The sequence below is a fragment of the Parasphingorhabdus sp. genome (assembly GCF_039977335.1).
Taxonomy (GTDB): domain Bacteria; phylum Pseudomonadota; class Alphaproteobacteria; order Sphingomonadales; family Sphingomonadaceae; genus Parasphingorhabdus.
Window position 1 is genome coordinate 426,801 of sequence record NZ_JBDWDI010000001.1, and the last position, 115,343, is coordinate 542,143.

Below are 115,343 nucleotides of genomic sequence, written 5' to 3' on the forward strand. Positions count from 1 at the left end.
ACATTGGCCTTGAACCGATCGAAGACGAAGCCGTCCGCATGAAGATTAACTCGTTTGCGAAAGATGATTATTATAACATTTTGTCGGATACTATGGCCTGTGCGGAACGGATTGGGATGGAAGTGTATCTGAACCACCTGAGCGGCTGGCCTGCGGGTGGTCCGCAAGTCTTGCTTGAGGACGGTTTGCACAGTCTGGCCAGCGGGCATTTGGATGTGAAGGGCGGGCAAACTGTCCGCTCAAGCCTGCCGAGGCCCGAAGTGGGTCTTAATGCTTACCTTCTTGGTCTTGCTGAGGTTTTCTTCGGACTGGAGGTAGCCGACTTTCCGAGTGATCAAGCGACTTTTTTGAGCGCGGTAGCAATGCGGCGAACCGGCGGTCAGCATTCCGATAATCCCTTGGACGTGACCGACACTATCACGCTCGATAGTGAGACCGCGATAGTTCTCGATGACCATGTCACCGGCAATCTTGTCGAATGGGATGCACCCGCCGGAGACTGGACCATCGTCGCAACCTATATATTACCTTCTGGCGAGGCGCCGACTTTGGGAGCGCATAACACTCCCGGTTTCGTCCTTGATCATTTTCGGCGTGATCAGGTTGTCGGACATTATAACTGGGCGTTCGGAAACCGTACGGGTTTGCAAGATCATTATGGCAAAGCGTTTAAGGGGTTTTTCAACGACAGTCTGGAATTCAAGGTCGACCGCCTGGCGGCTCATGATATTCTCGCGGAGTTCGAGAAACGCCGGGGATATGACCTGCGGCCCCATCTTCCGGCCGTGCTCCTTGATGTGGCTGATAATTTCTTCCTGCGGGATGTAGCCCATATTGAGGCGACCCCAAGATACACACTTTCGGATACAGACGAGCGCGTTCGGCATGACTATCAGCAGACCTTGTCTGACTTGGTCGTCGAGCGATTTTTACAAACATCGGCAACTTGGGCAGAGGCGCGGGGCCTGCATTCACGCGGGCAAAGCTATGGTATGGACCTCGACGTGATCCGGGCGCTGGGAGCCAACCATATCCCGGAAATAGAACAGCTTTACGCTGGCGGATCGACCGCATTTATGAAGATGGCCGCGTCGGCAGGCGCTCTATATGATCGCCCTTTGATTACGGCAGAATCTTTTGTCTGGATTGAACGCGACTATACCATTGCCCCACGACAAGTGAAGGCTGCGGCTGACTTGCTATTCGCATCAGGCGTGAACCAGATCATTTACCACGGCATACCCTATGGTTTAAAAAGTCAGCCATATAAGGATCTATTCGGCGATATACCGTGGCATCCGTTTTCAGGACCCGGCAATTTTAGCCACTTCAGTGAGAATTACGGGCAAGGGAGCATCATGTGGGATGCCCAACCCCAATTGAATGCATATCTGAGTCGAACCCAGAAATTGCTGCAATCAGGACGCCCAGAGGTCGATGTTTTTATCTATTATCCGTGGCTTGGCTTTCCGTCATTTTTTGACGAGACACCCGGGGTGACCGATGATTTTCTGTTTGAAGGCTACATGCCCGATGCGGGAAGACCGCCGCGCGAGAAGCCCGGTATCGACCTGACCGATCTTCCCTTTCTCAAGGTGCCGGAAGATAAAGTTGATCCGCGATTGGTTTGGTTGTCGAAGGCATCGGCATTGACGCGTGAACTTGACCGGCGCGGTGTGACCTGGGCTTGGGCAAATAGTCACGCACTGGAGACGCACGGGCGTGGCTTGGGAAATGGCCCAGATAATGTCTCAAACAATGATATCGCAGCGGTTGTGGTTTTCGAAACCGATGAGATGGAGCTTTCAACCGCCAACGCTTTGGAGTCGCTTGAAAAACAAGGCACTCAGCTTCGCTTTTCCGGCCAGATACCCACGCGACAGAGCGGGTTTAAGGATGCAAAGAGGGCTGATGAGGCCGTGCGGATGCGCATTGCTAAGCTGAGCCGCAATCAGGTGGCATCAACGCACAGCCAACTGGTTGATGACCTTGCAGGATCGTTGACAATGACCGGCAACAAAAATGTTCGCCGCTTCCGCCGCACCATTGGCGCGCGGGAGACCTTAGATTTTTTCACTAACCTCTCGTTTGATGATGCTGCCAGTGTTGTTCATGTCGTTGGCGATGATGGTCTCAACCGATATTGGTTCGACCCGATGGGCGGACATGTTTGGCGCGCGGATAGTGATAGGTCTGGCGGATTACCTCTGGCTCTGGGGTCGTTAGAGTCGGTATTCCTGATTTCGACATCGCAAACACTGACAGAGACCGGCAGGCCGCTTTCTCGATGGGTTCGCGATGATAGCACCACCGTGCAGGTGCTAGACCGGTGGACCTTGAAGGCCGGTGATGTCGAAAGAAAAATCGATGGCGGAATGATCGACTTGCGGGATGATAAGGATTTGAAATATGCCGCTGGTCCCCTCGTTTATCGCAACGATTTCGTGCTCCAGCCGATGAGCGCTGAACAAAGCTACTTGATCGACCTCGGGCGGGTCGAGGGTGTTGCGACCATCTCGGTCAATGGCAAGGCTGCAGGAAGAGCATCGACCCATCCGTTTTTGGTCGACATTTCGAAGGCGGTTCGCGCCGGAAAAAATAGGATCACAGTCTCAGTGCAGCCTCCGCAAAGAAACGCTCTGGTCGGTCGTGCACTGGCCGGTGATAAGTTTGCTGAGCATATGGCGGTCTATGAACATGATTTGGTTCGGGTCGGGTTGGTTGATGCAGTAAAACTGTATCACGTCGACGGTGCGAGTAAAAGGAAAGGGGCAGCGAGACGATAGTCTGTTGCAAAGAAATTCTTGATCAAGAGGGTCGCAACGGAAACCGGGAGTTAAGAACGACCAGCCGGTTAGTATTGTTCCCACAGTAAATATTGTTTGCTAATCTTCGCGTTGGCGTAGAATGGCTTTTGGATATGCCCCAAAACCCGACCCAATATGACGCAATTATCCTCGGCGCTGGCGGTGCTGGCCTAATGTGTGCAGCTATTGCGGGCCAGCGAGGCCGGAAAGTGTTGCTTATCGATCATGCTGATGATCCCGGTAAGAAAATCCTGATTTCCGGTGGCGGGCGGTGCAATTTCACGAATAGTAATACAGCCCCGGACCGCTATCTGTCGGCTAACAAGCATTTCGCCAAATCGGCCCTTAGCCGTTACACGGCTCAAGATTTCATCGCGCTGGTCAACCGCTATGGCATCGCATGGCATGAAAAAACTCTGGGCCAGCTATTTTGTGACGGCTCGGCAAAGCAAATCGTTGCTATGTTGATGGATGAGTGCCCTGAAGACGCAGTTACGTTGTCATTGGGGCAATCGGTGACCGATATCCGCCATAGTGATGGCGCATATCATATCGATTATGGCAATGAAGCCGCGACAGCCCCATCACTGGTGATCGCGACTGGCGGGCCTTCGATACCCAAAATGGGTGCGACAAGCTTTGCCTATGATATTGCCCGGCAATTTGGCCTGAAGGTTGTGGAACCTCGCCCGGCGCTGGTTCCGCTCACTCTGGGGGGCGAAGAAACCCTGTTCCGTTCGCTATCTGGCGTTTCAGCGCCCATTGTCGCGCGTTGCGGCAAGACTGCTTTTCGCGAAGCGGCGTTGTTCACCCATAGAGGTTTGTCCGGTCCGGCCATATTGCAGGTGTCATCCTATTGGCGTCACGGAGAGCCGGTTAGCGTCGATTTCCTGCCCGATCTCAAGCCGGATTGGTTGACCCAGTTGAAGCGGGAGCAGCCGCGTGTTTCGCTGACCAAGGCGATCAATGAGCATCTGCCAACCCGTCTGTCTGAAACCCTTCTGGACCGGATCGCGCTTTCTGGAGACCTTGGTAATCTCGCCGATCGCAAGCTGGAAGAAGCCGCTCGGCGTCTATCCAACTGGCGCTTCATGCCCAACGGAACCGAGGGCTATGCCAAAGCGGAAGTGACTGCTGGCGGTATCAGCACGGCCGAATTATCGTCCAAAAATATGGAAGCTAGGCAAATGCCTGGACTCTATGCTATTGGCGAGGCCGTAGACGTCACCGGCTGGCTCGGTGGCTATAATTTTCAATGGGCTTGGGCAAGCGGTTGGGCCGCAGCACAAACCCTCTAAACCAACGATATATTATCACCGACCGCAGGCGATTGGCATTTCCGCGCGGCTTTCAATCTTTGCCACGGACATTTGAACATGCCTTTCTCCTCAGTATCACCGCTTCTTGCTGAAGCGCTTGCAAACCGCGAATATGCTAAACCGACGGCGGTGCAGGCTGCCGTGTTGGAACCGGAAACCCAAGGCCGTGACCTTATCGTTTCTGCTCAGACAGGTTCCGGAAAGACAGTCGCCTTTGGTTTGGCGATGGCGCCGCAGCTTTTGGATGACAATGGACGGTTCCCTTTTCTGGTTGAGCCATTGGCCTTGGTTATTGCTCCGACACGGGAACTGGCTTTGCAGGTTAGCCGCGAGCTCAAATGGCTCTATGAGGGGGCGGGCGTTCAGATGGCAACCTGTGTGGGCGGGATGGATGCGTCGAAAGAACGACGGACGCTGCGCCGCGGTGCCCATGTCATTGTCGGAACGCCGGGCCGTTTGCGGGATCATCTCGAACGCGGGGCGCTCGACCTCAGCAAGCTGCGCGCTGCTGTGCTCGATGAAGCGGATGAAATGCTCGATATGGGCTTCCGTGAAGATCTCGAAGAAATATTGGACGCAACCGCCGAAGATCGCCGGACGTTGCTGTTCTCAGCGACCATACCAAAGCCGATTATCAATCTGGCCAAACGCTATCAAAATGATGCGATGCGAATTTCCACCGTTGGTGAAGATCGCGGTCATGGCGATATTGCCTATCAGGCGATAACTGTTGCACCTGCTGATACCGAAAATGCGGTGGTGAACCTTTTGCGTTTTCATGAAGCAGAATCAGCGATGCTCTTCTGCGGCACGCGGGAGGCGGTGCGCCGACTTCACACAAGTTTGGTTGATCGGGGTTTCAGTGCCGTGGCGCTATCCGGCGAACATACGCAGGCCGAACGCAATCAGGCGATGCAGGCGCTGCGTAGCAAACGGGCCCGGGTTTGTGTTGCAACTGATGTCGCGGCTCGCGGCCTTGATCTGCCGACGCTTAGCCTGGTAATTCATGTTGAAATTCCCCGTGATGCAGAGACATTGCAGCATCGTTCCGGACGGACGGGGCGGGCTGGTAAAAAAGGTACGGCGGTTATCATCGTACCCTATCAGCGGCGCAAACGGGTCGAATCCATGTTGCGCGGTGCGAAAATCAACGCCGAATGGAAAGATGCACCGACACGGGCAGATATCCGGAAAAATGATGCCGAACGCCTGATTGAAACCTTGCTTCAGCCCGTTGAAATTGATGAAGATGATCTGGAACTGGCCAAACGCTTGATGGCGGAAAAAACGGCCGAAGAAATCGCGGCGATGCTGGTGCAATCCCATCGCGCCAAAATGCCGGCGCCGGAACAGATGCTGGACCGTGGTGCCCAGTCACAACCTGCGCCTGGCGGACCGCGCCCCGGATTTGAAGATACCGTCTGGTTCAAAATGAATGTCGGGCATAATCAGCGCGCCGATGCCCGTTGGATTTTGCCGGTACTCTGTCGCCGCGGCCATATTACGAAAAACGAAATTGGCGCGATCCGGATCAACGGTGATGACACGTTATTCGAAATTCCGCGCCGGGTGGTTGATAAATTTACCAAAGCGATTGCGGAGAAACGCGAAACTGGTGGTGACGATACCGATGATATCAACATCACTCAGTTTGAAGGCACGCCACGCGATGCGGCGAAACGCAATCGCAAAGGCGGACGCCGGGACAATGCTGGCGGCGGTGGCCGGGATTATAGCAATGCCAGCAAGAAGTTTGGCGGCAAGAAATTTGGCGCGAAGAAATTCGGTGACCGTAAAGGTGGCGGCGGAAAATCAGAGGGCCGCGACTTTGGCGGCAAGAAGAAATATGGCAACAAGTCGGATGACGGCGGCAAGCCTTATGTGAAGCGCAAACCGGCGGGAGATCGTGAAGGTGGAAGTGAAGCTGGCGGCAAGCGCGAATTTGGCGATGGCTTTAAAAAGAAGTCCGACTTTAAAGGGGACCGCAAATCTGGCCCCAAGGACAATTTTGGCGGCAAGAAGAAAAAGCCGCATCGCGGTAAGCGTCCCTTTGAAGGCCAAAAAGATCGAGGACCGAAGGCCGACTAAGCCGCCTTATGACTGATGCTATCCAGATATATGTTGATGCTGATGCCTGCCCGGTAAAGGATGAAATTTACAAGGTCGCTTATCGCCTTGAGGTGCCAGTAATAATTGTCAGCAACAGTCATTTTCGCGTGCCTCAGCATCCGCTAATCAGCCGTGTGGTGGTAAGCGACGCATTTGATGCGGCGGATGACTATATTGCTGAGCGCGCATCAGCAAAAACGGTTGTGATTACATCGGATATTTTGTTGGCAGATCGCTGCATAAAGGCTGGATCGGTGGTTATTGCTTCCAATGGTAAGCCATTTACCGCCGACTCTATCGGTTCTGCGGTGGCGACGCGGGCGATTATGGCCGATTTGCGGGCAGGGATGGGAACCGAGAATATCGGCGGGCCGCCGCCTTTCACCAAAGCGGATCGTTCAAATTTCCTGTCGTCCCTAGATCAGGCGTTGATGCGTCTAAAACGGGGCGTTTAGTCAACCGTGACTTGAAAGGTGAGTGCGAAGGCCTCGGCTGGCCCCAAAGAGGCTGCTGTGGCCGTTAGGGTAGTTCCGCTGATTGAAGCACCAAAGGGGTCGCTTTCATCTGCGCCGGTTGCGTCATCATCCTCGGCGGTCGCTGCCGATCCACAATTACTGCCGCTTTGCATGGAAGCCGCCGTATATGTCACATTGCCGGGAATATTATCTGTCGCGCTAATCGACGAAGCTGTCGCACTGCCGGCGTTGGAAATCAAAATGCAATATTGAATGGTGGCACCGGGAATGGATTTCGGGTCGGTAGCGCCGTTGACGGGATCGCTGATAACGCTGCTGATCTTGGTTACGCTAAGCGTCGTTGCCGGATTGCAGAAATTGATATCGTGAATGGATATTGCCTGACCATCGGGATTGGCGGGCGCTGTGGCCGCATTGCCATATTCAATCGTAATCGTATCTACCGGGGACGAGAAGGTGACCACGACATTACCATTGGCGGAGTCTGAATTGGACCCACCGTCACCAATCGCTACATTTCCGACGACATAGTTGACGACGCCATTGGTCAATGTTGGCAATACGGTGGTGCCATTAAAGCTGCCTGTTACGGTCAGTTTATCGGCGAAATCATTGGCGGCAAAGTCGATGTCGAAAACGGTAAACTGTAAGCTGGGAACCGCTGTCGGCAGAGTAAGCACGGTTGTCGCCACTTGCGACCGATTGTCAAATTGCAGGTTTTGATAGAGCGATTGTTCCGTCGCCGCCAATCCGCCGGTATTGTTGTTGTTGTCTTCGGGCGAACCGTCATCATATGTCCCGCCGGTATTGCTTAGCGCGAAGTTTATGATTCCAATATTGGCAACGGTATAGCTATTGTTGAGAGTGCCTGATGCCCAGGTGACCCCTGCTGCGTTCCAATCGAATAAGGTTTGATTGACGATCGGGCAAATAGAATTGAAGTTCGGAGCTGTGCCAGCGGTGCGTGTACCCTGCACGGTGAAGCTGGCGCTGTCATCGTCATCCTCATTGGTGCTCCCATTGCCGGGGGTACTATCCGTATCAAAATTGGTTTGCGAGAAAACTTCCGCAAAATTTGTGATCGTAACACCCGCTGGTGCCGTCACTGTTCCGGTAAGGGTGATCGACCTTGTCTGGCCCGAAGCAATGCTCGGAACAGTCCACAAGTTGGTGCCGGTGGAATAGGATCCAAAGCCCGACGAGCCAGTGAAACTAAAACCAGCCGGTAAAATATCTTCGACCTGTACATTCGTTTCGGCGACTGGTCCGCCATTTGTCAGGTTTAGGGTATAATTTATCGTGCTTCCAGTGACTGGTGCTGTGTTGCTCACCGTCTTTGTCAGTGATAAATCCGACAGGGGCGTACCAGCTGCTTGAAAGGTGAAATCGGACAAGCCCATATATTGGGTGGGCCCCGACGGGTCGCCAGGCTCATTTTGTCCAAAATGATAGGTTATACGAACACGCTGCACCGAAGTCGCCCCGAAATCGACAGAGATATTACCGTTGGTGCCGAACTGATTGCCTGCAGACCCGGTGCCATGGAATCCCTGTACGCCGGACAATGTGGTTGTGCCCACAACGCTTCCCAGAGAGAATGTTGCCGGTACGCTGCGAATATTCAGCCATGTACCGCCGCCCGTATCATATTCGATTGTAACGCCATCATGGTGCGGGTTTCCGGCACGGTCGACATGATCAAGAACGAACGCCAGATTGGTCACGCTGGCGTCAAATGCATATATGGTTTCGAAGCGATCGTCCGGATCAAATGTATCATTGTCCATTGTGTAGAGCAGTGTGCCGGTTTGCGATCCAATGGTTCCGTTGAAATAATTGACCATTTCGGTGCCGTAGTTGTTGGTAAACGGGCCACCGTCAGTAATTTGCTGATGCGTGATTGTAACGGTCCGAGGACCAGCTGTTACCGAGGCTCCTGATGGCACGCCTTGAAAGCTCCCAAGTCCCAAATTGGTCCAATCGGCGGTAAAAGTCTGTGCCATGGCGTTGGTCGGACTAAGCAACAGGAAAACCGCCGCAAGGGCGCACAGCAATGTCTGCGCTATCCTTAGGCGCAGGCTGCATTGGTCGGATCCCTGAGATACTATCCCCACGTTCATGGCGTGGCATTAGACAAATAGCCTAAATATTTAGTAAAAATTTCGACTACCAAGCGCGGTTAACGAGATTTTACAATGATTGGATGCTGCGATTAAATCTCTGATTCAGAAGAGTTTTGAGATGTGGGTCAGCTCCAGTCACCGCGTCCGGCCATCCACAGGCTGATCGCTGCAACTGCTGCTGTATCGGCCCGCAATATGCGAGGGCCAAGCGATACCGGGACGGATTGGGGCAGGGCGCGGATAGCTTCATTCTCGGCATCGGAAAATCCACCTTCCGGGCCAATTAATATCGCGGCGGGGCCATCATTTGCCACCAAAGCCTTGCGGAAGCTGCCTTCTCCGCTCTCATATATGCGTTCATCAGCGAAAAATAGGTGGCGATCCGTCGGCCAATTTTGGAGTAAAGCAACGAGTTTGATCAATCCGTCCAGCACCGGAAGCGCCGTGCGCTCGCATTGTTCAGCCGCCTCGATCATGTGCGCGCCCATTTTGTCAGCTTTGATCTGTACATTCTGGGTTCGCTCGGTCTGTACCGGGATCATTTTCGCGACACCCAATTCCGTAGCTTTCTCGGCTATCCAATTATAGCGATCTTTCTTGATCGGGGCGGCCAGCAGCCAGAGATCGGGCACATTTTCCCGCTCCCGCGTTTTTCCGTCGATCAGCAATATCAAGTCACGTTTGCCGAGCATGGTGACATGCGCCAGATATTCGCCTGTCCTGTCATCAAACAGCTTTACCGGTTGGCCCTGCTTGATGCGCATGACCTTAAGGAGATAATGGGCGTGGCTGCCATCCAGCCGGATTTCTGCACCTTCGCTCAGTTCGGTATCGACATAGAGACGCGGGGCGCTGCGTGGTGGATAGGCAGGTGTGGCAGGCATATTGCGAAAACTCCATGCTGTCATGTTGTTGCAAGTTCAGCATGACGAAGGTTCTAAGTCGATCTATAGAGCCATTATGTCAACCCAACCGGAAATCGTTCCCGACACCGAATATCGCGGCCTGATGGGGCTGCTGCCCGCAGCGGCGCGCCCCTATGCGCTGCTTGCCCGTCTCGACAGACCGATTGGGTGGTGGCTGCTCTTCTGGCCGTGTGCTTGGGGCGTGGCCTTAGCCGGCGGAGCCGTGCTGCGTTGGGACTTGGTCCTTTGGTTATTGCTGGGATCTGTAGCGATGCGCGGCGCCGGCTGTGTCTATAATGACATTGTCGATCGTGATCTCGACAAGAAAGTCGAGCGCACGCGTTCAAGGCCGCTTGCCAGTGGTGCAGTATCGCTCAAAGCGGCTTGGGTTTGGCTCGGTTTACTTTGTACGATCGGTCTAGTGGTTTGGCTTCAACTGAATCTGATGGCAAAGCTCTTGGCGTTAGGCAGCTTGGCATTGGTCGCCGCCTATCCATTTATGAAGCGTATAACCTGGTGGCCGCAGGCTTGGCTCGGCATGGTCTTTTCATGGGGAGCGCTGGTCGGATGGCTCACCATAACACCGGAATTTTCGACCGCGATGCTGTTACTTTACGCCGGATCGATATTCTGGGTGATCGGCTTTGATACCATCTACGCGTTGCAGGATCGGGAGGATGATGCGCTGGTTGGTATTCGGTCGAGCGCGCTGCGGCTTGGCGACAATGTCCGTTTTGGTGTGCTCGTCTTTTATGGATTGGCATTAGCTAACTGGGCGGCGGCCTTTTGGATCGTGCGCCCGCAAATATTGGGTCTGGCCGCTCTAGCTCCACTCGCTCTCCATTTGTTTTGGCAGGTCGGTACGTTGGACGGTAGTGATGGGGAAGACGCACTTGCCAAATTTCGTTCTAACCGCTTTGCCGGTTTCCTGATGTTTCTTGCCTGTCTGGTATTGGGGCAAGCCGGATAGATACGGGACGGTTTCAAAATTAATTACATTGCCACTTGCAACCTATGCAAATTCTGGCATCCTTAATTGCATAGTTAAATCGGAAAAAATTCCCGGAGAGCCTGAATGAAACGACGCCGTCTTGGTAAGAGCGCCCTGCATGTGTCCGATATCTGCATGGGCACCATGACTTTCGGCACTGGTGCGGATGAAGCCATGTCGCACAAGATCATGGATCAATCGCTGGATGCCGGGATAAACTTCTTCGATACCGCTGAAATCTATCCGGTGCCGCCCAAGCTCGAATATTCCGGACGGACCGAAGAAATTGTCGGCCGCTGGCTAAAAGACAAGGACCGCGATTCGATTATACTGGCAAGTAAGGTCGCCGGTCCAAGCGGTGGCTGGTTTCAAGCAGCTGTGCGCCAGGGCAATACCGCGCTGGATCGCCATAATATTGTGAAGGCGCTGGATGACAGCCTCAAGCGACTAGGTACCGACTATATCGATCTTTATCAAACGCACTGGCCCGATCATGGCACTGCCTATGACGAGACGATGGAAGTGCTTGATGATCAAATTCGTGCGGGGAAAATACGTGCCATCGGCTGCTCTAACGAAACCAGTTGGGGCCTGATGAAATCGTTGGAAGCCTCTGAACGCCTCGGCGTCACCCGCTATTGCACGATCCAGAATAATTTCAGCATGAACAACCGCCGGTTCGAGGATGAACTGGCGCAGGTGTGTAAGAAAGAAGGCGTGAGCCTGATTCCCTATTCGCCGCTTGCGGGAGGAGTACTGTCCGGCAAATATAATGATGGTGCGAAACCGGAAGGTGCGCGTTTCTCGGCCTATCTCGCAATGGAAGGCGAGCGCCAGTTTAAAATGGCGGAGCGCTTTGTGAACGAGAAAAGCATCGCGTCGACCAAGCGGTTTATGGCTATCGCCGAAGAAGCAGGCATTGCGCCGGTTACCTTAGCTACCGCCTGGTCCAAGCAACATGATTTTGTTGCTTCCACGATTGTAGGAGCTACTCATACGGACCAGCTGCCCGACATATTTGCCGCCAGTGAATTGGTGCTCGGCGACGAGGTTATGAAGGCGGTCGATAATGTTACAAAAGACATTCTCTATCCGATGGGCTGACCCACCAATTTCTGTTTAGCGAAAGATAAATATATGAACCGTTTTCTTGAGCACACCGGCGCGAAATATCCGATTGTGCAGGCCCCGATGGGCTGGATTGCCCGCTCACAACTGGCGTCTGCCGTTTGCAATGCAGGTGGTTTGGGTATTATCGAGACATCATCCGGTGAAACGGAAAATTGCTTGGCGGAAATTGCCAAGATGAGCGATCTGACTGATGCGCCGTTTGGGGTGAACCTGCCGATCATGTTTCTGAAAGATCCGGCTATTCTGGACCATATTTGCGGTTCGGGCGTGAAGTTTGTGACGACGTCTGCCGGGAGCCCAGCCAAATTTATCGGGCCGCTGAAAGAAGCCGGGATTACCGTCTATCATGCCGTGCCAACGGTTGATGCCGCGATGAAATGCGTGGAGGCTGGCATTGACGGTCTGGTGGTTGAAGGGGCAGAAGGTGGCGGTTTTAAAAATCCCGAAGAGGTTTCGACCTTGGTTTTGCTCCAAGCCATTCGCCGCCAATCCGACATACCGATGGTCGCAGCTGGTGGTATAGCGGACGGTAAAGGCATGGCGGCGGCCTTCGCGCTTGGCGCCGAAGCGGTCCAGATGGGAACACGTTTTGTGTCCAGTGCCGAAAGCCCGGTGCATCACAACTATAAGCAGGCGATATTGGATGCGAAGGAAACTGGTACCTACGTCCTGAACAAGAAAGCCACGCCCTGTATCCGAGCGCTAAAGACAGAGCGCACCGCGAAAATCTATGAAGACGGACTGATGCCGCCCGATACATTCAAAGGCATATTAGACGTCTATTTTGGCGGTGATATGGAGGCCGCCGTTGGTCTCGCTGGACAATCATCCGGTTTGATTGACGAGGTAAAAACTGCCAAACAGATTATCGACGAAACGGTGGAAGAGTTTTTCGAAATTACTGAGCGTATGAGCGCTCTCAACGCCGCAAAGAGTTTTTGAATCCAACCCTATATAGATAAGGAAATCCCAAATGAGCATCGACAACGCAAAGCAACTATTCACCACGGTAACCGACGATGGAAAACTCGTTCTATCGATTGAGCCTTATGCCGTGCCAGACTTAGAAGACCATCAAGTGGTCGTCGAAATGGAAGCGGTGCCGATTAATCCATCCGACCTGGGATTGTTGCTCAGCCCAGCGCAAATGGACACGGTGCGCTCCGAAACTGTCGACGGTCATCCGGCGCTGGTCGCTGATGTTGATCCTGCGATGATGCGTATTTTTGCAGGCCGTAAGGGCAAGAAGCTGCCCGCAGGTAACGAAGGCGCGGGCAAGGTTGTAGCAGCCGGAGCATCGGACGCGGCGCAAGCATTGCTCGGCAAGACGGTTACCATAGTCGGCGGTGAAATGTATCGTACCCACCGGGTGATGCCAGCGATGATGTGTGTCCCGCTTCCTGAAGGCGCAGCCGCCAAAGAAGGCGCGTCACTATTCGTCAATCCAATGACTGCGCAGGGTTTTATCAATACCATGAAAGCCGAAGGCCATGAAGGTCTGGTGCACACAGCAGCAGCGTCCAATCTCGGTCAGATGCTCGCGAAATTATGCGTGAAGGACAATATCCCACTCGTTGCGATCGTGCGGTCGGATGCGCAGAAGAAAATCCTCACCGATCTCGGCGTCACCCATGTGTTGGACAGCACCAAGGATGATTTCATGCCGAGCCTTGTCGATGCGCTGGCGGAAACCGGAGCGACCTTGGGCTTTGACGCCATTGGCGGTGGTAAGCTGGCTAGCTATATCCTTACGGCGATGGAACAGGCGGCCGCAAAACGAGGCGCGGAGTTCAGCGTCTATGGGTCTACCGTGCACAAGCAGGTTTATATCTATGGCCGCCTTGATACCGGTGAAACCATTTTGGGTGGCGGACTGGGTCTCTATTGGGGCGTTGGCGGCTGGCTGCTCACCCCGCATCTCGAGCAGGTCGGCATGGAACGCATGATGGAAATGCGCATGTATTCCGTCGAAGAGCGCAACGGCATATTCAACAGCGAATATTCAAGTGAGATTTCGCTGCTTGATATGATCAATCCAGAAATTGCCAAAGGTTATGAGAAGAAGGCAACTGGCGAGAAGGTGCTGGTAAACCCGAGCTTATAGGGCATCATAACGACTCATATTTCGTCATCCTGAACTCGTTTCAGGATGACGAAGCTTGGGCAGCGCTCCGGTCTAGCTGTCTAACTTTGCCCGTAGCTTTTCATTTTCTGCCGTCAGTCGGGCGATTTCGTCTTGCAGCGGCTTGGCGGCAAGGTCGACCATCTCCTTGGTATAGCGCGGCACAATATGTTGCGGGCAATTCCAGTCGTAAGATTCCAGCGACAGGGTCATCAGCCGTTCGGGCTGGCCCTGATAGCCGGAATCGATAATCCGCCGGGCCAAGTCGGGATTATCGTCCAGCTTGTGCACTGTCATATGCGCCAGCAATTTCAATCGCTTGCGCCGCGGATAGTCGACCATGAACAATGCTACCCGGTGGTCGGCCTTCACGTTGCCAAGGCTGATATACTGTCTATTCCCTTGAAAATCAGCAAAACCGAGCGTTGTGTCGTCCAGCACTTTCAGGAACCCTGGCGGACCGCCGCGATGTTGGACATAGGGCCAGCCATTTTCTGAAACACTGGCCATATAAAAGCTGTCCCGCGCGGCAATGAAGGCCGCCGCCCGTTCATCGAAATGATCAAAGCGGCGGTCGCCGGAAAAATCCTCCCACTGCTCGCGCGCACCATTTTCGGATTGGGCGTCGCGAACACCGTCGGTGGTGAGCATATCGAGAAATTTATAGGTCATGGTTGCGGTACCTCCGTCTTCCCATTCGTACGGATGGGAGAGGAGGTTACCGCATTTGACCTAATATGGAAAATCGATTGCCTTACGGGTAACTCACAATCTCGAACTCAATCCCGTTCCAGTCGAAAAAGTAGAACCGCCGACCCGGATCATAATCATCATGACCAAAGGGTTTTAGCCCCGCCGCGACAACCTTCGCCTCGACGGCGTCGAGATCATCGACGGTCATTGCGACATGGTTCATCGGCTCGCCCTTGCGAAAGCTTGGATCGGCAGCCTTCACATCCTCATTGGTATAGAGCGCGAGATATTGATCATTCGTCCCAACGTGGATCGTGTGGCCACCCAACATTGATGGCCCCTCCCACCGGATATGCCATCCAAATAGGTCGTGCATTAGGGCGGCGGACCGCTGCGGGTCGCTGACCGTCATGTTCACATGTTCCAGAGCTGCTTTTGTCATTTTTCATATCCTTTTCCTTGGTTGCTGTTTGAAATTCGCCATGGCGGGAAACGGCGATTGTCGCCGCCGTAAAAGAGGCACAGGGCATTGCCCGCCGGATCGCTTAGCCGCGCCTCTCGCCAGCCCCAGTTTTGATCAGTGGGTGGAGCATCGAAGATGATGCCTTTGGCCTCGAGAGCCGAAACATCATCATCCAGTGAGTCGGTTTCGAAATATATCATCCCGGCTGGTTCGAAGACTTTGTCCACCGCGTGAATAGAGAATGTCTCACCAGATGCTGTTTCAAAACGCGCATAATGGGGAGGAGAGTCGACGATCTGGACGAGACCAAGCGTCCGATAAAATTGGACGGAAGCATCATAATCAACGCATCCGACAGTAACCTGGTTTAGCTTCACAATCTTGACCCTTCGCATAAATGGTTGGACAGATTGGTTGCCTCGGGTCCGACATAGGTCCGCCGGCTACCCCGACGTTCTTCCAGACCAAAAGAGATTTTCTGCCTCTCCTTGCGATTCGTACAACCTCAAGCTAAGTTGAGGTCAAGAGATTATTTTGATGATTGTTTTGAAAGGTAATTTCATGCCTGAAACCAAATCCCTGACCATAGGCACCTTGGCTAAGCGCACCGGCCTGTCAGTCTCTGCTATCCGGTTCTATGAGGAAAAAGGTCTAGTTGAACCCTTTCGTTCCAGCGGTGGGCAGCGTCGTTTTTTGCGGTCTGACATAAGGCGATTGTCCTTCGTCCTGATCGCGCAACAATTGGGGCTGACTATCGGAGAGATTGAACGCCAGCTGGCGAGCCTCCCGCACGGCCGTACGCCTACACAGGCCGACTGGACCCGGATAAGCAAAGCGATGCGTAAAGTGATTGGTGCGCGAATTGCGGAACTGGAGCGGACGCGCGACCGATTGGATGGGTGCATTGGTTGCGGTTGTTTGAGCTTGAAGAAATGTCAGCTCTATAATCCAGAGGATCGGGCGGGATTAAAAGGGCCGGGGCCGCGGTTGGTAATGGAGGATTGATGGATATTATTAGTCTATCTAATGTCCGCTATATGCCGAAAGCGGACACTAGCACATAAACAAAAAGCCCCGCCAGATTGCTCTGACAGGGGTTTGGGTTAAATTGTTGTTTTGTGCTTAAGCGTAGCTGACTTTCACATTCGTTTTGCGGTTGCGACGAAGCGCACCGCCAATGGCGCCAAAGCCAAAAATCATGAACGCCCATGTGGTTGGTTCAGGAACAGCGGCAAACATTTCCCCGCCATTGGCATCCGAAAACGCTTCGATTGTGTAGGAATATTCAGATGGAAGAGCACCGCCAAAATTCTGAGAAAAATTGACCAGCAGCTCATTGCCCGCAGATACAATAACCTGATAGCTTAAAGTCTCGCCGAGAAGGGGTGAAGATCCACTGTCGCCAAGGTAATTTTCACTCAGATCCAATGGGTTGAACAGATTGGCATAGGCCGTAGAGTGCGGCTGACCATCATTTACACTGTCATTGGTATAAGTGATTTGATAGAAAATATCCTGAAACGCATTTGCGCCAAACGTGCCGTTAATCGTATCATAGGCAAAGTCGCCGCTGCCGAACGTGCCCGGAAATGTCTTGGGTGCGGCCCATGTGCTGACTACACCGTCACGATTGATTCGTGGATTATGTGTCGGATCGGAATCGGTCAAAGTGCCGCTACCGCTGACCACAACCAAGGCTTGCGCCGGTGTGACAAAAATACTTGTGGCTGCGAGAGCCAATAAAATCTTTTTCATAAAAATACCCCAGTCCCTTTGTTGAACATCCAAGAGCGTTAGGACACCTCTCTTGGCAGCTGCGACACCATTAAAAATTCGTTAACAGAAAGTGCTCGGTGGTGCTAGCCAAAAGACCCGGCCGCCATAATCCGTCCACAATTGGCACGATTTGGGCGAAAGTATTGCTTAGGAATCAAGGCCCGGTTTCATCCCGATCTCAAAAATCGCTGCTATTTCTGAGCGTGCGACATAGGCGCTTATTATCTTCGGCTTTGTTGCGGTTGGCGGCCCAATGCGTCGTCAGCACAAAGCGACCGCCAAAGTCAGCTACGCTTAAGCACAAAACAACAACTTAACCCGGAAGCCCCGCTGGAGAATATCCGGTGGGGTTTTTGTTTGTACTCTAGTGTCCGCGTTCGGTGAATAGCTGAAGAATGATCCTAGTATCCCAAAAATTACCGAAACGCCAATGTCCGCTTTTGCGCCCAAAGCGGACGCCGCGCCGCCCTCACTCCGCCGCCAACAACTCTTCTGCGGCATCCAGATCCACCGATACCAGCTGCGAAATCCCGCGTTCGATCATCGTCACACCGAATAGCCGGTGCATGCGGCTCATCGTCACGGCATTATGGGTCACGATTAGATAGCGGGTGTTGGTTTCCGCGACCATCTTGTCGAGCAAGTCGCAGAAACGCTCGATATTCGCATCATCCAGCGGCGCATCGACCTCATCAAGGACGCAGATTGGTGCGGGGTTGGTCAGGAAAAGCCCAAAGATCAGCGCGACCGCGGTCAATGCTTGCTCTCCGCCCGACAGCAAGGTCAGCGAGGTCAACTTCTTGCCCGGCGGCTGGGCCATAATTTCCAGACCGGCTTCCAGCGGATCATCGCTATCGACCAGTTCAAGATGCGCCTTGCCGCCGTCAAATAATGTCGTGAACAGGCGCTGGAAATGCTGGTCAACCTCTTCAAACGCCGCGAGTAGCCTTTGCCGCCCTTCGCGGTTGAGGCTTCCGATGGATCCGCGTAGCTGGTTGATCGCTTCGTTGAGTTCACTGCTTTCCTTGGTGGATTTCTCCCACTCGGTCTCCAGCTCCTCCAGCTCGTCTGCCGCGACCAGATTAACTGGGCCAATGCGTTCGCGGCTCAGCGTTAGCCGTTCCAGTTCGGCTGATTCCAGCCCGGCTTCACCCACCGTTGCTTCGTCAAATTCGCATTTTTCAGACAGCAATTGCGGCGGACATTCAAATTTCTCACCAGAAATGCGGCCCATTTCCACCCGGCGCAAATCCTGATTTTCAGCGCGAGCTTTGGCGCCGGCGCGTTCTTCGCGGGCTTGGCTCAACGCTTCGCTAGTGGCGTTTAACGTGTCTTCATGGTCGCGCTGGGCCAATTCGGCGGCTTGCTGGGCTGTGCTTTTGTCGGAGACAATAGCGTTAAGCGCATCCTGCTGGTCTTGCAGCTTGACCACTTCCACTTCGATAACGCGTGGGCGGTCAGCGAGCTTTTCGACCTCCGCCTCAATCGCTGCGCCGCGCTTGCTCATCTCCGCCATGCGGGTCGCGGCTTCGCTGGACCGGTCCTGCCAGGACTTAATTTGCGCGCCAGCGACGGCTTTCTGTTCTTTTACCTGCGCCAGCTTCTGGTCGAGTCCGGACAAAGCGGCTTGCGAGGACATGACCTGTTGCCTCGCCGTATCGCGTTGGTCCTGCAAGGCCGCGCGTGCACTTTCCTGCGCGGCTCCATCGGGTTGACCGGTGCGTTCTTTCTGCGCGGCTTGCAGTTCCGTCTGAGCGGTTGCCGCCTCTTCTTTCAGGGCTGCTTCCCGCTCTGACAGGCTGGCGGTACGTTTTTGCAGCCAGCCCAATGCCTCTTCGGCCTGATCCGCTTCACGCAGCGCTTGCCGCAATAAATCTTCTGCCTCGCGGCGGGCGATGCGCGCGTCTGCAAGCTGCTGTTCCGCTGCGGCAATGGCCTCTTGTTGGCTGTGCAGGGTTGTTTCGGCGGCAGTAACTTTCGCCTCGGCTGGGCCCAGCAGACCCGTCAATTCGGTCAGGCGATTGGCGCGTACAAGCCGTTCCGCACTGGCGCTGCCATCATCGCGCGCGACAAATCCATCCCAGCGGCGCAGGGCTCCTGATTTGGTAACCAGTCTTTGGCCAACGGCGAGTGTTTGGTTCGCATCGCTGTCGGCCACAAAAATCTGTGACAGGCGGCTGCTGAGTTCCTTCGGCGCTTCGACATGATCCAGTAGTGTTTCGGTGTCAGTAGGTGCTTTGCCGGCGGCAAGTGTGCTGCCGCCGCCCCAGAAGCGATCGCCCTCCTCACCAATCGATGCGAGCAAATCATCTCCCAAGGCCGCCGCCAAAGCGCGTTCATAACCGGGCGCTGCCTTGACCTGATCAATAGCTTTATGATCGCTCTCGCCCTTGGAAAGTTCCCGTTCCAGAGCGCCATGTTCGGAAGAGAGGCCGGCCAATTCAGCTTTCATGGTTGCAAGGGTGGATTCCGCGGCATCACGCGCTTCGCTGGCCGCCAGTCGTTGGGCCTCCAGTGCTGCGATTTGCGACCCGCTGCTATCTGCTTGTTTCTGGGCGGCTTCGCGCGCAGCCACCGCTTCGGTAAGAGCGGTTTTAAGCTCTGCCTCATCACCCATTTCGGCACGTTCTTCTGCCAGTCGTTCCAACTCGAGAGCCAAGCGGCCATGACGAACCTGGGCAGCTTCCAGGGCTGCGTCAGCCACCTTGATTTCAGCTTGAATCCGCGCTTCCTCAGCCACGGCCTTGGCGAGTTCCACTTCGCTATCACTCGCGGCGCGTTCAGCTTTTTCCGCCTGTTTTTCGAGCTCAGGGCGTTCTGCCTCCAATTGAGTCAGCTCAGCGGTGAGCCTTTTGTCATCATCTTCCAGCCGCGACAAAGCCTCCATCGCATCGCGGGTCAATTGATCCTCGCGCGCGTTGTCATCTTTGATCCGCTGTGCTTGTGCCTGCAAATCCAAAAGCCGCGATTTCAGGTTATCGCGCTCGTTGGTTAGCGACAACAGCCGGTGGCTGGACTCGCTTGCCTCTTCGCGTGCTCTTGTGAGGTCGGCGCGCAATAGGCCAAGGGTCTTGGCGCTTTCATTCTGTGCCTTCACTGCCGATTGTTGGGCATTTTGCGCGGCGTTGACTTTGGTTTCTGCCGCTTCCGCTTCGGCCTTGGCGGCATCAGCCGCCGCTGCCGCCTCTTTCCAGCGAGCGAAGATCAAACGCGCTTCGACGGTAGTGATTTGTCCGCTTAGTTTCTTGTAGCGTTCCGCCTGTTTCGCCTGACGCCGCAAGGCAGAGGCGCGCTGTTCCATATCGCCAAGAATATCGTCGAGCCGCGCGAGGTTTTTCTCCGCTGCCCGCAATTTCTGCTCGGCATCTTTGCGGCGGACATGCAGCCCCGAAATACCAGCCGCTTCTTCCAGCATTTCGCGCCGGTCGGTCGGCTTGGACGAAATCACATTGCTAATCTTGCCCTGACTGACCAAGGCGGGACTATGCGCACCGGTCGCTGCATCGGCGAAGATCAGTGCAACATCTTTAGCGCGGACATCGGTGCCATTGGCACGATAAGCGCTGCCGGCACCGCGTTCAATGCGCCGGACAATTTCGAGCTCACTGTCATTGTCGCCAACATGGAGCGAGGACACATCATCGGTTTCCCGCTCAGCGTGGAGGGCCACTTCGGCAAATTGCCGTTCCGGGCGATCCTGCGTTCCGGCAAAGATCACATCTTCCATGCCGCCGCCGCGCATCGATTTTGCAGAACTTTCGCCCATGACCCAGCGGATGGCTTCCAGAAGGTTGGATTTGCCGCAGCCATTAGGGCCGACCACACCGGTCAGCCCTTTTTCAATGCGCAGCTCGGTGGGATCGACAAAGCTCTTGAAGCCCGAAAGTTTGAGCTTCTTTATTTGCACGCAGGTTGCCCCACTTGAATGTTATCCATCCTTTGCATTGCTCGCTCCCCCAAAGCGATAGCAGACGCTTACCGCGCGCCAGCTTCTTTCAATTTGGTTTCCACCACATTCCAGCTCGTGCCATCGATTTTCTGACCGTTGATCAGGAAGGTCGGTGTCCCCTGAACATCAAAATCTTTCACAGCCGCCTGTGTGTCGGCCATGAGTTTTTCAGCCGTTGCTTCTTCGCTCAAACAGGCTTTGGCCTGATCTTCTGAAACGCCAAGCTGTTGAAAATAGCTTATCAGGTCGAGTTCTTCTGCCAGTTTGACGAACCGCTCATTCGGCGCTGATTGCAAAATGCTATTATAATTGGCTTCACCCATGCCTTGTGCTTTTTCAAACATCGGCGCCTGATTGCTCAAGGCTTGTTTGGTCAGCGCAAAATAGGGCCCCTCGCCGCCACAGCGAGACAATATGGCTGCGGTCAGGTCCAATGGATCGCGGACGAAATTCCGGATCTCAAAACTTACCCGACCGGACTCAACATAATCGTCGCGGATACTGGTAAATGCGGCCTCTCCGAAGGTGGCGCAAACCCCGCAGGTAATCGACATATATTCGACCAGCTTAATTGGTGCATCGGGATTGCCCATCACATAGCCGCCCGCTTCGGTTTGCGAGACCGTGGTTGACCATTGCTGACCTTCCGGCGCTGCTACTGTCTCAATAGTATCGCCTGATGTAGCGCCGTCTTCGGTTTCTGCTGCGCCGCCACAGCCGGTTAGCGCGAGTGCCAGAGCGATCGGTGCGAGAGTGAGTGATTTAGACATAGATAGTTTCCTGTTATTCCTATGGGATTCGATATTTATTCCGGAAGCGCTAATAATGCGGGGCGCAAACGTGTCCAGTTATGGACTTTTTCAATGGGTTGGTCGTTGAGCGTGAAACTGGGTGTGCCGGTAAGTTTCAGCGTTCCGGTCGCATATTTGGTCATTGCCAAAATTTTGTCCTGTGTCGATTGGTCGGCCAGGCAAGCATTGACTTGTCCCTTAGAATAGCCGCGCTTTTTCATCAGGCCGTAAAAGTCCGCCGCCTTGGCGATTTTCTTCAACCGTTCGGGGACCGTGCCCTCGTTCAATGATTGCATGACTTCTGGAGAAGAAGACTGAAAAGTCTGCATCCAGTTTGCCTGAGAGGCGAGAAAAGCACGGTGATTGCCGAAAAACTTGGTACGCCCGCCGCAGCGCGCCAGCATGGCGGCAGTCAGGTCGATCGGGTTGAGAATCAAGTTGCGAACTTCAAAGCTGATATGGCCCTTTTTAACGAAGTCGGACTTTAAGGAATTGTGTGATTCCGTTTCAAAATTTGCGCAATGATTACAGGTATAGCTCATATATTCTGCAAGCTGATGCTTGGCCAAAGGGTTGCCGACGATATGGCCGCCTTTGTGGGACATGGTGACACGCTGGGTCCAGTCCGTTTGCGCCGTTTGAGATTGGGCCTCGGTCGGAACAGCAACGATGGTCGCTGCCGCAAGTGCTGCTGAAGCAAGATACGCGCTTCCAAACTTCATGTGTCGTCCTTTTTCTTCTCTGACTTCCGCTTGTCGCCTCCGCCAATTTTTCCCAAGATGGTAATCGGCCTCGGTTCCTCTATTTGCGGAGCGCCTTCCGACTTGGCAATAGCTGTTGCTAGTGATTCCAATACCCTGTTCAGTTCCGGGTCACCAATATCGCGCAGACTGTCTCCCAATTCTATTGGTGCGGGTTTCAATGATGGCGGCAGTGTAACCCGTTTTTCTCTTGGCTTTTCAGGGTCTTTTGCTGGATTTACTGGTCCTTGCCTGAATCTTACCTGACTAATTGCACCATAGCCGAAAAAGCGGTTCACCCGCTCGATAATTTCCGGTGTAATATGTTGCATCAAGGTCGAATGGGCACCGGAAACCAGCAAATGGAGGGTCCCGCCCTCTTTTTCGCCGCGTGGAAAGCGGATTGATTCGGGTAAAGAGACGCCTGCGTAGCGTTCCCCAACAATCTCCGGCCAGCGGCTGACCACCGAACTTTGGATGAAACCGTAGCGGCGAAAGGCGGCCCGGCCGATTTCAGGCATAAGGTCGGATATGCTGCGCGCGTCACCGCCGCGTGGGCGTTGATATTTGCTGAATTTTCTGGCCACGGATGGGCGCTTAGCGCTTTTGCGCTTTGGCTTTTTGTCGTCTGGATTATTTTCCTTCGCCATCACGGTGCACCATGGCATAGGCACCCCATGGGCGTCGACAGAATAACCGGTGAAGCGCAGGATATCACCGCCAAAATCAGTGCACATTATGTGGATAACGCGCGCAATTTGCCATGGCGCGTGCCGCCTAAGATTTCGGCGAGCGGTGCCTTGCCCGATCCCTATCATGTCTGGTTGTCCGAGGTGATGTTGCAGCAGACGACGGTCGCGGCGGTAATCGCCTATTTCCAGAAATTCACCAAGCGATGGCCGACAGTCCGCGATATGGCAGCAGCGGAAGAGGCGGATATACTCGCGGCTTGGGCTGGCCTTGGCTATTATGCACGGGCCCGAAACCTGCACAAATGCGCACGATTTGTGACTGACAGCTTGGCCGGAGTGTTTCCCTCGCAGGAAGCGGAGTTGCTCAAACTACCCGGTGTTGGAGCGTATACGGCGGCAGCCATTGCAGCGATTGCATTTGGTGAACGTGCGGTGGTTGTCGATGCCAATATCGAACGGTTGGTGGCACGGTTGTTTGTTATCGATACGCCGTTGCCGGCTGGCAAAACGGACATTCGCATTGGCATGGACGCCCTGACGCCTAAGCATGGCGCGGGCGATTTTGCGCAGGCCTGTATGGATATCGGTGCAAGTATCTGCTCCGCCAAGGCACCAAAATGTGAGATTTGTCCGATCCAGACCCATTGTGCCGCGCATGCAAAAGGCGATCAAGAGCGCTACCCGGTCAAGCCGCCGAAAAAGGCCAAACCAATCCGGAAAGGTCGCTTTTTCTGGATAGAACAGGACGAAAAACTGTTGCTTGTCACACGCCCAGAAAAGGGAATGTTAGCTTCCATGCGCGCCTTGCCGGACGACAATTGGGCAGCTGGCACTGACGGGCATGGGCAGCCTCCACTGGATGGGAAATGGCAACTATACGAGAATATCGTTCAGCATAGCTTCACGCATTTTTCGCTTGAGATTGATTTGGCGGTTTATCAAAGCGAGAAAATCGTTACTAACAGTGATGACAATAGTTGGTGGCGTCTTGATGAGATAGATCAAGCCGGCCTTCCGACATTATATGCCAAAGCAGTAAAGTGGATGGCACGACAAAAAGAAGAGGACAGGAAATGAGCGAACAGAAAAATATGCTTCCCGCTTTCGACAGGCGTTCCGTTTTGGGAGGTTTGGGCGCCAGTGCGCTGCTCGCCGGTGTTCCGCAATCGGTTCTCGCGCGCAGCTTGGCGAGAGAACTACCCTCATTTCCCGGCCTGACAAAAATAATCAATGACTATGTCGCCGAAAAGAAGGTCGCTGGCATGATGGGTGTGATCGGATTCGGACAGGCCGAACCACAATATATTTCCGCCGGTTCGCTGACGCTCGGTGGAGATAAGCCTGTGGGGCCAGACACATTATGGCGCTTATATTCACAGACGAAACCGGTAACGGGCATGGCGACCATGATGCTGATTGAGGATGGATTGCTGTCGCTCGATCAACCGCTTTCCGATATATTCCCCGAGTTTAAAGATATGCAGGTTCTCGTCGATCCTGAAGGAGAGCTCGATAAAACCGTTGCGGCGACAAAGCCAATCACCATCCGCCAGTTACAAACTCATACAGCTGGACTGGGCTATTCGATCATTTCCAAAGGTCCGATCCAAAAGGCCTATCTGGCCAATGGAATTACCCCGGGTCGCATTAGCAGAAATCCGATACCGGGCGTCGATGCAGGTGCGCCGACACCTGATCTTATGACGTTCGTTAAGCGTCTAGCTGCTCTGCCGTTGGTTTATCAACCGGGTAGCAAGTGGAGCTATTCGTTAAGTCATGATGTGCTTTCCGCGGTGATTGAAAAAATATCCGGTAAACCGTTGGATCAATTTTTACAGGAACGGATGTTTGGCCCGCTGGGTATGAACAACATATTTTATCACGTTCCGGCTGACCGGGCTGTCGACCTCGCCGATAATTATGCTCCCTTTGCTGGCTCGCTGATTCCGATCGATCCGGGCGCAACAAGTATTTATCTCGACAAACCCGCTTTTGCTTTTGGCAGCACCGGTTTGGTTGGAACGGCTGGTGACTATGATAAATTCCTGAAAATGCTAGTCGGCTTCGGCAAAGTTGGTGACGTGCAGATCATGAAGCCGGAAACAGCAAAGCTTGGCATGTCAAATTTGCTTCCCGAAAGTGCTGATACAAGCGGCACTTGGGTTGCCAAGCAAGGCTTTGGTGCAGGTGGCAGGGCTGGTCTCGGCACAGTGGCAAGCCCGGCAGGTACATTTGGTTGGGGCGGTGCTGCCGGAACATCGGCTTTTGTCGACACTGTGCGGGGTTTTAGAGCGGGCGGCTATACGCAATATATTCCATCCAATACCTATCCCTTCCAATCAAATTTCCCGAAATATGTCTATGCAGACCTGTTGGGTGCCGTTGGCGCAGGTGAAGGAAAAACCAGCCCGTGAGTGATCCCGTCCTGCCGATTATGACCAACGACCTGAGCGCCATCGTTCCAACATTTGCCGGCGGGACAATAGATCGAGCGGATCAGGTCCGGGTTAATCCAGAGCGGCTGAAAGAAGCGATGATGCGGCCGAATGCGCGCTTGCTTAAACTGGACGGGTTGAGTCCGGTTTTTGATAGCATGGGCGATCTCGCATGGGGGCCGCTATATGAGGCCTCTCCCGATAATGATCTGCTGCTATTGGGCATAGATGGCGATACGCCTTGCTTTGCAGAGCTTAACGGCGCGGGCAGTGCGATGCCAACCGCCGATCCGCGCCTGTGGCAATCGCTGGGTGTCTTGCCGCCCGAGCAGGCGGCTATCTATGCCACGGCGCGTAGTCTGGTCGATTGGCATGCGCGGCACCGGTTCTGTGCCAATTGCGGCCAGCCAACGGAGTCCCGCAAAGGCGGCTGGGCGCGGCAATGCAACAAGGAAGAAGGCGGCTGCGGCGCGGAACATTTCCCCCGCACCGATCCGGTTGCGATCATGCTAGCGGAATGTGAAGGCAAAATTCTCCTCGGCCGGCAACCGCGTTTCCCGCCCAAGCGCTTTTCGGCACTAGCTGGATTTATTGAGCCGGGCGAAAGCATTGAAGGCGGCGTCGCACGCGAATTGTGGGAAGAGGCGGGCATAAAGGTCCGCAATGTGCGTTATATCGCAAGCCAGCCTTGGCCCTTCCCATCTTCATTAATGATGGCCTGCACCAGCGTCACCGACGATCCGACCTTGACGCTGGACGAGGAAGAGATTGAAGAAGCAGCCTGGTTCTCGCTCGATGAGGTAAAGGCAGCGATGAACGGTGATCCCGATGCGCCTTTCATAGCACCGCCACCCTTTGCGATTGCTTATAATTTGCTCAAGAATTGGTTGGATGAGCAGGATGATTAGTCGATAGGCTGCCTGCTCGGCACTTGATACGAAACACATCCAGAGGGCGTTTACGCAAGCTGCTAAATCTCAGTTGGCGACAATCCTGAAAGCTTCGCTATTGACGATGCCAGTGATTTCTGTAATTACAGAAATTAAGAAAGGCGATTCGTTATGGGCGTCGAAAAATATCCAGAGGCAATGGAGTTTATTCTCCACTGGGGCGAAATGGGGACGCATTGGGGGGCGAACCGCTCGGTTGCCCAGGTGCATGCGCTGCTTTATCTCAGCAGCGACCCGTTGGATGCCGAGACCATTTGCGAAGCTTTGGGGCTTGCCAGGTCAAATGTATCCAATGCCCTTAAAGATCTGCAGGGATATGGCGTTGTCAAACGTACGCATGTTCCGGGTGATCGCCGCGACCATTTCGTTGCTGAAACGGATTTGTGGGATATGTTCATGGCAATTACTGCCGAGCGTAAACGGCGAGAGATTGATCCGATTATTTCGAAACTTTCAGAATTGGAAGATCGTTTGGGGGAAAGCAACAATTTGCCTGTCCATATCCGCGAGCGTATCGGTCGGATGCATCAGTTTATCGGAACGCTCACCAATTGGTACGAACAAGTACGTGGTTTGAAGAAAAGTACTTTGATCTCACTCATGAAGCTCGGCAGCAAAGTGGCCCGCTTCATTCCTAGCTCTAACAAGAACGACGACTAAAGTCAGGAGGAGGCTATGCCGCCCGCGCAGAATTGCATCTATATGTTTCTCTAAAAACAGAAATTACTGAAATAAAGAATAGAAAGGAAATTATCATGACCATCATTGCTTACAGCTTATATCTTCTCATCGCGATCAGCATGACCATTTGGGTCGCATTCACGCTATCAACCAATGGAAAGGTCTATTTGATCCGCTGTTTCGGCCATGATGATGAGCTGGCGACGTCGATCAACCATTTGTTGGTTGTTGGTTTCTATCTCGTGAATTTCGGATTTATCGCATTGGCGCTTAGCGCAGCCGGTTCTGCGGAAAGCGTGGTTGAAGTGATGCGATTTCTAGGCTGGTATGTTGGCATTGCTACGTTGGTTCTCGGGGCAATGCACTTTTTCAACATGGCTTTGGTCACGCGGCACGGGCGCCAAGTTGCAGACTGGGTTCATGATCAAATGCCTGCACCGGAATATCCAGCTAGACGCAAAGCCGAATAAGGTTAGTCGTCACAATAGGTCCCGTCGTATAAACCTCGGCGGGACTTTTCCGTTCTGGCGAGTTCGACGGGATGCAGCCTTTTTCATCTTCACTGAAGGAAGCGTCTTGGTTCTCACTCAATGAAGTAAAGGCAGCGATGAACGGTGATCCCGATGCACCTTTCTTAGCGCCGCCGCCATTTGCAATTGCTTATAATTTGCTCAAAAATTGGTTGGATGAGCAAGAGGCATGACGAGCATGGCCGTCGGATTTTTCGATAAGTATTAGTGTCCGCTTTGGGCGCAAAAGGAGACATTAGAATCTATTCAGTTCCTTTGGTCGATTTGTAAAAATGATCGAACCTATCAGCGAGACTCAAGTATTCACCTTCACCCTCATCGGTAACAATCTCGTTCAAGCCCGCCGTCGGAGCAAATATTATCCAAAGCCTTTCAATATCTGCTGAACCGATCTTTGCCGCTTCCAAGTGCCCGTCAAGCTCTTTGGCAATGGCCTCGTAAGACGTCCATTCACTGTAAGGGTCGCTCAAATTCAAATGCCCCCGAATTTTGGTAAATCTAAGGGTATCAATAAGAATCTCAACAAGTTCAGCGCTTGTATCCATATCGGAAGCTTCTTGTATCGCTGAAGCTAAAGCAAGATATTTATGTCCGCTTTCGGGATGAAGCAGACATTAGCTATCGTTCTGAAGCAGCCCATGCAATACACCCATGATGCTCAAAGGTTTTGTTATTCTCATAGGCAGCCTGCTGCTCTTATTCGGGGCATTCATTTTGTTCATGACATATTCGGAATTTGGCAAACAGGATATGTGTTTGGACGATGGCGGTATGTGGCAAGATGGTGCTTGCGTGGAAAATCGATCAGCAAGCTAGTGTCCGCTTTCGGGATATAGCAGCCACTCGCTTGTTGATGTTTAATGACTGCTTTGCGGACAAACCGGACTTTTGCTACATTCGATTGAAGGTCCGCTCCATAGCGATTATTCTGCTTAAGGAATAAGGTATGCACTTTGGAGATTGCGCATGAAACGTTCACTGGTGGCAGCGGGTCTAATTGCGGCAACTTTGAATGGCTCGTATGCGTTGGCCGATGAAACAAGATCTGAGAACATGATGATTATTGAATCGAATGACATAGAACTTGCCACGCAGTCATTCGGCGCAGAGGGCGACCCCACTGTTCTGCTCGTCATGGGGGCGACCGCATCCATGCTTGGATGGCCCGATGGCTTCTGCGAAGCCTTGGCGTCCAACGGTCTTCGGGTCATCCGCTTCGATCACCGTGACACCGGACTTTCCACGACGGTCCCTCCCGGCCAGGCTACCTATACCGTCGAGGAAATGGCAGGTGACGTGACCGCTGTGATGGACGCCTACAAGCTGGAAACTACGAACCTTGTCGGCATGTCCCTTGGGGGACTTTTGTCCCAGATCGTCGCGCTGGACCATCCTGACCGTGTAAGGACCGTGACTCTAATCGCATCCGAACCACTCGGTTGGGACGGCGAGCTGCTTCCGCACATCGCACCTGCCTTCATGGAGCATTTTGGAACGGTCGCCGATCTGGATTGGAGCGATACAGACGCTGCTACCCACTTCGTCGTCGAGATCGACCGATTGAGTAGTGGAACCCGCGCGCCATTCGATGCGCAGTGGTCGGCGGACCGAGCGCGCCGGGTGCTGGAACGCAGCGAAAGCCCGGGTAGCATGTTCAACCATGCTTCCGTTGCGGTCGCAGAAGACTGGACCGGACGCTTTGGTGAGATTTTGCAGCCTGTCCTCGTCATTCACGGCAGCGAAGACCCTGTCCTGCCGCTTCCCAACGGGCAGGCGCTGGCAGCCGGTATTCCTGATGCAGAGCTTCTGGTCCTCGATGGTGTCGGCCATGAGCTTCCGGCAGCGGCATGGCAACCTGTCGCAGAAGCAATCGCTCGAACAGTAACAGCGGAGAGCAACTGATCAAACGCGCTATCGACTTGGCTTTCGTTCTATCTAAGCGGCCGTTTGTGCTTAGCGCAGCATCGGTCAAAGAGGGCTCCAAGCGGTCATCTGGCGGCCCAGTAGTTGCCGTTAATCAAAGCCGAAGCTAATGTCCGCTTTCGGGATGTAGCGGACGTTGAACCCTTGGTCCGTTCATATGCTCTACTCTGGAAACGGATCGAAAATTATATAGGGTGACGATATGGAAACCATCGCCGGTAAAATAAGTCTGGTTATCGTGATAATTTGCGCACCGTTGAGTATTGTGCTGCTGGTTCTGATGATCGGTTTTGCAGGATCTCCATGGACTAACGTTTTTCAGCTTCCCAGTGAGCTTGATGGGATCATCCTCTTTTTCATTTTCTGGACTATCATCGTAAGCCCTTGGGTAATCTTGTCAGTCTGGTTCAGAAAAATCGCTCGGCAAAAGAAAAGCCGGATCGACTAAGTGAGACTAATGGTCGGCCTGTTGACGTCCGCTTCCGGAATATCTCCTTTCCTACAATGTACCGTATAGGTTATATTATGCAATACCTCTAACCAAAAAGAGAATGTGTGATGACCCAAATTTCCCCCAAACATCCTACCACCGAAACATTGGGCGCGCCTGCACCCCGCTGGACGCCGGAGAAGCAGGGCAAGTTTCTCGAAGCCCTGGCGCGCTGTGGGTCGGTGAAGGCGGCGGCTGCTTTTGTAGGCATGAGCCGGGAGAGTGCGCATCGGTTGCGCCGCCGGAATGAGGGTCGGGCCTTTGCGCGGGCTTGGGATGCGGCGCTTATTCATGCGCGGGATCTTTATGCAGAGGAGGTGCTGGAAAAGGGGCTTAATGGTTGGGCCGAGAAGGTCTGGTATCATGGCGAGGAAGTGGGGGAGCGGCAGCGTTTTTCGGTGCCCTTGCTGCTGGCGGCGCTGGCGCGGCTGGATGCCAAGGCGGATGAATGTGATCTGGCGGGTAGTCCTGCACGGGCCGCAGCAGTCGAATTTGACGAGATGGTCGAGGCGATCAGCCAGGGCAGGGATTGTACCGCGATGCTGGAGGAACAGGACAAGGCGGGCCAACCGGATATCGAGCCGCCCTTAACCGGTATCGGCAATGATGATCTGTTGGAGCGGCTGCGCGAAAAGCAGGCGCGTGAGCTGATTACCGCCACTGCGCCGGAAGACATTGATATATCCGACCTCGACCCCGATGACGCCGCCGACTGGGACGATATGCAATGGGAGCGCGCGATGCGCAGCGGCATGAGCGATGATCCCGATTTCTGGACACGGATCAGGACCAGTGAGGCAGCAGCGGGCATCGTGCATGACGGGGGGACTTTGCCGGGGCTCTGCCGTGCGACACCAAAGGTTCGGCGCACCCGCAGGCGGTTCCGCTTTAGGGGGTGTGACCCTGTGTGACCCAAGCTTGTGATCCGGTATGTCTCGCCTATGTCGGGCATATCGGAACAGAGGGGCAAATTTCAAAACACAAGTCTTTCACGCGCGTCATCACCCTGATACAGCCAGCATCATGACCCATGATCCTTTCCCCCTGTTCGAAAGCTGGTTCGCGGAAGCCCGCGAGACGGAACTCAATGATAGCAATGCGATGACGATCGCGACCGCGGACGCCAGCGGACAGCCTTCTGCGCGCATGGTGTTGTTAAAAGGCCATGATCGCGACGGGTTTGTTTTCTACACCAATCAGGAAAGCCGCAAGGCCGCCGATATTGCGGCCAATCCGCAGGCCGCGATATTATTCCACTGGAAAAGCCTGCGCCGGCAAATCCGCATAGAAGGGCCGCTCTCGACCGTTTCCGACGAGACGGCGGACACCTATTTTGCGACGCGCAGCCGGGATTCGCAGCTGGGTGCCTGGGCATCGGATCAATCGCGGCCGCTGGACAAGCGCGCAACGTTTGAAGCGCGCTATGACGAGATGAAAGCGCATTTTGAAGGGAAGGACGTCACACGTCCGCCGCATTGGTCGGGCTATCGATTGACACCGGGGCGATTTGAGTTCTGGCAGGACCGCGAACATCGACTGCACGAACGGCGTGTCTTCATTCGCGCCGATGGCGGTGATGGCATTGATGGTGGTGATGACGATTGGACGGAAGGAATGCTTTACCCATGACCCAGGAAAACGGAATATTACCTTATTTCCATGTCGATGCCTTTGCGGATCGGCCCTTTACCGGCAATCAGGCGGCGGTGATGCCGCTGGAAAGCTGGCTCGATGATGCGGTGCTGCAGGCGATTGGCGAAGAGAATAATTTTGCGGAAACCGCCTTTTATCTGCCCGATCCAACCGGCGAAGCGGATTATGAGCTGCGCTGGTTCACCCCGACGATCGAAATCGGCCTGTGCGGGCATGCGACGCTGGCAAGTGGCCATATCATCCTCTCCCAAAATCCGGATAAGGATCAAGTTACCTTTCGGACCCGCAAGGCCGGTGTGTTGACCATGATGCGGGATGGGGAGGGCTATGCCCTGGAACTGCCCGCCTATCCGCCAGCGCCGAAAGAGCGACCGGATGTTGTTGCCTTGATCGGCGGGACACCGATTGAGACGCAGTTTCATGAAGGGCGTTATAATGTGATCCGCTATGAGACTGCGGACGAGGTTCTGGCATTGAAACCGGATTTGAAAGCGCTGGGCGCAATGGGCAATGAGCAGTTTATCTGCACGGCTCCCGGCATAGATACTGATGCATTGAGCCGGGTTTTTGTTCCCGGCGGCGGTGTTGATGAAGATAGCGTGACCGGATCGGCTCATGCTGTGTTGACGCCCTATTGGGCGGCGCAATTGGGCCGTGACAGTTTTACCGCCTACCAGGCCAGCGGCCGCGGCGGCTATGTAAATTGCCGGTTGGATGGCCAAAAAGCATGGCTTGGCGGGAAATGTGTCACGGTGGTCGAGGGATTGTTTCGGTTATAAGCGAAGTTAAGGACCCAGACGCGCTATTTGCTGTTCGGAAATAGCGATACGATCCGCCCGATCTGATCGCTCATCGGTCGGTTCACATCATCTTGCGTTTTGCCCAAACGGACCACCGTCAGCTTCTGTTCCGGTGAAACCACAATCTGCTGACCGAGATGGCCAAGGGCCGCAAAAACGGTGTCGGGAGCCATATCGGGAAATAATATCTGATTGCGACCATCGGGACGTTTTTTGTTCAGCCAGATATGACCGCCATAGGCCGGATCATTGGCAGAGGATGTCCGCATGAACTGGACCCAGCTGACGGGCAGATGCTGCGCGCCTTTGCGGGCGCCATTGTTGCGGAGGAATTCGCCAAATGTGGCGTAGTCACGGGCATTGGACTGAATGATGCTGCCGCCCAAAAATGTGCCATTGGCATCAAACTCGAAATACGTGCTCTCCATACCCAGAGGCTCAAGAAGGCGGCCTCGGATAAAGCGCATTGTTGTGCTTCGGCGTACGGCTGGGTCGGTGCTTTTGGTCAATGTTCGCGTGATAATGTCGGCTAGGATCATGCTGGTGGCCGTACTATATTCAAATTTCTCGCCGGGTTCTGCTTCCATGGGACGCGCTTCGGCATAGCCCGCCATATCGCCGGAGCCATCCAGAAAGAGCATGCGGTTGGTGTCAGCTTCAAAAACAGTCGCACCGTTTTCTTCCGGTACTTCGGTGTGATCAAGGCCCGATGACATATGGATCAACTGGCGCAGAGTAATGTCGCCGCGCGGATCGCCGGGCCGCTGCCAGGCGGGGACGGGCGCAGGGTCATCGAGCACCAGCCGGCCATCCGCAACCAGAAAGCCGATCAGTGCGCCGGTAAAGGATTTCGCCATCGACCAGCTGATAAACCGCGTGTCCTCATCATAGCCTTCGCCATAGCGCTCGGCTATAATTTCACCGCGATGCATGACAAGAAACGCGCGGGTTTCGGCCATCGCGGGGTCTTCGAAAAGCGGGGAAATCGCCGCATCGAGCCGTGCCTTTTTAACCGGACTAGCATCCGATATATAGGCCAGCTCCTCGGCTGTTTTCGGTGGCGGCGATGCAGGTTCATCACTTGCACCACAACTAGAGAGTGTAAGAGCGAGTGCGGACAGGGCGGCGATTTTAATCTTGTGCATCAACATCGGTTGCACCAATAGATGCTATCATGGCAACCGAAAACAACAATCTCGAAACCGCTTCCAAGGCACAAACCCGTAAAGGTCGGGTAGCTCTATATATACTCGCATTGTTCGTGCTGATCTTGGCTGCTGTCTTTGCTTATAATTATAGCTTCATCAAAGGACAGCTTGGCATTGGTACCGCTTATGGTGCTCGCGTCGCCTGTTCCTGTCATTATGTTGGTGGGCGCGATCTGGACGACTGCGAGAAAGATTTTGAACCCGGCATGGAAGTCATCGGCCTATCGATGGATGATGAAAAACGCCAGGTAACGGCGTCGGTCCCGCTGCTCGCATCCGCGACGGCTGAATTTCGCGAAGGCTGGGGCTGTGTGATCCTGACCGAGGCCGAAGCAGACTAAACGTTTAGGCCGTAGCTGCGGCTAGCCATTGCTGGGACACCGCACCGGTTTTTTCAATCCAGCCGCCACCGAGGACGCGGTCTTTATGATAGAAGACCGCTGCCTGCCCCGGGGAAACACCATATTCGGGATTGTGAAAGCGTAGCGTATCACCTTCCAGCCGGGCATGGGTCGGCTTGGCCATGGAGCGGACCTTCACCTGCATCGGTCCCTCAAAATCGCCGCCAATCCAATTGATATCGCGTAATGTTGCAGATGCTACCGCCAAAGCCTGTTTTGGTCCGACAAAGACGCGCTTGGTTTCTGGTTCCAGGCGAATGACATAGAGTGGTTCGGCCTGTCCGCCGATTTCCAATCCCTTGCGCTGGCCCACTGTATAATGGATCAGGCCCTTGTGCCGGCCCATGACGGTACCGTCGATATGGACAATCTCGCCATCATCATCCGCGTCAGGGCGCAGCTTGCGAACGACCTTGGCGTAATCACCATCGGGAACGAAGCAAATATCCTGACTGTCAGGTTTGAAGGCGACGGCAAGGCCCATTTCCTTGGCGATCTCGCGAACCTGGTCCTTTGGCATGTCGCCGAGCGGGAAACGCAGATAGTCGAGCTGATCCTGCGTTGTAGCAAAAAGGAAATAGCTCTGGTCGCGTGCTGGGTCCATCGCCCGGTGCAGCTCTGAACCCTGTTCGCCGATCACGCGCCGGACATAATGGCCAGTGGCAAGGCAATCGGCACCCAGTTCCCGCGATAGGTTTAACAGGTCGGTAAATTTAACGCCCATATTACACTGTACGCACGGGATCGGGGTGCGGCCGGCCATATATTCATCGGCGAACACATCCATCACCGATTCCTGAAAGCGGCTGGCATGATCAAAGACATAATGGGCAATGCCGAGTTTCTCGGCAACCTGACGCGCATCACGAATATCCTGACCAGCGCAACAGCTGCCTGCGCGGCCTACTGCTTCGCCATGATCATAGAGTTGCAGCGTGATGCCGATAGTCTCTGCACCAGTCCGTGCGGCCAATGCAGCTACAACGCTTGAATCGACGCCGCCGGACATCGCAACGACGATGCGCTTGCCCGTCAGATCGTCACCGAGCTGAAATTCATTGTTGATTCGGTATGCCATATCGTCACGTCCTTTAACGATGAACCGCGAGCAGCGCCAGTATTGCGCAAAATTGCTGTCAAATTGCCGGCTCAAATGCCGTTATGGTTCATATTGGGACGAAAAGGCGAATGAAAAGGAAGGTTTGCTTAACCAGTCCTAAGAGCGCGTGAACGCCGCCTTTACGGATGTTTATATCTTCGTCGCTAGAAGGGTGCTCATGGAAATGAACTTCCCACATAAGAGTCTGACTAAGACCAGTGCCGAATCGGATGCACCAGCAGACAGCGCACATGAAACGCTGATTGCGCATGCGATCGCACGTCAGGCTCTTTCTCCATCGGCACGTGCATATCTTGCACGGCGGAGAGGTTTGGCACCAAAGCCAAATTACGCAAGCCGTGGGCCAGTGGGAGATCGAATCAAGTTTTTTGCCGGCGAGCTTCCAGTACGAGGTCCGCTGTTAAAAAGCGCACGCATTTTTGAGAAGGGCAATTTTCGCCCGGACCTATTGCGTGAAGAATTATCGAGTGATGTAGCGCCAGAGTAAATATGAATGCATTATTTACCTTGGTGATTTAGTAGTTTGAAAAACTCTAAGTCTAAATATGTAACATCATTTGGACGTAGAGAGAAATGCCGCAAGGCCAATTTTGAGGGTAGTATGATCGAGAACCAAACCATCAAGCCAGCACAAGTCGTGGGTCCCTTGGGTGAACCATTAACTGTTGCTGATTTGCCAGCCCCGGGAACCACCCGCTGGGTTGTTCGGCGTAAGGCTGAAGTTGTTGCGGCGGTAAACGGCGGATTATTGACGGTCGATGAGGTTTGCGATCGGTATAGTCTGTCGCTGGAAGAATTTGCGTCCTGGCAGCGGGCTGTTGACCGTTCTGGCATGCCAGGACTGCGGGTAACGCGGATTCAGCATTATCGTGACCTTTATGAGCGTCAGCAAAAATATTGAGCATAATATTAACACCAGCGTGAACCCAACATCATGGCTTATTTGCTGGATTAAGTATCAATATTAATGGTTTAGAGGCCTTGGAAATTGCTTTCCGAGGCCTTTTTCATGACACTGGTTTGAGTATTTTCTGGTTTCGGACCGTCATTTGTATAAGATATCCTGATCGGCCACATTAAAACGGCCAAAATGGATCAGGAGGAAAACATGATTAACTTTATCATCGCGCTTGTGATGGGTGGCATTATCGGCTGGCTCGCCAGTATGGTAATGGGCCGGGATGCATCAATGGGCATTTTTTGGAATGTCGTTGTGGGTTGTGTTGGCTCAATGTTAGGCGGCTGGTTGTTCAGTTTCTTCACAGGCGGTACGCAAGATCTTAGAGACGCGCCATTTAGTCCGATGACATTGCTGGTCGCGTTCGGTGGAGCGATTGTCTTGCTTGGCATCGTGAACTTAATCAAGCGAGGCCGCGTCCGTTAATCCGACTAGTCTGAAATCTTCATAAAAAACAAAAGGCTGGCCCATTTGGGTTGGCCTTTTTCGTTCAAAGACATATGCGGCTATGGTAATTTGGCAACGTCTCAGAACCAGTGTTTCATTGGGTGATTGTTCGGGCTTGTGATAACTGGTTTATTGATATAATACACCATTTACAAGAATTGGTATTTTCCCCGCGTTCCAGTGATTCTTTTGTATATTGCAGCGCAAAAACAAGATAAAGGCTGGCTGACGAGTATTGACTATGAACTATGAATCAAAAATTTCAGGTGAAGACCTCGACGTCTCGACACTAGACGATGCTGGTGATGAGGCACGGAACAAAAGGCGCTTCATTGTCGTGGCGGCTGTCGCTGCGGCTATCATCCTTGCCTATGTCGCTTATCAGCTTTTTGCCGGTAGCGGCGATGGCGCTGCAGCTGCAGGAGCTGAGGATAGTCAAGCTCCGGCTGTGACCGTCGTGGTTCCTGGACGGCAGGATGTTGTGCGTACCATCAATGCGACGGGTACTGTGGCGGCACGCCGTGAAATTCCCGTTGGCGTTGTTGGTGAGGGTGGCCGCGTTACGCAGGTCTATGTCGACGCTGGTGATTGGGTAAAGCCCGGTCAAATTATGGCCAGCATTGATCGGTCCGTTCAAAATCAACAAGTGGCGCGCCTGGGCGCTTCGGTTGCTTCAGCTAGAGCTGATTTAAACCTGGCACAGGCAAATCTGGACCGGGCCGCAAAGCTGGTCGAGCGCGGATTTATCTCAAAAGCGGATATCGATCGGCTGACAGCCACGCGTGATTCAAATGCGGCACAGCTTCGGGTGGCCCAAGCGCAGCTTGGTGAAACCCGTGCGCGTAACAACTTCCTGAATATCGTGGCGCCAAAAGGCGGATTTGTTTTGGAACGTAATGTCGAGGTTGGTCAAACTGTTAGTCCGGGTAGCGGTATTTTGTTCCGTCTGGCGCAAAATGGTGAGATGGAATTGCAGGCACAGTTAAGCGAGAGTGATTTGGCCAATATTTCGGTCGGTGTAAGCACAGAGGTGATTCCTGTAGGAACGACCAAGGTCCTGACCGGCCAGATCTGGCAAATTTCGCCAATGATTGACGCGGATTCGCGACAAGGTATTGCAAAGGTTGCGCTAAGTTACGACCGGGCTCTTCGTCCTGGCGGCTTTGCCAGCACACGCATAACAAGCGGGACGTCACAAGCGGCTGTTTTACCAGAATCGGCGGTGCAAAATGATAGCAAGGGCAGCTTTGTCTATATTGTCGATAAAGATGATAGAGTGGTTCGCCGAGACGTCGTCATAGGCTCCGTTTCTGCAGCTGGTTTATCCATTACTTCAGGCTTGAGCGGAACTGAACGGGTTGTGCTCAGAGCAGCTGGTTTCCTCAACCCTGGTCAAACGGTGAAGCCTGTGGCTGAAAAAGATCAATCTGCGTGAGGGATTAATTTATGAGCCTCCGTAATATCTCCGCATGGTCGACCCGCAATCCCGTCGTTCCGCTTGTGCTGTTTACAGCTTTGCTGCTCGCCGGGTTGCTGAGCTTTAACCGCATGGATGTGGTGAACAACCCTGATGTCGAATTCCCTGCGGTTCGGGTGAGTATTTCCCAACCAGGGGCGGCCCCCACAGAGATTGAAAACCAGATCACACAGCGGGTTGAAGCGGCGGTACGTGCGATAAGCGGAGTCAAAAATATTAGCTCCACCGCTAGCGAGGGCAGCAGCTCGACTTTTGTCGAATTTGAAATTGGCGCTGATGTCAACGATGCCGTTAATGAAGTGAAAAATGCCGTTGATCAGGCGCGGGGTTCATTACCTGATGGCATATTGGAGCCGCAAATTTCCAAAGTCGACGCGGTCGGCGGTCCGATTGCCTATTTTGCGGTCAAAGCGGACGATATGACTGTCGAGCAGCTCAGTTGGTTTGTTGATGACACAGTTGCAAAGCGATTGCTCACCGTAAAGGGAATGGCCGAGGTCGACCGGTTTGGTGGCGTCGATCGAGAAATTCGCGTGATCCTGAAGCCGGATCGTATGCAAGCACTTGGTGTCACCGCTAACCAAATCAACACCGTATTGCGCCAGGTGAATGTAAATGCGGCAGGTGGGCGCGCGGAAGTTGGCGGTATCCGGCAATCGGTCCGTGTCCTGGGTAATGCAGAAGACGCCTATGCTCTGTCTCAAACGCAAATTTCTTTGGGTAGTGGACAGACGATCAAATTGAGTGATGTTGCAGATGTGAACGACTCTTTTGGTGAGCGCAGTTCGATCAGTAAAGTCAAAGGCGTGGAGGTGGTGAATTTCTCGATGACGCGCGCGCGCGGTGCATCCGATGTGACTGTCTATGACACGGCAGTTGAGATCATGGACAATATCGAGGAAGAAAATCCCGGTGTCGAATTTATCCGCCTTGGCAGCAGCGTTGATTATACGAAATCCCAGTATAAAAGCTCGATAGCGGCCATGGTGGAAGGTGCTCTTTTGGCCGTGGTCGTGGTGTTTCTGTTTTTGCGTGATTGGCGCGCTACGCTAATTTCCGCGATTGCCATTCCACTATCGGCCATACCGACTTTTTGGTTCATGGACCTGCTCGGTTTCAATTTGAACTTTCTGTCCCTTTTGGCACTTGGCTTGGTTGCCGGTGTGTTAGTCGATGACGCTATTGTTGAGATTGAAAACATCGTGCGTCATATGCGGATGGGGAAATCCGCCTATCAGGCTTCTATTGACGCCGCCGACGAAATAGGATTGCCGGTTGTTGCCACGTCCTTTTGTATTGTAGCGGTTTTCCTACCGGTTGGGTTGATGCCTGGCATTTCTGGGCAGTTTTTCAAAAATTTCGGAATCACAGTCGTTATTTCGGTCCTGATGAGTCTTGCTGTTGCGCGGATGATTACACCGATGGTCGCGGCCTATTTTCTCGAATCCAAAGGTCATGCCGAACATGGTGAAGGCGTTTGGATGGAGCGTTATATGCGACTGCTGAATTGGTGTTTGGACCAAACGAAGGCCAATGAAATCAGAAAAGATTTGGTCCCGGTAAAAATTGCCTGGTGGCAACGCCCTCTTGGCTTTTTGCTATTCACGTCGATTGTTTTAACATTTTTTGCTGCTGCGTTTATGACCGGTTCAGCCGTCAATGGTCTGTTAGTCGAGATATTACCGAGCGTCTTTATCAGTGCGTTTATCGGCCTGATCTTAGGCATTGTAGCAGGCGTTGCTGTCACCTGGTTATTGATATTCATAATCCCAGTTGTGATTGGCGCCGTCAGCTCAGGATTTGCGCAATGGTATAAATATCGCTCCACGCGTTTTCTGGCGCGGGCGCACGATCATCGAGTTTGGATGATGGCCATGGGACTTTTCGCCTTTATCATAACGATCCTGCTTTTTGTTTCCCTTCCAGGGCAATTTCAACCGACCATCGACGAGGATTCCAGTCGGGTTCAAATTGAAGTCGTACCGGGCACCACGCTCCAGCAAACCGAGAAAATAGCAGATCAGGTTTCTGAGCTCATGTATCAGCAACCAGAAGTTGAACGGGCGTTAACCCGTGTCCGTGAAACTAACGCGACGGTATTTGTGAACTTCAAAACCGAGCGGGACAAAACATCTACAGAATTTGAACGAAGTATGGTGCCGCTTCTGCAGGAGATACCAGACGCACGCATTTCCTTTCAGTCGCAAGGTGGCGGCGGCGGAACAGGCCGTGATATTTCAATCATGCTAACCGGATCTGATCCTGTACTATTGGATGAAACGGCTTTTGAGCTGGTCGAGCAGATGAAGGATATAGATCTGGTCGTGGCGCCGCGGATTTCCGCTGACCTCAGTAGACCAGAAATCTTGATTACACCTTATTCTGATCTTGCGTCCAAATTGGGTGTGACAACAACTGCGCTCAGTCAGACTATTCGTATTGCGACCTTGGGTGAGATTGACCAGAATGCGGCGAAATTTTCTTTGTCAGACCGACAGATTCCCATCCGAGTGATGCTGCCTGAAGAATCGCGCTCGGACCTGACAACGATTGAGAATCTCCCTGTTCCGACTGCATCTGGCGGCACCGTGCCGCTTAGCCGTGTCGCCAAAGTCAGTTTTGGATCGGGGCCGACATCGATTCAGCGTTACAATCAAAACCGTCGGACATTCGTGGGCGCTGATCTGGCTCCCGACGTTGTAAAAGGCGAGGCGATGATCGCCATTAACAAACTTCCGATCATGACAAATTTGCCAACCGGCGTTTCCAATGCACCTTTCGGAGAAGAAGAATGGCAACTGGAGCTTTTGGTGAATTTTCAAATTGCTTTGGTTGCAGGGATATTATTGGTCTTTGCGACTTTGGTATTGCTTTACAAACGCCTTATGTCACCGCTGGTGAATATGGGTTCGTTGGCATTGGCGCCGCTCGGCGGTGTTTTCTTAGTTTGGGTGTTTGGCCAGCCCCTGTCGATGCCGGTGTTGATCGGTGTTCTCATGCTGCTTGGAATCGTCAGTAAAAACTCGATTTTGCTGATCGATTTTGCGATTATAGAAATGGAAAAGGGCGTGCCCAAGTACGAAGCGATCATGGATGCTGGTCATAAGCGTGCTCAGCCGATTGTTATGACTACTGTTGCTATGACGGCTGGTATGGTTCCAACGGCCTTGTCATTGTCTGGTGACGGCGCTTGGCGTGCCCCGATGGGTACCGTGGTGATTGGCGGTTTGATTGTATCGACACTCCTTACGCTGGTAATTGTACCCGCTGGTTTCAGTCTGGCCGATGGCTTTGAACGCCGCGTGGGTCCATGGCTGCGTAAGACGATGCTGACTTATAGTCCGGGTGATGACGCGGACGATAAGGCAAAGGTTCAGCCCGCCGAGTGAAGCCGCTTTCTTCTAAATTGGCACCAAAGTCTAATAGCATTCCGGTCTCTGGGTCGTCCACGATCACCCGGGATCTGAACAATGCTGGACGCGATATGAAAATTATCGCGACCGGTTTGCTGGTGTTGATGGCAGTGGTCTATTTTACCGCGAAATCCTATGAAGAGGTACACCCTGCACTAGGATTTGTACGCGCATTTGCAGAAGCTGCGATGGTTGGCGGACTTGCGGACTGGTTTGCCGTCACAGCCTTGTTCCGTCACCCAATGGGATTACCAATTCCGCACACTGCTATCATTCCACGTAACAAGGATCGGATTGGCGACACACTGGCCAATTTCCTCAAGAATAATTTTCTTGTCTCCCGGATCGTGGCTCAGCGGATGCATGGTATCGATCTCGCTGGCGGCGTCGGACGATTTTTGAAATCACCTAGCGGAGGGCAAGGGCGGCTTCGCATGGGTGCGTCTCGGTTGATTGGCGATATCATCGGTTCGCTCGATCAGGACAGGCTTGGTAGCATGTTTAAAGGGGCCGTAAAGACGCAGGCCAAGGAATTGGATTTAGCAACCCCAATGGGTCAGATACTGGAATCCGTGATGGCCGAAAACCGGCACGGACCGCTGATCGATTCTACAATAAAATGGGCCTACAGGACGCTGGATGCCAATGAATATGTAATCCGCGCTATTGTCCATGACCGGGCAAATACCGTGATGCGCTGGACCGGACTGGATGACCGGCTGGCCAATGAAGTGGTCGACGGGCTTTATAAGCTATTGGCGGATATGGCTTCCGATCCGGATCATCCTGTGCGCGCCAAAACCGAAGAGAGCCTTGTTCAGCTGGCGCAGGAGTTGAAAAGCGATCCAGAATTGCGACAGCGCGTGAATGAGTGGAAGCTTGAGATGATCGAAAATCCCGCCATAGCGAACTGGATTGATGGCATGTGGGAAACCGGCCGAGAAGCCTTGCTCAAAGCCTCTCGTGACCCAGAGGCAGCCATGGCCGGTCATTTCGGTGATGCGTTGATGCAATTGGGCAGTAGTCTCCAGAAAGATCCTCTGCTTAATCGCCAACTCAATCGGTTCGCGCGCCGTGCGGTTGCCGGGGTTGTTGCAAGCTATGGTGACAATATCGTGAAGCTAGTGTCAGAAACCATTCGCGGCTGGGATGCGCAGACTATCACCGACCGCGTGGAAAATGCGGTGGGCCGCGACCTTCAATATATCCGCGTCAACGGGACGTTAGTTGGCGGTCTAGTAGGCGTCATGCTACATTTACTCAGCCATTGGCTATATTAGTCTAGCGGGTCAGCAATATCCGCGCTTGCCCGGCTATTTGAGCCAACATGGCAATAGATGGTCTTGGTGATAACTGAGCCCGATCAACAATATTCCGGAATTGTAACACCCGGGCGTTGTTTTTCTCGGCCCATGATTCCAAAAATTGGTCCATATCCTTGCTTCGCGCGCGTCTCAAGAAATCGAGGCGCATTTGTTGGAAATCACGAGCCAATCCTGCGACCAGCAAGCGATCCCAAGGATCGGATGGATTGATGCGAGTTGCAGTCATCTGCGCCCAATCCAGTCCGAGCAGGCTACCGAGTTTCGTGAAGGCGGCAGCGACTTCAATCGCGTTAATTTCTCTTGATTTCGCCAGATATGCTATGCCAGCGGCACCATCATTCTTGTAGATATTCGCCATTTCATGAGCGATTTCAGCAGTCGCACCAGCTTCTACTAACAGCCCGGTTTGTTTGGCGGCTTGCAATTGGCCCTCGGCGGTTATCAGGCTCTCGACCTTATCGTTTAGCAAACCAATATTGGGTGCCAGCATGTCAACGGCTTCGTCAATCGTGCCGCTGGTAAGCCCAATACGCATCAGATCGGCCATATGGGATCGAAGTACATAGGCTACGCGATCAAACAGCAAGAGTCTTACATTTTCGCCAATTTTCGCATCTTCAAGTGACTTCCAGATCGCGTCCGCATCAAACAGGCGTTCCGCCATGACAAAGGCTGCGGCGACTTCGCCCAATGAACAGCCTTCTTCTTCTGCCAGTTCAAACGGGTCAATCAAGCCAAGCCGATTGACCATCCGATTGGCGAGCTTCGTCGCAATAATCTCCTTGCGCAACTGATGGTTGACGACGGCATCTTTATGCTTGGCCTTTATGGCGCTTGGAAACGCATTGAGCAGCTCATTTTCGAGGCCAGGATCAGCGCTCAGCGCACTATTCTCGATCGCATCTTGCAACGCCAGTTTTGCGGTAGAGATCAGAACTGCGAGTTCGGGGCGAAATAGTCCGCGATCTTCTTGTCCGCGGCGAATAAGGTCTTCATTATTTGCCAGGCCTTCAACGGCGCGGTCCAGCTTTCCCTGTTCCTCAAAATATTCAATTAATCTGACGTAGGACGGCAATGTTTTCCTGCCGCCTATCTCGGCGATGGAAAGACCAAGGGCTTGAAGCCGATTGTCTTCGAGGACCAGCGCTCCGACGTCGTCCGTCATTTTCTCGAGCAATGTGTTACGCGCGTCAAGCTTCAGTTGACCAGCCGCCATCGCTGCATTGAGGGCGATCTTGATGTTCACTTCATTATCCGAACAATCGACACCCGCACTATTGTCGATGAAATCGGTGTTGATCCGACCTCCTCGTCCGGCAAAAGCAATCCGGCCGGCTTGGGTGATACCCAAATTTGCACCTTCGCCGATAACCTTTACCCGCAATTGCTTGGCGTCGATACGAATATTATCGTTGGAAGGATCGCCGACCTCGATGTTATTTTCGGTGGACGATTTGATATAAGTACCGATCCCGCCGAACCACAGCAAATCCGTTTCGCTAGCCAATATCGCCGAAATCAGGCGAGATGGCGTAATATCTGTTTCACCCGATAACCCCAATAGAGTGGTGATTTTCTTGTTGATTTTCAGGGTTTTGGAATGACGGGAAAAAACGCCGCCGCCCTTGGAGATCAAGCTTTTGTCATAGTCGTCCCAACTGGAGCGAGGTAATTCAAACAAGCGTTTGCGCTCTTTCCAGCTTTTCGCTGGATCAGGGTCAGGGTCGATAAATATATGGCGGTGGTCAAAGGCCGCGACCAGTCGTAAAGATTTTGATAGCAGCATGCCATTGCCAAAAACGTCACCGGACATATCGCCAACGCCAATGACATTGACGGGCTCTTTCTGGATATCCACGCCCATTTCGGCAAAATGCCGCTGGACAGAAACCCATGCCCCGCGGGCGGTAATTCCCATGGCCTTGTGATCGTAACCATTGCTACCGCCACTGGCGAAAGCATCACCCAGCCAAAAATCTTTTTCAATCGCGATTTCGTTAGCAATATCGGAAAAAGTAGCCGTTCCTTTATCTGCGGCCACTACGAAATAGGGGTCATCTTCATCGAGACGGACAACATTTTTTGGTGGAACCACTGCTCCGTCCTTGATGTTGTCGGTTATTGACAACAACGCGCTTATGAAAATTTTATAGGATGCAACACCTTCTGCAAGAAAGGCGTCCCGGTCATCGCCCGATGGCAATTGCTTTGCATAAAACCCGCCTTTGGCCCCTGTCGGTACAATAACCGCATTCTTGACACGTTGGGCTTTCATTAGTCCCAAAATCTCGGTGCGGAAATCATCACGCCGATCGGACCAGCGCAGCCCTCCGCGAGCGACTGGACCTGCTCGAAGATGGATGCCTTCAACCTTTGGACTGTAAACAAATATTTCGCGCCACGGCACGGGAGCAGGAAGGTCGGGGATTTTCGCGCTTTCAATTTTGAATGCCAAAGCACCATCGGCGCTTTCGGCAAAGGCATTGGTACGCAAAATAGACTCAATAACCGCGCGAAACAGGCGCAAAATTCGGTCGTCATCAATCCCCTGGACTTTGACCAAGCCGCTTTCGATGTCCTTATTGGCTTGCGCCAAGGTCTTGTTTCTATCGCCCTCTAATGCGGGGTCATGCAACGTCGCAAACAAGCGGATCATGGCACGGCTTACATCGCTTGCCTCAGCCAGCGCTTCAACGACTGTGACCATTCCGTAGCTCAAACCTGTTTGGCGCAGATAACGGAACCAGGCGCGGATCCATATGGTGGACCGCGCGCTGATGCCCGTCGCGGTAATCAGTTGGTTGAAACTATCATTCTCCGCAACACCTTCCAGAACATCGGTAATCGCATCCTGAATTTCAGAAGCACGAGCGATCAAATCATCTCGAGTTTTTGAATTGCCCACCGAAAGTTGGAAGTCATGGATATAGCCCAGCCGCCCTTCATCGAGTGGGGTGGGCAATTCTTCCAGCACCGAAAAACCGAAATTTTCCAAGGTCGGGACGGCATCTGAAAGAGGTAAAACACCGCCAAGGTGATAGACTTTGAGCCGAAGCAAATGCTCGGCATCGCCGTCCAACCGGTAGAGTCTCGTTGATTTTTGTCCGCCGCGTTCCAGCTGAAACAAACGCATGATATCGCGTGATGCCTCTTCCGCGCCATAGGTGGACTGATACGTTCCCGGGAAACAATCAGCATAGCGTTGTGCCAGAATTTCAGCCCGATTATCGGGCACAAATTCACTGAGATGACTGGCTACTTCCGGCCGCCAGCCGCGGATCATATTTTCCAGCTGGCGATCCAGTGTGTCGGGGTCAGGTATTTTGCTATCTGCGCCCATGTCCAGAATATATCGCAGCGAAGAAATGCCGCCTTCGCCCAGCGTATTGGACCAGCTCAATATTCGGGCTCCGGTCGATTCCGTCAGCAAGGCTTGAATATTTTCTCGCCGCGCCGTCGATAGCTGTTCACGCGGTAGCCAGATGAACGCATAAAGGTGTCGATTCAGTGGCGACATCACACTGTGGAGCTTTGGCCGCGGACGATCAATCAGCGACATCGAAATCAGCGCGAGTTTTTCGAGATCCTCTTGCTTAAAGGTGATCAGGATATCATGGGGCAGGGCAGTGAGCGCGTGGGTAAGCGATTTGCCAGCATGGCCTGCGGGAGCAAATTCAAATTTGTCGAATAGTCGCGCCATTTGTGTGCGAAGCAGTGGCACCTTCTCCGGCGGCGCGGCCAAAGCGGCACTGGTCCAAAGACCAGCTGTTATCGAGAGGCCAACCAGTGCGTCTTTTTCGCGCAATGGCATGATGATGACATCCATCAAAACATGGCGATGAACCGTAGATACTTGGTTTGATTTGACAATTAACGGAGCCTGGCCACCGGCTTTGAACCAGGCGAAGGCCCGCTTTTGGCTTTCTTTCGAAAGCGCTGGTATATCGCGCATTCGCGCTACGCCAATGCGGTCAGATCGTTGTCCCTTTTCGTCCACTTTTTCATGGGCCAGCAATGTGAAGTTGCGTTCCAGAAACCAGCGAATGAGCGCTGTGCCTTCACCTTCGGGTTGATTATCGGCATCCTCACCCAAAGCGACTTGCAGCTTTAACCAGTCCGTCACCGCCGCCGATACATCTAGCAGATTTTTCCGTAAGGATTTTTCGAGCGCCCGGCGCAGCTTGGCATCTGTGCGTTCCAACTCGATATAGATAATCGACTCGCGTTTTCCTCTTTGGTCAGGATCATTATGAATGGTGCGGAGCTTTCCTTTGTCATCGCGCTCAACGCCAACAACCGGATGGATCAGTCGCCCGATATTCAAACCATAGCCCGCAATGGTCGCGCATACCGAGTCGACCAAAAACGGCATATCATCGTTGACAATCGCAAGGCGTAAATGCCGTTTGCCGTGCGCGTTTGTTACGCTTTCAAGCAGCAGATTGGCCTCAGAAGCGGCTCGGTGCAAACCGGCATTGAGAGCAAATTGGGCGGCTTCTTTACAAGCTTTGTCATCAAAGCCGATACTTTCGCCCGGAAGAGCGCTGTCCTGAAAAGCGGCGGTTAGGTTTTTCTTGAGTGTCTTGCCGGCCGTGGAGTTGGTCGTTTTCGCTGCTGTCGCATCGCGGCTACCAGTCATGGTTCCCCCAAACTAAAAGTCCGGATCAAGTGTCCGTCTGTTGGAGCGGTCTTATGGGCCTAATATGGATGATGCTCAAGAGCGTTCGGCATATCACGATGGCGCGACAAGCCGAATATCACATGAGAGTGATATATTGGTTACATATGTAACCAATATAGAGAAAGCTGATATGGTAAAGCGGCTAGACGCTAGTCTGTTTCAGAGCCTTGTCGGTCAGCTTCTGATCACCAAGCACAGGGCCTACAATCGATAGCTGTCCACTTTCATCCCGCCGGGCAACCAGAACCACAAATTCCGCATCGCCTGCATCAATATCATCGAGCTGACGGCTTGGCGCATTGCGCAAACGTTCCAGAACATCTTCGTTTTGTAAGGAGACATCTGTCGATTTCTGCTTCGGATTGCGTGCATCACGTTCAGCATAGACAACAGCTTTCAAACCACCGTCATAATTTTCGAGATAGCCGGCAAATGCGCCTTTCTCAATACCTGCCTGTTTTGCAAAGCGTAGTGCCGCAGCATATTCGGTCAGCCGGGTTTTGTCATAATGGGCACCAAAGACGAGCTTGACGATGGGTGTCATCGGCGCGCGTTCCTGTGCCTTTAGGCCTGAATCCTCAAGTAGAACCGCATAGTCTTCCGGATAAGATTCCGTCATCAAATAGAAATCATAGGCTTGGCCGATTGCATTATAAAGCGCGGCGCGGCTGCGTTGTTCGCTGTGCGCCGCATTGTCGGCACTGCTGCGTGCTGCGACCAGCCAGTCGGAAAGACTCGCGTCTTCGCCCGGTTGATCGGTAACATCTTCCAATTCAATGTGATCACCGCCCACAAGCGCAGCTGTCGCAGCTGCGGCATCGTCTTCCGTCAGTTCCAATGGCGCTGAAGTAGGACTGTCAGCCCAAATCGGTCCGGTTTCCGCTTTAGCCGGAGCAGAACGCATGGCTTGTGCTACCTGTTCTTCCAACTCTTTGGCAAATTCGTCGTCAGCCACTTCTTTCCAGTTGATCACACCATATATGAAATCAATCGTGTCATCATCGGTCGAAAAGGGCAGTAAAATACCGCGATACATAATGGTTATACCGCGTTGATTTACAAACTCAGCTTCAAACCCAATAGGTGCCTGGTTGGCAATGATCTGCAGATAATGATCCGTGATGCGTGACAGCAAAGACCGTGCTGGAACCTGATCAATCGTGGTGATGCTGTCGTCTAGTTCACATTCCTGCCGCAGCGATTTGCCAAGGAACTGGATGGATGGATTTTCAACACCATTGGTGAAATCGAGCAAAACACTATTTGGTCCAAAATCTTTGTCCGACTCCGGATCAAGATCTTCAACGCTGGGAAATTGGCGGTCACCGAGCAAACCGGCCCAGAAATTATAGGCACGCACGTGCATGCGGCGCTCATCCTGACCAATGGCAGGCGGTGCTTCATTCGTTACTTCATCATCTTCATAGGCGATGTAATCGGCGTCTGGACCTGTGGTCAAAACGCTGTTTTCATCAGAATTGCGAAGATTTTCCATGCCTAATCCTACTTTATAAGCTCATTTCCCGGTTGTTTTGCAGCAGCCATGGTAAATATCTGGTAAACGTTTCCAACTTTTCTCCGGGCTGTGCACATGGATTGGAACCTTATATGCGTAGACCGAACCGTCGGGCTTGTCACAAGGCAGACCGGCTGTTAAAGGCGCGACCGTTAAGTGTTTGACCGGTGCAATAGGCACCGCCGGGTTGAATGCCGCTTTAGCTCAGGTGGTAGAGCACATCATTCGTAATGATGGGGTCAGAGGTTCGAGTCCTCTAAGCGGCACCACCCATTTTTCCCTTATTTATCAAGTACTTAGATGCATGCCGCCTTGTGAATTTAGTGCCGACACTTCCGAGGGTTAGCTCAACACTGCGATTCAAACTGGTGACTAGAGACGTTTTGGCGGTCGCGATATAGGCGAACATATGCCGTCCGTCTCACAGGCCGTTTTTGTGGCTGTCAGATGCATGTGGCTATTTTTGGAAGTTGGGGTGCAGCGGTTCAGGTGAATCCGAACATTTTGCGCTGGCTTGGCCAATCGAGCGGGATGCTATTAGCACGGGTAAGCTTGCGGCCCGTTAGTTCAGGTGGTTGAGTGCCATCCATGATGGCTGCAATAATATCTGGAGCGAGCCAGGATATCCTGACAAGCTGTCCCGAATAACGACGGCTGTAATGAGTGATCGCGGAATTTGATTTGTTGCCAAGCATATGATCTTGAGCAGCAAAAGCTTGCGCAACGAGTTTCTGGAGCGTCGGATTGGGAAAAGACTTTGGAGGTGATCCGGTTGGTGGAATAGCGAGTTTGACTTCGGTTCCACGTTTAACCAGCTTGGCATCAACGGAGACATGAATTGGTTCGCTATCAGGTTCTGGCTTGAAGGTTAGTTCGACATTCTGCTTGCGCACTTGAACGCTGATATGATGATCTAACAAAGCCTTTCGTTTCTGGATGATGGTACCGTGGAGTAGTCGACCAGCAATGTCCTGATGTCGGTCGATTTGATCCTGTATGAAGTGAGCATCGCCTGAGGCGGGTGCCATGCTGATTAAAGCTTTGGCGAAAGTGTCAGTGACCAAACGCTCAATTTCACTAGATGGTAATCTCCAAGCTTCGGTCTTTTCTTCCCCGGGTTTAAATCGCGTTACATAGTAGCGATATCGTTTAGCCTCGCGAGATGCATGACAAGGCGTCATCGGTCGTCCGTCTGGATCGGTGATAAGCCCGGTCAGCAGACTAGGGTTCTTCGCCTTCTCGCCCAATGCATTATCGTTTCTGTTAGATGCAAAAATCGCTTGAACCTTATCAAATAGTTCCTGTTCGATTATTGCATCATGCTCTCCGTCATAGATTTCATCTTTGTGACGCACTTTGCCTACATAGATTGGATTTTTAAGCAGTTGAGCAAGTGGGCCTTGATAAAAGGTCACACCGCCAATTTTTCTTCCATTTTTGTAAGTCCGGATCTTCGTTCGATAGCCTTGCCTCGCTAGTTCATCGACAAGCTGGGGAACCGATCTCAGTTCTGTATATCGTTTGAAGATATGCTGTACTGTTTTTGCTTCGTCATGATTGATGATGAGCTTGCGGTCTCCAAGGTCATAGCCAATGGGAACTGGACCGCCCATCCACATTCCCTTCTTCTTGGATGCGGCTATCTTGTCGCGGATGCGCTCGCCAGTGACCTCGCGTTCAAATTGCGCAAAGGACAAGAGCACATTGAGGGTGAGCCTGCCCATGCTGGTGGTGGTATTGAACGATTGGGTGACGCTGACGAAGCTGGCATCATTGTCGTCCAGTATTTCGACGATCTTCGCAAAGTCCGCAAGGGACCGTGTGAGGCGATCAACCTTGTACACGACAATGACGTCGACTTTGCCTGCCGTCACATCCCGTAGCAGTTGCTCCAGTCCCGGTCTTTTCATCGAGCCACCGCTGAAGCCTCCATCATCATAAAGTTCTGATGATCCCTCCCATCCTTCGTGGGTCTGGCTCAATATATAGGCAGCACATGCCTCGCGTTGCGCATCAAGACTGTTAAAGGCTTGTTCCAGGCCATCTTCGGTGGATTTACGAGTATAGATAGCGCAGCGGGTTTTGGTCTGATTATCAGGCATCGGTCAGCACCTTTGGTTTGAACCCACCACGCTTTTTCAATCCAAAGAAACGCGGCCCTGACCAGTGAGCTCCAGTAATTTCTTCGGCGATATGACTGAGGCTGCGGTAATGCCGGTTATCAAATTCAAAGCCTTCATCGCAGACAAGTACATGATAGCTTTTGCCGTTCCATTCCCGGACCAATCGTGTTCCAGCCTTGAGCGCAATATCATTAGTGAGATCAGTTTCTCCAGATTTCTCCAGACGCTTTTGCAATTGAACAATCTTCTTCCTGATCGAAGGCGTCAGTCCGCCGTGTTGGCGCTCTTGTAACCGCCAAGCTATCGATCGGCGTAGCAGGTCGGGCGGCACTTCAGGGACAGTCTGCCGGAATATATCGCGCCACTTAGATCGGAGCTGGGCAGGGGGCATTGTTGCGAGCTCTCTTATTTGAGCGTCCAGCTCACTCATGCTTCGTCTTTCTCAAAAGTGAGTTTGGAAGTTATTCGGTAGACGGTGCCAGAAACTAGGTCTGAATTTTGGAGAGCAAAGTTTGAAGCAAATGTTGAGCGGGACCTTCGTTCCATCGCACGGCTTCAAGATATGGGCTGGCGCACAAGAATAGTGTGGGAATGCGAGTTGAAACCAAGCATTGCGACAGAGACTGTAGAAGGGGTTACAACGTGGTTGAATGCACAAGCTTGAACAATTAGGTGTTCAGTCGGCCGGATTAACTCATTTAGGAGCCGAAGATTGTTGTTTTAGCTTGTCGGTTCGAGTGAAGTCTTGATGAAGAAAAGGTTGATAATATCCAGTATGTTAAATGTCCGTATCATCCACAAGCAAAGTGGATCAGGCCGATGATGGCGGACACTGACGAGCGAGTTTGTAAAGGCACTCGCGGCCCTTGCGAGTGGCAGATCTCACTAGACTGATATCGATGCAACTAGTTCAAACTATCACCTAACCTATGCTGAGCTTGTTCTGCCGCATCTTGCAAAAACCCTTCTTTCACTGAGGGAGGCGCGCCCTTTAATCTTTCTGCATCTAGATAGGGAATAAACAAGGAGTTCTCGTCTGAAAACAACCAAACCGCTGCCTGATTAATTGAAGGTATTTCAATTATCCTTATTTCATAGGTTTCTTCCGCATCGGTGAACTTCTCATCAACGAACAAAAGTGCTTCATATAATCTATCAACTATCTTACCTTTCGTTGTTCGATTGAATGAGCCGACTTGCGAAGCGTTTCCAACCGAGTTTAAATCAGCAGATGAAACCCCATCTGGCTTAAACAACATATATCGCCATGAGACGGGTTGATCGTTCTGCTGGGGCACGGCGCCCCCTGCCACTTCCATCAGGCCTAGTGAGTGAACCGGCAAGGGATCCGAAATTTCTTGGACCAACGCCCCACCCAATGCATCGGGGTCCTCTGTTTCTCCCAGTTCCGATAGAATGTTTACAAGAATATCGTGGCCAACAGTAGGAAATTCAGGTTTCAAAATCGGCATTTCAAGCTCCTAACATCTCTGGATCATCAATTTCGATCAGGATTGTCCCGCCGCCGCTCGGGTTTTGAGCTACAAAATAGCTGTGGGTCCATTTACCTCGTCCTTGGTAGCTCGATTCCAGTTGAAATTTCAGGATTGTTTGACGTCCGTATATCGGGTCATCGACATCATAATACTCATTGCCGTTCGATGTTTTCCTCCAACCGACTATGGCCAAGAAATGGCCACCTCCGTTTGACCAACCGACTCTTAGGCAAAGAGGGTTGCCGGAATCGATTTCCGATTTGGAGGCGACAAAGCTCTCAGATGCACCAGTCATTCGGTCAAAAACTTCTACAAGTTTCAGTGCGCGATCAAGATACCAAGGATTGTTGCAAAGTCCACTTGCACCGGCCCCGCAACAGTCAGTTCTAGACCACGCTTTATTGGCTACTTTACATTGTCTCCATGTTGATCCTGATTGGTAAAATAAAGATATGCTAGTACTAACAGCAGCCCAACACCATTGCGTCTGTGTTTGATTTTGCATGATGAAGTTCAAACTATTTTTTGTCGCTAGTGATGGAGATACTCCAAGCTGGTTTGGTGTGTTAACTGGCTTAATCGGCCGTATTTTAAGAAATGATGGAATCTGAGCCATATATTTGAAACCTCAAATTATTCATGTTTCAGGAACAACGAAAGCCTTAGGAATCTGTCTATTTGCACTCGGCACCCATCTTTCGGGAATTAAGCGTGTTCTTCCATTTTCCAGACTGGATCTTGCGCAAAGATGCCAAGCTGGTCCGACAGGCCAGCCGCCCCGCAACTTCTACATTACCATTGGAATCGACCATCGAATAGCTGACGAGTAAGCCACCGCTAACTTTTAACGGATCTACGCCAAAAGTGGTCCAAATATTCTTACTATGTATTAGGCTGCCACCGGACTTGGTTGCCTTCACCCTGACAATTTTTGTCTCTTGTGTGTTGTAACTATTCAGGAGTATGGCCTTGACAAATATCGAGAGACCATCACCTCCTCGCTTGGTGATTTGCCCGTAAAGAGCATCAAAGCTGGCAACAATGACATCAATTTTCTCGACAGTTTTGTTTTGATCAGACGTCTGATTTTTTTTGGGCGAATTGTTTTTCCGAACTACCATCGCGTTATCACGGAATTCTTTCAAAGCTACGACCTGTTTGCCGATTACACTCTCTTCCAAATCTTTGAACCTTAACCGTCCCGGATCATGATGATAGAGACGGACAGACTTTTTCAACGCAGACAATTGTCCTGCCAAAGCGACTGCGAGTTGTTCATCATCCACACCAACTTCCACTCCGGTAACCGTTGTTTCCGTTCCAAGCAGGCCTGACAATGCAGTAACAAATGGCACAATGGCCGCCGGCGCTACACCACCTAGCGCCCCGCCACCGTCTGCTAGCGCGGCCGGAACCTTGATTCTAGGTATTGACCGAAAACGAGATTCAAGTGACTCAAGTTCAGTTTGTAAAACAACTGGCAAATTGAAATTCTCTTTGTTCGATCCAGTAATTATAAGAAAGTCTGGATCTCCTGAGTTACCGCACTCATCTTCGGTCGTTCTATGGCTAATGGGCATCTTTTTATCGGTTAACTCAGCCACCTTCGCTTTGTCTTTATCTTCGCAAGCTTTGTTAGTTATTTTACCAACTATTGTTGATGCCGCTTCTTCGACGGCCGTCGAAATTAAAAGCGCTGCTTCAATCTCGCCTCCCGAAGTACCCAATGTAGTTTTGTTTTCAAAACTAGGAAGATCATCAAATCCAAATTTTGCTCTGGTTTTAGCCGTTTTGGCCGTGATCAAAGCGGTTTGAGCTTCAATCAATGCTTTTTCCTTTTCAAGTTGGCTTTTTTGTTCATCCAAATCTTGCTGCGCCATAACTGGTGATGTCACGGCTGAACCCAATAACGCGGTGGCTATTAAAACGGAATGTTTCACATCTTATCCCCTTTTCCCTTAAATCAATCTAGGGAGACCAATAAGTGACAAGCATATGAACTCTCCGTGACGGCTGTCACGCACAAGGAAAGAAATTTGAACTGTAAACAAGTATTCTTATTTATTCTTTGCGGAATCGTAGTTACTCTTCCACTAGAATTGCGTTCGGGGAACATTTGAAGATGGATATTACCGAAAGAACTGCTGCGCTTGAATCATTTTTCATGTGTTCTCGTACCGAAGCTGAAAAACTAAATGCAGCGATGACATTGGTTCGCTATCATCATAGAGATACCTTAGCTCATCAAGGTGATTTGGGTTCCAAATTGTGGATCGTACTTGATGGCCTAGCACAACTTCATATAATTGGTGTTGATGGGCAAATTAAACTACTTGCCGCTCACGGCCCAGGCGAACTATTCGGTGCTTTTCCGCATGAACGAGTTTTTATCGCAGACGTGACAGCGCGAGATAAGTTAACCGTGCTAGAGGTATCAACATCAACGATGGCCGATCTCTTGAAAGAGGGGACGAGAATTGGCAATGGCTTGTCGAGAATTCTAGGTCGCCAATTTAATGCTGTACTTGACCGTATGGCGGCTCGTATCACTTTGACTGCGACAGGTCGGGTATACTCCGAACTATTGAGAGAAGCTGATGAACAGAACAAAATTTCTCCAACTCCCATCATTGCAGCTCTGGCACTAACAGCACAAACCACAAGAGAGACCGGGTCAAGGGCTATAAATGCTCTCGAACGTCGAGGGATCATTAGGCGGAACAAGAGCGGCTTGGAAATTTTGTCACGATCGATGCTGGAAAATCTAATAGTCTAATATCTAGCTTTCAAACCAGGATCCAAAGTGGGATCGCGCCATAGGCCGTTTTTAATTCTCCGATTTCTTGAACAGAAGTTTCAGCATTTAAAAGTGTGAGCGCCATGGCAGATTTGTAGTCCGTTAATACTGGGCCACCTCGGGAAGCGTGAGCCATTTCTGTGACTTGATCAAAAATGGATTTAGTAGGAGATTTTTTGTTGATAGTGTCGATTATAAAACTCGCTCGAAGATCATCAAAACTTTTTCCAAGATTTTTAGCGATCGAAGCAAGGCCTTTAATATCAGTGGAATGATGCCTGTAACCACCCGCAATTTTTTCAAATTCTATGTGCCGGAATGATTGTTGTTTCAATATCTCTTCATCGATATTTTCCAAATGCAGTATCGCAAATAGCGGTTTGACTTTCTCCATTATACTCATGTCGGAGTCGTTCTCCCTTTTTGCTTTTCGAGCGGTCTCAATCACAAAATAGTCACGACCAGCGTGAGACCAAATCGGAAAGTTTCGGCCAGGTTTTTCACTCGAACCAACTATAGTGAGCGCTTTTGCAGCACTTCTAAGCAAGTTGGCATTGCGAATGGATTGCCCCATAGCAACAAGGTTAGCTATCTCAACAGCAGCATCTAAAGAACGCTCATCAACACCGGGCATTTCCTGCAATGAATATAAAGTAACAGCATTCGCGATAAGTTCTTCAAAACGCGGCACCCAATGCTTCCCGAAAGGCTCAACTGAGATCTCTCGAAAGCGATCAACCGAATAGGGAAGCGTAATATGAAGCTCCGCTCCGGCTTTGCGCAATGCTTCGGCGATCAATATATCTGCACCAGCAGCTAACGCGCCAAATCCGAAACCCGGTTTTTCACGATCGATAAACTCTTCAATTTGTCTTAAGTTATCGGGGTCATCTTCATCCAATGTTATGATCCCGCTAAAATAGAGACTAGCGGCGGGGCGATAGTGATCGAGCCATTTCGTATCCTTATTCTGCTTGAGATGGATCAATTCAAATTGGCGAATGGTTGCGGCATGGTCTTCCCAAGCATATGGCAATTGCGCGATAGCCTCCGATAGTGTCGCGCGCGCTTCTGCGTCCCTATCAAGCAAAAGCAAGGCTTCCGAATGGGTTGCTCCTCGCCAATAGGCATTTTCGCCTTGATCAGGATCGCCCTCAATAAGCTCCAACACTTGTGTCGCTAGTTCGGTTGATCGTTCCGGATTGTCGCCCAGCAGTGCCAACGCGGCCGCATTGATGAGCGGATAACTATCAGCGTCCAGCGCAGCGGCCGCAGCATACGAGTTTGCGGCTTCTCCATAAAGTCGCACCTGCTCCAAGCCATTTGCAGCCTTCGCTTGATCTTTAAGAAGCCGGCCCATGAGGGTCAGCGCCTTCTGATCATCCGCCCGTTTGTTCCATCCCGACGAATGAAACAAATTCCAGGCCCGTACCGGATTTCCGGCACGGGCGATGGAGAGGATTTGGGAGAGCGGGGTCAATTAGGGACCATCTCCGCCAGGCCAACGAACATCAGGATCCAAAATTATCGGAATATAGGAGCTGTTCACTAAATCAGTCGGATTCTCGACCAAATCAACGTGCAAGTTGAACCGTGCTTCAAAATCATCCGACCCCGGCGTTTCTTTCGCCTTGTCACAGTTAACGATTGTGTATGCATGCTTGCATGTCGTTGCTGTCGATGGATTAGGAACTATGTCACCGTGGTCGTCAAATGAAAACGAATCAAAGAAAACTTCTTTGTTTCGCCAATACCTATCCATACTCAACGGCGCACCATCCGCCGCAAAGCGCCAATTCAAGTTATCTGATAGTTTAACAAACAAATAAAACGGGTCCTTGTACTTCAAAGACATCTTGGTCGGTTTTCTTTTTCCTTTAGTAGGGTTAAAGCCGACCTTTCTTCCCCATGTTGGTGATACAACTTGACCTTTCGCCCACTTTAAAAAATCCGCATGGTCTGAAAAATTACCGGAAGACTTGGCTACTTTAATGATCTGAAGTGTTGCCTTTTTTGAAGCTGGATCAAAGGATAAGTCGACTTCAATGGCGACTGCTTTTTTTGGCGTCGATTTGGCAGGATCGCGTCCAATAATGATATCGGGATCCCAAGTTGGTATAAGTATCTGCGGCATTGGTTCTTCCTTTTTCTGTAAACTTTCGCGAGACTTCGTGGACCAAAGATCATGTTAAATAGTGGGCACTCTTCCCAAATTTTGTCACCGGTCAATTGGCATCTGCTTGGCGATGGTTTTTTCGCTGCAGGGTCTTCAACTTGTTCAATCGGCTGCGCCAAACTCTGTTATTTGGGTCGTGATTTACCAATTTCTTTGAGGCCTCCAAGGCTGCCGTCAGTTGAATCGCAGATTGTTTCTCATCGATCGACATCAAGGCCGTTTGAAAAGTCAGCCAAATATCAGTTAGGTCATTGTTTGCCGGGTCATCAGCGCGCAGAAAATCAACCAGTGCGATGCCTCTTTGCAAAAGCATCCTCCGCTCGTCATGTTTCCCTTGCTCCAAATATTCGTCAGACATCCAACCGATACGATTAACTAAGTCTGCAATCGAGTTTGGATCATCAGGCCTCAGCCGTAAGATTTGTTCCATTCTGTCTAAAGAGGCCGAACAATGTTTGGAGTTACGGCTTCTGATGTCTGTCCGTTTCAGCGCGAGCGTACATAGATTACCATCTGCATAGCCTGCTTCCCTCAACCAAGCTGGATTATCGTCATCAAAATCCATCAGCTGGTCAGAAAAATTTTTGTATCCCAACCAATATTGCTCTGTACTGGTCCAATCTTTCTTCCGATATGCAATATACCCCAACCAATATTTGCTCTGCGCGTGTCCAAAGATCCTGTCAGGATTTTCTGGATCTTGATCCAGCAAAGTCTCTGTTACGCGGTGCGCCTCTGTGAACATGGCTAATACCTTCTCAAGACTACCTCCCTCGCGGCTATTTTCATCCTCGCCCATCGCGTGCAATATGCGTGCGCGGCGTTCGAGGCTTGCGGCCGGTAGGTCACTGAGATCATCTTGCTCTTCGTAGTAGTCTATTGCCCGCTCGTTGACTTTGGTCATCACCCGAAGCGTACTTGCCCCTTTCAACTCACTACGCAAATCGGTCAGCATATACTCAACCAACCCTTCCGCTTCGGCTCTTTGGTGCTGCGCTTCGTTGCGCTGTTGGATTGCGAATATTGTCATCCCGATCATCGCTAGCAAGCCAACCAGCACACCACCCGTGACGGCCATCACGCGGTTTAAACGTCTCTGTGCATCGCGCTGAACAAGGGAGTCGAGTGAAACCCCCGCAATTCCAGCAACGATCTTTAAAAAACCTAGTCTCCAACCATCTCCTTCTTTTCGAAGATCAGCTGCAAGCGGTTCCTTGCCTTGCAACAGTAGTTCGGGAAAGGATTCTTCAGGCTCTCCTCTAATCAGTGCGGCAAGAATGGGCCGATTGGGATGCAAAGTTCGGAACAGGTCGATTTCTTGGGATACCCAGGGAGAAGATTTGGCATCGGGCGAACATAAAACAATTAACGCCTGGGAAGCTGAAAGTGCATCTTTTACAGCTTGCGAAAGATCTTGCGATGCAGGCAAGTCTTCTCGGTCACGAAATATTTTTCCGAGGCGCCCGTCGGTCAATCCTGTTTCAACGCTCGCCGATCCCTTTCGGAACCGCGATGGCATCCGGTAGGTTTCCATCTTGCGGTGAAGTTTGTGCGCAAAACGCGCATCGGCATGACTGTAGCTGACAAAGGCTCGAAAACCTTCATTTGAGCTGTTTACAGTATTGGATGCCCCCAATTCCATCTTTACCCCTTGAGCAATAATGAAACACAGAAGTAAGATAATATCAATTGAGAATTGAAATAGTTGGATTATATTTTAGAAAATTCGCTCAACAATAGTTTGTCTCGGCAAAGCGCTCACCATTTTGTTCGATATTCATCGATCACATGCCTGTCCTGAATATTCAAATATATCGCGGTGGTTTCCAGATTTTCATGCCCCAATATTTTCTGCAGGGCGGGCAATGAAAAGCCTTTCATGAGCGCGAGGATCGCAAATGTGTGCCGCAGCACATGCGGCGATACCGGCGTCGCGATTTGCGCGCGGTTGGCAATGATTTTTACGCGTCGCTGCGCGGAACGAATGGAACAATTCATATCATTGCGGATGGCAAAATGCTTTTCGAGCAAGGCCATGGAGCGATTGGACACCGGAACGGTGCGCCTTTTGGTTTGACCGCCAGTAGCTTTGCCAAAAATAGTGAGCGTGCGTTCTTGCCAATTGATATTTTGGGCATGAGGGATTGCCACTCGCTAATGCGCAATCCTGTATCGAGCAGCATCCAAACCAGCAATTTATCCTCAAATTCCAAGCAAGCTTTTTCAAGGGTCTGAACCTGATCGATATTGAGGGGGATGCGTTTATATTGGTATTTCATGGGGACTAGCATAGCATATGGACGTTGTCGCCTTTGGATCGCGCCATCCTGTCGCCTTCTCTCTATCGTGTTCTACGCAAACCCAATGGCTTGACCATATAAAACAGTTAAAGGCTGTCGGGTTTAGTTGATAAATGGCGAGAACCAGCCGTCAGGGAGCCAGCTCTACCGGAAATGGGAGTTTTCCAGAAAACTGGCCATACAGCTCCGCATCACTGGCTCTGCTGATATCTGAGGCGGCAAGAGAGACAAAACTACGGTGCATCAACAATGAATGTCGCATAGGCAGCAAAGAGGCAACGCTTTCAAACGTCTAAGGGATTTTAATCCGCGCCGGTCGGATATATCATAGAGGCCATATTTGAACTGAACATTGTCCATCAACAGAAGGTTTGGCATTAACGGCGCTCGCCAAATATTGAGAATTCCGCAATCCAAACTGTCTAAAAGTAGAAATTTGAAACCATGCGTTGGTCACATCACGACGGAATTTACGTATCTCATCAATCTTTGCAATCTTTTGCGTGGTCTGCGCCAATGCGCGACCTTGCGAAGAAAGTCGGAATCTCCGATGTAAGATTGCGGAAACTACTGAAATCAAAAGGCGTTTTAACTCCGCCACAAGGGCATTGGAACCGGCTCAAAGCGGGCAGGCCTGTGCCCGAATGTCCTCCATCACCTCCAAGGCAAGCTGGTGAACATGGCCGAATTCAACTCGATGCCAGGTTTCGTGATCTCATCCAAGAAACACCGCCTCTTCCCGTTGGAGGGCCATTCGTTTCCGATGCAGTACATGAAGATTTGTCAGAGCTAAGAGAAGCCGAACTCAAGGCAATCGGTCGAGCGAAACCTGCACTCCGTCTTACACTACCTAATGTGGGGCTGGCCCGCCTACTAAAGCGCGAAGAGCAAATACGCGAAAAGGCGAAAACTGACAGATGGTATTGGAGGGAACCTACATTTGATACACCTCTGGCCCAGCGACAACTAAGAATATTGAACGGCTTATTTTTCGTGCTCGAGCGACGAAACCATTCCGGAATCGCTTCAGAAAATCAGGGTAAACTTTCAGCGGGTTGCACGGTCGGCGATATGTATCTTGGATTAGAGTTTAGTGTCATCGGGGAACATCGTACGGAATTTATTGACGGATATGCGAGACCTGCTCGCGACTTGCCCGCATCGACGCCTCTCCGTCTATCGCTTACAAATAAGTTCCCCCAAACAATCACCGCAACTTGGAGTGACAACAGCGACAGTAAATTGGAATCAAAACTAGCTGGTATTGCCGCCGACATAATCGTGGCTGGTGAGGCAGCTTTTCGCCAGAGCCTAATTGAAGCGGTAGAATGGGAAGAACGGCACCGCCGATGGCAAGAAGATATATCGAAACAACAAAAAGCTGCAGCGCTAGCTCAGAGATTGGAAGATCTCAAAACAAGCGGCACGCTTCTCGCCCGTGCCGAAGAAATTAGAACATTAGTAGAAAATGTTCGAGTTGCTGTTCTTGGCGGCCTCTGCGACGTTACCAGCGATGAACTGAACGATTGGGAAAATTGGGCTTTGGAATATGCAGATAGTTTGGATCCTGTTCTGTCCGGGCAGGTTCTGACCCATATCCGTGAACCCGATCCCAAATAGCTGGTGCCCAGAAGAGGACTCGAACCTCCACATCCTTGCGAATACTAGCACCTGAAGCTAGCGCGTCTACCAATTCCGCCATCTGGGCACGGAGTAGAGACGCGCCATTAGGCGAGTACGAACATGCTTGTCAACCAATCTACCCAGCTTGATGCGATGAGGACAAAATACGGTCTATATCAAACCGAACAATAAGGGTTCTGCTTCCGATTTTCCTTTTTCCGAGGGCGCCGGATTCGATCTGTCGATAGATAGTTGATCGGCCCACTCCCAGAAGTTTGGATGCTTCGCCAATTTTTCTAGAATTGATCTGATCTCATCCAATTTTGGACCGGTCGTGTTTTGGTTAGTTGTTTGCGCTTTAAAATGTTACCCGCGCCTAGGAAAAAAGTTGATGATATCCGGTATATGAAAGGAGGGCTTCATCCTGAAACCTCACCTGATGAAGAAACTATGAACCGACCGAATATACTGGGAATATTTGACAAAAACTAGCGGTTAACAGAGTTCAAACGAGTGAAAGAATAATTCCCAGTAGGATTATCGGTGGCAGTAACCAAAGCTCCAACTTTTTCCAGATACTCAGTCGCCATGGCTTTCCCTCATGCCAAACCCGGTTCACATAGATCAGATCAAACCCCATCCTCTTGCCTTCAACGGTCACGCGTTTTCCTATGAGCTTTCGAGCGCTGCCTTTTATATCGAGCATCCACTTGCCGCCGCCGTCCGTTTCCAGCGCGTAACCCATCGGCATCCGGCGCAATATACCGGTTTCTCTATGTATAGTTCCTTTTGGCATTTCCGGTCTCCCCGGAAGTCGGCTGCGGTACGCCCCCGCTTTCGACTTCACACCTGATCTTGGTGATCGGGGAGTTAGTAAAACCGAACTGAGCCGGCCCCTGTAACCTTTGGGCCCGAAAGCCTTGGACATACGCCACAGGCTCCCCGACCATAAGACAAGGAGTGCGGCGCTGTTGCGGTCAGCACCAACCGCTCAGTTCAGGGGTTACTAAGCCCCAAAGCCCTGCGTGTGGGCATCGACGAGGTGTATGGGATAGTCGCGTCTAACAGACAATAGAAAAGCTGATTTTCTAGTCTTATCCTGACTTAGGCTGAATATTTCGTAAAATGTTCGCCTCATCCCGGCATCGATAGAGGACTAGCTGCACTTATTAGTGACTTGGATTGAAGCCGTTGCCGTTGCGCCGCTTTCATCTTCAATGGTGTAAGTAAGGCTGCCGTTGTACGCGGTTTGGATCACGATTTTGTTATTTCTAACAATGGCGCCCATTCCATCCGATACGCTGACAACTGTAAGTGCGCCATCATCTGCGGAACTATCGTTCGCCAAGACGTCAACCACGCCGACCGCACAATTTGTCAGTAGGCTATCATCGTTAGCTACCGGTGGATTGTCGGAGCTGCCTCCAGATGCATCTGATTTCTTCGGTTTACTAGCGGTTCGTGGGATCGAAATTCTCGAGATAGACCATTCTACCGGTAGTTCTGTTCTTACCGATGCCTCAATATTGTTCGGCTGCGTGGCTGTGGCTCGGACTTCTGAATCCTTAGACACAGTATCTCTGAAAGATTGCTCCTCGGTGTCTGGCTTCACACTCAAACCCATCATAGTCATTTCTCCACCAGATGAGTTTATATTACGTGCTTGCCCATTTGAGAAATTGAGATTTGATGAGTTGATCACCAGAAACAGAAGCAAGAGGTGAATTGTTAGAGTTAGGACCAATGAAACAGGTTTTCGAAACTCGTTTATACGGAAATTGGAATTTAGGTGCCGCGGCAGAATTGTAACGGGCAAATCGGAAATTACAGAAAACAACGGCCTGCGTTCAACTTGCCATTCTTCAACTGTCAGGAACGCCATGTTGCATTTCCATTCGTTGGACGGGTCATAGATAAACTTTAGTCTATCATTTGAACCGAAACCATGATTATTTGAATCGCATGTGTCTTTACTCTGACAGAATGGGATAGGATGATGGCAAAACATATAGTCTATTCTGTCGATTCAAAAAACGGTTTCACATTGGTGGAAGTGTTGGTTGCTTTGGTTGTAACTGCTTTCTTGATCACAATCCTGATGGATGGCGCCGTATCAAGCAAAACCAGACAGAAGAATCTGACCCTGCAAACTGATGCAATGATGGTCGCCGCTTCGAAAATTGAGAGCCTGAGAGACCTCCAAGGCGTCCAACCTTCGGTTAATGGAAATCACAGAAACCTTGTTTGGAATCTCGCTGAGAATGAGATCGCGCGTGATCCGCGAGGGGTTTATGCCTTGGTTGAAGCCCGCATAACTGTTGGCCCCGAGAAATCTCCGATGCTGGTTACGCGTAAAAAGCGATATTTGAAAAGCATTATCCGCTGATGCTATCGACCAAACCCAATGCCGGAAGACGCCCGGGTGAGGATGGTTATATCTTGATCACCGCTGTCTGGCTGCTCTTGCTCGGTGCATCCATAGTCGCGATCATAATGGTCCACAATTTGCGCTATTCCGAAGAACTGTCGTTTGAACGTGAAATGATCAAAATTGGTGATGCTCAGGAAAGTGCGGTTGAGACGATCATTGCTGACATTCTGTTCAATGGACCGCGTAGTCAATTCGCTCTGTTACCTGCGACATCAGAATATCGGATTGATGGCGTATCAATGCAAGTGAGCGTTAGTAACGAAAATGGAAAAATAGATCTTAATCAAGCCGATCTTGAGCTGATCAGAAGGGCCCTGCAAGGACTTGGGGTTTCAGGAGTTCCCCGCGAAAAATTTGTGATGTTGGTGCGGCAGGGACGTTATACCGAGCATCCTTTCCGTTCCATGATTGATGTCAGTTCTGCTTTCGCGCAGGCTGGGATCGGTACAACTGACGGCTTTTGCCCAGAGCAATATTTTACGGCTTTTTCTGGCCTATCACAGCCGCAATCCAATCAAATGGATCCCAGATTGTCAAAGGCACTTGGTGAGGCCAGTTCATCCGATCAACAAAGGTTTCGACCCGGTAATGCTCTGCGGTTGGAGATAGTCGCGGAAAAAGGACTGCCGCTGGTTGCAGTGGTGCGGACAAGCGGGTTGATTGATCGATCGCATAGTGTTTTGGATTGGGGGGTGGGGGCAGGATGCTATCAGCCAGATATTTAGCGGGCCGCCTTTATGTGATGCCGTAAGCATCATAGGCGTTGGCTTGCATTGTATTGTCGTGAAATCGGCGATCAGCGATATGCTACCCCGCCAGTTGGCTAACAACTACCCCCGGGTGTTGCCATTTATCGCGGCACCATCATACTAGTTGCGTTGTTAAAGTAGCAGTCCGGGGGACTAGCACAGGCGAAACTCCCTAAGCGTAAGCAAAGGCGTTGGATCAAAGGTCAGCGCCAATGGCTCCTTAGCCCGATGCGCTTACGGTCACTTATGGACACACCAAAAAGCGGTAAAATCGCGTTAAGTTGGACTATTTATTGCGGATGTTGGGAATTATCAGTCGTGCGCTATTGCGAAGATGGAAAGGACCGAAGGGATAGGCAAATGGTGCGATCATGACGCAGGTTTAGCAGAGGCGAACAGATGTAGGAAAGCGGATTGTGCAGAATGAGTTAGGTGTATTTAGTAAACTGTCACCGTAATTCCCGTAATTCCACCGTAATTCGAGGCTATATTCCCGTTGTTGGTGATGTTGCTTAAGATATCAGGATACTATGGCGGCAATTTATCAATCGGAATTCTATAGCTATCGTTCCTGACAAAGAAAGCCTTCTTCACATGAATAATGTTGATGGACTATCTTTCGAATCTTATTCTTTTCTTGACAATTCACATCAGAATTGAAGGAAATTGCTATCAGAGGTTGAGGAATAATTTTCCTCGTTCCTCTTAGGTTTTTAACCAAAGCACCTTCTGAGATTGACACACCATTCCAACTCAGCTCTTTCCCATCAAGCCTAAGATAATTACTCACAGAGGTGCTATTTTCGATATCAAATTTATCGTTCCAGCCTGGCAGGTTATTAGGACATGAATTATCGGAACAGCTGATCAGCAAAAAAACTGTAGGTATGATCAGAGATTGTAACAGTGGTCTGGAACTCATAGCTATCTACCTGAAGGTCTAACGTGTTTGATCGAAATTGATCCTCTTCCTTTATGCACTAAGTTTCCTGCTCTTGTTGCTCTAGGATGTGCTTCAGTACCCCGAATCGGCCTACCCAAGAACCGCTGCATCCTTACATGATCTCCCTCGTGAATGAGCAAATTTGCTCGTTGATCGGCTGCTGAGAACTTCGCCAAGTCGCTCTTGTTTCGACCAATTTGATTATTTGGATCTTCCCAACCATCAAAGGCTTTGTCAAATCCTTTAGGTAGGTAAACCGTTGATTTTCCGGTTTTGTGATCGGTGTCAGCTGCAGCATCTCCATGCGATCTGGTTAGCTTTCTCATTTCTCTTCCTGTCTTGAACACGATGCTCACGCCGTTATCATCACCTTCTTCACCAAAAGCTTCGATAGCTCCTTGAAGCAACTTCTGGTCTCCTTTTGTCAAGTTACCACTTTCTAGCGCTTCTTCGGCAGTTTCTAATGCTCCGGACACGGCATTACATTCTGATGCACTTCCTTCACAAATATAAAGCCCGGTCGGGTCAGTGGCGTTTACAGGATTATTCCCCACATAAGCGAACCGATTGAAATAGCTGATCCCGCCATCCGCAAACCCAACCGGATCATTGGACAGGAACCGCCCGATGACAGGATCATAGTAGCGGGCCTGCATGTAAGTCAAACCTGTGGCACTATCATCAATATGGCCGGTAAAGCCTTCGTCATCCTTGTTGTCATTGGGATCGAGACGCTTTTCGCCATAGGGGGTGAAGTCTTCGCGCCAGGCGATAGCACCTGCGGCATCAGTCGATGCAACCGGTGATCCCAGATGATCCTGATGCACATAGCTAACCGTGCCCGCCTTGATCCGCGCGATGGTCTTGCCAGCCGCGCGGATATAGTCAGTTTTTGCGTTAGAAGTCGTATCATCGCGGTGGATGAGCGCGCCTGAGGCATTGTAGAACGAATAAATGGTCTTGCCTGCCACGATCTGTTTGGCGCGCTTCAGGTTTCCATCATAGACAAATGAACCATTAGCCGAACCTCCGGTCACTGCCGTCGGCTGGTTAGAAAAATCATAAGTGAAACCGAACTTGCCATTATTGGTCACATTGCCGCGCGCGTCATAGGCATAGTTTTTCCAGGCATTACCGTCGCTGGTATCGCGGGCGCGCGACAGGCGGTTGACACTGTTATATTCGATATCAACAATTCGGCCGCCAAGCTGCTTCTTGCGGATATTGTCCAGCGCATCATAGGTAAATGTCCCTGCGCCCCAAGCGCCCGATGCGGTTTTCAGCCGGCTGAGATCATCATAGGTAAACGCCTTATTCTGACCCGATACCGCACTGTCCGTAATGGAAGTAATGCGCCCGTTCTTGTCATGAGAATATCCAAATTGGGAGGCCTTTACAGCGCCCTTGGACACATCGATTGAAGACAGAAGCTGACGCGCATCATAGGTTGCCGTATATACAAAACCATTGCCATAGCTGATATTATTGACTGCCCCATTGAGATGATAGGTGATACCGCTAGCAAAGGTTGCTGTACCAGTAACAGCATCGGAAGGCGATATTGGCAGTACCAAAAACCCGTTGATCGGCAATACAATCAGATTGGCACCACCGCTGGCTGGCGTTCCACCAGCCGCATTGTCCAGCTGCGCTGCTTTGGTGGCCTGACCCAGGCCATTGGGAGCAAATTCCACCAGCCGCCCGGTCGGGAAGGTCTGGCTCGCTAGAGCATTGATTGTGTTATAATTATAGCCGGTCGTATAGGTGCGTCCGTCGATCAGCAACTTTTCTTCCGTGATCTGATTGGCATTGTCATAGGTGTAGAGCCAGTCGGTCGTGCCGCGCAGCCGGCGGGTGACATTGCCATTGTCATCGTAGAAATTGCTAATGTCAGGCGTCGTTCCAGGAAAGTTAACCAGCGTAACCCTGCCTAGATTATCATAAGTTGATGCGATCTTGGAGGCCGCAGGAGGAGCAGTACATGCAGTACCCACGGATTGCCCTTGCGCAACGCCAGTCACTTGATTGGCATTGTTATATTCATAGAGCATATCACCAGTTTCTGGCACTGAATGACGGCACAGGCGCAGGCGAGTATCATAGTAATATTTCTGCGTGCTGGTTACATTATAACCATTCTGATTGCCATATTGGGTGGCGGTTAGAAGATTGCCATAGTTGTCATAAGTCATGTCGGTAAATTTACCGAGCGGCTGGGCAATGCGTGTGACTTCGCCGCTATTGGGATGACCGAATGCACGCAAGGTTGTGGTGGTCTCATTGCCTTCCGGGTCGGTAACAAGCGTCTTATTGCCGGTCAGATAAGCATAAGAGGTGGTTGCAAAAGGTGCGACATTTTTGCGATCCGTCAGCTTTCGGCCCAACCCGTCATACGTGAATTCGATTCCGGTTGTGGGATCCGAAGATGATGACGGGAAAGATTTGAATATTTCCCGGCCAAGCGCATCATAGTTGGTCTTGGTATAGGTCGTCGCACCGCCGCCACTAAGGGGACGCATTCTTTCTCTCCAGGGACGAAGCATCAGATCATAATAAACGATTGATTCTTCCGTTCCGCGAACAGCCTTCTGGTAAAAACTCGAACCGCCAAGACCATGGTAAGTGATGTCCGTATCAGCCCATGGCGCGGGTCGGTCAATCTTTGTCATCCAGCCGACATTGTTATATTGATAGCCTGTTGTGTTTCCCTTTGCATCGGTCTCGCTGGTCACCCAGCCGTTGGCATCTAGGGTGCGGCTTAAAATGCTGCCGTCACGGCGCGTAATAGTACGCGGTTGTCCACGATAGTAGCTGGCGAGGGTAGCCGTTTTGTCCAGCGGATCCTTGATCGTATGAAGATTGCCGTCGGCATGATAGGTATATGTTTCCCAGCGCACACCAAACCGATCCCGATAGGTGGGCTGGCCGTTGCTGTTATAAGCATAGCGGTCAAATTCCTTGCCGTTTCTGTCAATGGTCAGCGGCAGACCCACAATATTGGCGGTAGCATTGTGCCAGTAGGTGACATCGGTGATGCGCTGTGCCGATTGCTGGGTGCTATATTTCTTGATTTGGTTCGGTCGACCGTAATCGGTAAACGTAGCGGTGGGAGAGGAACCGGTTTTGTTGTATGTGCTCTCGGTCGTGTAAGTGACTCCATCGCGTGCTATGGTAGTCTTTTCGATCGGGCGCTTGGCAAAGCTCGCGCAAACGCTTTTCGGATCACCATAATATTCGGATTGAGAGGCGGAAATTTGAGGATAACACGAAGATAGATTGGTTTCATTGGCCGCTGTTTCATATTCATTGGTCATAACCTCGCCGGCACCGCTTGCAGGAACAGTCTCGACGCGCTTTAACAAACCGTAATCCGGGCCAACAGCCTGATAGAAATATTTGCGCTTGGTTCCGTCAGGGGCTGTCACCCTTGTCCAGTTTTGCTCCATCGTACCGGCGGCATCAGGGGAATGAAGCCGATACTCAAAGTCCCATGTCGCAGTGGGAATCCCTGTACCGGAGATCGTTTTTGAGACGATCGACATGGACCGATAATGTGGCTCCCCTTCGTCTCGGTTAGCACCGCCACTCATATGGTCGGATATGTTGCATTTAGCATTGGTGGTGATAGTGGGAACAGGCCCGGTTATCGAATTACTTTGCGTTACAGCATTGTAAGCCAATTTCCCGTAGAGAACACCAGTGGTAGAATAATAGACAACTGGTTCTGTGACGCCTTTGAGTAGTGTCGTTTCGCGCAGGTTGAAAGAGCCAGTCGCCCCATCAGGATGCTTCATTGTAAATGACTCATCATGGGGTATGCATTCGTTATAACTGTGCGTGTCAAATTTCATGGCGCGCATGCCGTCAGTGCTGCTGCCTAAAGCCCAATGCCGCCCATCGGGCAAGTTCACCTTGTGCAAGTATCCATAAGGGGAGCCCGGCGTATATTGATAAGTCCAACTTCTGCCATTGGCCGTCACGCTGGTAACGCGCCGCGAATTGCGCCAAATGCCAGCTGCTGGAACATGGCTTTCATAATTCAAATTTATTTCGCGGCCATCGTTGCTGTGTATGCGCGTCAGTTCGGCGCGGCCATCATTGGTATAATCATAGCGCACCCAATTGCCATGCACGTCCTGAACTTCGGTGACGAGAGCAACGCTATGTTTGCGATACACAGCAATCTCGGTCCAATTCCAAGCCGCAATGCCATTAAAACTGGTCTGGTAACCGGTAGGTATAACCTGGTCACTCGCGTTCCGGTAAGCATGTCGACCGAACTTATACTTGGTTCCATCGGGAGCAATGGCAACCAACGCACATCTTCCTGCATGGTCGGTCGATTTGGCGCCCGAAACCCAGTTCGACTTGGGGTCCGCCGGCTTTTCAAAATCTCCCCCTTGGCCGGAAAGACCTTTGCCCGGTACATGCAATATGGTGCCGCTAGAGTGGGATCCGCTGTCCAGTTGAGCCGAAGCACCGCCTGCTTGTACAAAGATGGTCGCGCCTGAATTGCCAGAGCCCATGCAACCGCCATTGACGGTCGGGAAGGATGTGCCAACTTCATATCCATAAGACATTTTCACCATTGGCAAATCAAGCACCCAGTCGCCAAAGGCCTGTTGATAGGGTGTGAAAGCGATGTTTCCTTGCACGACTTTACGGCGCAGCGCTACTTCCAGTCCCGAGTTACCGGGCAATGACACGTCCATATGTTCGAACGTGATTCCGCCGCTATTTTGGTCAATCTTGTCGCCCATCAGCTCATTGTCGTGGGGCTTTAAACGCTGCTCCATGCCGCCCAACATCTTATAATCAAAAGAGTCCGCAACCTGCATTTGGATGTCACCGTCATCGTCGTCTTGAGCCAAAGCAATGCCTGACCAGCTGAGTGTGAAAAAAACTCCAAGCGCGATAGGGAAACGAATTATCATATTAAAGTGCCCCGCGATGAATCAGCAAAACCAAATACAGAAATAACTTGATACGATATAAAAGCATCATATCATCGAGATCGTCTAAGGAGCATATTCTATAGATCTACACTGAACAGCAATTAGACCATCTACTACATTCTCAATTTTGTATAAAATAAAATCAATGTCAATCGTAATTAAATGAAAAATTATGAATAACTATCATACCAATTATTGATTACATATATACCAATATTGCGTATTACGCAAAACTCTGTAGTTTATAACAGTGCGTATACATCCGTAAGATTGCCATCAAATCAAAAGCTCCGACCGAAACTGTCAACAAACAGACAGCGGAGATAGATCCGTTGTGGGAGGTTTGTTTTCTAAAGTATGCAGCTACGATAAGCGACAACTCGACGATAAAGTTGATGTCTGTACCATATATAGTGATCTCGCATCAGTGCTGAGCAAGGACATCATATCAAAAGGATGGGAATCCATTCTGGGGGTTCAGCGGCCGCAAACTCAGCTGCTCGCCAATGGTAAATCTCACGGCTCGGTCGTCTTATCCACTGCATTCATCGCCGATTTCCTCACGAGCGCGTTCCAGCTCGGCGAGCGACCGGAACCCTCTCAACTTCAAGAAGGGCTGCATAGCCTTGTTGACGAATTTGTAAGTCTCGCGCCGTGCTTTCTTGTCGAGCTTGGGTTCTAGCAGAAGCTCTGCCTGCCGCTTGGCTGCCTCTACTCTGCCATGCCCCGCGACAATCTCGTTCTCATCGCTGACCAGAACCGGATTTGTAAATCCGAAGTGCTCTATGCTGTCAGCAATCTGCCGGATCTGCTTTTTGGAATGGGTTCGCGCGTTGCGCGCGTAGGGGACTAGCGTATCTATACGGGCATCGGTAACGGCGCGGGCGGCATTGCTCTCAAACATAAACGTTCTCCAATCATCTTGTGGGCTTTTAAGGCGATCGGGTCGCTCATGAGATTGCTCCTCTAACCAATTTTACGTTCGGTTACATTTTTAGAATATGGATCATCAACTTTTTGTCAAGGAGAAGTAATGCGTGCTCTCAATGCTAAGAAGTGACTGAATTGGCGCTTGGTAGGTCAAAAAATATGCAGCCCGGCACAGCGCAAATTCCCTGTTATTGAGATATGATTTCCCTGTTAATGTGTGCAGGTTTCCCTGTTAATTTTTGAGGGTGGAACATCGGTATTGAGCCTCGCATCCGCAGAATTTCGGTGTTTGAAGGGGTGTTGGTGATCAAAAGGCCGAGGATTGGCGCGATTTTCCCTGCAAATTTCGCAAAAACAGGGAAAAACAGCGTGAGACCCGTTCGCCACAGACTGCGCCGCGCACCACTCATTTTTCTCTTATATATCAATAACTTAATAGTATTGATGTTTACGGATTTAGTCCCCGAACTTCCGAAGGTTAGGTAAACTGCGGGATTCAAAGTGGTGACTAGAGACGATTTGGCGGTCGCGATATAGGCGAACATACGCCGCCCGTCTCATAGGCCGTTTTTGTGGCTGTCAGATGCATTGTTCAACCGGAAAACATCAAAAATGGCGGAATTTTCCCCTATACACAGGGACAGCATCGTCGGCATAGAAAAAGATATAGATAGAACAAAGGTTCCCTTAAATGGTCTCCGTCATAGTTCCACTGAAACCACTTCAGGATGGTATATTTGGGCGGGCGAAACACTAAGTCAGGCAGACGATTTTTTGAACCAGTTCATGCAAAACACTTAGAAAGTATGTGTCCCTCTATTGTTGACTACTTGGGGTTGGCAGAAGGTTGGCGCTTCTTAATTGCGCCCAACTATTCAGATGTTTGGTTTGATGAGTCTTTGTTGAACAAAGAATTGCGGTAAGGAATGAAATAAAATTTGCGATCACTGGGGCGAGCGTCCAAACACTCATGAACATTCAGCGACAGCTTTCTGAAAATAGAACACTACAACCAGATCATTCGATTCCACCTTTTGAGAGCTACTCAACCAAAAGGCTGAATCACCGGCTCACGCAGTCCTAATGCGCGAATCCGGTCTACAACACCAGCACTCTCTCTCCCCCCTTTCCTACAATGTACCAGATAGGTTATATCTGCATGTTCCCCTCATAAAAGGAACATAGCTATGACCGAACACCCTTCCCAAGATACCTTCACCGATATCCCTGATGCTGATGATCTGGCCCAGCCCAGGGAGCGCCATGATGGCTGGTCGCCGGATAGGCAGGTGGTGTTTCTGGAAGCCTTGGCGCGGACCGGTAATGTGCGGGCGGCGGCGCGCTATGCCGGGCTGTCGCGGGAGAGTGCGTATAAGCTGCGCCGGCGGCCCGATGCGCGGGCCTTTGCCCGGGCGTGGGATGCGGCGATTATTCATGCGCGCGATGTCTTTCAGGATGAACTGATGGACAAGGGGCTGAATGGCTGGCGCGAGGTGGTTTGGCATCAGGGGGAGGAAGTCGGAACAAGGGAACGCTGGAGCGCGCCCTTGTTTCTGGCAGCGCTTTCGCGGCTCGACAAGATGGCGGACGGGATTGATCTGGCGGGCAAGCCTGCGCGGGCGGCAGCGGAGAAGTTTGATGATTTGCTGGAAGGTATCGGCAAAGGCGAGGATTGCGTGGAGCTGGTCGAGGAGATTGATGGGGCTGGCCGGAAAGCCGGTTCGTAGCCGCAACCATCCTTGTCTAATAGCGATTTGCTAGCGACCATCTCTCTCCATAGCGAACGCGAGAAGATACAGGCGATGGCACCGGAAGATATTGATGTCTCTGATCTCGATATTGCTGAGCGGGAAGAGTGGGATGACCTCCAATGGGAGCGGGCCGATCGCAGCGGCTTGCTGGATCGCAGCGGGATATTTGATGATCTGCCCGAGCCAGTGTGAATTGTGTGAACTTTGGAGCGTAACATGGAGAAATGAGGGTGTGAGATTTGTGTGAACTTTGGGAAGAGATAAATGGGCAAAGTTGGAGGTGGGTGCTGCGCACTTGATGCGGAGCCCAGGGTAGACGGGCGCGACAGCCACCCTAGGCTCCGTATCAACTGCGGGGCACGAATTACGGTGACATTTACAACCACCCCTGAACGATTGAATCCCATTCGCTGCAGACTGCCTCGCGCACCAGATTTATCCGTTGATCCAGTTTGTCTTTCCGATTGTCGTGCGGAACTTGAGCATGATCTTCACAAATATTACTAAATTTGCGGGGGTTTTGCTTTGATTGGCTGGAAAATTATATGGAAACCCGATTTGGCATGAAAACCTGCCGCAAGATTGGCTCGGTTTTTGTGATCACTCTGCTTTTGACGGCTTGCGCTTCTTCTGGAGCATTTCCGGTGGAGACGGCTGAGCAGCCGGATATAAATCAATCTTATCAACTACGTGCTGGAGAAACGGTTCAGGTCATCACCTATGGTGAAGAAACGCTAACCGGAGAATTTATCATAGGCGCCAATGGTGTTCTCGCTTTTCCCTTGGTTGGCAATATCAAGGCGGCTGGTCTTTCCCCAGAGGGCTTAGGGTCGAAGATCGCCGCATCATTGGCAGATGGATACGTGATCAACCCGCAAGTGAATGTAGAGGTGAAAAGCTTTCGGCCGATTTACATATTGGGAGAGGTCAACAAGCCGGGTGAATATCCCTATAATCCCGACATGACGGTACTTGCGGCCATCGCAAAAGCCGACGGCTTCACATATCGCGCGCAGCAGAAGCAGATTTTTATCAAGCGCTCTGATCAACCGAATGAAGTGAAGATTAGATTAGGGAGTAATACGCGGATTTATCCGGGTGATACCATCAGGATTGTGGAACGTTTTTTTTAGGGTAGCGCTTACGAAACAGGCCGGAATCGCGTATCATAGTCGGGATCGACGCGGCGGTTAATATAGCCTTCTGATCCGTTCATCGATAATATTCTTGCCGGAATTCCGCCCACCACGGCATCATCGGGTACCGGTTTGGTGACGACGGCGTTCGCTCCCACAGCGGCGCGATTGCCGATTGTGATTTTGCCAATGACTTTGCACCCGGCGGCCAGAAAGACACCATTGCCTAATATGGGAGATCCCTGATTCGGACCCCGGTTCATTTGCCCGAGCATAGATCCATGCGTGATATTGCAGTTGGCACCGATGATGGCATCACCGTTGATCATGATATTGCCAAAGCGGTTGATGAAAAAACCGGGACCGATCTTGGTATATTCCGGAATGGCAATCCCGTATTTGTAGCGATAACGCAGCAACAGCAGCTTGAGCAGCGGATAAACGGTGAGCCGCATAAGGGCGCGTTTTTTCAAGCAGCCGCACAGCCGCATGACGGTTGAATATTTGAAGCCTGGCGTGAACAGAAAGTGACGGAGAAATGATCGCGTGCCGCGGTTCCCGGCATAGCGGTATAGGTCAGATAAAATGAGCGCCCAAGTGTATCGCAGGCTGCGGCTACGATCCGAGCCTTTACCTGTTGCCCCAATATCTATTGCCTGCGCGTCATTCAAAGACTGTCCTCCCATGCGATGATATATTGCGACGCAGCATTGTAACATCGCGGACTTTTTGTGGGTATAAATGCCGTTTAGCACAACCACAGATAGACCATATGGTATCTAATCGTGTTGAATACACACCCCGTCTTGGGTGCTGTAAACTTGTGGTGACAAGCCGGTTTCAGGATGGCAGTAAAAATACTCAGGGGAATTTTTTTGACCCGTCTCACTATGGCAGGCGCTAGCAAGATCGATCCAAATGAAGAAAGAGTGGATTGATTGAGAGATTTTATTGTTGCGACGCAACATCGTTGAAATCTCTGACCCAAGCGCTGGCCTCGCCATATTTCTGAGATGATCGTGAAGGGATTCTGAGATGACGGCAACGATACGCGCTTTGCAAAACGCATCTTTCACAACCTCTAAGCTTACCACCAAAAACGAATCTAGCCTGACCAAGCGGTCGCGGCGAGCCGGCATCTATTCTGCCATGCTGATTACAGATGCTTTGGCAGTGTTTATAGGCTTTTTGATCAGCAATGCATTGTTGCTGGATCAACCTTTTGCATCGCCGGGATTGAAGCTTGGCATTTTATCAGTTCCGATATTTCTGGCGCTAGCATTGAACAGTAACGCCTATGGCCGAAGCGCGCTCTACAAAAGCATAGGCGCCACGGTCCGTAGCATCGGTTCGCTTTTTGCAACTTTGGCTTTGATACTCTTCATCCTATTTGGCCTCTCGATATTGAAACAGCATCATCCGTCCTTTTTGGCTGTGGGCTTCCTGATTTCATCAGCTCTGATCGCTGGTGGCCGCTATGTCTGCCACATATTTGCCAAGCGGACTTTAGGCCCCAATCCGCTGAGTGAATTGATTATCGTGGATGGCGTTCCGCACGGCCCGATTTTTGATCAGCCGGTTATTGATGCGAAAGAAACAGGATTGCATCCCGATATTTCCGATCCCGCGATGCTCGATCGTTTGGGGAATCTGTTTCGGTCAATCGATCGCGTTATCGTGGCTTGCCCGATTGAACGGCATAATGATTGGGCGCTTGTTCTCAAAAGCACCGGCGTCACCGGCGATGTTTATCGGCATTACCGGTCCGCCCCGGCAGAGGCCAATACGATAGGACCAATCCACGCGTCGCAAGTTAAACCTCTGACACGTGTTCAGCTTTGGTTGAAGCGCCTGATGGACCTCATCATTGTCTCGATAGCGATCCTGTTCCTGGCACCGCTCATGCTGGTCACGGCAATTGCCATCAAGCTGGAAAGTCGTGGGCCCGTATTATTCAGGCAGCAACGGCTGGGGCACGGTAATCGGCTTTTTCACATCTATAAGTTTCGCAGCATGCGAGATGATTTACGCGATTTAAATGGTGACCGATCGACCGGCCGCGATGATGATCGGATTACCCGCGTCGGTCGTTTCATCCGTGCCACTAGTATCGATGAATTGCCGCAGCTGTTTAATGTTTTGCTTGGCACAATGAGCCTGGTTGGCCCCCGGCCCCATGCGTTGGGCTCGAAAGCGGACAGCAAGTTGTTCTGGGAAATTGACCGCAATTACTGGCTGCGCCATGCCACCGTGCCGGGCTTGACCGGACTGGCACAGGTTCGCGGATTTCGCGGTGCGACAATGACCCGCGCGGATCTCGAACAGCGGTTGGCTTCAGATCTGGAATATATTCAGCGCTGGTCGTTGGGCTATGATCTGGTCATTCTCGCGCGGACGCTTGGAGTTATCGTTCACCGTAACGGTTTCTGATAATCGCGATTAGCTCATGAGCTTGTGATAGATGGTCGAAGTGCTGAGCGCTATCTTGTCCCAATCAAATTTCTTGCGAAATTCTGCTGCATCAACCCGGTACAGATAATTGGGCTTGTTCAGCGCCTCGCCCAATGCACCGGTATCGCCCACCGGGAAATAGTCTTTTTCCGGCAATCCGATATCGCGATTGGGCTGAATGTCGCTAAGCAGCATGGGCGTGGAACAGGACCCCGCCTCCAGAGCCGCGATGGGCAGACCTTCATGATAAGATGGCATTACAAACAAAGCGGCATTTTCGTAAAGCTCCCGCAAGGTTCCGCGATCTTGTAACCCGGTAAAGATGACGCGCTCATTGGCTAATTTCAGGAGGGATTCTGAATATTCGCTATCATGATCGGCCCCGCCGACAATGACCAGCTTGCGGCCATCCTTGATATCGGCATGGGCTTCGATAAGATCGTGCAACCCTTTCTCGGGTACCAGACGAGCAACAGCCAATACGTAGTTATTAGGCTCCAGCGAAAATCGCGCGAGTGCATCTCCCGGAGACCGGGGGAGTTCGGGTGCGCCATTGGGTATGTAGGAAATGCGGGCTGTTGATCCCGGAAAAGACTTTTTCAGCTTCTTCGTCAGTGAAGGCGAAACGGCAATCACGTGATCGGCAAATAATATTCCCAGCCGCTCGCCCATGCGTAATATGAATCGCGGAAAGCGGCCCCATTTGGCGCGATTATAATCCTCGCCATGATGGGTCACGACAACCTTGAGTCCCATTAAGCGGGCCAGTGGTGTGAGCAAGGCCGGACCAATGGCATGGATGTGGATGATATCCATTTTTGTCCGGCGTGCTGCGAGGATAGCATTGAAGGTAGACGTTATCGCCTCTCGCCAGACCGAGACGGGGGAGGGCAAGCTGACTATGGAAATGCCGCGATATTGGTAGCGCGGTTTTTTTACATAGGGCGCTCTCGCGAAGACGGTGATGTTAAGGTCGGGATCCAGTCCCTTGACGCGTGGCAACATTTCTTCGCAATGCGTTTCCACACCGCCCATGACATTGGGGATACCACGCAGGCCGGTTACTGCTACTTTCATGACAGCAACTCCTCTGCCAGAGACTGTGCCTCTTCGAGTGTGTCTGCCGTGCGCAGGAAGCTGATGTCGGATGTCCACGCCTGAATGAAATTTTGGAGTTTGCCGTAGCTGTTATCCAAGGCGACATGAGGAATGCCGAGCAGGGTCGACATGATGTGCCCATGTAATCTGTCGGTCACGACGACACGCCCTGATGATAACAAAGCCATGCCACGCTTTAGGCGGGTGTTGGCCAGCCGGTCATATTTCAGCGCGCGCGCGGCGTTGGGGCTTTGTCCAAAATCCATAAGCTTCGAAGTCGCCGCTGACATCCGCATCTGTAGCTTGTCTTCGGTCAGCCAGTCGCCGCTTTCGAATGAATATCCCGGGTGATCCGCCTGGCCTCTAACGGATCGTTCAAAATCGGTACGCATAAGATAATAGAAATCATGAACCGGTGCCTGCCGTTCCAGAGGTTCCATGTAGAGCGCCATGTCCGGGCACAGGAACACCTCGCACTGAAAGTGACAGCGCGAAAATTCCAGCGAGCGTTGATCGCGAACCAGCAATGTAAAATTGCCGTGCTGTTCAATGGCACGGGCGGTTTCATCGACGGCCTCGTAATTGTCGAAATATATCGATTGCGGTAACTGAATGATCCGCTGACCGCGAAAGCGCGACAACAAATCAAGACGAAAATCCTGATGCGATTTCCAGATGGTCCCGAAATTTCCGCCACCATGCAGAAAGATTGTGCCATCGCCAATGGCCTGTTCCATCTGACATGAATCATGCGATTTCAATTTGCTTGTGTAGGCGGGCGGCTTGGCATGATCGGCAAAAAACTGCGTCTCACCTAACCAGATAGCAGAGTCACCGACATTGGAATGATCGGGGAAATCGAGCAAAGCGAACGGCTGGTCATCCAGCAGCGGCTTGATATGATCTGTGATCCTATCGCGCAGACTGCGCATGATGGTGCCGGGATGCGTATTTTGCAGAGTGAGTTGTTCAGGCATTGGGGGAAAGCTCCTTTAGGGGAAGGAAGTCTGTGACTAAACGGCGATAGGTTGTGGAAATGGCGAGCAAGGTGGCGGCGTAGAAAAGAGCTGCACCGGTGACCGCTGCGAACAGCATCACCCAAGACAGCGACTGGCCGTCTGCGAAAATTTGCAGCGTGGTCCAGAGCAGAAAGCCCATGAGCGTGGAGGCCAGGAACGGCGCTTTGATTGCGTCAAAGGTAGTTTTTATCCCGATGCCTGAGGCTTCTTTCAGGAAGTGCATTTGCAGCGGTAGGGTCAGGTAAGAGCGGACGACATAGGCCATGGCCACTGCGGTCAGACCATAAGGCAAGGCGATGAGGGTCAGTATCAGTGTCATCACAAGCTGCGTGATGGCTAGCGTGCGCTGACGGTGTGAATTGCCCACTGCCGAAAGCACCGGTGACGCGAAGAAATTGAGCGTATAGGGTATCGCCATGAACGCGAAGACTTGTGCCAGATTACCCGCCGCCTGCCATTTCGCACCGAATACCAGCGGCACAAGGTCGGGGGCGATAACACCGAAACCAACCAATGCCGGGAAGGACAGGGCGGCGCAGATGCCAAGCATCGCTTTATAAGCTTGCTTCATGGCGACCGGATTGTCTTGAAGGCGCGAATATATCTGCAATCCGACGGCTGAAAACGGTTGTATCGCAGCGGCGGCAAACATTTCTGTGGAGCGCCATGCGACCCGATAGACACCGACGGCTGCTGCGCCAAGACTGGCACCGATTAGCAAATCCTGTACCCGTACCAGCATCAGGAAAATGAGCTGGGCAATGGTGAGATTACTAGTGAAAGCGAAATTCTGTTTGGCCTGTGACCAGTTAAATTGAAATCCCGGTACCCAGCGATAGGAGGCCCAAGCTAAGATAGTACTGACTGCTTCGGTCACGCAGCGCTGGACGACAAGCGACCATATGCCCCATCCCGACATGGCCGCGAAAACAGCAGTGCTACCACCGATGATCCCGGCCAATATCGACCGCACGGCCACGGTCTTGTGACCAAATTCACGCAGGCGCAGCGCGAAATGGGATGCGCCTAATGCGTTGATGGGCAAGGCCAGCGACAAGATACGCAGGGGATCGGTTAGGCCCGGCTGGTTGAGCAGGTCGGCCAGCAAGGGTGCCAAGATCCAGATCAACCCGACATAGGCAAAGGCAATGGCCATATTGGTCCAGAAAATCGTATTAATCTGAAGATCATCGATTTTTTTGGCACGCGCAATAAGCTGCACCAGACCGCCGGTTGCGATGATCCGCCCGACCTCGGAAAAGACATAGACCATGGCGAATATGCCGATCTCTTCTTTGGAAAGAAGCCGCGCCAGCATGATGAATATGACCAGTGAGAAAACCTGATCACTCAAGGCTTTTGTCACCGTCCAACCCAAGGACGTTTTGGATTTTTGACGCAATGAATCGTTAAACATTGCCCCAGCACCGCCAGAAGCATTGTCAGAAAAATCAGTGCTTTTATCCGTCATGCGTTGGTCACTCACTGGTTAAAGCTGAAATCGAAAGCGGCGACGGCCGAAAATTTGATATCCCGCGCGCTCGCGCTGCCGAGAGACAAAGCGTCTCAACTTCAATCGTTCGGGAATTCGATAGGTGTCGAAACGGGAGGTTCCGATTGCGCTAGGTATCGCGCGTTCCAGAACCGGGAATGGGAAAACCGCCAGATTGCGAACGCCGTGGACCCATGACCGGTCCATCTGATCGTCAATTGGGCGATTGACTTCCGAGATATGATCCAGAAAGCGTCTGGCCCCGTTCTTGGTCAACAGATAAGCCTGCGTACCAAAACAATAGCCTGAAATTTCAATCAGCCTTGTGGTGCGACAGATAAAGTCCTTCTGCAAAATTCGAGTAGGTGCAGGTTTCTTGTAATAGAGTCGGATATAGTCGTGGCCAGCTTCGCCATGATCTTTTGCAATCAGGGGTTTAATGAAGCTCCAGTCTGCGAGAATATCGTCTTCCAGTATGAGATATTGGTCGGCATCATCTTCAATCAATCTTTTCCACAGGGCATGATGGCTGGAAAAACAGCCGAGCTCGCCAGCTTTTAGAGGACGACCCTTGGCAATGATCGCTCTGTCTTCATCATAATGAAGGCCAGCATGCAGCTTCTCATGTGCATCGAAAAAATCCCAATTCATCGATTTGGGTACGCCGCTGCTGATAAATGCATGCCGACGCTGCGCTGCGCTGCGCATACTTATGACGAAAATTTTGGTCCGGACGGAGCTACGCGCCATTACAGTTCCTTCATCCGGCATCGATTGATGCGGATCCAAATGTTGTTCGGGATCGGTCGTTAGAATCCCCAGACCGACCGAACTTTACTGCATTGCACAACGAAGGAGCTGGGTTCTATAAATGCCTGTAACGCGCAGTTGGCAAGGCTAAAAATCCATTCGTCTATGTCATGCAACAAGTTAACTTCGGCACTGCAAAAAACGGGATAGAATGATTGATCTAAGCTTCTCTGTTGTCATTCCGGTCCATAACAAGGCCCGTCATGTGGCTGCGAGTCTTGCAAGCGCCTTGCAACAGACGCTGCCGCCCAGCGAGTTGATTGTGATCGATGACGCATCCACCGATGACAGCGCTGCGATTGTCTCTCAAATGACCGATCCCCGGATCCGGATGCTGTTTCGCGACACGCCAGGTCCTGGCGGGTATGCCGCACGCAATCTCGGTATCGCCGAGGCCAATGGTAATTGGATCGCGTTTCTTGATGCTGATGATATCTGGCATCCATCGCATCTCGCGGACATGGCAATGGCGATCAAACGGGCACCAAAGGCCGGCTGTGTTGCCACACGTTATGATCATGTTTTCGAAAAGCACCGCAGGGCATCTAAGATGACCGATGCGCTGGCTTCGCTCGAAGGCCGTGCTTCAGGTTTCCGGGAAAGTCTGGATATCTGGGTACAGAGCGGGGAGTGCCCAATCTGGACCAGTGCAGCGGCCTTTCGCCGTGATGTGCTGGAAAATGCTGGTCCGTTTCCAGCCGGGAAGGCGGTGCGCGGCGGCGATAAGGATATGTGGCTGCGGGCGCTGGCGCATGCGCCCTTTACTTATGTCCCGAAGGTTAGCGCCGAATTTCATCGGGACACGGATAACAAGGTCAGCAAAATGACCCATCCCGATACCATTCCCATCATGGTGGAAACAGCGCGTGCCATGGCGGACATGGCCGGTCCGGAAGAAAAAGTATTGTTGCGCAAGCTGATCAACCAGCAAATCGGATTATATGCCCGCTTTTCATTCAAAAGCGGCACGATTTCGCGGCAATTTTCCCGCAATCTTTGCATGCCCGAAGGGGTCGGGTTGTTTGTGATGATAGAGGCTCTGAGGCTGATGCCGACGGCATTGCGGCACAGAATCTACCGGGCGGTCAAAGGGGCATAATATTTTGAATTAGGGGTGCAGATCAGGGCAAAACGCAGGGGGCTTTTGAATAGGAGCTGGCGTGCCATGAATAAAATGTCGGAAACACCATTGCCGCTGGACCGGTTTGTTGCCGAAGAAACCAGCGAGTTGATTGACTTGCGCGCCATCGGCCGGGCGTTTCGCAAACATATCGTCCCGGTTTTTCTGGTTTCGCTTGCCGCCATTATTGCGACTGCTGCAGTCTATTACATGACAGCACCTAGCTATCTTGCAACCGCGACTATGGTGGTGGAACGGCAAGCGCAGGATGTTGTGCCTGTGAACACGGAAACCCCGGCCCTGACAACCGACTCGCCAACTGTGGATACAACGGTTGAGATATTGCAATCGCCCTTTATCGCCGGGCGGGTTGTCGATGCGCTGAAGCTTGCCCAAGAGCCTGAATTTAATCCCGCTCTATTGAAGGAAGGTGCATCACCTCCGACGACCGCTGCGCAGCAACTAGCAGCGCGTGATCGCGCTATTCGCATATTGGGCGGGTCGCTAAGCGTTCAGCGCGAAGGTGTATCCTACGCCATTGCGGTGCAATATACGTCTGAAAACCCCAAAATGGCCGCCAATATCGCCAACGCGACAATAGATGAATATCTTTTGACTCGCGTGGAAGGTGAGGCTGGCTCAACCCAGCGGAGTGCTGATCTCCTCGAAACCCGGCTGGAAGAATTACGCGGCGAGGTGCTAGCTGCCGAGGCGCAGGTTGCGGAATATCGCTCTCAAGAGGGTTTGTTTGCGGCCTCGGATGTCAGTTCAATCACACAGCAGGAATTGTCGGTCCTGAACAACCAGCTTGCCGAAGCGCGTGCAGCAGAGGCCGTTGCGAATTCCAGACTGACCACCGCCCGCTCACAGGTGGCTCAGGGATTGACCGGGGAATCGTTGGGAGCTGCGCTGGAATCCGAAGTTGTAGGTGCGCTGCGAGCCCAGCGCGCCACCGCTAGTGCGGAAGTGGCGAACCTTACAACCCGCTATGGAGCGCGCCATCCCAGTTTGATCAAGGCGCAAAGCCAGCTGGCCGATGTCGATGTTCAGATCGGTGCAGAGGTCGAGCGGATTGTTGCGAGTTTGAAGACTGAAGCGACAGCGGCAAGGGGAAAGACATCGTCTATCGCCTCTTCGATCGCTGGGCTGCAAAACCGTTTGGCAGTAGATAGCGATGCATCGGTACGGCTGAGTGAATTGGAGCGCAATGCGGCCTCTGCACGTGAACTTTATCAGGGCTTTCTCGATCGCTATAAGGAGTCGGTCGCCCGGCAAGGTACGGAGACCAGCGGCGCTAAAGAAGTATCTCGCGCGGCCATCCCGGCACTGCCGATATCGCCCAATCCTTTGCTGTACATCGCCATTGCCTTTGTCGCTGCCGGCGCTTGTTCGACAGCCGTGGTGGCGGGCAGGGAGTTTATGGAAAGCGGCCTTCGAACAGCCGCCGACATTGAAAAAAAACTGCAGGTCAGCGCATTGGGATCTATCCCAGAAATCTCCTCGCTTCCCGAAGTCAGAAAATCCCGGGAACCGATACCCTGGCCGCCGCAGTTTCTAATTGAGCATCCTAAATCCGCCTTTGCCGAGGCCTTTCGTGCCCTGAAAACCAGTCTGGTTATGGCACCTGGGGGAAGGTCGGCAGCCCGAAGACAAACGAAAATCATCTCCATCACATCGGCCTTGCCGGGTGAAGGCAAAACCAGTTCAGCGATTTGCCTAGCCAGCGCCGCTGCTCGCTCTGGTATTCGCACATTGCTGGTGGATTGTGACTCCCGGCGGCAGGCTTCATCCCGGTCGCTTGCAAAATCGATCACTTTTGGTTTGACCGATGTTTTGAACGGCGACGCATCACTCGAGCAGGCGGTCGTCCATGATGAGGATAGCGGAACCTATTTTCTTGGCCAAAAGCCCGATGAAGACACGCCGTTCGACTTGATGGGGTCACAGGCCATGGCAGATTTATTGGAAGAATTGCGCGGGCAGTTTCAATTTGTCGTGCTGGATACCGCACCGGTTTTGCCGGTTGCTGAGTCCCGGATGCTGGCCGCGCTCGCAGACATGGTTTTGTTTCTTGTCCAGTGGAAGAAAACACCGGCTAAGGCGGCGGAAATCGGGCTGCACCAATTGGATGGTGTTGGCGCCAATATCGTCGGAGTCGTGCTCAGCCGTGTAGATGTCGTCGAACAAGCGCGAACCGGTTTTGGTGACGCTGGCCTCTATTTTAAACAATATAAGGAATATTACGCCTAGGGCGTTTCGTAATGGACGGAAGCGCGCCATCCCTGCCTTTGCCATTGCTGGCGCTGGTTGCCGTTCTGACGGCTGTCCCGATGGTTGTCGCGCTCAAAAAAGTGCGCGGTTATCCGGCGCGATTTGTGATTTTTGCGATTTGGCTCCGCTATATCATGAGCGCATTCCACGAAGTTACGTTCTCGCCCATTGTCGCCGGGTTGAGTTTGAATGCCCTCGGTTCTGTTGCCATTGCGGGCATTGGTCTGTTGCTAGTGGCTCCGCGGCATTTTCTTCTGAAGCCGTTATTGCCGGTTTATGCGCTGATCCTGCTTTCGCTAATCAGTGCCGCAGCGAATGATGGGTTGTTCACAGCGCTTAATGCCGCCGTAAAACATATCTATTTCATGGTTCTGATGATCGCCGTCTATCGTGCGCTTTTAGAAAATGACGGGCCCCGTTTTTTTGCGCCGCTGCTTTGGGCCTTCGCACCGCTGCTGGTTTTTCAATTGCTTTCCATCGGACTGGGGGCTGTCAAAGCATCAGAATTTGATGGATCGAGCAGCTACATTGGCGGCTATAATCATGAGGCCACCTTCTCCATCGCGATGGCAACGTTTTTTGTGGTGGCCTGCTTTGCGGTTACCCTGCCGCGTCTGATTCAAGCCTTGTTGTCCGCTACTCTGCTCGGTGGGATCATCCTTGCCAATTACCGCACCACGATGCTGGCTGTATTGCCATTGGCGGCCATTCAATTAGTTAGCAGCGCAATGTTCTCCTTCGTCAGGGAACAGCGGGTGATATTGGCTGTCATCATATCGTTGGTAACATTGGCAGGCATATTTGTATTGGCGGGTGTTTCGGCCGAGCGTTTTAATGATCTAGCGGTATTTTTCGGCGATCCTGGCCAATACATCAAACCGCAGGCCGAGTTTTCGTTTGATGAGCGCCGCTTATTATCGGGCCGCGTCTATATCTGGTCAGGCTATATTTACGCGTGGCTCGACGGAACAACGCTCAATCATCTTGTCGGCTTTGGTCCGGATAGTTGGGAAGAGATATTCAAAGTCTATCCCCATAATACGATTGTCGCTTACCTCTATGAATTGGGTTGGGCTGGAGTCTTTCTGTTGCTGGTTTTTTGGTTCACGATGGCCAAATTGGCGGTACAGGCGCCAGCCGAAGATCGCGCAACGCTTGTCTTTGCGCATTTGTCATTTCTTTTCATGAACTTGTCGACAATGGCCCTGTGGCAAATAGAAGGTGTAATTTTTTATGCCATTATTTGTGGTTTTTCGCTATTCAGGAAAGTGGAATCAGGGGCAATTAAAAGCCAGTTGAAAGCAAGTTTGCGCCCTGTGTGACTTTTACGTTCCTTTTATTTGGAACAGGGGAGGCATGATTGGGCGACAAAGGCGGAGATACCGCTGGATCAGGACCAGCTACCATTTCCAATGACGCTATGTCTGACAATGGCGTCAGTGCTCGTATGCCTGCCCATGTTCCGCCGACCACCGATGATAGCGATGAACCGGGATCAAGAGACAGGTTTGAACCATCGTCTTCAGCTGAAAAAGCGCAACAATTGCCCGGACGGATGTGGGTTATCGCCGGTGCCGGACTAATTACCTGGATTGTGATTGCTATTGCCGTTGTACTTTTTTTCTTCTGATCCGCCATACATTCCCGTCAACCCGAAATTGGTGCGCTACAGCGCCGGAGCATTTTTCTGGCCCTAGTGATTTGGTAGTCCAAGGGCGCTTTTCTTGATCAGGACTAACATATTTGCGGCCGAAAATTCTCTTCATCATCAATTCCTTGACCGGCGGCGGAGCGGAGCGAGTGATGGCGGCACTGCTTCTTCATTCCAAGGCCTATCAGGACCGCTATGACATAGTGCTGGCTTTGTTGGATGACGAACCGGCAGCTTATGAGATACCGGATTGGGTCACTTTGCACCAGCTCGACTGCCGCGGCAGTCTGTTGCAATCAATCTTGCAATTGCGAGCGCTAGAACGATCTTTGCGTCCGGCGGCCACACTCAGTTTTCTCACGCGCGCCAATGTTGCAAACTGGGCGAGCCGTGCAGGGACTGGCAGGCCATGGAATATTAGCGAGCGAGTAAATACCGGCGCACATCTTGGCAGCGGCTTATCGGGACATTTGAGCCGGAACCTAATCCGACTATCCTATCGTCACGCCAATCATGTCATCGCCGTTTCACAGGGCGTCGCCGACGGCCTGTCAGATGCATTTGGCGTACCAAATGATATTATCAGCGTTATTGCTAATCCTGTCGACACTGCTCGTATTGCCCGGCAGGCATTAGAAAAATTTCCGGCTCATCCGGATGAGCCCTATATTATTGCGATGGGTAGGCTGGTCGAGAACAAGAATTTCGGTTTGTTGGTCGATGCTTTTGCGGCATCGTCCATTGCCGGTAAACTTATCATCATTGGCGATGGCCCTTTGCGCGCTGATCTTGAACGGCAGATTGCTGACCATGGTTTGGAAGAGCGCATTATCCTGCCGGGCTTTGTTCAGAACCCCTTTCCCTTGCTGGCCGAGGCACAGTTTTTTGTGCTGCCATCCAATGCGGAAGGTTTTCCAAACGCTCTGGTAGAGGCAATGAGCACGGGCACAGCGGTGGTTGCAACTAACTGTCGATCAGGGCCTTCCGAAATTCTCGCCGATAAAAGCAATTTTCCGGTTGAAGCTATGACTTTGGCAGATTTTGGCATCCTCGTGCCATGCAACAATATCGCCGCGATGGCCGATTCTTTACGTTACTTACAAGATGATAATACCCGTCAACGCTTTGCCCGGCTCGCTTTGACCCGTACCAAAGACTATACACCGGAAAAGGCGGCACAGCGCTACTGGCACGTGATAGAGAGGGGTCTTCACGCGGCATAGTTGAGTACCGACTTGCTGTTCAACCTTGGGGCTAAGCAAGGAGTTGAAGCATATATGCATCAGCCTAGCCTCTGTGCCACTGTCTCTATGTTCATATTCGGATTGCTGCCTGCCACTGTTCATGCGCAGCAGTCCGAAGTTCTAGAAGATTTTCGTGATGAAAGCCTGCAGTTTCAGCGCCCCGATATCCTCAGTGTGCAGGAGCGGCCTCAACCCGCTTTTGACCCTGTGCCTTACCGTATTGGTGGGGCCGAGATCATGCCGAGTATCACCGTCGACACTCTATATGACAGCAATATTTTCGCCGTGCGGGATGCCAGTGACGACCTGATCGTCCGGGTCAGACCCCGACTGACGGCATCTAAACAGCTGGGCAGTTTCAACATTGAGACCGCAGCCGAGTTGGATCACAGGCAATATATCAGTACGAATAGCCAAAGCACGACGGATTATGTCCTGGGCTTGCGTGGCCGCTTTGATCTGGACCGCGAAAGCCAGATCTATGTGGGTACGCGCAATGGTCAGCGCACCGAGGATCGGACTGACCCTGCTTCGCCGCTCAATCTGCAAAAGCCGGTGCAATATCGCTTCGCCTCGGCTTTTGCGGGGGCAGCGCGGACGTTCGGCCAACTCCGGATTGCTGGCCGCGCGGGGGTGGAAACGCGCAATTATGAAGATGGTCGCGATGGACTGGACGTCCTTGTAGATCAGGATTTTCGGAACCGGACCGTCTTAACCGGCGATCTCGGCGCTGAATTTGCCGTCAGCCCGGATCTGTCGGTTTTTGTGAACGGAACCGTCAACCAGCGGAATTATGTGGACCAGCCATTGCTGTCGCCTTCTCGCGATTCCAAGGGCTATGAAGTTACCGCCGGGACGAGTTTCCAGCTGAGCAAACTCATCCGCTCGGAAATTGGCGTCGGCTATTTTCGGCAAAATTTCGAAGATGCGGGCTTTGACGATGTTGATGGCTTTGCCGCGCGGGCGAAGCTTGAATATTTTATCACGCCTCTCGTCACATTGACGGCGCGCGCCAATCGCGGCGTTGATGAATCTTCGACGCTGGGCTCGGGCGCCTATGTCGCTACATCCTTTTCCCTAACGGCGGATTATGAGCTTTTGCGCAATCTGATCGTCAGCGCCAGCATCAGTTACGAAGAGGATCGGTTTCAGGACATCGACCGGGACTATGATATTACCGGCGCAAGGATGGGCGTCGAGTGGCGTCTCAACCCGCGTTATTCGCTCCACGCACAATATGATTTTCGTGATCAGGATGCTTCGGGGACTTTCCCGGGGCGCGAATTTTCCCGGCACCGTTTCCTGGCGGGCATCACCATAGCAGGAATGTGACATGATCGATTATCTCGACCGCCGCACTTTTATTTCCGTTTTGGCTCTGGCTTCGCTTGCCGGCTGTTCCCGCTCGGCAAAGGCCGCGACAATAGACGGTCGCACCTTTCAGGGCGACGGTTCTGGTGAAGGCTTACGAGCGCAATCGGGGCTTGTTGTCAAAAATTCCAAATTCCTCAATCTTGGGAATGGCGCGATACGCGTGAATGTCGCGACCGATGGGTTGGTGGTGGAACAGGTGGAAGGGCGTGATCTCTATCGTTTCCTCGAAAATACCGCGTCGGATCGCGCTAAACCCGCTTCGCTAACGAATTTTACACTGCGTAAAATTGCCGGAGACGACATAAAGCGAGCGATGACGCGTATTCGCTATGGGTCACGAGACGGCGTGATCGAAGACGTGATCGCGCGAGCCAGCGCTGAGACAGAACGCTATTGCACCGGCTTTGTTCTCGATGATGAGGCGCGGGCGATCATCTATCGCCGATGCCAGGCCCATGGTTTTGCCGAGCGGGGGCGGTCGAGCAACGACTATTGGAATGGCGACGGTTTTTCCGACGAGCGCGGCAATGAGGCGATTCAATATTTGAGCTGTATCGCCGCTGGCAGCACCGATGGCGGCTTTGATCTGAAATCCAGCAATGTGCGGCTGGTCGATTGTGTAGCCAAGGACAATAAACGTAATTTCCGTTTGTGGGGCAGCGGCAGGCTTGAAAGCTGCCGCAGCGAAAATCCGCGGTCCCGCGGCGGATCGGGCAGGCCGGGCCATTTCTCTTTCCATGGCGGGACAGCAAAATATGTCATCGACCGGCCCGTGGTTCGCGCCGCATCCGATAATGACACGCCGGTTTTCCTGTTTGATAATGACGCGCCGGCCAATATCGAAATCCGCAATGCCGATATAGACGCTCCGGGCGCGCCGCTTGTGCTTGCAGAGAATAGCGAACCGAATATCACATGGATTCCTGCCCGCGAAGAGCAGAATATCCGGACTGCCGAATAGGACTGTTGCCGAAAGTCCTGTCCTACAACATCGTCGATCAGCTATGCTAACCGGTGAGTTGGTGTTCTATCGTCAAGAACTGTTTGGAAGACAGGCAACGAGGAACAATTTTTAGGCGATTCTGTGTATAAAGCGTATAATCTCGTTCAGGTTCGGTGACTGAAGGCTGTATTTGACATAATCAGCCATGAGCTTCCGCCTCTCAAGAAAATCGCAATATTCTCACAAGAACTGCGAGAAGTTTGGCCTTAACCAGTCGATTAAATTGTCGTTTGCAACCTTGTCTCGGGAATGGCATAGTAGCGACAAAGCTGGGAGAGACGGCAAATGGCTACGCAGATAAAAGAAAACAGCGGCAATGCAGTAGACGAACCAATAGTGTCGGTCGACATGCTGATTGTCGGGGCTGGCATTTCCGGTATCGGCATGGCGGTCCATTTGCGCGACAAATGTCCGGGCAAGAGCTTTGCAATGGTCGAGCGTCGCGATGAGATTGGCGGGACCTGGAATTTGTTTCAATATCCCGGCATCCGTTCTGACAGCGACATGCATACGCTTGGTTTCAAATTTGAGCCCTGGACCGAGCAAAAGGCGATTGCTGACGGTCCGTCGATCATGAAATATCTCCACCGGATCAAGACAAAGCATGATCTGGAAAAGCATATCCATTTTGGCCACAAGGTTTTGTCGGCGAGTTGGTCGAGTGAAGATGCGCGCTGGACAGTGACCGCTGAAAAATCAGATGGCAGCCATGTAACTATGCACGCCAACTTCCTTTACATGGGATCTGGTTATTATGACTACGATCAGGGTTATGATGCGCAGATTGCGGGCATTGAAAATTTCAAAGGCGATGTTGTCCATCCGCAATTCTGGCCCAAGGATTTGGACTATAGCGGTAAAAAAGTCGTGATCATTGGTAGCGGCGCGACTGCTGTAACCATTGTTCCAGTGATGGCAGAAAAGGCAACACATGTGACGATGTTGCAACGCACACCCACATGGTATTTCGCCCGCGATGCCAGGGACCATCTCGCCAATTTTCTGCGTAAGATCATGCCCGATCAGTGGGCGTATAACATCATCCGCTGGAAAAATGTGAAGATGCAAGACATCACCTTCAACATGGCACGGAACAAGCCTGAGAAGATCGTCAAAAAACTCGAAAAGCCGCTTAAGAAAGAGCTCGGCGATAAATATAACAAGGAAGACTACACTCCGCCTTATGGGCCGTGGGAGCAGCGGCTATGTCTTGTTCCTGACAGCGATATGTTCAAGGCGATTAGCTCGGGTGCTGCTGATGTCAAAACCGGTCATATCGATACGGTGACTGCCGATGGCATAAAGCTGAAATCCGGCGAGACACTGGATGCGGATGTGATTGTTACCGCCACGGGCCTGAAACTCGCCGTCGCTGGCAAGGTCGCTTTTGAGGTTGATGGCAAGCCGATCAATTTCCACGATCATTTCTATTATAAGGGCTGCATGTTCTCTGACATACCAAACATGGCGATTGTCTTTGGCTATCTGAATGCGTCGTGGACGCTTAAGGCTGATATTGTGTCAGAATATACTTGTCGTTTGCTCAACCATATGGATGCGACCAGCACGCGGATCGCCAATCCGGTTCTATCGGAAAAGGTAGAAGAGGAAGAGCTATTCGACTTCTCTTCAGGCTATATCAAGCGTTCGATCAACGAACTGCCGCGCAACAGCACAAAAATGCCGTGGAAGCTGAACCAGGATTATCTGTTTGATAAAAAGGTTCTGCTCAACGAATCAATAGATGACGGTGTTATCCAGTTTTACGGGCCGAATAGCCAGGCAGCACAAGACTCCGAACCGGCGCTCGAAGCAGCGGAGTGATTTTATTTTCTGTATCAAACACTTGTAATTGACATTAATGTCAGTAAATAAATTATATGGAAAATGAAATTCTTGATGTCTTGATCGTTGGTGCTGGCTTGTCCGGCATTGGCGCTGCTGTTCACTTGACCAAACGCTGCCCTGGCAAAAGTTTTGCAATTGTCGAAGGGCGCGAACGATTGGGCGGGACTTGGGACTTATTTCGTTATCCCGGCATTCGCTCGGACAGTGACATGTATACTCTGGGTTATAATTTCAAACCCTGGACGGCCCGTAAGGCCATTGCAGATGCGCCTACAATTCTGAGCTATTTGCAGGAAACAGTGGAAGAAAATGGGCTGGAAAAGCACATCCGCTATCAGCGTAAGGTTACGGATGCTAGCTGGTCCAGTGAAACGGCGCGATGGACCGTAAGCCTGTCTCATGGCGATGGATCGACCAGTCAAATTGAGTGCAACTTCCTTTTCATGTGCTCTGGCTATTATAGCTATGAAGGCGGACATAAGCCGGATTTCAAGGGCCAAGAGGATTTTACCGGACCGATTGTTCATCCGCAGGAATGGCCAGAAGATTTGGACTATGCGGGCAAAAAAGTTGTCGTGATCGGTAGCGGAGCAACGGCGGTCACCTTGATACCCTCCATGGCTGAGACTGCAGAACATGTGACCATGCTCCAGCGATCTCCAACCTATATCGTATCCCGGCCAGCCGAAGATAAATTCGCGCTCGCCATGCGCAAATTCCTGCCCAGCAAATGGGCTTATGGCGTCACTCGTTGGCGCAATGTGCTTTATCAACTCTTCACCTTCAACCTGGCGCGCAGCAAACCAGCGGGATTTAAGAAGAAGCTGCTCGAGATGGTCCGCGAAGAAATGGGTGACGGCGTGGATATGAAGCATTTTACGCCCAGCTATAATCCTTGGGATCAAAGGCTTTGTCTGGTGCCAGACAGCGATCTGTTCCGATCTCTAAAGTCGGGGCAGGCTTCGATCGTCACGGACCATATTGAGCGTTTCGTCGAGGATGGAATTTTATTGAAATCGGGTGAGAAGCTTGAGGCAGATATCATCGTAACTGCTACTGGCTTGAAGCTCGTATCGGGCGGCCATGCCCAGTTTGAGATTGATGGTGAGCCAGTTCATTTCGGTTCGCGCTTCAATTACAAGGGTGTGATGTTCTCTGATGTGCCTAACCTTGCCATGACCTTTGGCTATACCAATGCCAGTTGGACATTGAAGGCGGATCTCACCAGCGAGTATATTTGCCGGTTGATCAACAAGATGGATGGCAAGGGCGTGCAGATTGCTTATCCTCATCCGGCCGATGGGGACGATCTGATTCCCGAAACCATTGTCGATTTTTCTTCCGGTTATATTGAACGGGCTGCTGCTGATTTGCCTAAGCAGGGCCAGAAGAAACCATGGCGGCTCAATCAGAATTACGCGAAGGATATTGTCAATTTACGGCACAAGACAGTGGATGATGGGGTGATGGTTTTTGCCAAGGCCGGAAGTGTTTCTCTCGGATCAATACAAGCTGCCCCAAAGACCGAGCCTGTTGCCGCCTAATTCGGCGCTCGCGTTAGCGATATAGTCCGTCTATAGAATTCCGATGACAGACTTTAAGACATTGATAGAGGCCGACAAAGGCCAACCTGCCCGGACCATTCAGATATTGGATGTGAAAAATTTTGAGGCTTGGCTGAAAGAACAACCGGACAGTGTCCGTAGCATTGTGACAGCCTATAAATTTGTCGCCAATCCCAAGTCATTTCTGATCCTTCCGATTACAACCGGAAAAGGCGCAAAAGATAAGGCTGAGCAAGGCGATTTTACCGTTGTTGCCGGTGTCAAAAACCACAAGAAGCTCGATCCGTGGGCATTGGCAAAATTGGGCGGGAAGCTTCCAGAAGGAAAATATCGCTTAAAAGGCGCGAGTGCCAAGGGCGGTTTGTTTAGCTGGTTGATTCCGCAGCATAGTTTTGAGCGCTACAAAGAGCCAAAAAACAAGCAGGGACCAAGCGTTCTGCTGGTCAAGGATGAGATATCCCAAATTGATGAAGCTGTCCGTCAGGCTGAGGCTACCGCTTTGGTGCGCGATATGGTCAACACGCCGGCCGCTGATATGGGACCGGATAAGCTTGAGGATATCGTTGAAAAGCTGGCCGAAAAGCATGGCGGGGACCTGAAAGTCACCCGTGGTGACACGCTGGAAAAGCATTTTCCTATGATCCATGGTGTAGGCAAGGCGGCTATGCGCGAACATGCACCGCGCCTGATTGAGCTGAAATGGGGTAAAGCAGATGCTCCCAAAATAGCGATTGTCGGCAAAGGCGTGACCTTTGATAGCGGGGGGCTATCGATGAAGTCGCCGGCTGGCATGCTTATCATGAAGAAAGACATGGGCGGTGCGGCGCATGCCATCGCGTTGGCCAAGATGATCATGGAGGCAAAGCTGCCGGTTCAGCTACATCTGCTGGTTCCTGCGGTGGAGAATTCGGTAGATGGCCATGCGCTGCGTCCCGGTGATATCTTGCAGAGCCGCAAGGGACTGACGGTGGAGATTGGCAATACCGACGCAGAAGGGCGTTTGGTATTGGGTGATGCGTTGACACTGGCCGGCGAAGAAGAGCCGGAGTTGATTATTGATTTCGCTACGTTGACTGGAGCGGCGAGGGTCGCCTTGGGTCCTGACTTGCCAGCGCTGTTTTGCAACAATGATGAAATGGCGGCGGGGCTGCTGGATAGTGGTGAAGAGGAAGATGATCCTTTGTGGCGCATGCCTTTATGGTCGCGCTATGAATATCGCCTCAAGAGTCCGATTGCTGATACTAATAATGTTGCTGTTGGCTCTTTTGCGGGGTGTATAACAGCGGCGCTATTTCTGAAAAAATTTGTTCCGGCTAGCATCCCGTGGGCGCATTTCGATACTTATGCTTGGCGGCCAGCCAGCAAGGCTGGGCGGCCCAAGGGCGGCGAAGCGCTGGGATTGCGGGCGAGCTGGAACTATTTGAAAGCACGCTACACCAAATAAGCCGGTGCAGTCGCGGCTTGATCAACGGGTGGATTGTCGGTTAAGGGCGGCTGTTGTCACAGCTTTGTCATCAAGCGCGATGCTGCGATTTTGGCGTAAGCTGTAAATGGGGTATATAAGAGCAAATGAACATAGTCGGGGATATAGAAGCCGGAAATCAGGCTGCACGCGCGAAATTTTCGCTGCATGGTCCCGAGGAGGATTTTGATCCGCGGACAACCGCGCATCGTGGCGATCTGGCGGACATTGCTCTGGCGGGAAAATTATTCGCGCCGCATTATGCCGAAGCCCTTCCAATGCGCTGTGCCGCTCCAAAAGCAATGATCCGCAAACAGAGCGGCAAGGACCATGAAGCTGTTTCCGAGCTTTTACATGGCGAGGAGTTCCATCTGTTGGATGTTGTCGGGGATTGGGCCTGGGGCTTTTGCGACCATGATGGCTATGTTGGGTATTTGCCGGTGCATGCTTTGCAGCATCAACGCAAAACCGCTCAACCCACACATCTCGTTTCGGCGCGGGCCGCGCTGATATTCATTGCGCCTGATGTAAAGGCTGGCGTGATCAAGCGGCTACCAATGGGGGCGAAACTGGCTTGCGGTGAACCAAGCGAATGCGGCAATTTTTTGAAAACTGGCAAAGGCTATGTCCATCTGCGCCATGTTCAGGAAATTGGCGCAAAGCTGGTATTTGATGGAACGAATAGCGCCGTGGATTTTGCCGAGCAGTTAATTGGTGCACCCTATTTATGGGGCGGACGTAGTGGTGATGGCCTAGATTGTTCTGGCCTGATTCAGATGGTGCTTGGCTTGACAGGCCAATCGGTGCCACGGGATGCGGACCAGCAGTTGAAAGCCGTTGGTTCTGATATTACAGCTGATGAGAAATTGAAGCGCGGTGATATTGTCTTTTTCCCCGACCATGTCGGTATAATGGCCGATGGGGATCGTATCATTCATGCGAATATTCACTGGATGCGGGTTGCTGTTGAACCGCTGGGCGATGTGATCGCCCGTTTTGGCGAAGATGTAGAGCAACCGGTTTTGGCGCGTAAGCGTCTCGGCTGATCAACGATCATGTCATATAGTGTTTTCATTGATGGGGTTGCCGGCACCACCGGCCTTGAAATTGCCGACCGGTTAGCGACACGGCAAGAGTTTGACCTTGTGCGATTGCCCGACGATCAGCGCAAGGATGCCAATGCCCGCTGTGAGGCGATTAACGACAGCGATTTTGTCATTCTGTGTCTTCCTGATGAAGCTGCCAAACAGGCCGTATCTCTGGTTGAAAATGACCGCACCCGAGTCATTGATGCTTCGTCCGCGCATCGCACGGCAGCTGGCTGGGTTTATGGATTTGCCGAGTTTAGGGATGGACAGCGTGAGGACATAGCAAGCGCCAGATTTGTGTCCAATCCCGGCTGCTATCCGACTGGTTTCTTAGGGCTTGTTGCACCTCTCATAGCGCGTGGTTTGTTGCCCGCGGACTGGCCTTATGCAGTTAACGCCGTGTCGGGCTATTCCGGTGGCGGCAAAGCGCTGATCGAGCGGTTTGAACAGGAAGCAGATATTGGCTTTCGCAGCTATGGCTTGACTCTCGAGCATAAACATATGCCAGAGATGAAGCGCCATGCCGGTTTGACCCATGATGTGATTTTTGCACCATCGGTTGTTCGTGCCTATCGCGGAATGATTGTTGAAGTGCCGCTCAATCTCGCTGCCATGGGCGGTGATGCAAAAGCCAGTGATTTGCTGGATGCCTTGAAACATCATTATGAGGGCTCCGCGATTGTTCGAGCGTATGAAGGCAATGGCATGAGCGAATTGCTTTTGAACGAGAATGACGTGGCTACGGACCGGCTGGATCTGTTCGTTTTTGCCAATGAAAGCGGCGATCAGGTCCGTTTAATTGCAAAACTCGACAATCTCGGCAAAGGCGCAGCAGGTAGCACCGTTCAGGATTTGAACACCATGGCAGGCCTCGACGAAACCCTCGGGCTACGTCTCTAAAAAGACTGTTTTATTCGGAAGCGCTGCTCTCGCGATCAGGCCGCAAACTCGTTCCTGCGCGGCCGCTCCGTAAAGAAGTGAACCAGCTCACTGGGTTGAGGCTGGTCGTTCCGTCCAGTGAGAAAGTGATAAACTCTGCGCGCCCGCCAATATTTTCCCAAGGAATGGTTCCGTCTAGACCAAGCGGGCTTGCTACCCGGCTGTCGGCGGAAAGATCACGATTGTCGCCGAGCAAATAGACATGGTCTTCGGGAATAATGATTGGCGCGACGTCGTCCGTAGCCTGAGGACCTAAATCGATAATATCATAATATACACCATTAGGCAGCGTCTCGCGAACTATGGGCAATGTGCAAACCGGGTTGCCGCTCGCATCACTGTCGCGCAATCCTGGAAATTCCGGCGATCCGCATGGCGCATTACCATCTATCGGCAGATTCAGGTCTGGCTGAACCTCTTGCTTAACCGCCTCGCCGTTGAGGAAAACCTGACCTCCACGCAGTTCAAACGTGTCACCGGGTAAACCAATAACCCGTTTAATATAGTCACTGCTCTGGTTCTTCGGGGTCAATATCACGACATCGCCGCGTTCTGGCAAAGATCCGAACAGTCGTCCCTCCATCCGCGGCAAAATATGAAATGTCGGCGACACCCATGACCAGCCATAAGCATATTTGCTGACAATGAGGCGGTCGCCCACAAGCAATCCCGGCATCATCGAAACAGACGGTATATAAAAGGGTTTCGCGACTAGGCTATGAAAGGCCAAAACTGCGAGCAACAACAGGCCAATACTCTTGGCCTCGCCGACCCAGTCCGTCTTTTCTTTGTCCGAACCACTGGCTTTGATCGCCTGTTCATCCGCCTTTTCTAAAGCCATATCCTGTTTTCTTCTTCTATTGTCGCCCCGATCATCATCTAAACGACCCATTTTCTAGGTCGTGGGCATCGCTTCGATAATTACGAAGGCCTGTGCCCATGGATGATCGTCAGTGAGTGTGAGATGAACGACGGCATCATATCCCTCTGGAGCCAAAGCGTCGAGCCGTTTTTTGGCGCCGCCAGTAAGAGCTAAAGTCGGCGCGCCGCTTTTGGCGTTTACGACACCGATATCCTTCATGAACACGCCCGCTTTAAAGCCTGTTCCAACCGCTTTGGAATATGCCTCCTTGGCGGCGAAGCGTTTCGCATAAGTGCCAGCCTTGGTGTACGGCCTGCGGGCCGCTTTGGCGCGCTCGACTTCCGTAAAGACCCGATTTTCAAAGCGTTCACCAAAACGATCCAATGAGTTTTGGATCCGCTCGATGTTACAGAGGTCTGAGCCCAATCCTATAATCATGACGCTATGTTCACCGTGCTTCATCCATCAATGACCGCATTTGCTGGATGCTTCCCGCGAGTCCGCCAAATATGGCTTCTCCAATCAGGAAATGACCAATGTTCAGTTCAACCAATTGTGGAATAGCTGCGATCGGAACAACATTATCAAAGGTCAGGCCGTGACCGGCATGAGGTTCAATGCCATTTTTTGCTGCCAATGCAGCGGCGTCACTTATCCGGCGTAATTCTTTTTCGCGTTCAGTGCCGCTGACATGGGCATAATGGCCAGTGTGAAATTCCACGACCGGTGCGCCAAGATGGATCGCTGCTTCAATCTGGCGCGGATCGGGCTCGATGAACAGGCTGACGCGGATATTGGCTTCGCGCAGCTGTCCGACAAAATCTTTTAACCGGTTATGCTGGCCCGCAGCATCCAACCCGCCCTCAGTAGTACGTTCTTCGCGGTTTTCGGGAACGATGCAGGCCGCATGTGGCTTGTGACGCAGCGCTATGTCGAGCATTTCGTCGGTGGCCGCCATTTCGAGATTGAGCGGGATGGAAAGAGCTTCCATCAACTCGATCAGGTCATCATCGCGAATATGCCGCCGGTCTTCGCGCAAATGGGCGGTAATGCCATCGGCCCCCGCTTCCGCTGCTATCGTCGCTGCGCGGATCGGTTCGGGGTGATCGCCGCCGCGCGCGTTTCGAATAGTGGCGACATGGTCAATATTGACGCCTAGTCTGAGATGCGACGTTTCGTTCATACCTTGCGGCTGCCGGGTTTTGTTGTCGGAACGGCGGCCAGTTCTGCTGGTACTTCGTTATCGGCATAAGAAGGCACTTCGAGTGCCACTAATGGGAAGAAGGGGACATCAAAACTGGCCGCGCCGTTTGATCGGTCGACCAGTGCACCTGCTGCAACGACGTCTCCGCCAGCTTCGCCTATGGCTTTGATGGCTTCCCGCGATGAGAGGCCGGTTGTGACCACATCTTCCATCATCAGCACTTTTTGACCGGGCTCAAGACGGAAGCCCCGGCGCAGCTCGAAAGTGCCTTCGGGGCGTTCAAGAAAAATAGCTTCTTTCCCAAGCGCTCTACCCATTTCATGACCGACAATGACACCGCCCATGGCCGGTGAAACGACGATTTCTATGGAATCGCGAATAGCTTCCGGCATCTGGGCGACGAGTGCATTGGCCAGTCTGGCGCCACGTGCCGGGTCCATCAACACCCGGGCGCATTGCAGATATTGTGCGCTATGCCGACCAGATGACAATATAAAATGTCCTTCCAAAAGGGCATCGCTGGCGCGGAATTCGTCCAATATTTCGTTCTCGGTCAATGTTTTCATTCCGTCCTATTTGGTTTCTATTTCCGAAATGGGTTCATCTTGGTTCCAATGAAAGCCCAAAAACTTAAAAAATATGCGTAGAGTAGCTTGAGGCTTGCGACAACCCTGCTTATAAGCCGCCCAAACGGGATGTTTCAGGTTGATGGGGCTGATGTCCAAATGGGCATATTTACCAGAAAATCTGACTGGCTTATGGGCTGAAAACGACCGGAAATTAGGGCTTAAATAAGGTTGAGCAACGTATGACTCATTATGTGAAAGCATGGATTCTGGCATTGGGCCTGATTCTCACGCCAGCGGCGGCAATGGCACAAGATGCCTTGCCGGCAGCGCCGGGAGCAGAAGCGGCACCTGCTGTTGCAGATGCTCCGGCGACGGAAGCGGCACCAGCATCGGGTCTTGATCCAGCGCTTTATACGCCGATGAAGCCGACTGAAGGTGTCGGCATGCCGGTGGACAAAGGCATCGATTTCCAGCCGCAGGTCAGTGAAACTGGTAAAGAAGCAAAATGGATTAACAATGTCATATTGCTACCCATCATGGCTGCCATTTGCCTGTTCGTTCTGGCGTTGCTGTTTTGGGTAATGATCCGGTTTCGCCGCAGCGCTAATCCTGAGCCTTCGAAAACAACCCACAATACTTTTATCGAGATCGTTTGGACAGTTGTCCCCGTCATGATCCTGTTGGTTATTGCTGTTCCTTCGATCAGTTTGCTCGCGAAGCAGTTCGAGCCTGCACCAGAAGACGCGCTGACCGTTAAAGTGACCGGATACCAATGGTATTGGGGTTATAGCTATCCAGATAATGGTGATTTCGAAATCATCTCCAACATGCTTCCAGAAGACGAGGCCAACGCGCGTGGAGAGCCTTTCCAGCTTGCGGCTGATAACCGGATGGTTATTCCTGTTGGGAAGCCAGTTAAGATGTTGATTACCGGTGCGGATGTTATTCACAGCTTCGCCATTCCAGCGGCATGGTTCAAGCTCGACGCTGTTCCCGGACGGATTAATGAGAAAGTTCTGCAAATCGACGAAGTTGGCGTCTATTATGGCCAATGTTCAGAGCTTTGCGGTGCGCGTCATGGCTTCATGCCGATCACGGTAGAAGTGCTGCCAGAAGACAAGTTTAACGACTGGGTGCGCGCCAATGGTGGAACCGTAAAAGGCGAAGAAACCGCCGAAGGTGATGACGATGCGGCTGAAGAAACTGCATCCGACGATACGACAACAGAAGGCGCGCCTGCTGATGCAGCCGCCGCTGCGAACTAAGGGAAACGCAAGCGATGACAACTATTGCAGCAGACGGCCAGATTTTGGATGATCATGCACATGATGCGGATCACAAGCCGGCCTTTTTCCAGCGTTGGTTCATGTCGACCAACCACAAAGATATCGGTACACTTTACCTGATTTTCGCCATTGTTGCCGGTATTATCGGCGGTGCGATTTCCGGTATGATGCGGATGGAGCTGGCTGAGCCCGGCATCCAGTATCTCACAACTTGGGTGGGTGCTGGTGCTTCGGCCGACGAAGCGCTTCATCTTTGGAACGTTCTGATTACGGCTCACGGCCTCATCATGGTGTTCTTCATGGTTATGCCAGCAATGATCGGCGGTTTTGGTAACTGGTTCGTGCCGCTTATGATTGGCGCGCCCGATATGGCCTTCCCGCGGATGAATAACGTGAGCTTCTGGCTGCTTATTCCAGCATTTCTATTGCTTCTCGGTTCAACTTTTGTTCCGGGCGGTACCGGCAATGGTGCTGGCACCGGTTGGACGGTCTATGCACCGCTATCGACCTCCGGGTCGGTTGGGCCCGCTGTGGATATGGCGATCCTGTCGCTTCACTTGGCTGGTGCGAGTTCGATTCTGGGGGCCGTGAACTTTATCACAACCATCCTGAATATGCGTGCGCCGGGTATGACATTGCATAAAATGCCACTTTTTGTGTGGTCTGTTCTTGTTACAGCGTTCTTGCTGTTGCTCGCACTTCCTGTGTTGGCTGCTGCTATTACGATGCTGCTGACGGATCGTAACTTTGGGACAACCTTCTTTGACGCTTCTGGTGGTGGTGATCCGGTATTGTACCAGCATCTCTTCTGGTTCTTTGGTCACCCTGAAGTGTACATCATGATCCTTCCTGGTTTTGGCATGATCAGCCACATCATCTCTACCTTCTCGCGTAAGCCGATTTTCGGTTATCTCGGAATGGCCTATGCGATGGTAGCAATTGGTGTTGTCGGCTTCGTCGTCTGGGCGCACCATATGTTCACCACCGGCATGTCGGTTAATGTGAAAATGTACTTTACCGCTGCAACGATGGTGATTGCGGTGCCGACCGGCATCAAAATCTTCTCGTGGATTGCGACCATGTGGGGCGGTTCCATGACATTCAAGACACCGATGGTTTGGGCATTGGGCTTCATCTTCATGTTCACCGTTGGCGGCGTCACTGGCGTTGTGCTGGCTAATGGCGGCATCGACGATAACCTGCATGATACCTATTATGTGGTTGCTCACTTCCACTATGTGTTGTCGCTGGGTGCGGTCTTCTCGATCTTTGCTGGCTTCTATTACTGGTTCCCGAAAATGTCGGGTCGCCATTATAGCGAGCTGCTCGGTCAATTGCATTTCTGGATTTTCTTCATTGGCGTGAACGTCTTGTTCTTCCCCATGCACTTCCTGGGTAACCAGAGCATGCCGCGTCGCTATCCCGATTATCCGGAGCAATTTACCTATTGGAACGAAATTGCATCGCTCGGCTATGTGATCATGGCTGTTGGTGTGTTGATCTTCTTCGTCAACATCGCCTGGTCGCTGGTTGCTGGCCGCAAGGCAGAAGGAAATTACTGGGGCGAAGGAGCGACGACGCTGGAATGGACTTTGTCCAGCCCGCCGCCATTTCACCAGTTTGAAACACTGCCTCAGATTAAGTAATCGAGGCAAACGACGGATCCGTCTGTCCGGTGGCCGGTTGGTCGCTGGGCAGACAGCCATATTGACGACTTGAGATATTTGATAAAGATATGACAATCGCTTCGACATCACCCCATAAGCTGGCTAGCGCGCAGGATCTGTTCGCGCTCACCAAACCGCGCGTGATGTCGCTGGTTATTTTTACCGCTATTTGCGGCTTGCTAGCCGCTCCCGGGTCGATCCATCCGGTGATCGGTTTTACCGCGATATTGGCGATCAGTCTGGGTGCCGGCGCTTCTGCGGCTCTCAACCAATGGTATGAGCATGATATCGATGCTGTGATGAAACGTACGGCCAGCCGTCCGCTACCTGCTGGCCGGATGGATCGTGAAACGGCGTTGCATTTCGGTGTTGGATTGTCGGTCTTCTCGGTTTTGCTGATGGGGGTCGCGGTCAATTGGTTGAGTGCGGCGATATTGGCGTTCTCGATATTTTTCTATGCGGTCGTCTACACCATCTGGTTGAAGCGCAGCACACCGCAAAATATCGTAATTGGCGGGGCAGCTGGCGCTTTCCCACCGGTCATCGGCTGGGCAGCTGTAACGGGTGATGTCACGGTCATGCCGCTCTTGCTCTTTGCTATCATTTTCTTCTGGACACCGCCGCATTTCTGGGCGCTCGCACTTTTTGTGAATAGCGATTATTCCAAAGCAGGCATACCCATGATGCCGGTTGTCGCTGGGCGTCAGTCGACACGTCGACAGGTCGCGGGTTACAGTCTGGTTCTCGCTGTATGTGCAATCGCGCCATATGCCCTTGATATGACCGGTGCTATCTATGGCGCAACGGCAATTGTGCTGAGTTTAGCCTTCATCTTCTTCTCGTTCCGTGTTGGCTTGAGCAAGACAGAAAATCCGGCAGCTATGAAAGCTGAGAAACATTTGTTCAGTTTTTCCATTCTCTATCTGTTCGCCCTCTTCGGCGCACTTGTGGCGGACAGGATGATTCTTGCATGAGCGAGATTGACACCAATAAAACGACAATGTCGTCGGAAGAGCAAAAGGCCTATCAAGCGAAGCAAAAGCACCGTGCTGCGATTATGGCCGGGTTGCTCTTTTTTCTGGTGGTGTTATTTTATCTTATAACCTTCGTTAAGATAAACGGGGCAGTCTCATGAGCCACGCACAGACGCAAGAATTATCGAGCAAAAATGCTCGCAGCGCCATGATGGCGGGAGCGATGGGCTTGGCAATGCTGGGGATGGGCTATGCGGCTGTTCCGCTTTATGAAATATTTTGCCGCGTTACCGGATATGGCGGAACTACGCAGCGTGTGGGTGAAGCGCAAGCAGCGACAGTGCAGGCCACATCTCGTGTCATGTCGGTTCGGTTTGACTCCAATGTCAACCCGGCCTTGCCATGGGCGTTCAAGCCTGAACAGGCCGTAGACCGTGTCAGCATCGGCGCGCGCGACATGGCTATCTATATCGCAACCAATAAATCGGATCAGCCGGTCGTTGGCACTGCAACATTTAATGTAACGCCCGTGCAAGCAGGCAAATATTTTCATAAAGTACAGTGCTTCTGCTTTACAGAGCAGCTCTTAAAGCCAGGGCAAACGATGCGGATGCCTGTCTTATATTATGTCGACCCAGCGATTCTGGAGGATCCGGAAACGCGTGACATCGCAGAAATCACCTTAAGCTACACATTTTATCGCTCGAAAGACGGCATTGCGGTGGACCCCGCAAAGAGCGATAGCTAAGAACAGTAACGAACGAACCTGGGGAATTAAACCATGGCTGGAGCCAAGAACCACGATTATCATATTCTACCGCCAGACATCTGGCCGTTTGTTGGCGCCATGTCTGCATTGGTCATGGCCTTTGGCGGTATCATGTGGATGCACCCTGATGTTTTCGGGTCTTTCGGTTCTCTGGTTTTCGCCGTTGGCGTTGGTCTCGTTGGCCTGACCTTCTTCACATGGTGGTCGAATGTGGTCAAAGAAGCCCATGCAGGGGATCACACGCCTGTTGTTCAGTTGCATCTTCGTTACGGCATGATCCTGTTCATTGCTTCGGAAGTCATGTTCTTCGTCGGCTGGTTCTGGGCTTGGTTTGATTATTCTTTATTCCCTCAGCCGATTGATTTCGCTGACGGTATTGCCACCAATATGATTGGTCAGGAAGGCGCTGCGGCCCTGATGCAATGGCCTCCCAAAGGCATTGAGGTATTGAACGCTTTTGAGCTGCCGCTTCTTAATACCCTTATCTTGCTGTGTTCCGGCACAACTGTCACATGGGCGCATCACTCTCTAATTCATGGTAATCGTCAGGGTCTGATTACAGGTCTCTGGTTAACGATCATTCTTGGTGTCGTGTTTAGCGCTATTCAGGCTTATGAATATAGCATCGCGCCATTCCCATTCGCTGGCGTCAATTATAGCAGTGCCTTTTATATGGCGACCGGGTTCCATGGTTTCCACGTGCTTGTCGGTACGATCTTCCTGATTGTTTGTCTGGCGCGAGCTTATAAAGGCCATTTCACGCCGAAGCAGCATTTTGGTTTTGAAGCAGCCGCCTGGTACTGGCATTTTGTTGATGTCGTATGGTTGTTCCTGTTCCTTGCTGTTTATGTCTGGGGCGGCTGGGGCGCACCGGTTCACTAGGACAGTTTCTTGACTGATAGCGAAAACTCAAAAGGGCAGCCGGACCTTCTTCCTGCTGCCCTTTTTGGACTCTGCCCCCATTGTGGGCAAAAGACTCTGTTCCGTAGTGTCACTGCTTTTTCTGATAAATGCCGGGCCTGTGGTTTGGATTATGAGAAATATAATGTTGGAGATGGCCCGGCTGCCTTTTTGACATTGATTGTCGGCGGTCTGGTGCTTGCGCTCGCTCTGATTGTGGAACTTAGCTACCAGCCGCCAATGTGGCTTCATGCGATTTTGTGGTTTCCGTTGACCATAGCCGCTGTGGTCGGATCACTTCGGGTATCGAAGGCAATATTGCTTATTTTGGAACATCGCAATCAAGCGCGTGAGGGCAGCATTGATCATGGTAGCGAGCAATGAAGCGGTTACCCATCTTTGTAACGATAATTGTGTTAGCGGCCGTGGCCACAATGATTGGGCTCGGCATTTGGCAATTGCAGCGCGCCGAGTGGAAAAATGAACTGTTGGCGACCTATGAGGCGGCGAGCGATCAGCCCGCTATCAGCTATCCGTCTGTGCCAGTGGCAGACGATCTGCCATATTTTCGACGGTCTTCCGTAAATTGCCTGGAAGTCTTGGCTTGGCGTGCCGTTAGCGGCCGTAATGCGAACGGCCAATCGGGCTGGGCTCATATTGCCCATTGCAAAACAGCGGGTGCTGAGGGACCAGGTGCACAGGTCGTTGCAGGCTGGTCGCGATCATCGGACGATCCGGAATGGAGTGGCGATCTGGTAGATGGCATCATTGCTCCAGACAGTCAGCATATTCTGCGCTTGGTCGCCAGTGAGCCAGTTGCAGGGTTGCAGAAAAGCCAAGAGCCTTCGACGGAAGATGTTCCCAACAATCATATGGGCTATGCGGTTCAATGGTTTTTGTTCGCGGGGATAGCTTTGGTCATCTATTTTCTCGCTTTGCGAGGACGCAATAGCGCGGCTGCCAAAGCTTAGAACTTGCCCTACGACAACGGGGCCGCTAACCCGCTGGCCATCATGGAATATATCTCGACACGAGGCGGCGCTGCGCCACTGAATTTTGAACAGGTAACCTTGACCGGATTGGCTGGCGATGGCGGGCTTTATGTTCCGGCCCAATGGCCCAAACTGACAGAAGCCGAAATCGCCGATATGGCTGGACTTCCTTATTCCGAGATCGCGGTCCGCGTGATGCAGCCATTTATTGGAGATGTGCTTACCGAAGACGAACTGCGTGACTTATGTGAGACGGCTTACGGGCGCTTTGCCCACAGAGCGGTGACACCGCTGGTGCAACTGGACGGCCAGCATTGGTTGCTAGAACTATTCCACGGCCCCACGCTTGCGTTCAAGGATGTTGCGTTGCAATTGCTCGGTCTGCTGTTCGAGAAATTTCTCGCACGGCAGGACAAGCATCTGACGGTTGTAGGCGCTACCTCGGGTGATACCGGTTCGGCGGCCATTGACGCGCTCGCGGGGCGTGAAAAGGTCGATATCTTCATGTTGCATCCCGATGGGCGGATATCGGATGTCCAACGGCGACAGATGACCACGGTATTGGCGCCGAATGTTCACAATATCGCGATTGATGGCAGCTTCGATGATGCACAGGCCATGGTCAAACGGATGTTTGCTGATGCCCAGGTAACCGATCAGTTTGCCATTTCAGCGGTTAACTCGATTAACTGGGCGCGGCTGATGGCTCAGATTGTCTATTATTTCTATGCAGCCTCACAATTGGGCGCGCCTCATCGCAAGATCGCTTTTTCGGTTCCAACCGGTAATTTTGGCGATGTGTTTGCTGGCTATGTGGCGGCGCAAATGGGATTGCCGATTGAACGACTGGTCGTTGCCACTAACGTCAATGACATTCTTCATCGAGCCTTGAGTGACGGCGACTATTCTGCCGGAACCGTGACGCCAACGGCAGCGCCATCGATGGATATTCAGATTAGCAGCAATTTTGAACGTCTGTTGTTCGACCTTGAAGGCCGGGACGGAGCAAAGACCGCAGCGCGGATGAAAGCCTTTGAAGAATCACGCAATATGCAGATTGCGCCTGAAATGCTTGCAAAAGCTTCGTCAATTTTCACCAGCGAACGTGTCGACCCCGATAGTATGACATTAGCCATGAGCCAAGCGCAGGAGGATGCGGGGCAGGTGATCGATCCGCACACGGCTATCGGGCTGTCAGCGGCCCGGTCAGCCGATATTGATCCGTCCGTTCCGATTGTAACATTGGCTACTGCCCATCCGGCGAAGTTCCGGGATGCCGTTGAGCGGGCAACTGGTATGCGTCCGGCATTGCCGCGACGTATTGGTGATCTGTTCGATCGTGAAGAAGCCTGCGACAAACTGCCTGGTGATTATGATGCTGTGAAGGCTTTTGTGACCTCTCAAGCGACACCGGCCAATGGCTGACGCAATCTCAAGCCCCGGCGTGATGATCAGCGACCCGCGCAGCGACTATGCGCTGATCGATAGTGGCAATGGCCGCAAGCTGGAACGCTATGGTGATTATCATTTCATTCGCCCCGAACCGCAGGCGATGTGGGCACCTGCACAGGATGACTGGCAGGCCGATGGCGAGTTTATTCCTGCTTCAGATGATGACGGTGGCGGGCGCTGGCATTTCAATCGGCCTGTACCGAAGGAAGGATGGTCGCAGACTTGGGAAGAGGTCACTTTCACGGCCCAATGTACGCCCTTTCGCCATCTGGCCTATTTCCCTGATATGGATCCGGTATGGCGCTGGATCCGGTCCAATCTGGAAGGCGTAGAGGAAGCGCAAGCCCTTAATCTATTCGGTTACACGGGCGTTGGAACACTGGCTCTTTCCGCTGCCGGGGCGAGGCTGGTTCATGTCGATGCATCTAAAAAATCGGTGTCGGCAGCGCGGGACAATGCGGCTTTGTCCGGTATGTCAGAGCGTCCGGTGCGCTGGATTATTGACGATGCAGCGAAATTCGCGGCTCGTGAGGTACGGCGCGAGCGGCGCTATGATGCTATCCTGCTAGACCCGCCGAAATATGGCCGCGGACCGGATGGTGAGATATGGCGGCTTGAGGAAGACCTCGCTCCGCTGATCGACAATTGCGGGAAGCTACTCGACGAGAATAGTCGCTGCCTGTTTCTTACTGTTTATGCGGTGCGCATGTCGGCTTTGGCTTTGGGGTCGTTGCTTCGCGAGAAGCTGGTCCATCTCGGCGGTACGATCGAGGTTGGCGAATTGGCGGTACGTGAAGAAGCGCGCGGTCTGTTGCTGCCAACAGCGATATACGCGCGTTGGTCCAAATAGAACTGGGGTCCAACAAATAAGAGGCTCAGCTTGCCATTGGTGCTGCAACGTGGTGAAGATATAGTATGACAGATACACTTACATTAGAGGTCAATGATCTAGAGGTTGATGTCCTGACCGGCATCTATTCCGAAGAAACCCATTTGCCGCAGCCTTTGCGGATTTCCATAGCGGCCGACCTGAAAATTCAGGAGCGTTATGAAGCGGATACGCCGCTGGATAGCTCCAAAAACTATATGGATTTGAAAGATGCGGCGACAACGGCCTTGCCGGAGGGTGTGCATTTCAAATTGATTGAAGCGGTGGCCGATCATATCATCGAGACATTGTTTTTGCAGGACAAGAGCGTGCTGCGCGTGACGGTGAAGATCGTTAAATTACTGATCTCCGAAAAAGGAGAAGCGATCGGGATCACTATGTCTCGGGCGCGTAAATGAACGATAAGTCAGTGAAGCTGGCGCTGGTTACTGGCGGCGTTCGCCGGTTGGGCGCTCATATTGCGGCGGAACTGGCTGATGCGGGCTATGCGCTTGCGCTGCATGGCCACAGCGATGCAGAGCCGGATGACCGGCTAATGAAAGCGCTGAAGAACAATGATAGCCAATGGGAAGGCTTTGTTGCAGATTTCGGCGATGATGGAGCGGCTGCGGACCTACTCGACGCGGTAGGCCAGAGATTTGGGCGGATGCCCGATCTGCTGGTCAACAATGCTTCCCTGTTCGAATATGACGACGCTGGCAGCCTGACTGGTCAATCGCTCGAAAGCCACATGAAGATTAACATGATGGCCCCAACCCTGCTGACCACCTTGCTGGCACGCCAAGTGCCGGAAGGAGAGCGGGCCGCGGTGATTAACATTGTCGATCAACGTGTCCGCAATCCTAATGGCGATCAACTCAGTTATACATTGTCGAAGCAGGCATTGGCCGAATCTGTACGAAGTCTGGCGGTCGCTTGTGCCGAAAAATTGCGCGTAAATGGCGTGGCTCCCGGGTTGACGCTGAAGACCGAGGATTATAGCGGTGACCAGATGGACCGCCTAGCAACCAATATGCCACTGAACCGACTTTCCTCACCCGATGACATCGCTACGGCAGTGCGTTATCTGGCTGGGGCAGACAGTGTAACAGGCCAAATATTGTTTGTGGACGGCGGAGCCCATATGAAAAGTTTTGATCGCGATTTCATGTTCATGGAGCGTCGTTAAGTCCCCAATTAATACTCTACTCATCGATAAATACCTTACATGGCAGGGCTCAGCCCCCACCCTGCCGTGCGGGCTTTTAACTAAAATTGGGGGACATATAGTGAAAGGACCATTGTGCGTAATATTTCCAAATTCCTCCTGGCTAGTGCAGCCTCCATTTCTCTAGTTGCTTGTGGCGAGCAGTCTGCCGAGACCGAAGAAGTCGCGGCAGTGGCACCTGCAGAACCGACCGATATTGTCGGTGTCGCCCAAAATGAGTCAGATTTTTCAACCCTGGTTGTGGCGATGACAGCCGCTGAATTGGGCGAAACTCTTTCCGGTGAGGGCCCGTTCACGGTATTCGCGCCAACCAACGCGGCCTTTAACAAGGTGGACCCCACAGAGTTGAGCGATCTACTCTCACCCGAAAAGAAAGACGATCTCGCCGCATTGCTCAGCTATCACGTTATTTCCGGCAAGATGACCGCCGCGGATATGACGAAGGCTATTGCAGAGGGCGATGGCACGGCAACATTGACAACCGTGCAGGGCGCGAAGTTGAAAGCGCATCTGGAAGGCCAGAAAGTCATTCTGGAAGACGCAACCGGCGCAAAATCAACGGTTACACTGGCCGATGTAGATGCGACCAATGGCGTGATCCACGCGATCGATACCGTGGTTATGCCCGGTTAAAATCAAAACCAATATTTTGAAAAGGCCTCGCCCGAACGGCGGGGCCTTTTTTGTTGGCGAGAGAGCGTCTATTGGGGAGCTATCTTTTGAACGAGGAGCTATTCCATGGCGCAATATTGGTTGATGAAGTCCGAGCCAGATGAATATGGCTGGGACGATCTGATCGCGGAAAAAGAAGGCACGTGGGACGGCGTCAAAAATGCGCAGGCCAGCAATAATATGAAAAAGATGAAGGTCGGCGACCAAGTGTTTTTCTATCATTCGCGTCAAGGGCTAGAGATTGTCGGGATCATGGAAGTGAGCGAAGAGCAATTTCCGGATCCGTTTGATGATACCGGCCGCTGGATAGCGGTGAAGGTGAAGCCGGTCCGTAAGCTGGCCAAGGCCGTGCCGCTCAAAGAGATGAAACAGAATCCGAAGCTCGCCAATCTGGCAATTATTCGTCAGACCCGTTTATCAGTGGCGCCGGTAACCGCAGATGAATGGGAAGAGGTTTTGGCGATGGCCGCTTAATATCCTTTTCGATTGAGGGTCACACAGGGTCACACCCCCTAAAGCGCGAAAAGATTTTCGTGCTTTGCCAATCAAAATTGCGGCCTCTGGCGAACCGATGCGCATAGATATTCAAGACTGAGAAAGAGCGAGCTTTCAGAAATATCACAAAGCCGCTGCTGTAGGAAAGCGCTTTGCTGCTAACCTTTTGGTTTGACCCGATCCGCTGGTACAATAAACTCCAGCCGCAGTCCGGATGGTTCCCGGATGATCATATGGGTCGTGGGACCATCGCCCAGAAATTCGGGCGCAAATTCAACGGTGACATCCTTATGCGCGACGAATTTGCGGTGCAGGTCATGCAGCGTCGGCAGATCACGAACGGTGATCGCCATATGATGTAGACCAACATTCTGCTTCCGATCAAAGGCGACCGCTTTGGCAGGGTCGGTGACTTGCCACAGGGTCACAAACATTTTGCCGTTGGTGACAAATTTTGCCGGATATTCCGGGCGCCCGCCTGCGGGCTTCCAACCCAATATATCGACAAAGAAAGCAACCGTGTCATCGAGCTTGGTCACCGCAAAACCTATATGGTTTAGGCCGAGTGTTGCGGCCTCCTGCTGTGGAGCATCGGAATTCTGCGCTTGCGCGGGGGCTGTCAGCAATAGTCCGGCGATCAGGAAGGGCGCGAGGAATTTCATTTTTCGATGTCCTTTGATGAAATAGCGATTTGGCACAAACCGTTATTCGTTCCGCTGGCGATCAATGTTACATCTATATGCTATTTGCTCCGAAAACCGCTAACGGTCGCGCCGGCAGCGGTCAGATATTCAACGTCGGTTTTGAGATGAAGGAGGCGTAAGCCCTTATGCTGCATGGCTTCTTTCAATGCAGGCTCAAATTCGTCGGTGCTTTTCACGGTCGCGCTCCATCCGCCATAGGCTTTGGCAAGCATCGCGAAATCCGGGTTCTGCAGCGAAGTGGCGGATAGCCTTGTGGGATATTCGCGCTCCTGATGCAGGCGGATGGTGCCGAAGCTGCCATTATCGATGACCAGCACGAGCAGGTTTGCGTCATATTGTACCGCCGTTGCCAGTTCCTGCCCGTTCATCATGAAGTCGCCATCGCCAGCAATTACCACCGAAACTCGGTCGGGAAAGCGCAAGGCAGCGGCCACCGAAGCAGGCACGCCATAGCCCATTGCGCCGGATGTCGGCGCAAGCTGGCTCGGAAAATCGCCATAGGTCCAGTAGCGATGCCACCAACCGGAAAAATTGCCCGCGCCGTTGCAGATGATCGCATCGGCCGGCAGCATGTCCTGCATTGCCGCAACGCAGGGCCCGAGATCCAGTTTCGCATCGGTTGGTTTCACCGTTGTCCATTGCTGATAGTCGGCATGGGCCGCTTTACCGGCATCAAAGCTCAGCAGGTCGTCATCCCATAATGCGGCTTGTTCGGCAAATTCGTGCATCTCTGCGCAGATGGGCAGATCGATGCGATAGACATGGTTGAGTTCGTCGGGATCAGGATGGATGTGAACGAGTGTCTGATCGGGATGATCCGGCGTGATCAGCGTATAACCATCGGTGGTGGCTTCCCCCAGCCGCGCACCAACCGCGATAACTAAATCGGCAGCCTTGACCCGCTCGATCAGTTTGGGATTGGGGCCATAGCCGAGATTGCCGGCATAGACCGGGCTGGTATTGGGGAAATTATCCTGCCGCCGAAACGCGCAGGCGACCGGTAATCCAATACGCTCGGCATAGGCCGCAAAATTTTCGCGCGCGCTGGCGCACCAGCCGGCCCCGCCGATAATCGCAATCGGGTCGGTGGCATCGCGCAGCAAATCGGTGAGCGTGGTCATAGCGTTGGCACACATCGGCTGTACCGGTGCGACCACTTTGGGGCGGTCAAGTGTTTCGACAACATCGCGCAGCATATCTTCGGGCAGGCTCAGCACCACAGGACCGGGACGCCCCGAACTAGCCGTATCAAAGGCCCGCGCAATATATTCCGGAATCCGCGCGGCATTGTCGATCCGCGCCGCCCATTTGGCGAGCGGGGTGAACATGGCGGTGAAATCGACCTCCTGAAAGCCTTCGCGGTCACGGTCGTCGCGCGCGACATCGCCGATAAAGAGAATCATCGGTGTGCTGTCCTGCATCGCGGTATGGACGCCGATGCTGGCATTGGTCGCACCGGGGCCGCGTGTGACAAAGGCGATACCGGGGCTTCCGGTCAGCTTGCCATCGGCTTCGGCCATGAACGCGGCGCTGCCATCCTGACGGGTCGAGACGGTTTCGATAGAACCGCAATCTTGTAGAGCGTCGAGAACGGAAAGGAAACTCTCACCCGGGACGGTGAATATCCGGTCGGTGCCCTGGATCACCAGTTGATCGACCAAAACCTGCGCGCCCGTTCTCATATTTGGGGTACGTTTTGTCATTGTGCTATTCCTCAACTCTGGTGAATGGCTTTGGTCACCATATAGGCTTTCAGGCCGTCGGGGCCATCTTCTGATCCATGACCGGATTGTTTCACGCCTCCAAAGGGCGCATCGCCGGGACTGACGGTCAGATTGTTAATCGCGACCATGCCTGCTTCGATGGCATCACCGACCAAATTGGCGGTGCGGAGATTATTGGTAAAGGCATAGGCGGCAAGGCCAAGGGGCAGTCGGTTGGCCTGTTCAATCGCTTCATCCAATGTGTCAAACGGTCGCATCGCGGCGACGGGACCAAAGGGCTCGTTATTCATAATATCGGCCTGCAGCGGGACATCGGTCAGCACGGTTGGACTGTAAAAATAACCATCGCTGTCCATCGCTTCCCCGCCAAGACGCACGGTTGCGCCTTTGGCTTTGGCATCACCGATAAGTTGTTCCATCGCCTCTGGACGGCGCGGATTGGCAAGCGGACCCATGTCGATATTATCGCCAAAGCCATCACCAACCTGCACTTTTTCTGCGCGTTTGGTGAATTCCGCCGCGAATTTTTCATAGATGCCGGACTGCACATAAAAGCGGGTAGGGGACACGCAGACCTGTCCCGCATTGCGATATTTTTGCATCGCGAGCAGGTCGAGCGCCTTGTCCATATCGCAATCGTCAAACACTAACACCGGCGCATGACCGCCGAGTTCCATGGTCGTGCGCTGCATATTTTCTGTCGCCAGTTTCATCAAATGCCTGCCGACCGGCACCGATCCGGTGAAGCTGATTTTGCGAATGATGTCAGAGGCGATCAGGTGGGACGACACTTCGGATGGATCACCGAACACGACTTGCGCGGTGCCAGCTGGCAAACCTGCGTCCAGCAGACAGCGGATCATTTCTATCGGGCTGGCCGGGGTTTCCTCAGCTGGCTTCAGGATTATCGAGCAACCGGCTGCTAGGGCAGGCGCGAGTTTGCGCGCGGGCGTATAGACCGGAAAATTCCAAGGGCTAAACGCCGCCACGGGCCCCACTGGCTGATACTTCACAAAACTATTCTGTCCGGTCGGGCGGACCAGCACGCGGCCATAGCAGCGCTTGGCCTCCTCGGCCATGACATCAAACATCGCTGCCGATGCGGTGACTTCACCGGTTGCCTGACCCACTGGCTTGCCTTGCTCAGCCGTCATCATCCGGCCGATTTCCGGCGCACGTTCACGCATCAGGTCGGCGGCTTTGTGCAATATCGCGGCGCGCGCGGCGACGGGCGTATCGCGCCAGACCGGAAAGGCCCGGCCCGCGGCATCCAGTGCGCGGTCAAGATCAGCCTTGCTAGCTTTGGGCAGGTCGGAAATGGCTTTTCCGGTTGATGGATTGACGACATGGTGGACGTCACGATCCTCAACATCAATCCATTCGCCATCAATATGGAGTTGCAGGGAAGGGGGGTAAGTGTTGGACATAGTTGCTCCTGTAACCGGTTGAGACAGCACTAGACTTGTCGCTGCTTTCCCGCAATGACTGTGACAAAGATCGAGAGGAAAAATATGGAACTTGTCACCGATGGCCTGCGGTTCCCCGAAGGCCCGATTGCGATGCCGGATGGCAGCGTCATATTGGTCGAGATCGCGGCCGGGCAACTGACCCGCATTGCGCCGGATGGCACGAAGGATGTTATAGCAAAGCCGGGTGGCGGCCCCAATGGAGCGGCGCTGGGACCGGGCGGCAAAATCTATGTCTGCAACAATGGCGGTTTTGAATATCAAGAAGCGAACGGCTTTCTGACCCCGCACGGGATTGCAAATGACTATTCCGGCGGTCGGATCGAACGGATTGATCCGCAAACCGGTTCGGTGGAAGTGCTTTACAAAAGTGGTGATTTTGACTGCGTCCTGCGCGGCCCCAATGATATTGTCTTTGATGAACATGGCGGCTTCTGGTTCACCGATCATGGCAAGATCGACTATGCCAAGCGCAGCCATGATATTGTCGGGATATTCTATGCAAAAGCAGACGGCAGCCATCTAGAGGAAGTCATCTTTCCGTCGCAAAACCCCAATGGCGTTGGTCTAT

The 115,343-nt window shown here is 52.1% G+C and carries 104 protein-coding genes and 2 tRNA genes (2 of these 106 cut by a window edge); 64 read left to right on the forward strand and 42 right to left on the reverse strand.

Features of this window, described 5'->3' with window-relative positions; translation table 11 throughout:
• The 4 genes from ABJM21_RS02110 to ABJM21_RS02125 all read left to right on the forward strand — a co-directional run.
• Positions 1-2,786: the 3' portion of a glycosyl hydrolase gene (locus tag ABJM21_RS02110; protein ID WP_348303045.1), read on the forward strand. It extends 367 nt beyond the left edge of the window; the window shows 2,786 of its 3,153 coding nt (coding positions 368-3,153); the start codon falls outside the window, past its left edge; the stop codon is at positions 2,784-2,786.
• Between the two features lie 134 nt (positions 2,787-2,920).
• Positions 2,921-4,105, forward strand: a complete 1,185-nt coding sequence (locus tag ABJM21_RS02115) for an NAD(P)/FAD-dependent oxidoreductase (protein WP_348303044.1) — start codon at positions 2,921-2,923, stop codon at positions 4,103-4,105.
• A gap of 78 nt (positions 4,106-4,183) precedes the next feature.
• Positions 4,184-6,214 carry a DEAD/DEAH box helicase gene (locus ABJM21_RS02120; protein WP_348303043.1) on the forward strand — a complete coding sequence of 677 codons (2,031 nt, stop codon included), beginning with the start codon at positions 4,184-4,186 and terminating at the stop codon, positions 6,212-6,214.
• Between the two features lie 20 nt (positions 6,215-6,234).
• The gene (locus tag ABJM21_RS02125) at positions 6,235-6,690 is read left to right on the forward strand and encodes a YaiI/YqxD family protein (RefSeq protein WP_348303375.1); all 456 of its coding nucleotides are present in this window, start codon (positions 6,235-6,237) and stop codon (positions 6,688-6,690) included.
• Here the strand turns inward: ABJM21_RS02125 and ABJM21_RS02130 are convergent.
• Together ABJM21_RS02130 and ABJM21_RS02135 are read right to left on the reverse strand one after the other, a co-directional pair.
• Complete coding sequence (locus ABJM21_RS02130) at positions 6,687-8,831, reverse strand: DUF11 domain-containing protein (RefSeq protein WP_348303042.1); 2,145 nt, start codon at positions 8,829-8,831, stop codon at positions 6,687-6,689. The genes ABJM21_RS02125 and ABJM21_RS02130 overlap by 4 nt on opposite strands.
• Before the next feature lie 128 nt (positions 8,832-8,959).
• Entirely contained in the window at positions 8,960-9,718 is a 759-nt protein-coding gene (locus tag ABJM21_RS02135) for a 16S rRNA (uracil(1498)-N(3))-methyltransferase (protein ID WP_348303041.1), read from the reverse strand.
• A 76-nt stretch (positions 9,719-9,794) separates the two neighbouring features.
• On the opposite strand from ABJM21_RS02135, the gene ubiA reads away from it, so the two are divergent.
• From ubiA to ABJM21_RS02155, 4 genes are all read left to right on the forward strand, one after another.
• On the forward strand, positions 9,795-10,709 hold the full coding sequence (ubiA, locus tag ABJM21_RS02140) for a 4-hydroxybenzoate octaprenyltransferase (RefSeq protein WP_348303040.1): 915 nt from the start codon (positions 9,795-9,797) through the stop codon (positions 10,707-10,709).
• 105 nt (positions 10,710-10,814) lie between these two features.
• The gene (locus ABJM21_RS02145; protein ID WP_348303039.1) at positions 10,815-11,834 is read left to right on the forward strand and encodes an aldo/keto reductase; all 1,020 of its coding nucleotides are present in this window, start codon (positions 10,815-10,817) and stop codon (positions 11,832-11,834) included.
• 33 nt (positions 11,835-11,867) lie between these two features.
• Positions 11,868-12,803, forward strand: coding sequence for a nitronate monooxygenase family protein (locus ABJM21_RS02150; RefSeq protein ID WP_348303038.1), 936 nt, complete (start codon positions 11,868-11,870; stop codon positions 12,801-12,803).
• Positions 12,804-12,834: 31 nt separating this feature from the next.
• A complete protein-coding gene (locus tag ABJM21_RS02155) occupies positions 12,835-13,965 on the forward strand; it encodes an NADH oxidase (RefSeq protein WP_348303037.1) in 1,131 nt (376 codons plus the stop codon).
• A gap of 72 nt (positions 13,966-14,037) precedes the next feature.
• Here the strand turns inward: ABJM21_RS02155 and ABJM21_RS02160 are convergent, their stop codons facing one another.
• The 3 genes from ABJM21_RS02160 to ABJM21_RS02170 all read right to left on the reverse strand — a co-directional run bounded on the left by ABJM21_RS02160 (position 14,038) and on the right by ABJM21_RS02170 (position 15,516).
• Positions 14,038-14,655 (reverse strand): pyridoxamine 5'-phosphate oxidase family protein, encoded by a 618-nt coding sequence (locus ABJM21_RS02160; RefSeq protein ID WP_348303036.1) that lies wholly within the window; start codon positions 14,653-14,655, stop codon positions 14,038-14,040.
• A gap of 82 nt (positions 14,656-14,737) precedes the next feature.
• Complete coding sequence (locus ABJM21_RS02165; protein WP_348303035.1) at positions 14,738-15,118, reverse strand: VOC family protein; 381 nt, start codon at positions 15,116-15,118, stop codon at positions 14,738-14,740.
• On the reverse strand, positions 15,115-15,516 hold the full coding sequence (locus tag ABJM21_RS02170; RefSeq protein WP_348303034.1) for a VOC family protein: 402 nt from the start codon (positions 15,514-15,516) through the stop codon (positions 15,115-15,117). Before ABJM21_RS02170 ends, ABJM21_RS02165 begins: the two co-directional genes overlap by 4 nt.
• A 160-nt stretch (positions 15,517-15,676) precedes the next feature.
• Between ABJM21_RS02170 and soxR the strand changes: the two genes are divergently transcribed.
• Positions 15,677-16,144, forward strand: a complete 468-nt coding sequence (gene soxR / locus ABJM21_RS02175; RefSeq protein ID WP_348303033.1) for a redox-sensitive transcriptional activator SoxR — start codon at positions 15,677-15,679, stop codon at positions 16,142-16,144.
• A gap of 117 nt (positions 16,145-16,261) precedes the next feature.
• On the opposite strand, the gene ABJM21_RS02180 is transcribed toward soxR, so the two are convergent.
• From ABJM21_RS02180 to ABJM21_RS02200, 5 genes are all read right to left on the reverse strand, one after another.
• Entirely contained in the window at positions 16,262-16,894 is a 633-nt protein-coding gene (locus ABJM21_RS02180) for a PEPxxWA-CTERM sorting domain-containing protein (RefSeq protein WP_348303032.1), read from the reverse strand.
• A 490-nt stretch (positions 16,895-17,384) separates the two neighbouring features.
• Complete coding sequence (gene smc, locus ABJM21_RS02185) at positions 17,385-20,822, reverse strand: chromosome segregation protein SMC (protein ID WP_348303031.1); 3,438 nt, start codon at positions 20,820-20,822, stop codon at positions 17,385-17,387.
• A 68-nt stretch (positions 20,823-20,890) separates the two neighbouring features.
• Positions 20,891-21,634 (reverse strand): thioredoxin domain-containing protein, encoded by a 744-nt coding sequence (locus tag ABJM21_RS02190; RefSeq protein ID WP_348303030.1) that lies wholly within the window; start codon positions 21,632-21,634, stop codon positions 20,891-20,893.
• 35 nt (positions 21,635-21,669) lie between these two features.
• A complete protein-coding gene (locus ABJM21_RS02195) occupies positions 21,670-22,377 on the reverse strand; it encodes a thioredoxin domain-containing protein (protein ID WP_348303029.1) in 708 nt (235 codons plus the stop codon).
• Positions 22,374-23,045, reverse strand: a complete 672-nt coding sequence (locus tag ABJM21_RS02200) for a DciA family protein (protein WP_348303028.1) — start codon at positions 23,043-23,045, stop codon at positions 22,374-22,376. Before ABJM21_RS02200 ends, ABJM21_RS02195 begins: the two co-directional genes overlap by 4 nt.
• A 27-nt stretch (positions 23,046-23,072) precedes the next feature.
• Between ABJM21_RS02200 and ABJM21_RS02205 the strand changes: the two genes are divergently transcribed.
• The 6 genes from ABJM21_RS02205 (at position 23,073) to ABJM21_RS02230 (ending at position 27,856) form a co-directional block, all read left to right on the forward strand.
• A complete protein-coding gene (locus ABJM21_RS02205; RefSeq protein ID WP_348303027.1) occupies positions 23,073-24,164 on the forward strand; it encodes an A/G-specific adenine glycosylase in 1,092 nt (363 codons plus the stop codon).
• Complete coding sequence (locus tag ABJM21_RS02210) at positions 24,161-25,501, forward strand: serine hydrolase domain-containing protein (protein ID WP_348303026.1); 1,341 nt, start codon at positions 24,161-24,163, stop codon at positions 25,499-25,501. The genes ABJM21_RS02205 and ABJM21_RS02210 overlap by 4 nt, the downstream gene beginning before the upstream one ends.
• Before the next feature lie 20 nt (positions 25,502-25,521).
• Complete coding sequence (gene nudC / locus ABJM21_RS02215) at positions 25,522-26,430, forward strand: NAD(+) diphosphatase (RefSeq protein ID WP_348303373.1); 909 nt, start codon at positions 25,522-25,524, stop codon at positions 26,428-26,430.
• Between the two features lie 153 nt (positions 26,431-26,583).
• Positions 26,584-27,132: a MarR family transcriptional regulator gene (locus ABJM21_RS02220; RefSeq protein ID WP_348303025.1), complete on the forward strand. Its 549-nt coding sequence runs from the start codon at positions 26,584-26,586 to the stop codon at positions 27,130-27,132.
• A 95-nt stretch (positions 27,133-27,227) separates the two neighbouring features.
• Entirely contained in the window at positions 27,228-27,623 is a 396-nt protein-coding gene (locus tag ABJM21_RS02225; protein ID WP_348303024.1) for a hypothetical protein, read from the forward strand.
• A 71-nt stretch (positions 27,624-27,694) separates the two neighbouring features.
• On the forward strand, positions 27,695-27,856 hold the full coding sequence (locus ABJM21_RS02230) for a hypothetical protein (protein ID WP_348303023.1): 162 nt from the start codon (positions 27,695-27,697) through the stop codon (positions 27,854-27,856).
• A gap of 69 nt (positions 27,857-27,925) precedes the next feature.
• On the opposite strand, the gene ABJM21_RS02235 is transcribed toward ABJM21_RS02230, so the two are convergent.
• The gene (locus ABJM21_RS02235; protein ID WP_348303022.1) at positions 27,926-28,228 is read right to left on the reverse strand and encodes a hypothetical protein; all 303 of its coding nucleotides are present in this window, start codon (positions 28,226-28,228) and stop codon (positions 27,926-27,928) included.
• Positions 28,229-28,649: 421 nt separating this feature from the next.
• Here ABJM21_RS02235 and ABJM21_RS02240 point away from each other — a divergent pair, with 421 nt between their 5' ends.
• The 5 genes from ABJM21_RS02240 (at position 28,650) to ABJM21_RS02260 (ending at position 32,528) form a co-directional block, all read left to right on the forward strand.
• Positions 28,650-29,585: an alpha/beta hydrolase gene (locus ABJM21_RS02240; protein WP_348303021.1), complete on the forward strand. Its 936-nt coding sequence runs from the start codon at positions 28,650-28,652 to the stop codon at positions 29,583-29,585.
• A gap of 223 nt (positions 29,586-29,808) precedes the next feature.
• Complete coding sequence (locus tag ABJM21_RS02245) at positions 29,809-30,054, forward strand: hypothetical protein (RefSeq protein WP_348303020.1); 246 nt, start codon at positions 29,809-29,811, stop codon at positions 30,052-30,054.
• A 110-nt stretch (positions 30,055-30,164) separates the two neighbouring features.
• Complete coding sequence (locus ABJM21_RS02250; protein ID WP_348303019.1) at positions 30,165-31,007, forward strand: hypothetical protein; 843 nt, start codon at positions 30,165-30,167, stop codon at positions 31,005-31,007.
• Between the two features lie 112 nt (positions 31,008-31,119).
• Positions 31,120-31,725, forward strand: a complete 606-nt coding sequence (pdxH, locus tag ABJM21_RS02255) for a pyridoxamine 5'-phosphate oxidase (RefSeq protein ID WP_348303018.1) — start codon at positions 31,120-31,122, stop codon at positions 31,723-31,725.
• Positions 31,722-32,528 (forward strand): PhzF family phenazine biosynthesis protein, encoded by an 807-nt coding sequence (locus ABJM21_RS02260; RefSeq protein ID WP_348303017.1) that lies wholly within the window; start codon positions 31,722-31,724, stop codon positions 32,526-32,528. The genes pdxH and ABJM21_RS02260 overlap by 4 nt, the downstream gene beginning before the upstream one ends.
• Before the next feature lie 23 nt (positions 32,529-32,551).
• On the opposite strand, the gene ABJM21_RS02265 is transcribed toward ABJM21_RS02260, so the two are convergent.
• Positions 32,552-33,694, reverse strand: coding sequence for a serine hydrolase (locus ABJM21_RS02265; protein WP_348303016.1), 1,143 nt, complete (start codon positions 33,692-33,694; stop codon positions 32,552-32,554).
• Between the two features lie 29 nt (positions 33,695-33,723).
• On the opposite strand from ABJM21_RS02265, the gene ABJM21_RS02270 reads away from it, so the two are divergent.
• Positions 33,724-34,098: a hypothetical protein gene (locus tag ABJM21_RS02270; RefSeq protein WP_348303015.1), complete on the forward strand. Its 375-nt coding sequence runs from the start codon at positions 33,724-33,726 to the stop codon at positions 34,096-34,098.
• A gap of 4 nt (positions 34,099-34,102) precedes the next feature.
• Here ABJM21_RS02270 and mnmA read toward each other — a convergent pair whose 3' ends face one another.
• Positions 34,103-35,236 (reverse strand): tRNA 2-thiouridine(34) synthase MnmA, encoded by a 1,134-nt coding sequence (gene mnmA, locus ABJM21_RS02275; protein ID WP_348303014.1) that lies wholly within the window; start codon positions 35,234-35,236, stop codon positions 34,103-34,105.
• Between the two features lie 148 nt (positions 35,237-35,384).
• On the opposite strand from mnmA, the gene ABJM21_RS02280 reads away from it, so the two are divergent.
• The 6 genes from ABJM21_RS02280 to ABJM21_RS02305 all read left to right on the forward strand — a co-directional run bounded on the left by ABJM21_RS02280 (position 35,385) and on the right by ABJM21_RS02305 (position 42,853).
• The gene (locus ABJM21_RS02280; protein WP_348376547.1) at positions 35,385-35,765 is read left to right on the forward strand and encodes a hypothetical protein; all 381 of its coding nucleotides are present in this window, start codon (positions 35,385-35,387) and stop codon (positions 35,763-35,765) included.
• Positions 35,766-35,879: 114 nt separating this feature from the next.
• Positions 35,880-36,179 carry a DUF1153 domain-containing protein gene (locus tag ABJM21_RS02285; RefSeq protein ID WP_207989496.1) on the forward strand — a complete coding sequence of 100 codons (300 nt, stop codon included), beginning with the start codon at positions 35,880-35,882 and terminating at the stop codon, positions 36,177-36,179.
• Between the two features lie 207 nt (positions 36,180-36,386).
• Positions 36,387-36,662, forward strand: coding sequence for a GlsB/YeaQ/YmgE family stress response membrane protein (locus ABJM21_RS02290; RefSeq protein ID WP_348303013.1), 276 nt, complete (start codon positions 36,387-36,389; stop codon positions 36,660-36,662).
• Between the two features lie 262 nt (positions 36,663-36,924).
• The gene (locus tag ABJM21_RS02295) at positions 36,925-38,118 is read left to right on the forward strand and encodes an efflux RND transporter periplasmic adaptor subunit (RefSeq protein ID WP_348303012.1); all 1,194 of its coding nucleotides are present in this window, start codon (positions 36,925-36,927) and stop codon (positions 38,116-38,118) included.
• A gap of 11 nt (positions 38,119-38,129) precedes the next feature.
• The gene (locus tag ABJM21_RS02300; protein WP_348303011.1) at positions 38,130-41,549 is read left to right on the forward strand and encodes an efflux RND transporter permease subunit; all 3,420 of its coding nucleotides are present in this window, start codon (positions 38,130-38,132) and stop codon (positions 41,547-41,549) included.
• Positions 41,550-41,644: 95 nt separating this feature from the next.
• Positions 41,645-42,853 (forward strand): DUF445 domain-containing protein, encoded by a 1,209-nt coding sequence (locus tag ABJM21_RS02305; RefSeq protein WP_348303010.1) that lies wholly within the window; start codon positions 41,645-41,647, stop codon positions 42,851-42,853.
• Between the two features lies 1 nt (position 42,854).
• On the opposite strand, the gene ABJM21_RS02310 is transcribed toward ABJM21_RS02305, so the two are convergent.
• Positions 42,855-47,537 carry an NAD-glutamate dehydrogenase domain-containing protein gene (locus tag ABJM21_RS02310; RefSeq protein ID WP_348303009.1) on the reverse strand — a complete coding sequence of 1,561 codons (4,683 nt, stop codon included), beginning with the start codon at positions 47,535-47,537 and terminating at the stop codon, positions 42,855-42,857.
• A gap of 184 nt (positions 47,538-47,721) precedes the next feature.
• The gene (locus ABJM21_RS02315) at positions 47,722-49,074 is read right to left on the reverse strand and encodes a hypothetical protein (RefSeq protein ID WP_348303008.1); all 1,353 of its coding nucleotides are present in this window, start codon (positions 49,072-49,074) and stop codon (positions 47,722-47,724) included.
• 214 nt (positions 49,075-49,288) lie between these two features.
• Here ABJM21_RS02315 and ABJM21_RS02320 point away from each other — a divergent pair.
• Positions 49,289-49,364 (forward strand) — tRNA-Thr (locus ABJM21_RS02320).
• A 216-nt stretch (positions 49,365-49,580) separates the two neighbouring features.
• Here ABJM21_RS02320 and ABJM21_RS02325 read toward each other — a convergent pair.
• From ABJM21_RS02325 to ABJM21_RS02345, 5 genes are all read right to left on the reverse strand, one after another.
• Positions 49,581-51,197: a recombinase family protein gene (locus tag ABJM21_RS02325; protein WP_348303007.1), complete on the reverse strand. Its 1,617-nt coding sequence runs from the start codon at positions 51,195-51,197 to the stop codon at positions 49,581-49,583.
• Positions 51,190-51,648 carry a DUF2924 domain-containing protein gene (locus ABJM21_RS02330; RefSeq protein ID WP_348303006.1) on the reverse strand — a complete coding sequence of 153 codons (459 nt, stop codon included), beginning with the start codon at positions 51,646-51,648 and terminating at the stop codon, positions 51,190-51,192. The genes ABJM21_RS02325 and ABJM21_RS02330 overlap by 8 nt, the downstream gene beginning before the upstream one ends.
• Before the next feature lie 475 nt (positions 51,649-52,123).
• Complete coding sequence (locus ABJM21_RS02335; RefSeq protein WP_348303005.1) at positions 52,124-52,690, reverse strand: hypothetical protein; 567 nt, start codon at positions 52,688-52,690, stop codon at positions 52,124-52,126.
• A gap of 1 nt (position 52,691) precedes the next feature.
• A complete protein-coding gene (locus tag ABJM21_RS02340; protein ID WP_348303004.1) occupies positions 52,692-53,330 on the reverse strand; it encodes a papain-like cysteine protease family protein in 639 nt (212 codons plus the stop codon).
• A gap of 58 nt (positions 53,331-53,388) precedes the next feature.
• On the reverse strand, positions 53,389-54,654 hold the full coding sequence (locus ABJM21_RS02345; protein WP_348303003.1) for a hypothetical protein: 1,266 nt from the start codon (positions 54,652-54,654) through the stop codon (positions 53,389-53,391).
• Between the two features lie 182 nt (positions 54,655-54,836).
• Here ABJM21_RS02345 and ABJM21_RS02350 point away from each other — a divergent pair, with 182 nt between their 5' ends.
• On the forward strand, positions 54,837-55,490 hold the full coding sequence (locus ABJM21_RS02350; protein WP_348303002.1) for a Crp/Fnr family transcriptional regulator: 654 nt from the start codon (positions 54,837-54,839) through the stop codon (positions 55,488-55,490).
• A 10-nt stretch (positions 55,491-55,500) separates the two neighbouring features.
• Here the strand turns inward: ABJM21_RS02350 and ABJM21_RS02355 are convergent, their stop codons facing one another.
• The 4 genes from ABJM21_RS02355 to ABJM21_RS02370 all read right to left on the reverse strand — a co-directional run bounded on the left by ABJM21_RS02355 (position 55,501) and on the right by ABJM21_RS02370 (position 59,838).
• Positions 55,501-56,991, reverse strand: a complete 1,491-nt coding sequence (locus tag ABJM21_RS02355; protein WP_348303001.1) for a tetratricopeptide repeat-containing protein — start codon at positions 56,989-56,991, stop codon at positions 55,501-55,503.
• A complete protein-coding gene (locus ABJM21_RS02360; protein ID WP_348303000.1) occupies positions 56,992-57,645 on the reverse strand; it encodes a nucleotide synthetase in 654 nt (217 codons plus the stop codon).
• Between the two features lie 91 nt (positions 57,646-57,736).
• Positions 57,737-59,329, reverse strand: coding sequence for a toll/interleukin-1 receptor domain-containing protein (locus tag ABJM21_RS02365; RefSeq protein ID WP_348302999.1), 1,593 nt, complete (start codon positions 59,327-59,329; stop codon positions 57,737-57,739).
• Positions 59,330-59,445: 116 nt separating this feature from the next.
• Positions 59,446-59,838: a tyrosine-type recombinase/integrase gene (locus ABJM21_RS02370; protein ID WP_348302998.1), complete on the reverse strand. Its 393-nt coding sequence runs from the start codon at positions 59,836-59,838 to the stop codon at positions 59,446-59,448.
• A 665-nt stretch (positions 59,839-60,503) separates the two neighbouring features.
• On the opposite strand from ABJM21_RS02370, the gene ABJM21_RS02375 reads away from it, so the two are divergent.
• A complete protein-coding gene (locus ABJM21_RS02375; protein ID WP_348302997.1) occupies positions 60,504-61,607 on the forward strand; it encodes a hypothetical protein in 1,104 nt (367 codons plus the stop codon).
• 1 nt (position 61,608) lies between these two features.
• Here the strand turns inward: ABJM21_RS02375 and ABJM21_RS02380 are convergent.
• From ABJM21_RS02380 to ABJM21_RS02395, 4 genes are all read right to left on the reverse strand, one after another.
• A tRNA-Leu gene (locus ABJM21_RS02380) sits at positions 61,609-61,695 on the reverse strand.
• 51 nt (positions 61,696-61,746) lie between these two features.
• Positions 61,747-61,917: a helix-turn-helix domain-containing protein gene (locus tag ABJM21_RS02385; protein ID WP_348371519.1), complete on the reverse strand. Its 171-nt coding sequence runs from the start codon at positions 61,915-61,917 to the stop codon at positions 61,747-61,749.
• 198 nt (positions 61,918-62,115) lie between these two features.
• Complete coding sequence (locus tag ABJM21_RS02390; RefSeq protein WP_348302996.1) at positions 62,116-62,406, reverse strand: DUF5818 domain-containing protein; 291 nt, start codon at positions 62,404-62,406, stop codon at positions 62,116-62,118.
• A gap of 360 nt (positions 62,407-62,766) precedes the next feature.
• Positions 62,767-63,492 carry an Ig-like domain-containing protein gene (locus ABJM21_RS02395; RefSeq protein WP_348302995.1) on the reverse strand — a complete coding sequence of 242 codons (726 nt, stop codon included), beginning with the start codon at positions 63,490-63,492 and terminating at the stop codon, positions 62,767-62,769.
• Positions 63,493-63,606: 114 nt separating this feature from the next.
• Between ABJM21_RS02395 and ABJM21_RS02400 the strand changes: the two genes are divergently transcribed.
• Together ABJM21_RS02400 and ABJM21_RS02405 are read left to right on the forward strand one after the other, a co-directional pair.
• Entirely contained in the window at positions 63,607-63,996 is a 390-nt protein-coding gene (locus ABJM21_RS02400) for a prepilin-type N-terminal cleavage/methylation domain-containing protein (RefSeq protein ID WP_348302994.1), read from the forward strand.
• Complete coding sequence (locus ABJM21_RS02405; RefSeq protein ID WP_348302993.1) at positions 63,996-64,766, forward strand: hypothetical protein; 771 nt, start codon at positions 63,996-63,998, stop codon at positions 64,764-64,766. The genes ABJM21_RS02400 and ABJM21_RS02405 overlap by 1 nt, the downstream gene beginning before the upstream one ends.
• A gap of 948 nt (positions 64,767-65,714) precedes the next feature.
• Here the strand turns inward: ABJM21_RS02405 and ABJM21_RS02410 are convergent.
• The gene (locus ABJM21_RS02410) at positions 65,715-70,667 is read right to left on the reverse strand and encodes an RHS repeat-associated core domain-containing protein (RefSeq protein WP_348302992.1); all 4,953 of its coding nucleotides are present in this window, start codon (positions 70,665-70,667) and stop codon (positions 65,715-65,717) included.
• A gap of 553 nt (positions 70,668-71,220) precedes the next feature.
• Positions 71,221-71,592 (reverse strand): ParB/Srx family N-terminal domain-containing protein, encoded by a 372-nt coding sequence (locus tag ABJM21_RS02415; protein ID WP_348302991.1) that lies wholly within the window; start codon positions 71,590-71,592, stop codon positions 71,221-71,223.
• 1,213 nt (positions 71,593-72,805) lie between these two features.
• Here ABJM21_RS02415 and ABJM21_RS02420 point away from each other — a divergent pair.
• The 3 genes from ABJM21_RS02420 to ABJM21_RS02430 all read left to right on the forward strand — a co-directional run bounded on the left by ABJM21_RS02420 (position 72,806) and on the right by ABJM21_RS02430 (position 74,502).
• Positions 72,806-73,345, forward strand: coding sequence for a hypothetical protein (locus ABJM21_RS02420; protein ID WP_348302990.1), 540 nt, complete (start codon positions 72,806-72,808; stop codon positions 73,343-73,345).
• A gap of 12 nt (positions 73,346-73,357) precedes the next feature.
• Positions 73,358-73,561: a hypothetical protein gene (locus ABJM21_RS02425; protein ID WP_348302989.1), complete on the forward strand. Its 204-nt coding sequence runs from the start codon at positions 73,358-73,360 to the stop codon at positions 73,559-73,561.
• 353 nt (positions 73,562-73,914) lie between these two features.
• Complete coding sequence (locus ABJM21_RS02430) at positions 73,915-74,502, forward strand: polysaccharide biosynthesis/export family protein (RefSeq protein WP_348302988.1); 588 nt, start codon at positions 73,915-73,917, stop codon at positions 74,500-74,502.
• 8 nt (positions 74,503-74,510) lie between these two features.
• Here the strand turns inward: ABJM21_RS02430 and ABJM21_RS02435 are convergent, their stop codons facing one another.
• On the reverse strand, positions 74,511-74,768 hold the full coding sequence (locus tag ABJM21_RS02435; RefSeq protein WP_348302987.1) for a hypothetical protein: 258 nt from the start codon (positions 74,766-74,768) through the stop codon (positions 74,511-74,513).
• 18 nt (positions 74,769-74,786) lie between these two features.
• Here ABJM21_RS02435 and ABJM21_RS02440 point away from each other — a divergent pair, with 18 nt between their 5' ends.
• A complete protein-coding gene (locus tag ABJM21_RS02440; protein ID WP_348302986.1) occupies positions 74,787-75,005 on the forward strand; it encodes a hypothetical protein in 219 nt (72 codons plus the stop codon).
• Between the two features lie 535 nt (positions 75,006-75,540).
• Entirely contained in the window at positions 75,541-76,935 is a 1,395-nt protein-coding gene (locus tag ABJM21_RS02445; RefSeq protein WP_348302985.1) for a sugar transferase, read from the forward strand.
• Between the two features lie 9 nt (positions 76,936-76,944).
• On the opposite strand, the gene ABJM21_RS02450 is transcribed toward ABJM21_RS02445, so the two are convergent.
• Genes ABJM21_RS02450 through ABJM21_RS02465 form a run of 4 tightly spaced genes read right to left on the reverse strand, consistent with a single transcriptional unit; the run spans position 76,945 to position 81,315 of the window.
• Positions 76,945-78,033: a glycosyltransferase family 4 protein gene (locus tag ABJM21_RS02450; RefSeq protein WP_348302984.1), complete on the reverse strand. Its 1,089-nt coding sequence runs from the start codon at positions 78,031-78,033 to the stop codon at positions 76,945-76,947.
• Positions 78,030-79,031, reverse strand: coding sequence for a polysaccharide pyruvyl transferase family protein (locus tag ABJM21_RS02455; protein WP_348302983.1), 1,002 nt, complete (start codon positions 79,029-79,031; stop codon positions 78,030-78,032). Before ABJM21_RS02455 ends, ABJM21_RS02450 begins: the two co-directional genes overlap by 4 nt.
• The gene (locus tag ABJM21_RS02460) at positions 79,024-80,544 is read right to left on the reverse strand and encodes a lipopolysaccharide biosynthesis protein (RefSeq protein WP_348302982.1); all 1,521 of its coding nucleotides are present in this window, start codon (positions 80,542-80,544) and stop codon (positions 79,024-79,026) included. Before ABJM21_RS02460 ends, ABJM21_RS02455 begins: the two co-directional genes overlap by 8 nt.
• An 18-nt stretch (positions 80,545-80,562) precedes the next feature.
• Positions 80,563-81,315 (reverse strand): glycosyltransferase family 25 protein, encoded by a 753-nt coding sequence (locus ABJM21_RS02465; RefSeq protein ID WP_348302981.1) that lies wholly within the window; start codon positions 81,313-81,315, stop codon positions 80,563-80,565.
• Positions 81,316-81,526: 211 nt separating this feature from the next.
• On the opposite strand from ABJM21_RS02465, the gene ABJM21_RS02470 reads away from it, so the two are divergent.
• The 12 genes from ABJM21_RS02470 (at position 81,527) to argC (ending at position 96,901) form a co-directional block, all read left to right on the forward strand.
• A complete protein-coding gene (locus tag ABJM21_RS02470; protein ID WP_348302980.1) occupies positions 81,527-82,474 on the forward strand; it encodes a glycosyltransferase family A protein in 948 nt (315 codons plus the stop codon).
• 66 nt (positions 82,475-82,540) lie between these two features.
• Positions 82,541-84,745, forward strand: a complete 2,205-nt coding sequence (locus tag ABJM21_RS02475; RefSeq protein WP_348302979.1) for an AAA family ATPase — start codon at positions 82,541-82,543, stop codon at positions 84,743-84,745.
• Positions 84,746-84,756: 11 nt separating this feature from the next.
• Entirely contained in the window at positions 84,757-86,088 is a 1,332-nt protein-coding gene (locus ABJM21_RS02480; protein WP_348302978.1) for a hypothetical protein, read from the forward strand.
• Between the two features lie 38 nt (positions 86,089-86,126).
• A complete protein-coding gene (locus ABJM21_RS02485; protein ID WP_348302977.1) occupies positions 86,127-86,396 on the forward strand; it encodes a hypothetical protein in 270 nt (89 codons plus the stop codon).
• Positions 86,397-86,542: 146 nt separating this feature from the next.
• On the forward strand, positions 86,543-87,640 hold the full coding sequence (locus ABJM21_RS02490) for a glycosyltransferase (RefSeq protein WP_348371522.1): 1,098 nt from the start codon (positions 86,543-86,545) through the stop codon (positions 87,638-87,640).
• A 54-nt stretch (positions 87,641-87,694) separates the two neighbouring features.
• On the forward strand, positions 87,695-88,993 hold the full coding sequence (locus tag ABJM21_RS02495) for an outer membrane beta-barrel protein (RefSeq protein WP_348302975.1): 1,299 nt from the start codon (positions 87,695-87,697) through the stop codon (positions 88,991-88,993).
• 1 nt (position 88,994) lies between these two features.
• Positions 88,995-89,996 (forward strand): hypothetical protein, encoded by a 1,002-nt coding sequence (locus ABJM21_RS02500; RefSeq protein WP_348302974.1) that lies wholly within the window; start codon positions 88,995-88,997, stop codon positions 89,994-89,996.
• A 327-nt stretch (positions 89,997-90,323) separates the two neighbouring features.
• Positions 90,324-91,862 carry an NAD(P)/FAD-dependent oxidoreductase gene (locus ABJM21_RS02505; RefSeq protein WP_348302973.1) on the forward strand — a complete coding sequence of 513 codons (1,539 nt, stop codon included), beginning with the start codon at positions 90,324-90,326 and terminating at the stop codon, positions 91,860-91,862.
• Between the two features lie 56 nt (positions 91,863-91,918).
• A complete protein-coding gene (locus ABJM21_RS02510; RefSeq protein WP_348302972.1) occupies positions 91,919-93,430 on the forward strand; it encodes an NAD(P)/FAD-dependent oxidoreductase in 1,512 nt (503 codons plus the stop codon).
• Between the two features lie 43 nt (positions 93,431-93,473).
• Complete coding sequence (locus tag ABJM21_RS02515; protein WP_348302971.1) at positions 93,474-94,895, forward strand: leucyl aminopeptidase family protein; 1,422 nt, start codon at positions 93,474-93,476, stop codon at positions 94,893-94,895.
• A gap of 125 nt (positions 94,896-95,020) precedes the next feature.
• Positions 95,021-95,959, forward strand: a complete 939-nt coding sequence (locus ABJM21_RS02520; RefSeq protein WP_348302970.1) for a C40 family peptidase — start codon at positions 95,021-95,023, stop codon at positions 95,957-95,959.
• A 9-nt stretch (positions 95,960-95,968) separates the two neighbouring features.
• Positions 95,969-96,901, forward strand: coding sequence for an N-acetyl-gamma-glutamyl-phosphate reductase (gene argC, locus ABJM21_RS02525; protein ID WP_348302969.1), 933 nt, complete (start codon positions 95,969-95,971; stop codon positions 96,899-96,901).
• Between the two features lie 10 nt (positions 96,902-96,911).
• On the opposite strand, the gene lepB is transcribed toward argC, so the two are convergent.
• Genes lepB through pyrE form a run of 4 tightly spaced genes read right to left on the reverse strand, consistent with a single transcriptional unit; the run spans position 96,912 to position 99,563 of the window.
• Positions 96,912-97,781 carry a signal peptidase I gene (lepB, locus tag ABJM21_RS02530; protein WP_348302968.1) on the reverse strand — a complete coding sequence of 290 codons (870 nt, stop codon included), beginning with the start codon at positions 97,779-97,781 and terminating at the stop codon, positions 96,912-96,914.
• 54 nt (positions 97,782-97,835) lie between these two features.
• Positions 97,836-98,240: a holo-ACP synthase gene (acpS, locus tag ABJM21_RS02535; protein ID WP_348302967.1), complete on the reverse strand. Its 405-nt coding sequence runs from the start codon at positions 98,238-98,240 to the stop codon at positions 97,836-97,838.
• A 10-nt stretch (positions 98,241-98,250) separates the two neighbouring features.
• On the reverse strand, positions 98,251-98,985 hold the full coding sequence (locus tag ABJM21_RS02540) for a pyridoxine 5'-phosphate synthase (RefSeq protein WP_348302966.1): 735 nt from the start codon (positions 98,983-98,985) through the stop codon (positions 98,251-98,253).
• Positions 98,982-99,563, reverse strand: coding sequence for an orotate phosphoribosyltransferase (gene pyrE, locus ABJM21_RS02545; RefSeq protein ID WP_348303369.1), 582 nt, complete (start codon positions 99,561-99,563; stop codon positions 98,982-98,984). The genes ABJM21_RS02540 and pyrE overlap by 4 nt, the downstream gene beginning before the upstream one ends.
• A gap of 314 nt (positions 99,564-99,877) precedes the next feature.
• On the opposite strand from pyrE, the gene coxB reads away from it, so the two are divergent.
• From coxB to ABJM21_RS02615, 14 genes are all read left to right on the forward strand, one after another.
• Complete coding sequence (gene coxB / locus ABJM21_RS02550) at positions 99,878-100,840, forward strand: cytochrome c oxidase subunit II (protein ID WP_348303367.1); 963 nt, start codon at positions 99,878-99,880, stop codon at positions 100,838-100,840.
• A gap of 14 nt (positions 100,841-100,854) precedes the next feature.
• On the forward strand, positions 100,855-102,507 hold the full coding sequence (gene ctaD, locus ABJM21_RS02555; protein ID WP_348302965.1) for a cytochrome c oxidase subunit I: 1,653 nt from the start codon (positions 100,855-100,857) through the stop codon (positions 102,505-102,507).
• Between the two features lie 89 nt (positions 102,508-102,596).
• The gene (locus ABJM21_RS02560) at positions 102,597-103,502 is read left to right on the forward strand and encodes a heme o synthase (protein ID WP_348302964.1); all 906 of its coding nucleotides are present in this window, start codon (positions 102,597-102,599) and stop codon (positions 103,500-103,502) included.
• Entirely contained in the window at positions 103,499-103,663 is a 165-nt protein-coding gene (locus tag ABJM21_RS02565; protein ID WP_348302963.1) for a hypothetical protein, read from the forward strand. The genes ABJM21_RS02560 and ABJM21_RS02565 overlap by 4 nt, the downstream gene beginning before the upstream one ends.
• Positions 103,660-104,250, forward strand: coding sequence for a cytochrome c oxidase assembly protein (locus tag ABJM21_RS02570; RefSeq protein WP_348302962.1), 591 nt, complete (start codon positions 103,660-103,662; stop codon positions 104,248-104,250). The genes ABJM21_RS02565 and ABJM21_RS02570 overlap by 4 nt, the downstream gene beginning before the upstream one ends.
• A 33-nt stretch (positions 104,251-104,283) precedes the next feature.
• Positions 104,284-105,153 carry a cytochrome c oxidase subunit 3 gene (locus tag ABJM21_RS02575; protein ID WP_348302961.1) on the forward strand — a complete coding sequence of 290 codons (870 nt, stop codon included), beginning with the start codon at positions 104,284-104,286 and terminating at the stop codon, positions 105,151-105,153.
• A gap of 9 nt (positions 105,154-105,162) precedes the next feature.
• Entirely contained in the window at positions 105,163-105,555 is a 393-nt protein-coding gene (locus ABJM21_RS02580) for a DUF983 domain-containing protein (RefSeq protein WP_348302960.1), read from the forward strand.
• A complete protein-coding gene (locus tag ABJM21_RS02585; protein WP_348302959.1) occupies positions 105,552-106,142 on the forward strand; it encodes an SURF1 family protein in 591 nt (196 codons plus the stop codon). The genes ABJM21_RS02580 and ABJM21_RS02585 overlap by 4 nt, the downstream gene beginning before the upstream one ends.
• A gap of 42 nt (positions 106,143-106,184) precedes the next feature.
• Positions 106,185-107,588, forward strand: a complete 1,404-nt coding sequence (gene thrC / locus ABJM21_RS02590; RefSeq protein ID WP_348303365.1) for a threonine synthase — start codon at positions 106,185-106,187, stop codon at positions 107,586-107,588.
• On the forward strand, positions 107,581-108,465 hold the full coding sequence (locus ABJM21_RS02595; RefSeq protein ID WP_348302958.1) for a class I SAM-dependent methyltransferase: 885 nt from the start codon (positions 107,581-107,583) through the stop codon (positions 108,463-108,465). The genes thrC and ABJM21_RS02595 overlap by 8 nt, the downstream gene beginning before the upstream one ends.
• Positions 108,466-108,530: 65 nt before the next feature.
• The gene (locus ABJM21_RS02600) at positions 108,531-108,902 is read left to right on the forward strand and encodes a dihydroneopterin aldolase (protein ID WP_348302957.1); all 372 of its coding nucleotides are present in this window, start codon (positions 108,531-108,533) and stop codon (positions 108,900-108,902) included.
• Positions 108,899-109,672 (forward strand): SDR family oxidoreductase, encoded by a 774-nt coding sequence (locus ABJM21_RS02605; protein WP_348302956.1) that lies wholly within the window; start codon positions 108,899-108,901, stop codon positions 109,670-109,672. Before ABJM21_RS02600 ends, ABJM21_RS02605 begins: the two co-directional genes overlap by 4 nt.
• Before the next feature lie 114 nt (positions 109,673-109,786).
• Positions 109,787-110,344 (forward strand): fasciclin domain-containing protein, encoded by a 558-nt coding sequence (locus tag ABJM21_RS02610; RefSeq protein WP_348302955.1) that lies wholly within the window; start codon positions 109,787-109,789, stop codon positions 110,342-110,344.
• A 105-nt stretch (positions 110,345-110,449) separates the two neighbouring features.
• A complete protein-coding gene (locus tag ABJM21_RS02615; RefSeq protein ID WP_348302954.1) occupies positions 110,450-110,857 on the forward strand; it encodes an EVE domain-containing protein in 408 nt (135 codons plus the stop codon).
• 179 nt (positions 110,858-111,036) lie between these two features.
• On the opposite strand, the gene ABJM21_RS02620 is transcribed toward ABJM21_RS02615, so the two are convergent.
• The 3 genes from ABJM21_RS02620 to ABJM21_RS02630 form a co-directional block, all read right to left on the reverse strand.
• Positions 111,037-111,540 (reverse strand): VOC family protein, encoded by a 504-nt coding sequence (locus ABJM21_RS02620; RefSeq protein ID WP_348302953.1) that lies wholly within the window; start codon positions 111,538-111,540, stop codon positions 111,037-111,039.
• Between the two features lie 80 nt (positions 111,541-111,620).
• Positions 111,621-113,285: a thiamine pyrophosphate-binding protein gene (locus ABJM21_RS02625; protein ID WP_348302952.1), complete on the reverse strand. Its 1,665-nt coding sequence runs from the start codon at positions 113,283-113,285 to the stop codon at positions 111,621-111,623.
• Between the two features lie 11 nt (positions 113,286-113,296).
• Entirely contained in the window at positions 113,297-114,733 is a 1,437-nt protein-coding gene (locus ABJM21_RS02630; RefSeq protein WP_348302951.1) for an NAD-dependent succinate-semialdehyde dehydrogenase, read from the reverse strand.
• Between the two features lie 84 nt (positions 114,734-114,817).
• On the opposite strand from ABJM21_RS02630, the gene ABJM21_RS02635 reads away from it, so the two are divergent.
• Positions 114,818-115,343 carry the 5' portion of an SMP-30/gluconolactonase/LRE family protein gene (locus ABJM21_RS02635; RefSeq protein ID WP_348302950.1) on the forward strand. 395 nt of this gene lie beyond the right edge of the window, so 526 of the gene's 921 nt are visible here — the first part of the coding sequence; the start codon lies at positions 114,818-114,820; its stop codon lies off the right edge, out of view.

What these genes read in the sequence shown, in the direction of transcription:
- ABJM21_RS02115 (WP_348303044.1), top strand. Translation starts at nt 2,921, where the DNA reads ATGCCCCAAAACCCGACCCAATATGACGCAATTATCCTCGGCGCTGGC.
- ABJM21_RS02120 (WP_348303043.1), top strand. Translation starts at nt 4,184, where the DNA reads ATGCCTTTCTCCTCAGTATCACCGCTTCTTGCTGAAGCGCTTGCAAAC.
- ABJM21_RS02130 (WP_348303042.1), bottom strand. Translation starts at nt 8,831, where the DNA reads ATGAACGTGGGGATAGTATCTCAGGGATCCGACCAATGCAGCCTGCGC.
- ABJM21_RS02135 (WP_348303041.1), bottom strand. Translation starts at nt 9,718, where the DNA reads ATGCCTGCCACACCTGCCTATCCACCACGCAGCGCCCCGCGTCTCTAT.
- ubiA (WP_348303040.1), top strand. Translation starts at nt 9,795, where the DNA reads ATGTCAACCCAACCGGAAATCGTTCCCGACACCGAATATCGCGGCCTG.
- ABJM21_RS02145 (WP_348303039.1), top strand. Translation starts at nt 10,815, where the DNA reads ATGAAACGACGCCGTCTTGGTAAGAGCGCCCTGCATGTGTCCGATATC.
- ABJM21_RS02150 (WP_348303038.1), top strand. Translation starts at nt 11,868, where the DNA reads ATGAACCGTTTTCTTGAGCACACCGGCGCGAAATATCCGATTGTGCAG.
- ABJM21_RS02155 (WP_348303037.1), top strand. Translation starts at nt 12,835, where the DNA reads ATGAGCATCGACAACGCAAAGCAACTATTCACCACGGTAACCGACGAT.
- ABJM21_RS02160 (WP_348303036.1), bottom strand. Translation starts at nt 14,655, where the DNA reads ATGACCTATAAATTTCTCGATATGCTCACCACCGACGGTGTTCGCGAC.
- ABJM21_RS02165 (WP_348303035.1), bottom strand. Translation starts at nt 15,118, where the DNA reads ATGACAAAAGCAGCTCTGGAACATGTGAACATGACGGTCAGCGACCCG.
- soxR (WP_348303033.1), top strand. Translation starts at nt 15,677, where the DNA reads ATGATTGTTTTGAAAGGTAATTTCATGCCTGAAACCAAATCCCTGACC.
- ABJM21_RS02180 (WP_348303032.1), bottom strand. Translation starts at nt 16,894, where the DNA reads ATGAAAAAGATTTTATTGGCTCTCGCAGCCACAAGTATTTTTGTCACA.
- ABJM21_RS02190 (WP_348303030.1), bottom strand. Translation starts at nt 21,634, where the DNA reads ATGTCTAAATCACTCACTCTCGCACCGATCGCTCTGGCACTCGCGCTA.
- ABJM21_RS02195 (WP_348303029.1), bottom strand. Translation starts at nt 22,377, where the DNA reads ATGAAGTTTGGAAGCGCGTATCTTGCTTCAGCAGCACTTGCGGCAGCG.
- ABJM21_RS02200 (WP_348303028.1), bottom strand. Translation starts at nt 23,045, where the DNA reads ATGGCGAAGGAAAATAATCCAGACGACAAAAAGCCAAAGCGCAAAAGC.
- ABJM21_RS02205 (WP_348303027.1), top strand. Translation starts at nt 23,073, where the DNA reads ATGGGCGTCGACAGAATAACCGGTGAAGCGCAGGATATCACCGCCAAA.
- ABJM21_RS02210 (WP_348303026.1), top strand. Translation starts at nt 24,161, where the DNA reads ATGAGCGAACAGAAAAATATGCTTCCCGCTTTCGACAGGCGTTCCGTT.
- nudC (WP_348303373.1), top strand. Translation starts at nt 25,522, where the DNA reads ATGACCAACGACCTGAGCGCCATCGTTCCAACATTTGCCGGCGGGACA.
- ABJM21_RS02220 (WP_348303025.1), top strand. Translation starts at nt 26,584, where the DNA reads ATGGGCGTCGAAAAATATCCAGAGGCAATGGAGTTTATTCTCCACTGG.
- ABJM21_RS02225 (WP_348303024.1), top strand. Translation starts at nt 27,228, where the DNA reads ATGACCATCATTGCTTACAGCTTATATCTTCTCATCGCGATCAGCATG.
- ABJM21_RS02230 (WP_348303023.1), top strand. Translation starts at nt 27,695, where the DNA reads ATGCAGCCTTTTTCATCTTCACTGAAGGAAGCGTCTTGGTTCTCACTC.
- ABJM21_RS02235 (WP_348303022.1), bottom strand. Translation starts at nt 28,228, where the DNA reads ATGGATACAAGCGCTGAACTTGTTGAGATTCTTATTGATACCCTTAGA.
- ABJM21_RS02240 (WP_348303021.1), top strand. Translation starts at nt 28,650, where the DNA reads ATGAAACGTTCACTGGTGGCAGCGGGTCTAATTGCGGCAACTTTGAAT.
- ABJM21_RS02245 (WP_348303020.1), top strand. Translation starts at nt 29,809, where the DNA reads ATGGAAACCATCGCCGGTAAAATAAGTCTGGTTATCGTGATAATTTGC.
- ABJM21_RS02250 (WP_348303019.1), top strand. Translation starts at nt 30,165, where the DNA reads ATGACCCAAATTTCCCCCAAACATCCTACCACCGAAACATTGGGCGCG.
- pdxH (WP_348303018.1), top strand. Translation starts at nt 31,120, where the DNA reads ATGACCCATGATCCTTTCCCCCTGTTCGAAAGCTGGTTCGCGGAAGCC.
- ABJM21_RS02260 (WP_348303017.1), top strand. Translation starts at nt 31,722, where the DNA reads ATGACCCAGGAAAACGGAATATTACCTTATTTCCATGTCGATGCCTTT.
- ABJM21_RS02265 (WP_348303016.1), bottom strand. Translation starts at nt 33,694, where the DNA reads ATGCACAAGATTAAAATCGCCGCCCTGTCCGCACTCGCTCTTACACTC.
- ABJM21_RS02270 (WP_348303015.1), top strand. Translation starts at nt 33,724, where the DNA reads ATGGCAACCGAAAACAACAATCTCGAAACCGCTTCCAAGGCACAAACC.
- mnmA (WP_348303014.1), bottom strand. Translation starts at nt 35,236, where the DNA reads ATGGCATACCGAATCAACAATGAATTTCAGCTCGGTGACGATCTGACG.
- ABJM21_RS02285 (WP_207989496.1), top strand. Translation starts at nt 35,880, where the DNA reads ATGATCGAGAACCAAACCATCAAGCCAGCACAAGTCGTGGGTCCCTTG.
- ABJM21_RS02290 (WP_348303013.1), top strand. Translation starts at nt 36,387, where the DNA reads ATGATTAACTTTATCATCGCGCTTGTGATGGGTGGCATTATCGGCTGG.
- ABJM21_RS02295 (WP_348303012.1), top strand. Translation starts at nt 36,925, where the DNA reads ATGAACTATGAATCAAAAATTTCAGGTGAAGACCTCGACGTCTCGACA.
- ABJM21_RS02300 (WP_348303011.1), top strand. Translation starts at nt 38,130, where the DNA reads ATGAGCCTCCGTAATATCTCCGCATGGTCGACCCGCAATCCCGTCGTT.
- ABJM21_RS02305 (WP_348303010.1), top strand. Translation starts at nt 41,645, where the DNA reads ATGAAAATTATCGCGACCGGTTTGCTGGTGTTGATGGCAGTGGTCTAT.
- ABJM21_RS02310 (WP_348303009.1), bottom strand. Translation starts at nt 47,537, where the DNA reads ATGACTGGTAGCCGCGATGCGACAGCAGCGAAAACGACCAACTCCACG.
- ABJM21_RS02315 (WP_348303008.1), bottom strand. Translation starts at nt 49,074, where the DNA reads ATGGAAAATCTTCGCAATTCTGATGAAAACAGCGTTTTGACCACAGGT.
- ABJM21_RS02325 (WP_348303007.1), bottom strand. Translation starts at nt 51,197, where the DNA reads ATGCCTGATAATCAGACCAAAACCCGCTGCGCTATCTATACTCGTAAA.
- ABJM21_RS02330 (WP_348303006.1), bottom strand. Translation starts at nt 51,648, where the DNA reads ATGAGTGAGCTGGACGCTCAAATAAGAGAGCTCGCAACAATGCCCCCT.
- ABJM21_RS02335 (WP_348303005.1), bottom strand. Translation starts at nt 52,690, where the DNA reads ATGCCGATTTTGAAACCTGAATTTCCTACTGTTGGCCACGATATTCTT.
- ABJM21_RS02340 (WP_348303004.1), bottom strand. Translation starts at nt 53,330, where the DNA reads ATGGCTCAGATTCCATCATTTCTTAAAATACGGCCGATTAAGCCAGTT.
- ABJM21_RS02350 (WP_348303002.1), top strand. Translation starts at nt 54,837, where the DNA reads ATGGATATTACCGAAAGAACTGCTGCGCTTGAATCATTTTTCATGTGT.
- ABJM21_RS02360 (WP_348303000.1), bottom strand. Translation starts at nt 57,645, where the DNA reads ATGCCGCAGATACTTATACCAACTTGGGATCCCGATATCATTATTGGA.
- ABJM21_RS02365 (WP_348302999.1), bottom strand. Translation starts at nt 59,329, where the DNA reads ATGGAATTGGGGGCATCCAATACTGTAAACAGCTCAAATGAAGGTTTT.
- ABJM21_RS02375 (WP_348302997.1), top strand. Translation starts at nt 60,504, where the DNA reads ATGCGCGACCTTGCGAAGAAAGTCGGAATCTCCGATGTAAGATTGCGG.
- ABJM21_RS02390 (WP_348302996.1), bottom strand. Translation starts at nt 62,406, where the DNA reads ATGCCAAAAGGAACTATACATAGAGAAACCGGTATATTGCGCCGGATG.
- ABJM21_RS02395 (WP_348302995.1), bottom strand. Translation starts at nt 63,492, where the DNA reads ATGGCGTTCCTGACAGTTGAAGAATGGCAAGTTGAACGCAGGCCGTTG.
- ABJM21_RS02400 (WP_348302994.1), top strand. Translation starts at nt 63,607, where the DNA reads ATGGCAAAACATATAGTCTATTCTGTCGATTCAAAAAACGGTTTCACA.
- ABJM21_RS02405 (WP_348302993.1), top strand. Translation starts at nt 63,996, where the DNA reads ATGCTATCGACCAAACCCAATGCCGGAAGACGCCCGGGTGAGGATGGT.
- ABJM21_RS02410 (WP_348302992.1), bottom strand. Translation starts at nt 70,667, where the DNA reads ATGATAATTCGTTTCCCTATCGCGCTTGGAGTTTTTTTCACACTCAGC.
- ABJM21_RS02415 (WP_348302991.1), bottom strand. Translation starts at nt 71,592, where the DNA reads ATGTTTGAGAGCAATGCCGCCCGCGCCGTTACCGATGCCCGTATAGAT.
- ABJM21_RS02420 (WP_348302990.1), top strand. Translation starts at nt 72,806, where the DNA reads ATGACCGAACACCCTTCCCAAGATACCTTCACCGATATCCCTGATGCT.
- ABJM21_RS02430 (WP_348302988.1), top strand. Translation starts at nt 73,915, where the DNA reads ATGGAAACCCGATTTGGCATGAAAACCTGCCGCAAGATTGGCTCGGTT.
- ABJM21_RS02435 (WP_348302987.1), bottom strand. Translation starts at nt 74,768, where the DNA reads ATGAACCGGGGTCCGAATCAGGGATCTCCCATATTAGGCAATGGTGTC.
- ABJM21_RS02440 (WP_348302986.1), top strand. Translation starts at nt 74,787, where the DNA reads ATGCGTGATATTGCAGTTGGCACCGATGATGGCATCACCGTTGATCAT.
- ABJM21_RS02445 (WP_348302985.1), top strand. Translation starts at nt 75,541, where the DNA reads ATGACGGCAACGATACGCGCTTTGCAAAACGCATCTTTCACAACCTCT.
- ABJM21_RS02450 (WP_348302984.1), bottom strand. Translation starts at nt 78,033, where the DNA reads ATGAAAGTAGCAGTAACCGGCCTGCGTGGTATCCCCAATGTCATGGGC.
- ABJM21_RS02455 (WP_348302983.1), bottom strand. Translation starts at nt 79,031, where the DNA reads ATGCCTGAACAACTCACTCTGCAAAATACGCATCCCGGCACCATCATG.
- ABJM21_RS02460 (WP_348302982.1), bottom strand. Translation starts at nt 80,544, where the DNA reads ATGACGGATAAAAGCACTGATTTTTCTGACAATGCTTCTGGCGGTGCT.
- ABJM21_RS02465 (WP_348302981.1), bottom strand. Translation starts at nt 81,315, where the DNA reads ATGGCGCGTAGCTCCGTCCGGACCAAAATTTTCGTCATAAGTATGCGC.
- ABJM21_RS02470 (WP_348302980.1), top strand. Translation starts at nt 81,527, where the DNA reads ATGATTGATCTAAGCTTCTCTGTTGTCATTCCGGTCCATAACAAGGCC.
- ABJM21_RS02475 (WP_348302979.1), top strand. Translation starts at nt 82,541, where the DNA reads ATGAATAAAATGTCGGAAACACCATTGCCGCTGGACCGGTTTGTTGCC.
- ABJM21_RS02480 (WP_348302978.1), top strand. Translation starts at nt 84,757, where the DNA reads ATGGACGGAAGCGCGCCATCCCTGCCTTTGCCATTGCTGGCGCTGGTT.
- ABJM21_RS02495 (WP_348302975.1), top strand. Translation starts at nt 87,695, where the DNA reads ATGCATCAGCCTAGCCTCTGTGCCACTGTCTCTATGTTCATATTCGGA.
- ABJM21_RS02500 (WP_348302974.1), top strand. Translation starts at nt 88,995, where the DNA reads ATGATCGATTATCTCGACCGCCGCACTTTTATTTCCGTTTTGGCTCTG.
- ABJM21_RS02505 (WP_348302973.1), top strand. Translation starts at nt 90,324, where the DNA reads ATGGCTACGCAGATAAAAGAAAACAGCGGCAATGCAGTAGACGAACCA.
- ABJM21_RS02510 (WP_348302972.1), top strand. Translation starts at nt 91,919, where the DNA reads ATGGAAAATGAAATTCTTGATGTCTTGATCGTTGGTGCTGGCTTGTCC.
- ABJM21_RS02515 (WP_348302971.1), top strand. Translation starts at nt 93,474, where the DNA reads ATGACAGACTTTAAGACATTGATAGAGGCCGACAAAGGCCAACCTGCC.
- ABJM21_RS02520 (WP_348302970.1), top strand. Translation starts at nt 95,021, where the DNA reads ATGAACATAGTCGGGGATATAGAAGCCGGAAATCAGGCTGCACGCGCG.
- argC (WP_348302969.1), top strand. Translation starts at nt 95,969, where the DNA reads ATGTCATATAGTGTTTTCATTGATGGGGTTGCCGGCACCACCGGCCTT.
- lepB (WP_348302968.1), bottom strand. Translation starts at nt 97,781, where the DNA reads ATGGCTTTAGAAAAGGCGGATGAACAGGCGATCAAAGCCAGTGGTTCG.
- acpS (WP_348302967.1), bottom strand. Translation starts at nt 98,240, where the DNA reads ATGATTATAGGATTGGGCTCAGACCTCTGTAACATCGAGCGGATCCAA.
- ABJM21_RS02540 (WP_348302966.1), bottom strand. Translation starts at nt 98,985, where the DNA reads ATGAACGAAACGTCGCATCTCAGACTAGGCGTCAATATTGACCATGTC.
- coxB (WP_348303367.1), top strand. Translation starts at nt 99,878, where the DNA reads ATGGCACAAGATGCCTTGCCGGCAGCGCCGGGAGCAGAAGCGGCACCT.
- ctaD (WP_348302965.1), top strand. Translation starts at nt 100,855, where the DNA reads ATGACAACTATTGCAGCAGACGGCCAGATTTTGGATGATCATGCACAT.
- ABJM21_RS02560 (WP_348302964.1), top strand. Translation starts at nt 102,597, where the DNA reads ATGACAATCGCTTCGACATCACCCCATAAGCTGGCTAGCGCGCAGGAT.
- ABJM21_RS02565 (WP_348302963.1), top strand. Translation starts at nt 103,499, where the DNA reads ATGAGCGAGATTGACACCAATAAAACGACAATGTCGTCGGAAGAGCAA.
- ABJM21_RS02570 (WP_348302962.1), top strand. Translation starts at nt 103,660, where the DNA reads ATGAGCCACGCACAGACGCAAGAATTATCGAGCAAAAATGCTCGCAGC.
- ABJM21_RS02575 (WP_348302961.1), top strand. Translation starts at nt 104,284, where the DNA reads ATGGCTGGAGCCAAGAACCACGATTATCATATTCTACCGCCAGACATC.
- ABJM21_RS02585 (WP_348302959.1), top strand. Translation starts at nt 105,552, where the DNA reads ATGAAGCGGTTACCCATCTTTGTAACGATAATTGTGTTAGCGGCCGTG.
- thrC (WP_348303365.1), top strand. Translation starts at nt 106,185, where the DNA reads ATGGAATATATCTCGACACGAGGCGGCGCTGCGCCACTGAATTTTGAA.
- ABJM21_RS02595 (WP_348302958.1), top strand. Translation starts at nt 107,581, where the DNA reads ATGGCTGACGCAATCTCAAGCCCCGGCGTGATGATCAGCGACCCGCGC.
- ABJM21_RS02600 (WP_348302957.1), top strand. Translation starts at nt 108,531, where the DNA reads ATGACAGATACACTTACATTAGAGGTCAATGATCTAGAGGTTGATGTC.
- ABJM21_RS02605 (WP_348302956.1), top strand. Translation starts at nt 108,899, where the DNA reads ATGAACGATAAGTCAGTGAAGCTGGCGCTGGTTACTGGCGGCGTTCGC.
- ABJM21_RS02615 (WP_348302954.1), top strand. Translation starts at nt 110,450, where the DNA reads ATGGCGCAATATTGGTTGATGAAGTCCGAGCCAGATGAATATGGCTGG.
- ABJM21_RS02620 (WP_348302953.1), bottom strand. Translation starts at nt 111,540, where the DNA reads ATGAAATTCCTCGCGCCCTTCCTGATCGCCGGACTATTGCTGACAGCC.
- ABJM21_RS02625 (WP_348302952.1), bottom strand. Translation starts at nt 113,285, where the DNA reads ATGACAAAACGTACCCCAAATATGAGAACGGGCGCGCAGGTTTTGGTC.
- ABJM21_RS02630 (WP_348302951.1), bottom strand. Translation starts at nt 114,733, where the DNA reads ATGTCCAACACTTACCCCCCTTCCCTGCAACTCCATATTGATGGCGAA.